We start from the raw sequence: 90,430 nt of genomic DNA, 5'->3' as shown, positions 1-90,430 counted from the left end.
AGCCCGGCCTGCTGCTCCTTGAGGATGCCGATGATCTGCTCTTCGCTGAACCGGCTCTTCTTCATCGTCCGTCTCCTCATCGACGGACCCTAGCTTCAGAACGAGGGCAGAACAGGGGGCAAGGTCATCGCCAATCCTCTGAATGTCAGCCGGCCCGGTCAATAACTCCGAAACAGGTACGTCGGAAACAGGCGCCTCAGCCCAGCAAGGGTCGACACCGGGCGGACCGACTCTTGAAATCGAATGTCCGCTTCCGGGCGTTCAGCTAACTTCTGCTCATGGCACATTCCAGCAGTGGGGCTGAGCATATGCCGCCTCGCCGCCAGCTTGATCAGCGAGTCGAAGCTTCGCACTTGGCCACCATCTGAAGAGTCTTCAGACACCGTCGCAGCCTCGCTAGCTCGGCTCCCAGAACGCCGGTGATAGCGAAGCGCCGCTTTGCCTCTCGAGAGCCATCCGGCCGACGCGTGGTGATTGAAACTTCGTGGACCAGCGCCCGCTGCCGTGCCTCGGCCTTCGCTCGCTGCGCAGCTGCAATGGCGTCCGTTGGCGCAGCAGACACCCGCTTCGCCACTGCCCGCTGACGTGCCCAGGCATGCAGCCCCTGGCCCGGCGTCGCCGCCAGTGCTTGCACCCGGCTCGGCAGCACCTTGGCTGATTCGAGGTGCTGGATCGCCCGCACGTCCCGACTGATCAGCTTACGCGCTGCTAGGCGCTCGGCGGGCGTCTCGCCACCGTAGGAAACAAACCGCTCGACGATGAGGTGCAGGTCAAGGGTGGTGCGCGAGCGCTTGCGTCCGCTCAACGTCTCCAGCTCGGCCATGATCGCGGACTTCAGCGGGCTGGCGCTGACTTGGACGTAGGTCGCATAGGCCAAGGCAATGGCTTCGAGGTGCTGAGCGTCTGACGCCTTGCGGATGTTCAATCCGGCTCGCTGCAGCCAACCTGCGCCGTCGAGCGACCGTAATCCAGCGCCTCAAACCTGATGCAGAAAGCGTTCGGCGTCGGCCGCTACGGCATTGGGGCTGCCAGTCCCAGCGCCGGTTCGACCTAAATCGGCAGGCTTGGCAGTTGTCGGCCGGTCGGGCGCTTTGACCGGCTCAGGGCGACGAGGCAGCAAGTTTAAAGGGGAAGGGGAACGAGGTCGGTTAAACCGAAACGTTGGAACTGTGTCGTTGAGCATGGCCTGGATTCATCCCGAACAAACGGCCGCGCATCGGGTGGGCGCGACACTTCGTCGGTATGAATTGGCATGTCGCTGATGGCCGACCAAAGCCAGCCTCGTCCAAGGATGTCCGGCTCGCTCGACGGGACACAAACTGGACACCAGCGGCAGCTACATAAGCTAAGTGCTTGATTTTGTTGGCGCGCCCTACGGGAATCGAACCCGTGTTTTCGCCGTGAAAGGGCCGTCACGAGACAAAGGGGGCAAAAGCGCACACGGCAATTCCCTCTCCGTACTCGCTTTTTTCGTACCCTACTACCATAGTTGGTCTGACCGTCTGTGTGAGACGTTGTGTGAGACCGAACGATGGCAAAGCCTAGCAGCTTCGACAGCGTCGCAAAGCGTGCACGGCTTGCGCCGGCCAAGAACCCGCGTTGGCAGGGCGTTTCGGGTGGGCGAGGGGGTGTGAGCCTTGGCTACCGCAAGCCGGCCCATGGACCTGGGGGCTGGGTCGCCAAATTGGTAATCGACGGCAATCGGGTCGAGCAGCGACTAGCTCAAGCTGACGATGCCGGCGCCGAGGCCGACGCCTTGCCGTATCCCGCCGCCGTGACCGCCGCCATTGAATGGGCCCGCGCCCAGGTCCGTCGTATCGACGGCGAAGGGGAGGGGAGTGCAACTGTCGTCCCGACCGTCCGCATGGCTGTCGACGCTTACGTCGCCGCCCGTTCAGCTCGTGCTCCCGCGGCAGGTCGGGACGCTGAGAAGCGCCTCGGCAAGCATGTTCTAGCCGACGAGACATTCGCTGATACGCAGCTCGCAAAGCTCAACGCGGGCACCATCCGAGCGTGGCGGCAGCGTCTGTCAGGCGACCTGCAGCCCACAACCGTCAATCGGTTGTTGAATGATGTGAGAGCAGCCCTTAACGCAGCCGCCGAGCAGCATCGCCGTATGCTGCCCGCCACGCTTCCTGCTGAGATCCGCTCCGGCACTAAGGCTCTGTCCGCTGGATCGAGCGCGCGCAAGCAAGTTTTGCCCGACAGCGAGATCCGCCGCCTCATCGACGCCGCCTTCACTGTCGACGAGACCGGCGATTTCGGCCGCCTCGTACTGCTCATGGCGGCGACGGGCGCTCGCCACTCGCAGGTCGCGCGGATTACGGTCGGCGACGTGCAAACAGCGCGCGGCCGGATCATGGTGCCGCCCTCGAACAAGGGGCGCGCTGGCAAGCGCCCGACCCCAATCGCCGTGCCAGTGGGGGCCGACGTGCTTGAGCGGCTTCAGATTGCGTTAGCCGGCCGCCGTGGGCACGAACCGCTCCTGATGCACTGGCGGCATCGCCAGGTCGGGCCCGTCACCTGGGAGCGGGTCGATCGGGGGCCTTGGGCCACAGCCTCGGCGGCATTGCGCCTATGGGACAAAGCTCGGACCCGCGCCGAGGCGCCTCCCGGGACAGTCATGCTGTGCCTGCGCCACAGCTCGATCGTGCGGGCGCTGAGCGCCGGTGTACCGGTAAGGCTGGTCGCGGCGCTGCACGACACCAGCGTGCAGATGATCGAGGACCACTACTCCGCCTACATCGTCGAGGCGACCGAGGAGATCGCCCGTCGAGCCGTCACGCCCTTGGCACCGAGCACCGTCGCCGCTCTTCGCTCCGTCGATGAAGTCGCAGCATGAAGCAGCCACGGAATCTTGCGAAGACTAAGCTTACCGCGAACAATAAGATCGTTGGCCGACCCGTCGGACATTCCAAGCGGGTGCCACCCGCACCTGCCAAGCCGAAGCCGGTTGAGTGGAAGCGCTTTTTGAAGCGCCTCAGGGATCCCGAACTTGTGGATTGCCCCTCCACCGGGGAGAAGGTCAGGCCGTTCGGTCCGAAGCGGCCAGTCTACGAGTGGCGCGCGGTCAAGAGAGGCCGGCCGCCTGTGAAGGATGCCGACGCCCTGCTGCGCATCATCCAGGCCATCCAGAGTGAAGGGAAGCGCGGGACGGCGCGCATAGCCGCAGAACAGGCCCCGCACCGCGAGGAACTTTCAGTTAAACGGGAGCGCACGCGTACGCGCAGGGAGATGCGGCGGCGCGCGGCTGAAAATCTGTAATCAGCGCCTTGGCCTTTTTTCTGCTGAACACGCAATAGGTTAAGCCGATCGAATTTTTGTCGGCGCCTCACATCTCTGTCTGCCGCTTATGGTCATGTCGTCCGACAGATCAGACAAGGCAGATCATCATGACCAGCCCCACGAAGAAGCTTTTGGAGCGCTCCGACGCCATTCCGTGGCAGAAGCGGCCGCACCTCCGCATGGACGTCGCCGGCGATGTCACGGGGCTTTCACGCACGACGATCTATCGACTGGCCTCGGAAGGTCGGCTGAAGCTCAAGCGCATCGCAGGCCGGGTCGTCGTCGATACCGCGGGTATCCTTATCCTTGTCGAGAACGCCGAGCCTTGGCGGCCCGGTAAACGCGGTGCCGCGGCCCGAGCGAAGCGATCCATTGCGGCCCGTGCGGCACTTCGGTGATGAGCGACGTGGACCCCGGTGGCAGCCCCGTCGCGGATGGTCGCGGCAAAGTTCAGGAGCAGCCGCCAACCCACACGCGTGACGCGACCGGGGACACGCTGACAGAGCTGCGCGCCCTCCACGGTCGCCTGCTCGCAAAGCGGATCCGACTTAGCCAAGGACACGGGAAGCTGGACGTCCTGGCCTATGACAAGGCCCATGAGTTCAGCGTCCGCCAGCACCGAGTAACCTGTCTGTCCGAGTTGCATGCAGTCCTGGAAACGCTGAAGTCCGCCCGGCATTCGTGCGTCGTGTTGGATCGGCTGCTCGATCCTTCCACGGCTGAGCGAACACGGCGCAACAAGCAGGCCTTCGAGCCAGTGGCGCACCGGTACGTGCCGATCGATCTCGACGGGATCAAGCCGCCGCCAGGCCTAGATTGGCGTGTCGAGCCCGAGGCTGCCGTGCTGTACGCTATCAGCACGTTGCTGCCTGCGTTTCAGGGCACTTCCTGCATCTGGCAGTTCACCGCGAGCCACGGGATCAAGCCGGGCCTACGCCTGCGGCTGTGGTTCTGGCTAGACCGCCCGACAGGACGTGACGAGATCAAGATATGGCTCTGCGAACCAACGCCAGTTCCCGGTGTGCCAAAGAAATCGTGGCTGCGAGCGACGCAAGCTGATCCGAACCTCTATCATTCAGTGCAAATTATCTACACAGCCAGCCCGGTATTCGAAGGCGGGGCGGTCGACCCTGTTCCGCATCGCTCGGGTTTTATCGCCGGCGAACGCGAGATGGTCTCGGTTCCCGTCCCGATCGAGCCGCGGTATGCGGCCCTCGCACGCCCGCAGCGCCGCGCCCTCAATGCTACCCCAATCGCCATCGAAAGCGTGACACAGCCCTATGAGCGAGGGGGCGCCGGGTTCGAGTATCATGTCTCTACAATTGGCGACGGTCCGGGCCAGCTAGGCTTCTACGGCCCGATGCTGGCTGCCACCGCGGCTTGGATCTCGCAGCACGGCCCCGATGCAGATGCCAGCAATATGCTGGCCTGCCTCATCACAGCCGTGCGCAGCGCGCTTCGCGATCCGGCAAAGCACACGCTTGATTACATCGAAGAGAAGACCTCGAACCTGCCGGCTTTGGTCGAATGGGTGCGGGACCAGGAGCACGCCAAAAGGGCTGAGCGCGCCCGCGTCGGCCAGTCATGTGAGGCTCCCTGCGCTCTCCCGGCCCTAAGCCTGGGCCAGGCTGGCGCCGCGCTTGAGCGGGCCATGGAGGGTGCGTTCGCAGAGTCACTCAAGGCGATCGCCGATCGACGTGCACTCCGCGCTGCGTGCTCCCCAGCAACGCTGGAGGTGATCCTCAGCGCCCCCTGGTTTTTCGACGTTCCGAAGATGCCGTGCATCGGGATCGGCGCGGGCATCGGGCTAGGTAAAACGGAAAAGGCGTTGCGCGCCCTCCTGGTCGCCGTGCGCGCCGATTCGTCTCTACGAATCGCCTACGCTGTGCCAACCCACGAGACCGCAGATGACGTGGCAACGCGACTCAATTGCATGGCCGGCGCAACGATCTCCCGCGTGTGGCGCGGGACCGGTCGGCCGGACCCGGGACGACCTGGGCGGTTGAACTGTCCGATGCACGCGCTGGTCGAGCAGATCCAACACGTGGGCGGACGCATCGCCGACGCGTGTGGCGGGCCGGAACGTGGGTGGTGCGCTCACAACCCGCGTCGGCCCGGCATCAGCGGGGAGGAAGCTTGCGCCTACCGACAGCAGTTCGCATCCGACGTGCAGGTTTGGATCGTGCCTCATGCTATGCTGACGCATCGCGCGCCCAGACCATTCCATACCGCTGAGCGAGAGCGTCAAGGTTCGCCGTTCGACATGCTGGTGCTGGACGAGGCACCCTGGCTCGGCCTGTTCGGCGGTCGCGATCGTCAGTCCGCGTCGGTAACGGTCAGCGAGCTGAATGCCCTCGCGCTGAAATTGGCAGCCTCCGAGAAACGCGACGTTTATCGTCGGATCGTGGACAAGATGTCCGCCGCACTTACCGGGCAGAGCGGATTGCTCAAGCGCGCGCCCTTCATGTCCTGCGATCTGAGCGTGGCCGAAGCTGACCACGCCGCGCGCCTGACGCAAGGTTTGCGGCAGAGCATCGCGGTTAATCACGACCTCGCGTCTGAGGCCGCGGCGATCACCGTGCGCGAGACCTACGAGAAAAACCGGTCGGTGATCCTAGCCGCCCGGTTTTGGAGCCTTCTGGCAGCGTTCCTGCGCTCGGGCGAGGCGATCGCGCCCTGGTCATTGTCCGTGGACGAGGATGCTGCCGGTGAGCGTACCGTCCTTCTGCGTTGGAAGGAGGAGCTGAACGGCGACTGGGCTGCAGGCCCGGTTCTGTATCTCGACGCGACGGTGATCCCGGAGGTCGCGAGCGCGTGGCTGCCGAACCTGCGCATTGAGGCCGCGGTCCGTGCGCGCGAGACCCACGTTCACCGGGTCGCTGTGATCGACCGAGTGTTCGGTCGGTCGAGCCTGCTTACGGCTGAATGCGGCGGAGACGCTGCCGAAGCGAAACGACAAACCAACACAATCGGACAGATTGTCCGGTTCATAGAGCGCATCGCCTTTCGGTTCCGCGGCCAGGGAGCGCGACCCGGCCCTGATGTGGCGGTTGTGACGTACAAGGATCTAGAGCCGCGTCTGCGCGGGCAGCTGCCGGCGAACGTCGCGCTTGGCCACTTCAACGCTCTGCGCGGTTTTGACGGCTGGCGCGGCGTGGCCGCGATCGTCGTTCTCGGCCGGCCGGAGGCGTCACCGCGGGACGTAGAGATCATGGCCTCTCTCGCCACCAACAGGCTCGTGCCGCCTAATGCCGGCTATTACCCCCGCGGTGACGGAGTGCAGCTCATGCGTGACGGAACCGGCCGGCGGGTAACGGCTCACATACATCCCGATCCGAAGGCTGAAGCATTTCGGCGGCAGATCGCGACGGAACTCGAACAGATCGAAGGAAGAGCACGGCCGGTGCGACGGGGGCCGGGGGCGCGGCTCTTCTCGGTGATGCTAACAAGCACGCCGACCGCGCTCGCCCTCGACGCCACCGTTGCCGCTGGTGACCTGTTAGACGCCGGCGGAATAATCGACGCCTTGTTCGCCCGGGGCATCGTGCCTGAGACGGCGCGGGACGCGGGGCGTGTGCTGGCGGATGTATTCGTTAACGGCGATCCTGCGGCGGCGGTCCGGCAACGGCTTCATCGCGAGGGTGAGATCGGTGCCTTGACCGGCCTATTCAGCGGAGCGGCGGCGTGGGGCAAGGGGTCAGATCGAAAGTGTGACAGGTCCATAAGAGATCTTAATAGGGCTGCGTCACACTTTCAGGCGCAGTCTGTTGAAGGCCGGTGGTTCGAGGCACCCCTCGCTGGCCTGGAGTCGTTCCGCTGCTTTCGCTACAGGCTACCGAGGGAGCGGCGCAGCGGGCGCGTCCTAATCGACATCGATCGATACCCCGATCCAAGACAGTCACTGACGGATAGTCTTGGACCGCTTGAGCATTTCGTTTCGGAAAAAGACCCCGTCGGTTTGGCGGACGTCCGGGCGGCTCTCGCCGGCAGAGGTCCTCACGCACCAGCTTCCGAGACTCTGCCGATCGTCCTGGCCTTGCCAGTCGGTCGGACTCCCTTTCATGAACTGCTTTGCATCAGCGACCGGACCGCCGAGCGTCATAGCCCGGTCCCGCCTGCTGCGGACGACATCTATCGGGTAGAGAGTCTGAGCCTCACCTTGCGCGTGCACGAGCGGCATTCTACTCAGCCGCTGTACCATCGCGTCCGAGATGGCGCATTCTGGCCGCCGCAGCGCACGCCGATCATCGCGCCTCCGCCACAGGCCGCCGAGCCTCGGATGTCAGCGGTCGAGCTTGCTATCGAGCTAGGGGCGAAGCCCCGCTCCCTGATGGTCGGTCCTTCCTTTGCGAAGCTCCAGCGGGATCACGGCAAAGAGCAGGCGCTAGTGATAAAACTGATCGGACGTTTTGGCCGAGATGCTGTGCTCGCCGCAGCATCGTGCTTCTTGAACCTCCGCTCAGAGGCGAAATAGCGTTATGTTACAACATCTGCTAAAGTATTCGAAGATAGGTCGGTTTCGGGTTACGCTATGCCGTTGAAGTCCGGAGCACTCACGCCGCAGGAGCGGATGTTCGTTAGCCACATGGTTCGGGGCAACGACGCGACAGCGGCTGCTGCCTTTGCTGGCTACGCACAGCCTTCCTCGCATGGCGGAACGCTGATGCGACGGCCTGTAATCATCACTGAGGTGCGGAAGGCTGTCGCGCAACGATTGCGCACCGCGGGTGCCGGTGTTGGCGTCGGCATGCTGATCGAGATCGCAAATAACGATGAAGCGCCGAAGAACACGCGGGTCATGGCGGCGGCGCACCTGGCCAAATTGTCCGGTATCGGAGCGGGCGAGCGCGAGGCTGAGGAAAAACCTTTGCTCGAGATGCCCCGTGCAGAGCTTTCGAAAGCTCGTGAGCGCGCGATTGCCTACCTCGCCGAACTCGATGCGCCAGTGATTGAGGGCGAAGAGATCACGGATCCGCCAACAGGCGGTCTGTTCGATTGATTGCGCCACTCTTCCATGGCTCGACAAACATGCAGTTGCTGCAAAGCTGCTTTTAATTGCGCGCAGCACGACGCCTTGCGCTCGATAGCTGAATAATATCGCATGAAGTCTGTAGTTTTTCCCGACCGTCAGTAAGAGCGCCTTTAGATTGGTTTACTGGCTCGGATGAATACATTGTCCGCTTGAAGACCTGATGCGCCCATTCATCCAATATAAAATTCCCCAGGAAGACAGCGGCGCGCAATTCATCTTTGTGCCTTGTCGTCAAACGTTTAGTTCGGCAGCCCTCCATCCAATGAACGTAGTAATAGCCATTAGAATGCTGCTTCAAGGTGGGAATCATCGCTGCCTCGCTCCATAGAGCAGCAATATGCAGTGATACCTCATTGAAATCAACAGGCGTTTCTCGCAATTACATACTTGATACAACTTGTCTGATTTTGAGATCTGGCATCAGACAGATCAGACATATCGGACGCGCGGTGGCCTACTCTTGAAATGCGCGCCTATTCAGTCAGCGGATGGATGGCTTCACAAGCCAAAGCGTGAAGCTCAATGCGCCTCGCCTTTAAAGTAGCTTGCCGAAGTTACGGCCAGCTCAGCCACCGTTCGGCGGTGCGCCGCTTGCGGATACGAGACGGCTCCGCAGCCTCTTCACGGCCGTCGGGGTCCAGCTGCCGGTACCGCTCGACGTCGGAACACCTTCTAGCTCAAATGCTGCGGCTACAGCACGTAGGGACGCGATACCTTCTGGATCTAGGCGTGCCAGAATCGGTGCGAGCGCCTCCGCCTGCTCTCTAGCTCTGCGAGTGCGGGCGAGGCGAGCCTTGGCGGTGTCCTCAGCCGTGCCCGCGCGCCCCCTGAATCCACCAAGCCTTTGGCCACGCGCCTTGGCAGCCGCTAGAGCAGCCTTCGTACGGGCGGAAATCATCCGACGCTCCTCCTCGGCGACCACAGCCATGATGCCGACGGTCATCCGGTTCGCCGACGGCATGTCACAGGCGACGAAATCGACGCCCGCCTTGCTTAGGCCCAGGAGGAAATGAGCGTCGCGGGCCAGCCGATCGAGCTTGGCGACCACGAGCGTCGCGCGGTGCGCACGGCACAAGGCCAGCGCGCGGGCCAGCTCCGGCCGCTCACTGTTTGCACCGCTTTCGATCTCGACCACCTCGGCGATCAGGGTCCAAGCCCCTCCGTTCAGAAAGTCTGTGACGGCCGAGCGCTGCGCTTCCAGGCCGAGCCCGGATCGACCCTGCCTATCGGTACTGACGCGCAGGTAAGAGATGAAGCGGCCAGAGATCATGCTTGACCTGTATCGCACTATGCATCGGACGTTACATAGCGTGATACAGGAAAACTGCCTGTCAATGGCGCTTAGATGAGCGTGTCGTTTTTCGAAGTGGATCTATCCCAGGGGTATACCCCTCCCGGTATACCCACGCAGCAGTTCCGTCAGCACTCGCCAGACACATCAACAAAATTGGGACCTCGAGGGCGATTCGGACAAAATGTCCGGATCGCGATCAGCATCTCGGCGCAACGGCATTGAGAAATGACTGGGTTTGGCCGAAAGGCGCCAGTCCGCTTCCGAGACGACTCGCCTGAAAAGCAGACACACCCTCCCGATCCAGGTCAGACGCACATCTTCGTCGCTTCGTTGGCGGGATAAAGACGCTCGTCATACCTACAGGGTTTAAACGTACCGGACTGAAGCCGGGACGACTCAAATTAGGCGGTCGAGGTGGTCACATTCGTGGCGCTGGACGACGCGGACAAATCCCGTGCACTGCTGGGGACCATAAACATTAGGCCGACGGCGAGGAATCAGCGACCATGATCGAGCTTCACACGTGGGACACGCCAAACGGACGCAAGATCAGCGTTGCCTTGGAGGAGATGGGTCTGCCCTATCGGGTGCGGACCGTCGACATCACCAACCGCCAGCAGTTCGATCCTTCATTTCTCGCGATCAGCCCCAACAACCGCATCCCCGCGATCGTCGACCCGGATGGGCCGGACGGCGCGCCAATCTCAGTGTTCGAGTCGGGTGCGATCTTGCTCTATCTCGGCGAGAAAACCGGACTGTTTTTGCCCGTCGACCGCCGGCAACGCGTGGCAGTGCTGGAATGGTTGATGTGGCAGATGGGCGGCTTCGGGCCGATGCCGGGGCAAGTCCATCACTTCCTCGGTGTGGCGGAGGCGGATCGCGCCTACGGGTTGGAGCGCTACCAGGCCGAGACGCGGCGGCTCTACGACGTGCTGAACCGGCGGTTGCAGGTGGTCGAGTTCGTGGCCGGCGCGCTGTCCGTTGCGGATTTCGCGATCGTGGGTTGGGCATGGCGGCACGAACGCCATCGGATAGACCTCGCCGACTACCCCCACGTCCGGCGCTGGTACGAAGCGCTGATGATCCGTCCGGGCGTCAAGCGCGGCTTCGAGATTGCTTTGCGATGACGGGTCGAAAACGAAGGTGGCGAGGCCTGTCATTCGCAGGCTTGGTCGAGCGGATCGGTCCATCCTAGGGTCATCGGCGTGCGAACGATCGCTACTGAACGGGTAGCTACTCTCTCGCCGTGGTCGAGACAGACTTTGGCGAGGAGTGTAAGAATCACGGTGCCAGTCAGCGATGGCCGCGGGCTGTCGATGGGAGAGCCGATGAGCGGGCAAGTGGACTACTACGTCTCGCTGAATTCACCCTGGACGCATCTAGGAGCCGCTCGACTGATGGAGGTGACCGCACGATACGGTGCAACGGTACGCGTTCATCCCATCGATGTCGGGTCGGTCTTCTCGGCATCGGGCGGCCTGCCGCTACCCAAGCGCTCGCCCCAGCGGCAAGCCTACCGCATTCAGGAACTCGCGCGCTGGCGCGACGCCTTGGCCATTCCGATCCACCTTGAGCCGAAGCATTTCCCGGCCAACGAGAAGACCGCCGCCCATTGCGTCCTTGCGGTGCGCGAGATGATCGGCGATCAGCCAGCCGTAGACTTGGCGCACCGTGTTCTGAAGGCGCTCTGGGAAGAGCAAGCCGATACGGGTGACAGAGATACGATCGGCCGGCTCATCAACGATGTCGGCTTGGATGGACCATCGATTTTAGAAGACGCGGATGACGAGCGTTGGGCGGTGCTACGCTCGCAGGAAACCAGAGTTGCTATCGACCGTGGGGTGTTCGGTGTGCCGACGTATGCTGTGGGCGAAGACATCTTCTGGGGCCAGGATCGGCTGGACTTCCTCGATCGCCGCCTTAGCACTACCTGGGCACTTTGAGGTCAGACGGCAGCCGGAAGCGGCGGCGACAGTGCGGGCATCGCACCGGTGGGATGAGGCCGACGAACAGGCGGCCGATGATGGCCTGCCGCACGGCGGGCAGGCTCGGAGACGGTGGCGGTCCCGGTAGGCCGGCCACCTTTTTTTCCCCCATCCGTCCGGTCGGGCCCAGCCAGGCGCAGGTGCTGCAGGTAGGCGCAGGCGATGCACGTCATCAGCGCGTGCCGGTGCAGGCCGGTCCAGGAGCGGCCCTCGAAGTGGTCGAGGCCCAGTTCCTCCTTGAGCTGCTGGTGGCCCTCCTCGCACACCCAGCGCGCCTTGATTGTGCCGGCCAGGGCGCGCCGGGTCGTGCGGGGCGGCAGGTTCGAGAGGTAGTACTTGCGCTCGCCCGAGGCGCGCCACTCGCCCACCAACCAGACCTCGGCGCCCAGCAGATGGCGGTTGTTGCCCCAGATCGGACCGTCGCCCACCCGCACGCGGGTCATGGCAAACCGGGCCGCGAGCGCGCCCTTCGTGCCCTGCCGCCACGTCACGCGCCGCCACGGCAGCGCAGCGAGAACCGCCTCGGCCTCCTGCGGCTCCTGATCCGGCACAGCTCTGCGCGCCCTCCCGCCCGGCTCCACCAGCCGCACGTCGGGATCGTAGACCTTCTGGTTCTTGGCGATCCCCACCGCCCAGGTCAGCCCGCGCGCGTCGAGGCCATGCCGAAACACGGCGCTACAGCCGTAGCCGGCATCGGCCAGTACCACACCAAAGCGGACGCCTTCGGCCTGCAGGCGGTCGAGTTCGGCAAGCGCGATCTCGCCCTTGCTCTGCGGCACAACCGCCGCCTTGGGCACACCTGCCCGCTCACAACGCTTCGGGTTGGCGACCCACTCCTCCGGCAGGAACAGGTGCAGGCAAACCGGCACGGGCACCTCGCCTCGCGCCAGGGTGAGGGAGACGAGCGACTGGCAGTTGGCCTTCTTGCCGAGGTGCCCGCAGTACTAGCGCGCCACGCCCACCGAGCGCTTGCCCTTCTTCGGCAGCGCCGTATCGTCGATCACCAGGCAGGCGTCGGATCCGCCGACCAGCCGGTCCGCGGTACGGGTGAGTTCCGCCCAGAGCGGGCCGTCGTCCCAGGCCGGGCTGGCGATGAAGTGCTGCAGTTGGTCGTGACCCGGCAGCCCGAGACGGGCGGCCATCGGCTGCAGGCTCTTGCGATCCCCGGGGCCGAGCAGGCCGCGCAGGTACAGCGGCGCTCAAGTCCCCCGCGTCTTGCGACCCATCGCAGCCAGAAACGGGGCCAGCCACGCATCGAGATCCTGCCCCGACGGTCTCTCGCCCATGTACATCTCCCGCAGTGCCACCGCAGGATCAAAACGCCCACCGCCCCTCAAAGTGCCCGGTTAGTGCTAGAAACACCACAGCACGCATATAAATTGACAATTTTTGACGTAAACTACTATACGTTAATGAGATTAATCAAAACTTTATTAGGCCCTCGAAAGCGATCGTAGCGGGATTTGCTAACCGTCCCGGGACAGAAAGCCGCCATAGGGTACGCTCAACCCGCATATGACGGATTGGGATGGCGACCAAAGTACCCAATGTAACTTGATCACGAATGGTAGCAACAGATGTAATTGCGACTCCGACGCCACTTGCGACGAGTTGTTTGATTGCCTCAGTACTCCCAACATGAAGTCGGCGAACGGGATTAACCCCGTTCGCCTTTAGGGCCTCTGCAACCACCTCACGCGACCCCGATCCCGGCTCTCTAAAAATGAAAGTCTCACTCTCAAGCCGGACGGGGTCGATCGGTTCATCATCGTGCACGAAAGCGTGGTCTGCCGAGGTGATCAGCACCATCTCATCCGTAATCCAAGCCTCGCTGACGATACCCGCTACATCGACGGGCCCCTCGACGAGCGCGACATCGATTTTATGCTTCATCAACAGACCTGCAATTGAACGGGTGTTTTCGCTCGTGATACTAAGATCGATTCCGGAATATGTACGATGAAAGGCGCCAAGATATTTCGGAAGCATATAAGTCGCAATCGTTGTACTGGCACCAATACGCAGATAACCACTGCCTAATCCACGTAATGACCGTAACTCATCTTCAGCGGACCGTTCCATCGCGAACAGGGTCTTCGCATGCCTAAACAGCGCGTCACCCTCGCGAGTGAGCCGGACGCCGCGCGGACCCCGGTCGAGTAGCCGGCAGCCCACTTGAAGCTCGAAGTCGCGCACGCCTCTTGAGATGGCGGGTTGACTGACATTCAGCTCATCGGCCGCACGGGAGAAACTGCCTGTCTGAGCCACGGCGAAGAAAAATCGCAGAAGGTGGAGGTTGAGAGCCATAACTCGAAGTTATACCCTTAAAAGAGAATTATATTTGCGCCGATCTGCCGGAATGGGGAAGGTTCCAACTACGAATCAAATTACAAAAAGAAAAATAATGCACAGCCGGAGCCCCACCCGAGCGGGTGGGATGCGCGAGCTTGCAGATCGAACGAGTTCAGTGGTCGCTGCAAGCATAGGCCTTGAGCGTCCATGGAGCCGCGTTTCAGGGAGTGAACGCCATGCATCTTGCCACTGACTCCCCCATCGGATTGGGGATCGAACTGACCACCTCCGACCGGGCCGCCGCGGCGGCCACCTCCGACATCGCTGGTCGGCTCGAACGGCTGCCGATGTCGGGCTACCAGCGCAAGATCTTCGCGATCATCGCTTCAGCTTGGCTCGTCGACCAGGTCGACGTCGCACTTCTCACCTTCCTACTAGGTTCGATCGTCGTCGCCTTCGGGCTAACACCAACCGAGGCCGGCCAACTCGCCGCCATGACCTTCGCCGGGCAGCTCGTTGGCAACGTGATCGCCGGAACTGCCTCCGACCGCTTCGGGCGCAAGACAGTGTTCCAAGTGACGATGCTGGTCTGGGGTTTCGCCAGCCTCGCTGCGGCGGCGGCTTGGAGCCTTACAGCCTTGATGGTCTGCCGGTTTCTGATCGGTGTCGGCGTCGGCGGCGAGGCACCGGTGGCCCAGGCGATGGTTTCGGAAATCGTGCCCGCCAATGTGCGCGGCAAGTATATCGCCTTCATGGAGGGCTTCTGGGCGATCGGCTATGTGCTGTCGGGGGCGATCAGCTTCTTCGTGCTGCCCTATCTCGGCTGGCGTTGGGCTTTCGCCATCGTGGGTCTCCTCTCGATGGTTGTGCTCGTGGTTCGTCGCTCTATGCCGGAGTCACCGCGTTGGCTCGCCGATAACGGGCGCCATGCCGAAGCGGACGCGGTGATGTCGATGATGGAGCGCGAGGTCGAGCGCTCGACGGGTCAACCCCTCCCGCCGGTCGCCCCGTCCATTGCCGCTGCGGCTTCTGCGCCTGTGCCGCACCAGAACCCGATCGCGACGCTGTTCTCGCCCGAGTACCGGCTGCGGACGGTGATGGCCTTCGGGATGTGGTTCTTCGCGTTGATCGGCTTCTTCGGTCTGAACTCTTGGATCGCGGTGCTGCTCAAGGAACGCGGCTTCTCAATCGTCGGTTCGGTGGGCTTCGTTACCCTGATCACGGTCGGGGGAATCCCCGGTTTCTTCACCGCGGCACTGATGCTTGAGAAGGTCGGTCGCAAGGCCACGACGGCGGCGTTCCTGATCTGCGCGGCGGTGGCAGCCTACGTCTACGGAAACGCCGTCGACCAGACTTGGCTGTTCGTCACCGGCTTCGTGATGCAGTTCTTCATGTTCGGTATGTGGAGCTGTCTCTATGCCTACACGCCGGAGCTGTATCCGACCCGGGCACGGGCAACAGGTGCGGGCTTCGCCTCCGCGTTCGGGCGGATCGGCGCCATCCTCGGGCCGATGATCGTGCCGGTGCTGGTGCGCGATTACGGCCCGGCCACCGCCTTTCAAGTCGGTGCAGGGGGTTTTCTGATCGCCGCCATCCTGGTCCTCACCCTCGGCGTCGAAACCCGCGGCAAAGTGCTCGAAGCCGTCTCCCACTGACGTCCAATCAATCCTGCGCGCTCGAATGCAGCGCGCGGACCCCGCTTTCCTATTGTGGAGTCAAGAACAATGCCCGTCGTCGACATGCGTAGCCGTCCGACCTTCCTGCACGCCTTCTTCGGCGCCGATCCGCAGTCGCCGTCCTACGGGGTGGTGCGCTGGTTAAACAAGCGGGTCGGTACCCACGACCATGAGATCGACCACTTCACCCGCGGCATGAGCGTCGACGGCTTCAAAGCAGAGATGGACGACGCCGGGATCGATGTAGCGATCATGGTCGCCCGCTCGGTGCCGGGGGTACGGGTCTCCAACGATGCGCTGGCCGAGGTCGCCCGGCACGATCCGAGGCGTTTGATCGGCATAGCCTCGGTCGATCCAATCGAACTCGGCCGCGCCGCCAGTGTCGCTGAGGCTCGGCGCGCGGTGACGGAGCTCGGCTTCAAAGCAATCAACCTCGATGCCGGCTTCTACGCAGAGGGCATGCGCGCCGACGACGAACGTCTGATGCCACTCTACGAGCTGTGCCAGGAGCTAAAGGTCCCTGCCTTCGTGATGTCGGGCCCGACCACGCCGGATCTGCGACTGAACGATCCGCTCGCTGTCGATCGCGTCGCCAAGACATTCCCAAAGCTGCCACTGGTCTGCTGCCACGGGTTCTATCCGAACGTCGCCGACATGGTCACCGTCGCGTTCCGCAATGAGAACGTCTATGTCTCGCCAGATATGTATACCTTTGCGGCGGGCGGGCAGCTCTACATCGAGGCGGCCAACGGCCCGATGAGGGACCAGTTCCTTTTCGGCTCATCCTTCCCGTTCCGGCCGATGCGTCAGGGCGTCGAGGATTTCCGCATGCTCGGCCTGTCGGAGGCAGCGCTCGACGCTGCGCTTTGGCGCAACGCCGACCGGCTCCTCGGGCTCGGACTCGACGGATAAGGCGGAACTGATGTTCCGACCCTGACTCGACCTCATCGTCCTAGGCAGCTTTGCCGCACTCCAACACGGAGCGTCGGAATCGAGGCTCGTCCGGCGGTTCGTACGGTGACGTCAACAAGATCGTGGGATGCGAAGAAAATGCTGAGACGCGATGTTCTGTTCGGTGCAGGCGCCATCGCCTTCGCCGGTCGCTCCGCCATGGCCGACGAGGTTGCGCTGCCGTTCGGCAATGGCGAGCGGCCGCTCGTGGCCTATCCGGGCAAGCGCCCGCTCCTGCAAATGACCGCCCGCCCGCCGCAACTGGAGACGCCGTTCGCGGTGTTCGACGAGGGCGCCATCACGCCCAATGACGCCTTCTTCGTCCGCTACCACCTCGCCGACATCCCCACCGCGATCGACCCGCAGGCGTTCCGCGTCGCGGTCACCGGCCATGTCGCGCGGCCCCTCGACCTATCGTTGGCCGACATCAAGGCCCTACCGGGGGCAATCGAAATCGCCGCGGTCAACCAGTGCTCGGGCAATTCCCGCGGCTTCTTCGAGCCGCGCATGGCCGGCGGCCAGCTCGCCAACGGCGCCATGGGCTGCGCCCGCTGGACCGGCGTGCCGCTCAGGAGCGTCCTCGACAGGGCGGGCGTGAAGGCCGGGGCCGTGCAGGTCTCATTCGGGGGCCTCGACGGGCCGGTCCTGCCGGAGACGCCCGACTTCACCAAGGCGCTCCCCCTCGATCAGGCGAATGACGGCGAGGTCCTGCTGGCCTGGGGCATGAACGGGCAGGACCTGCCCTGGCTCAACGGCTTCCCCCTGCGCCTCGTGGTGCCGGGCTATTACGGCACCTACTGGGTCAAGCACCTCAACGCCGTCACGGTGCTCGACAAGCCCTTCGAGGGCTTCTGGATGAAGACCGCCTACCGCATCCCCGACAATGCCTGCGCCTGCACCGAACCCGGCAAGGCGCCGGACAAGACCGTGCCGATCGGCCGGTTCAACGTCCGCTCCTTCGTGACCAACCTCGCCGACGGCGCGCAGGTGAAGGCTGGCCGCGTGCCGCTGCGCGGCATCGCGTTCGACGGCGGATCGGGCATCAAGGCGGTGGAGATCTCCACCGACGACGGCAGAACTTGGAGCCCTGCCCGGCTCGGCCAGGATCTCGGCCGCTACGCCTTCCGCGCCTGGACCGCCGAGGCCGATCTGGCGCCGGGCCCGCATGCCCTGCGCGTCCGGGCGACCGGCAACGACGGCGGCACGCAGCCGATGGAGCCGCGCTGGAACCCGGCCGGCTACATGCGCAACGTCGTCGAGACCACCCGCGTGCGGGCGGCCTGAGGGAGATCGACATGCCCCGCTTCACCGCGTTGCCCGCCCTCTGCCTCGCGCTTGCCGGGACGGCCGCGCTCGCCGCCCCCGAGAACTACGCGCTGCCGGAGCCGACCGCGCAGTTCAAGGCCCCCCCGGATGCCGGCCACGCGGCCGGATTCCAGGCGGCGCAGGAGAATTGCCAGACCTGCCATTCCGCCGACTACGTCGCCATGCAGCCGCCCGGGAAGGGGCCGGCGTTCTGGGACGCGGAGGTCGCCAAGATGGTCAAGGTCTACCGCGCCCCGATCGCGGCGCAGCAGGCCGCGGCCATCGCGGCCTATCTCGGCGCGACCTACTGAAGGGCCGGGGCCGGCAGGGAGCAGTCATGACAGCCAGGACCGTCGACCGCCTCGCTGCGGGACCCGCCGACCGCGCTCGCGGATCCGTCTGGGCCGGGGCGGTCGGCAGCCTGCTGCCGGGGCTCGTGCTGTGTTGCCTCATCACGGGGGCGGCGCAGGCGCTGCAGGCCGGCGAGGAGAGCCTGACCGGCCATCCCTATGTCGAGGCGCTGGTGCTCGCCATCCTGCTGGGGACGGCCGTGCGCACCGCCTGGGTGCCGGGGACGCGGTTCAAGGCCGGGATCGCCTTCTCGGCCAAGCAGGTGCTGGAGGTGGCCGTCACCCTGCTCGGCGCCTCGGTGAGCCTCGGGGCGATCGTCGCCTCGGGGCCGGCGCTGCTGGCGGGTATCGTCGGGGCGGTGGCGCTGACCATCCTGGCGAGCTGCGCCCTCTGCCGCGCGCTGGGCCTGCCGGTGCGCATGGCGCTGCTAATCGCCTGCGGCAACGCCATCTGCGGCAACTCGGCCATCGCGGCTGTGGCGCCGGTGATCGGGGCCGACAGCCGGGACGTGGCGGCGGCCATCGCGTTCACCGCGGTGCTGGGCGTGCTGATGGTGCTGGGCCTGCCGCTGTTCGTGCCGCTGGCCGGCTTCAGCGAGCACCAGTACGGGGTGCTGGCGGGGATGACGGTCTACGCAGTGCCGCAGGTTCTGGCCGCCACCGTGCCGGTGAGCGCGCTGGCCACGCAGGTCGGCACGCTGGTCAAGCTCGTGCGGGTGCTGATGCTCGGCCCGGTGGTGGTGGCACTGTCGCTGTTCGCCCCGCGCCTGCCGACGGCCGGGGCGACAGGCAAGGCCGCGCCGGGCCGGCTCGGCTTCTTCAAGCTGGTGCCGTGGTTCATCCTGGGCTTCCTGGCGCTCGCCTCGCTGCGCTCGCTGGGGCTGATCCCGGACGGCGCGGTCGGGCCGCTGGCCCGGATCGCGGGCTTCCTGACGATCGTGTCGATGGCCGCGCTGGGTCTTGGCGTCGATGTGCGCGTGCTGGCGCAGGTCGGCGGCCGGGTGACGCTGGCGGTCACCGCTTCGCTGCTCGTGCTCCTGGCCATCGCGGTCCTGCTCATCCGAGGTCTCGGGATCGGCTGAGCGCGGCCGAGATCGCAGTCACTGGGGCCGTCGTAAAATCTACAAGCACCCCAAGCTGATTCTCCTTTCTGCGACGTCTGCTTCTAAGGCGGCGTGGCATTCGGCTCAATTACTCGAATGGGCGCCAAGCCGAATGTCCGGTTCTGAGCACGATGGCGATCAGCTGTGACGTAGTCTGGCCGTGAGCGGAATTGCCGCTTCGGAGAAGGTCGGTAGTGAAAGCAGACCTGCTCACCTCGAACCGCGCCGCCGGCCTAGGAAAGGGAGTCTCCTCTGCTGATCGGCCCCCACAGGGTGATCCAAGGGTGAAGTTAGTGCACGGTAGGCTGGAGTTGACCCTGTTTGTGGTCCACGGCCTATGCAAGTTCTCGGGCTGTGACAGCTTGGTTGGCGAAGGCTCGGGGCGTCAAGCCGCCCAGGGCCGTATGGGGTCGATCTTCGTTGTAGTGGCACCTCCAGTCCTCGATGCGCTCGCGGGCATCGGCCAGCGACAGGAACCACGAAGCGTTCAAGCACTCTGCCCGTAGGCGGCCGTTGAACGACTCGATGTAGGCGTTGTCGGTCGGCTTGCCCGGTCGTGAGAAGTCGATCTCGACCCCGTTCAGGTACGCCCACTGGTCGAGCATGCGCCCGGCAAACTCCGGTCCATTGTCGACCCGCAGGTTCTTGGGCCGCCCCCGCAGGCGGACCAAGGCGTCCAGGGCCTCGGTCACCTGGAAGGCGCGGAAGTTGGCTCTCGGTGTAAGCGAGAGCGCCTCTCGCGTATGGCAATCAACGACCGTCAGGATCCGGAACGGACGTCCGTCGAACAGGCGGTCGGACATGAAGTCCATGGCCCAGACCTCGTTTGGACCTCCGATCGCCGGCCACCCTTGCCGGTAGCGCCAGGCCCGTTTGCGCTTGGGCAGCTTGGGCCGGATCGACAGTCCCTCGTCCCGGTAGATCCGGTAGGTTCGCTTGTGGTTCACCTCCCAGCCTTCCCGCCGCAACAGGATATGCAGCCGTCGGTAGCCGTAGCGCACCCGTGCGGCAGCGAGCTCCTTCAGCCGTATCCGCAGTGCCACCTGCGGGTCGGAGCGCTTCCTGTAACGCTGGGACGATCGGCCGAAACCGGTGGCCTGGCAGGCCCGACGCTCGCTGATGCCGTAGGCCACCTGCAGGTGACCGGCGACCTCGCGGCGAGCGGCGGGCCTCACCACTTTCGCTTGAGCACATCCTGCAGCATGGAGCGGTCCAGCGTCAGGTCGGCCACCAGTCGTTTGAGCTTGCTGTTCTCGTCCTCCAGCTGCTTCAACCGCCGGATCTCCGGCACGCCCATGCCGACGAACTGCTTCTTCCAGCGGTAAAATGTCGGCTCAGACACTCCCATCTTCCGGCAGACCTCGTCCACCGTCGCGCCGTTCTCCGCCTGTTGCAGGGCGAAGGCGATCTGCTCGTTCGTGAAGCGTTTGCGGGGCATGGCATCCACCCTCCTTAGGGTTCAGGATGCCCGAAAAACTTGCGCTCAGCGCGGACCAGTTTGCTGGGTCAGGGTCAAGGCCCGCCCCCAAGCAACGACTTCAATTGAGACGAACCCCGTCTATGAAGAAGGCACGCAACAGCGCTGGTGGAATGCGAACGCGAGATGACCTGAGGCGTTGGTCTCCCATGGATAGGAAAATGTCCAAGCCAGTTCTGATGAGTGATCGATGACCCAAAAGAGCACAGATAATGGACGTCCCACCGTGGTCGTGACCGGCGCTAGCGCCGGCGTGGGACGGGCGATCGCTCATGAGTTTGCTCGGCACCGCTGGAACGTTTCCGTCTTGGCACGCGGGGAGGCCGGGCTGAAAGGTACGGTCCGGGACATCGAGCGGGCTGGCGGCCGAGCGCAAGCTCACCAGGTCGATGTCGCGGACGCCGATGCCGTCATGCGGGCGGCCGACGAGACCGTAAAGGAGTTCGGCGGCATCGACGTTTGGATCAACGTCGCCATGGTGACGATCTACGCCCCCGTGCAGCAGACCTCGCCGGACGAGTACAAACGCGCGACCGAGGTGACCTATCTTGGACAGGTCCACGGCACGCTCGCCGCTCTCAAGCACATGCAGAGCCGCGATGCCGGCACCATCGTCTGCATCGGCTCGGCCCTGGCGTACCGCTCGATTCCTCTGCAATCGAGTTACTGCGCGGCCAAGGCGGCCGTGCGCGGCTTCCTCGACAGCCTGCGCAGCGAGCTGCTGCATGACGGCAGCCGCGTGAGGTTGACGATGGTGCAGCTCCCGGCGGTGAACACGCCACAATTCGACTGGGCGCGCACGCGTATGCCGCGGCGTTTGGAGCCGGTGCCGCCGATCTACCAGCCCGAGGCGATCGCACGCCACGTCTACAGCGCCGCGCACACTGCGCCTCGCGAGCTCTGGATCGGCTTCCCGACCTGGAAGGCGATCATCGGCAACATGATCATCCCCGGATGGATCGACGGATATCTCGCGCGACACGGTTATCGCGGCGAGATGACCAGCCAGGCGGCGCTCGAAGGGCGGCCGGACAACCTGTACGATCCGGTCGATACCGATCCCGGTGCGCACGGCCGCTTCGACGATCGATCGCTCACCACGGTGCCGGCCACCGACCCTCGCTGGCTGAAGCTCGGCATCGCTACCGCGCTCGGGGTGGCGTTCCTCGGCGCCCTATCGATCGCGAGAACCTCGGAGACGCACCGCCGGCTTCGATAGATTGATTGGATGGTACCTGGACCGGCTACATCATCCGCATGCGCAGGTTGAGCAGCACGACGAGGGTGCCACCCACCATCAGGCAGACGATCAGCGTGGAGAACAAGATCAGCTGCAGGTCGTCGCGGTGTGATCGCCGCAAGTCGATGTGCAGGAAACACCGGAAGTGCACGACCGCCTGGATCAACGCCAGGCCGAAGACGATCGTGAGGGCGGTCGCTCCCGTCGCCCAACCCCACATCACGACGGCGAACGCAGCCCCGGTCAACAGCAGCGCCAGGACGTAGCCGACGCCGTAGGTGACCAAATCGCTGCGCTTGGAATGGCGTTCGTCATCTCCCGTGCAAGCTCCGGCTCCATGTTCCGGCTCCCGCTTGGCTGCGCCGGTCGACGCTCTCGCGACGCCGAACAGAGCCGCTGCGGCGATGGCCTTGAGCAGAATGACACCCTTGTACTGGCCCCGTGTCGTCATCCGAGCTTACCCTGCAGGTAGACGACCGAAAAGATCGCGATCCAGATGATGTCGAGGAAGTGCCAGAACAGGCCGAGCTTGAGCAGGTCGAGTTTGACCCGTGCGTCCGTCCCGTAGACCGCGATCTGAGCGAGCATCACCACGATCCAAATGCAACCCGCTGTGACGTGGAGTCCGTGCGTGGGGACGAGCGCGAAGAACGCCGAGAGGAAGCCGCTGCGATCCGGCGTGGCGCCGTCGCGGAACATCGTCGCGAAGTCGCTGACCTCGAAGCCGAGGAAGGTCAGGCCTAGGACCAGGGTGACACACAGCCAGACGATGAGGCCGGCTCGCGTCCGATCGTACTTCATCGCGATCGCCGAGAGCCCGAAGGTCAAGCTGCTCGTCAGGAGGATCAACGTCTCGACGAACGCGCTGCCGAGCTTGAACTCCGCCTGCGGTCCGGGTGCGCCAGCGGTCGCGGCGAGCTGCGTGCCGTACATCGCAAACAGCAGCGCGAACAACACGGCGTCGCTCATCAGGAAGATCCAGAACCCATAAAGACCGAGTTCGGCCTCCCCGGGTTCGAGTTCGTCCGAGCTGCGAAGGTTCAGCCCGATGTGCTTCAGCTGCGGACCGCTCACGCCGTCACCTCCGGCGGGAAGGGTTCCGCGAGGCCGAGATTGGCCGAGCTCTCCTCGAGCTGACGCGGCACTGGTCGCGTCCTGGCTGCCAGGGCGAGCCAACGACGCTCGCTCGCTTCGACCTCAGCCGCAGGGATCGTACGGTGGGTGTCGCGCACGAAACTGCGCGCGATCACCGCGAACCAGACGGCTGCGAACCCGAGGCTCGTCATCCACCAGATGTGCCAGACCAAGCCGAAGGCGCAGACCGCCCCAGCGACACCGACGATCGGCCCGATCCAGCTGTTCTTTGGGATCTCGATATCGTCGTAGGCGTCGGCGAGCTTGTACGCGTCTCCGCGCGCCTTGTGCCAGTAGAAGGCATCGAGGTGGTAGACCCGAGGAATGGTGGCGAAATTGTACTCCGGCGGTGGCGCGGGGATCGACCATTCGAGACCGCGCGCGTCCCACGGGTCGCCAACGGGCACGCGGTTGTGTTCGCGGTCACGCACGCTGACCCAGAGCTGCACGAACAGCGTCGCCAGAGCGGCGAGCAGGATGAAAGCGCCGATCACGGCGACCAGAAGCCATGGCCGGTAGTCCGGGTCGAAGAGGGCCTGGGAGCGCCGCGCCATGCCGCCGAGCCCGAGCACGTAGAGCGGCATGAAGGCGAGATAGAAGCCCACCACCCAACACACGAACGAGACCTTGCCCCAACCTTCCGAGAGCCGGAACCCGAACGCCTTCGGAAACCAGTACTGGTATCCGGCGATCATCCCGTAGAGCAGGCCGGGGATCAGCACGTTGTGGAAGTGGGCCACGAGGAACACGGTGTTGTGCACGACGAAATCGATCGGCGGTATTGCGAGCATCACGCCGGTTATGCCGCCGAGCACGAAGGTCATGATGAAGGCGACGGAAAACAGCATCGGTGGCGTGAAGCGGAGCTCGCCACGAAACATCGTCCAGATCCAGTCGTAGACCTTGACCCCGGTCGGTACGGCGATCGTCATGGTCGCGACCCCGAAGAAGGCGTTGACGTTGGCGCTCTGGCCCATGGTGAAGAAATGGTGCAGCCATACCGTGAACGACAGTACGCCGATGGCCATCGTGGCGATGACGAGCGACTTGTAGCCGTAGAGCTCCTTGGATGAGAACGCAGAAATTACCTCGGAATAGACCCCGAACGCGGGTAGGATGAGGATGTAGACCTCCGGATGGCCGAACAACCAGAAGAGGTTGACGTAGTTCATCATGTTGCCGCCGAGATCGTTCGTGAAGAAGTGGAAACCGAGATAACGATCGAGGGCGAGAAGGGCGGTCGCGAGCGTCAGCGGCGGCATCGCGAAGATCATCAGGATCGAGGTGCAGAGCGCGGTCCAGCAGAACAGCGGCATGCGCGTGAGATGCATTCCCGGGCACCGCTTCTTGTAGATCGTCGCGGCGAAGTTCAGCCCCGAGAAGGTCGTGCCGAGGGAGGACAGGGTGATCGCCCAGATCCAGTAGTCCGGGCCGACGCCGGGTTGGAACGCGGTCTCCGTGTAAGGGGGGTACCCGGACCAACCCCCGGTGGAGAACTCCCCGACCGCCAAGGAGATCATCACGAGACCGGCGCCCCCGGCCGTCAGCATCAGGCTGATCGAGTTGAGCAGCGGGAAGGCGACATCCCGAGCCCCGATTTGCAGCGGTACGACATAGTTGATCAGACCGGTCAGGAACGGCATCGCCATGAAGAAGATCATGATGGTGCCGTGCGTGCTGAACAGCTGGGCGAAATGCTCGGGCGCGACGATGCCGGGCGCGTTGACGGCGAGCGATTGCTGGGTGCGCATCAGCACCGCCTCGATCAGCGCGCGGCTGAGCATGACCCCGGCGATCACGATGTACATGATGCCGATTTTCTTGTGATCGAGGCTGGTCAGCCAATCGAGGAGCAGCGGTCGCCACCACCGCTTCCAAGTCAGCAGCGTCACGAGCGCGACGGCGCCGATCACCACCATCGCACCGGCGGCGGCACCGATGATCTCGCTGAGGTTCGGGTTCTCCCAGGCGCGGACGAAAGGAAAGGCCTTCGCATCGAGCCGGCCGAAGAGGGCGTACTGGATCGCGGCGTCGGTCATCGGTGTTCCGGTCCATGGGCGGCGTGCATGCCGGGGTCATTCAAGGAGACGATCGACCGGAACAGGTTCGGGGCGACTGAGCCGAACTGGCTCGGCACATCCTGGACCGAGCGCGCCGACAGGGTCTGGAAGGCGGCCATGTCGAGAGTCTTACCGCTCGCCCTGGCCTGGGCGAGCCACGCTCGATAATCGTCGTTCGTTGCGGACACGACGGGGAATTTCTGGTTCTGAAATCCCATGCCGTTGAACTGCATGTTCTCGCCGCGGTATGTGCCGGGCGCGTCTGCAGCCAGGTTCTGCTGCGTGGTCATGCCGGCCATCGCGTAGATCTGACCGGCGAGTTGCGGGATGAAGAACGACTGCATCACGGTGGCGCTGGTCAGGCTGAGGTGGACCGGGCGTCCGGCGGGAATGACGAGCTTGTTGACGCTTGCCACGCCATCATCGGGGTAGATAAACAGCCACTTCCAATCGAGGGCGACCACCTGCACCTCGACCGGTGGATACGACGAGGCGAGCGGTCTGTACGGGTCGAGCCGGTGCGTGTCCCGCCATAGGAACACGGCGAGGACCACCACGATGATCACCGGCGGGATCCAGATCAGCCCTTCGAGCGGCCAGTTGAAGCCCCATTGCGGGCGGTAGGCACTCTTCGTGTTGGACAGGCGGTAGTGCCAAGCGAAGATCGGGGTCAGCACCAAAACCGGCCCGACGACGAAGATCAGGATCATGCAGACGGTCAGGAACAGGCTGCGCGTCTGATCGGCGACCGGGCCGGCCGCGCCGAGCATCCCGTGATCGAGGACGCCGCAACCGCCGAGCGGCAACACCGCGGTCACGGTGAAAGACGATGCGAGGCGAAGGAGCGCCCGGGCCCGGCGACCTCCTCCGACGGGGCACAGCTTAGCGATGGTCGCCTCAGACATCGCGATGGTGTCCGCCCCGGGCCATCGCTTTGATGCGGTCGGCGGTACGCAGGGCGATCGCCTGGATCGTCAGCGACGGGTTGACCCCTCCGGTGGTCGGGAACACCGAGCCGTCGCAGACCCAGAGGTTGGGGATGTCCCAGGACCGGCAATCCCCGTTTACCACGGATGTTCGCCGGTCGCTGCCCATCCGTGCCGTCCCGTAGAGATGGTTGGTGTCGTCGCCCTGTTCCCAGATGTTGCGCCCGCCGGCCGCCGCGAGCGCATGACCCATGAAGTTCAGCCCGTGGCGGTTCATGGCCCGGTCGTTGTCGCACCAGGAATAGGTGATGCGCGGGATCGGCAGCCCGTACTGGTCGGTCTCGTCGGTCAGGGTCACCCGGTTGCGTTCCTGCGCGAGGTATTCCGAGACGATCTTGAGCCCGGCGACGTGGTTGTAGCGCTGCATTTCGGAGACGAGCGCCTCGCCCCACAGGCCGTGGGCTCCGGCCTGGGTACTGCCCCACTGGGTCGGTAGCGGCCCCTGGCTCATGTAGCAGTAGCCGCCGTGGAAATCCTTGCCCCGGTCCTCGTAGTTCCAGTGCTCGGTCACCGCGAGCGAGGGCGGACCCTTGTAGCTGCGGATCTCCTCCTCGAAATCACCCCACACCGCCTGATTGCCCTGGACCATCAGGTTCTTGCCGACCAGTCCCGAGGAGTTGGCGAGGCCGTCCGGGAACTCGCGGTTGGCCGACATCAGCAGCAGGCGCGGCGTCTCGATGGCGTAGCCCGCCACCACCACGTTCTTCGCCCGCTGGAACCGCCAGCGGCCCTCGCGGAAGTAGTGCACGCCGGTGGCGCGTCCGTTCTTCGTCTCGATGCGCCCGACCATGGCGAGGTCACGGATCTCGGCGCCCGCGGCGAGGGCGCGCGGCAGGTAGGTCACGAGCACGCTCTGTTTGGCGTTCGTGGAGCAGCCGACGACACAGAAGCCGCGGTAGACGCACGGCGGGCTATCGCCGCGCGGGGCCGAGACCGTGGCCAGCGGCGTCGGCGTCCAGTCGATGCCCATCGCCTCGGCGCCGCGGGCGAGCACCTTGGCCGCTGCGTTCAACTCGTGCGCCCGATAGCGGTAGCGCGGGCGCTTCGGCCCCCAGGGATAGGTGACGGGGCCCGAGATCTTCAGGTCGTCCTCGACCTGATCGTAGTACGACCACATCTCGCGCCAATCGAGCGGCCAGTCCGCGCCGTAACCGAGCAGCGTACGCGACTTGAACCATTCCGGCCGGAAGCGCAGCGCGACCATGGCGTAGTGGACCGTCGAGCCGCCCACCGCCTTGCCGGAATTGTTCGAGCCCATCTGCAATGGGTTGTCGCCGTCGACGATGCGCTCGTCCGTCCAGTAGAGTTTCGACTGATGGCGCTCGTCCGAGGCGAAGTCCTCCAGCGGGCGCCAGTACGGCCCCGCATCCATCGCCACGACGGAGAAGCCGTGCTCGGCCAAGCGCGCGGCCAGCGTCCCGCCGCCCGCGCCTGTGCCGACGATGACGAAGTCGACCTCCTCCGCGTCGGCGTGCTGGCGCATCGGTACCCATTCACCCATCCGCATCACGTTGGGCGCACGGCCGTCACGGGCGCGGGGGGCGTGCATCGGGTCGTCGCCCGGCGTGGCGCTACGCGGGTTGTCGGCGGCGTTGCCGGTTCCGGAAAGTCGCATGATCTGACCCGTCCTCAGCGACCGATGCGCCGGTTCTCGATGAAGGCTTCGGCCTCACGTCCGGACTCGGCCTCGGCGGCTTCCCACGGATCGCGGCGGTCGAAATCCATACGGACGTAGCCGCGCGGGCTCGCGGGACCGCCGAAGCCAATCTCGCTCCAGGCGGTGGGGTGGGCGTAGTAGGCCTTGACCGCATCGGCCAGGACGCGCTCGGAGAAGAACTTGGCCGGCGGCATGTCCCCCCAGGCCAGGTGCGCCAGCTTGCCGGCCTCGGCGGCCTTGAGCAGTTCGTCGCGCGCCCAGGCGCCGAGTTCGTGGAAGCCGGCGCCGTAGGCGGCGCGTGCCTCAGCGTCGAGGGCCGCGAGGCCCCGTCTCCAGGCCTCGCCCTGGTCCGGAAGATCTGCATGACGATAGCCGTCGTGCTCGCCGGTGGCGAGCTTGTGGTCGATCAGCGCCGCCACCGGGATCGGATCGGCGCGATCCGCGGGCTGCGGCACGACGCGGTCGCAGACGGCCTTCAGCGTCGTCCACTCCGCATCGTCGAGGAAGCGATGTGTCTCGGGGCCGATGCCGAGACGCTCCGCGAGCACGTCCCGCGTCTTGGCGTTCCAGGAGGGGCCGTCGCGCTTGTCCAGCACGTCGTAGCCCGGGTAGAGATCGCGTCTCGGGTGCAATGTCTTCGATCCTGAGCGTGGGTTGCACTGATTGCGCCGTTCAGCGTCGCCGATGTTCCAGCAGTTCCAGGGCGGCGAGGCCCCCGAGCGCGAGGCCGGAGAACGAGGGCGGTGCTGGCAGGGGCGGCCCGTCGATCATGTTCTGGCGCCAGTTGCCCCAACCGCCCATCATCCGCTGGACGCCGTAGGCGTGGAAGGCGACGCCGAGCACACCCATCGCGGAGACCGCCCACATCCCCGCCTTCGCCGCTCCGTGCGGCCGGCCGGGCTCCGCCACGGCAGCGCCCGCTAGGATCGCGGCGGCGAGCGGCGGCAGGGTCACGGGCACGAACATCGCCGGATTCTGGAAAGCGCCGCGGAAGTGGAGCAAGCCGGCTTCCAACGTCGTGCCGACGAGCATCCCGGCGGTCGCCAACGCGAGAGTACGGCCGGCCGGCGCGCCAGCGAGTTCGGGCGCGTCCGGATCGGCGTCGCGCACCCGTTCGGCTGCGACGCCGAGGATACCGGCGAGCGTCAACGCCATGGGGGCACCGATCGGCGCGCCGTAAAACAGGTTCTGCCAGGAGTAGCCGCCCTCGCGCTTGCCAACGTTCCAGGCGTGGAAGCCGAACCCGACGAGGCCGGTGACGCCGGCCATCGCCTGCACGGCATGGCGCACGTGAGAGCGTCCCGGATCGGTGTCGCCGGCCCCGTGCAGGGACGAGGCCAGCGTCACGGTCGAGGCGATGATCGGCGTGTACATCGCCCTGTTGAAGAACTGCCCGCGGTAATGCTCCAGGCCGGAGTCGAATAGCACGGAGGCCGCGAGCATCGAGGAGGCGTGGTTCAGGCGCTGCGCCGCGCTCGCGGTGACCTCCGTCCCACGCTCGCGGTAGCGGCGCTCACCTTCCGTCCGGACCTGACGCCCCCCGTGCGGTGGCGGGCCGATGCGTTTCGAACGACCCGCCGCGAACCAGGTCAGCACACCGGCTCCGACCGCGACGAGGGCCAGCGCCACGACCGGATGGACCTCCGCCTCAAACCGCACGGGCGCCGTCCGCGGCCTCACGCCGGGAAGCCTGCCCTCACGGGCGTCGTTTGGTCCCGCCTCAGACGGCATAGGCTTTTGCATCCTGGTGCTTGAACGTCAGTCCGTTGCCCGGCCGCGAGAGATCCGGGGCGATGAAACCGTCACGTGCCACGGGCGCGCCATCGAACAGCATCCGCTCGATGCGGACGTGATCATGGAACCATTCGAGGTGGCGGAAACGGGGAACCGCGACCGCGACGGGCAGGTGGAGTGCTGGGGCGCAGTGGCCGGACAGGTCGACGTGCGCCGCCGCGCACAGCGCGGCGATGGCGCGAAAACCGGTATAGCCGCCGCAGCGGGTCACATCCGCCTGCGCCACATCGACCGCGCCGGCCGCGAGTAGGCCACGCATATCATCCGGTGTGTAGACGTATTCCCCGGCCGCGATCTCCATGCCGACCGGTACATGCGAACGGACCATCGCGAGGCCGGCGGGATCGTCGCTCGTCACCGGCTCCTCGAACCACGCCACGTCGAACGCCGCGGCGGCTTGCGCGAACGCGCAGGCCCGTTTCGGGGTGAAGGCGCCGTTAGCGTCGATGAACAGCGCGGCCTCACCGATGGCATGCTTCGCAACCGCCATTCGGGCGGGATCGCGCTCCGGCTCGCTACCGATTTTCATCTTGACCGCCCGACAGCCTTCCCGCTCGACCCAGCCCGCGAGCTGCGCGCTCAGTTGCCGGTCGTCGTACGAGGTGAAACCGCCGCTGCCGTAGATCTCGGCCGTGTCGCGGGCGAGACCGAACAGCCGCGCCAGAGGCAGGTCGAGGAGGCGTGCCTTCAGGTCCCACAAGGCCGCGTCGAGGGCTGAGATGGCGCTGGCGGCGAGACCGCTCCGACCGAGGTTGCGCACAGCACCCCACAGGGCCGCATTGAGCCGAGGGATGTCGAAGACATCACCTCCCTCCAGTACCGACGCCAGCGTCTCGCCGATCAGGGCGGCGACGCTCGCGTCGGTGTAGCTGTAGCCGAGGCCAATCTGACCGGCGGCCTCGACATGGACGACGACGATCGTCGTCTTCTCCCACACGAAGGTGCCGTCGGCTTCCGGCGCGTCGGTAGGGACGGTGAAGGAGCGTGCCCGCACCGCCGTGATGGTCGCTTGGTTTGCCATGGGCTTTGCGGAAGGGGCAGTCGCCCCCCTCCATCCTATTTCTTGTCGCCGGGAAGGACGGCGCTGAGCACCTGCCGGGCGGTGTCGACGAGCAGGTGCCGCTCCTTCGGGTCTCCCTTGCCGAGCATCGACATGAAGTTCTGCACCTGCTGGAAGGTGAAGAACGGCGGCAGCGGCGGCACCTCGGGGTCGGTCTTCACCTCCAGCACCACCGGCACCGGGCTCGCCAACGCCTCGTCCCAGGCCGCGCCCATCTTCTGCGGATCGTCGACGTAGATGCCCTTGAGGCCGATCAGCTCGGCGAACTTGTGGTAGGGCACGTTCGGAATGTCCTGTGACGCCTCGAACTTCGGGTTACCCTCCATCACCCGCTGTTCCCAGGTGACCTGGTTCAGATCCTCGTTGTTGAACACGCAGCAGATCCAGGTCTTGTTCGACCAGCGATGCATGTACTTCGAAACGGTGATCAGCTCGGCCATGTTGTTCATCTGCATGGCGCCGTCGCCGACCAGCGCGATCACCGGCCGGTCGGGATGAGCGACCTTGGCCGCGATGGCGTAGGGCACCGCCGCGCCCATGGAGGCGAGGCCGCCCGACAGCGAGCACATCTGGCCGCGGCGCATCTTCAAGTCGCGGGCGAACCAGTTGGCGCAGGAGCCGGAATCCGAGGTGATGATCGCCCGCTCCGGCATGCGCGGTGATAGCTCCCACGTGACGCGCTGCGGGTTGACCGGATTGGCCTTGGCCATCGCCCGGTCCTCCGCCTCCTTCCACCAGGAGACCATCCCCTTCTCGATGCCGGTCCGCCAGGAGCCGCCCTCTTTCTTCTGGTCTAGCAGCGGTAGCAGGGCGCGCAAGGTCTCGGCGGACTCGCCGCACAGCGGCACTTCCATCGGATAGCGCAGCGATAGCATCTCCGGCGAGATGTCGATCTGTACTCCCCGGGCCTGCCCCTCCTTCGGCAGGAATTCGGCCCAGGGAAAGCCGGAACCGATCATCAGCAGGGTGTCGCAATCCTCCATCATGTCCGACGAGGGCTTGGACCCGAGCAGGCCGATGGTGCCGGTCACGAAAGGCAGGTCGTCGGGGAGAGCCGCCTTGCCGAGGAGGGCCTTGGCGACGCCGGCCTGAAGCTTGTTGGCGACGGCGATGACCTCGTCGGTGGCGTGCAGCGCACCGGCGCCGACCAGGATGGCGACCTTCTTGCCGGCGTTCAGCACGTCGGCGGCTCTGCGCAGGTCGGCGTCGAACGGCACGACCTTGGGGGCGGTATAACCGACACCCGAAAAGGTGTTGCCGTGCTTGCGCACCGGCGCCTCGTAGGGGACGTCCTGCAGGTCGTTCGGCAGGATGATGGCCGAAACCTTCCGTTCGGCCTTGGCGATGCGCATGGCGCGGTCGACGATGTGACGGACCTGCGCGGGCGAGGACGCCTGCTGCACGTAGGCGGCGACGTCCTTGAAGACGCTCGTGAGGTCGAACTCCTGCTGGTAATGCGCGCCGTTGACGTTGCGCGCCTGCTGGCCGGCGATGGCGAGCAGCGGCACGTGGTCCATGTGCGCGTCGTACATCCCGGTGAGCAGGTGCGTCGCGCCGGGGCCAGAGGTGGCCATGCACACGCCGACCTCGCCGGTGAACTTGGCGTAGGCCGCAGCCATGAACGCGGCCATCTCCTCGTGGCGGACCTGAATGAACTCGAAGGGCAGGTCGTTGCGCTGCATGGCGCCGAGCAGGCCGTTGATGCCGTCACCCGGGTAGCCGAAGATCGTCTTCACGCCCCACTCGGCGAGACGCTTCCAGAAGAAGTCGGCGACGGTGTCGGCCATGTCGAATCCCTGAAAAATGCGCATCGATAGCCTCGCATAGACAAATTATGTCGGTGCGATGCGATATATCGGATCCTAGTGCGCTATCGTTCCCAGCTAACCGGTCTCACGATGCACAGTTCCTATTTCGATTGCGAGCGACCAAACGATCCCGTGAAGTGACGTCAGCCTGCCCCATGCGTGAGGTCGATAGCGTAGAGGTGCTGCTTCGACGTGATAAAGAGCCTTCGCTCGTCGGGCGAAAAGCAGAGGTTGGAGCACACCTGCGGCGTCGGGATCAGCCCGAGCCGGTGTCCCTCGGCGGAGAACACCTGAATCCCGGCCTCGGAACTCGTCCAGATCCAACCGCGGCTGTCGGTCCTCAGGCCATCGGGAATGCCGGGTTCGACCTCGGCGAAGACGCGTCGGTTTGCGAGCGTCGGTCCCTCGGCGACCTCGAATGCGAAGATCGTATGCCGATCCCCGCCGAGGGAGCGAGAGGTGTCGGTGACGTAGAGCGTTCGTCCGCAGGGAGCGAAGGCGAGACCGTTGGGCTGCTCGAGGTCCGCCATGCGTACCGCCGCCCCGGTATTCGGATCGAAGCGATAGACGCTTTGATGATCGAGTTCGGGTTCGGCGAGTGCGCCCTGCTTCGGTAGGACGAGGCCGTAGGCGGGATCGGTGAACCACAACGCACCGTCGTCGGCGCAGACGACATCGTCGGGCGAGTTGAAGCGTTTGCCCTGGTACGTATCGACCACGACCTGGTAACGCCCGTCCGGCAGCGTCCGAGACAGGCGTCGAGTGCCATGCTCGCAATGGATCAGCGCGCCGTCGCGGTCGATCGTGTGGCCGTTGATGAACGGCGTCGCATCGACGACGACCTCGACGCAGCCGTCGTCGCGCCAGCCGAGGACACGGCGCCCCTCGACATCGGACCAGATCAGCATCCGCCGAGCCGGCCACCAGACCGGGCCCTCACTGAAGGTCGCCTGATCATAAAGGGAGACGAGCCGGGCGTCGTGCGGCACGACCTCGGCGAAGCGGGGATCGAGTGCCCGAGGCGCATCGACATGCGCGACCGGATCCGGTGGGCCAGCATGGCGAACCACGTCAGGCATGCCATTCGTCTCCTCGGTGATGGCGGCCGACGCTCGCTCGGCGTTTTCTCAGCCCCTTCCCGGCAAGACGCACGACGGGATCGCGTTCGCCGGTCCACGGGATCGTGATGGATGCAATGGCACGCTCAGCCCCCGCCGCGATCGACGACCGGTCCGCAGAGGCCCAACGCCGTGTTTACGACGCCGAGATGTGTCAGGGCCTGGGGGAAGTTCCCGGCGAGACATCGGCCAGGTACGTCGTACTCCTCCGAGAGGAGACCGACGTCGTTGGCCACGCCGAGCACCCGTTCGAGATAGGCCTCGGCCAATTCATTGCGCCCCTGGAGGCGCAGGCAATCGGCCATCCACAGCGAGCACGGCAGGAACGCCCCTTCGTCGCTGGCGTCCCCCTTCGCACGCATGCGCCGGATCAGACCGTCCTGGTCGAGGTCCGTCCTGATCCGCTCGATCGTCGCCGCCATGCGCGGCTCCTCGACCCCCAGGAAGCCGACGAGCGGCAGCAGCAGGAGACTCGCGTCGAGCTCCGGGCTGCCGTAGCTCTGCGTAAAGCTGCCGAGGCCAGCGCTCCATCCCTCGCGGCAGGCTTCGGCGTGCACTCTGTCACGGCTCGCCGTGAGGGTCGCATGAAGGTCCCGAGGCATCTCGCAGTGCCGTAACGCCCGGTCGAAGCCGACCCAGCACATGGCCTTGGAATAGGTGTACCGCTTCGGATCCCCGCGCGACTCCCAGATTCCGGCGCCGCGATCCTGCCATATCTGGGCGAGGTGTTCGACGAGCCGCCGCTCGACGACACGCTGATGGTCCGTCGCTACGATGCCGACGCGTCTCGCCAGGGCCAAGGTGTCCAAAACCTCGCCGTAGACATCGAGCTGCTTCTGGGTGGACGCGGCGTTACCGATGCGCACGGGGCGCGCCTCCCGGTAGCCCGGCAGCGCGTCCACGGTCCATTCGGACAGGTGCCTGGACCCATCGACGCGATACATGATCCGGAGCGCGTCGGGATCGTCGGCGATGGCACGCAAGAGCCAATCGCGCCACGCCGTCGCCTCGGTCTTGAAGCCGGCATTGAGGAAGGCACCAAGCGTGAACGTGGAGTCCCGCAGCCACGAATAACGGTAATCCCAGTTCATGCCACCGGCCGGCACCTCCGGCAGACTCGTGGTCGGTGCGGCGATCAATCCACCCGAGCGCGCGTGCGTCAGGGCTTTCAGCGTCAACAACGACCGCTTGACCGCGCCGGGCCAACGGGTGCGCGCGGCATCGAACCCCGAAATCCATCCTTCCCAATGTGCCTGTGTCGCTTTGAGGGCGGCGTCGGCGTCGAGGCGCTTTGCGTCGCCGCACCAGGACGCCGTGCGGGTGAGAACGAACGTATGGCGTTCGCCCTCGCGCAGCTTGAACGTCCCTCTCGCTCCGCCGTCCGATACACCGACAGGCACGCTCGTATGCAGGGTTAGATGATGTCGTCCGGCCACAGCCACGGCACCGCCGTCATGCGTCTCCCACCACGGCGCCAGCGCACCGTAATCGAAGCGCGGACACACCTCCCAGTCCACCTCGACGGTGCCGGACAATCCCTCGACGATGCGGACCACGGCCGATATCGTCTCGCGGATGGGCATGAAGTCGGTGATCCGAACCGTTCCGTCGGCGGTCCTCATCTCGGTCTCGAGGATCATCGTGTCGCCGCGATACCGACGTGCGATGTCGTTGATCGGCGCCCGAGGTGCGATCGACCAGCGGCCGTTCCTATCGGTTCCGAGAAGCGCACAAAAGCATGCGTCGTCGGAGAAATCCGGCCAGCAGAGCCAATCGATCGAGCCATCCCGCGCGACGAGGGCAGCGGTCTCGCCATCGCCGATCAGGGCATAGCTCTCGATAGGTTTGCTCAAAGCTAATCTCCTCGGCGCAGCAGGTACTGCGTGTCTCGCCCTGACGCGTCTTTCGGCTCGCACATCGTAGAATAAGGAGTCTACTCGGCGAGTCGCCCCTTGATGTGGTCGGCGACCCGGAGTGCGTTAGCGATGATCGTCAACGTCGGATTGACCGCCCCGATCGACGGGAAAAAGCTCGCATCCGTGACGTAGAGATTATCGAGCTCGTGCGCCTTGCAGTTCAGGTCGAGCACCGAACTCTTGGGGTCGGGGCCGAACCGGAGCGTTCCGGCCTGGTGGGCAGTGCCACTCAGAGGGATGTTCTTACCGAGATAGAGCGAGCGCTCGAACAGGTAGGTGTAGGCGCCCCCGGGCCGCAGCAAGTCGGAGAGCTTGCTTCGCAGGCGATCGTGGGCCTCGCGATTGTTTTCCTCGATGTCGAGGATCACTCGGCCATCGCGATCGAGCATCACCCGGTTGTCGGGATGTGGCAGATCTTCGCTCTGCAGCCAGAAGTCCATGGAGTGGCGCGCGACCATGTCGAACGGGGCGTTCGGCAGGAAGCCGGTCCATTTGGGAAATTCCTCGCCGCGGATCTGGTCCGGATGCGTCTTAGCGCACATCTGGATCAGGCCCATCGGGTATTCCCAGTCCTTCGACGCGAAGTAGAAATCCGAGACCGCGAGCGTCTTCTGGAAAACGGTGTCGTTCGCCTCCTTCGACAAGGCCATCAATACCGACATGTTATGGCGCATGTAGTTGCGCCCGACCTGATCGGAACCGTTGGCGAGGCCGTTCGGATGCGTGGCATTGGCCGAACGCAGGAGCAACAGGGCGGAAGAGAGTGCGCCGCAGGCGACGACGACGATGTCGGCGCTGTAGCGCTCTTCTCGGCCCTCCCGGGTCACACAGACCCCGGTGACGGTGCGGCCGGCTGGATCGGTTTCCAGCCGCGAGACGTAGGCGTTGACCAGCAGCGTGACGTTGTCGTGCTTGGCCAACGTCGGGTCGACGGTCATCACCTGGGCATCGGCCTTGCCGTTCAGCAAGCATGGAAAGCCGTCGAAGGCGTCGCAGCGGATGCAGATGCTGGTGGGGGTCGGCCGACCGCCGCGCTCGTCGAGCTTAATCCCGAGCGGCAGGTGAAATGGGTGCAGCCCTTCCCCTGACCAATCCTCTGAGAGCTTCTGAATGCGCGGTTCGTGGCTGACGGCCGGATGATCATAGGGTCCACTCGACCACGGCTCGGTCGGATCCTCACCGCGTGTGCCATGGACGGCAAACAGTCGCTCCGCCTGTGCGTAATACGGCTCGAACTCGGCGTAGGAAACAGGCCAAGCCGGCGAGATCCCATCCACGTGTCGAACCTCGCCGAAGTCTCGCTCGCGCAGGCGGAACAAGGCGGCACCGTAGACCTTCGAGTTGCCTCCGACGTAATAATGCAACGCTGGGCTGAATGACCGTCCATCACCGCCGTACCACGTCTCACGCGCCTGGTAGGCCCCGTCCACGAAAACGGTCTTGGCCGACCAGTTGTCCTGCGAGCGCGGAAGATAATCGCCACGCTCCAACAGCAGGATGCGCTTACCCGTATCGGCGAGCCGTGCCGTCAGTGAACCGCCGCCGGGCCCAGACCCGATGACGATGACGTCGTAGTGGTCCTGAGGCATCGATCAATCCGGCGCTACGGCGTGTTGAGAAAGCCGTCCTCGCGCAACATCGTGCGGATAGAGGCGTTCCGTATCGGGCGCTCACGGGATCGTGCTGACGAAGCTCAACCTACCTCCCGGTGCGATACGAAACCGGGGAAACTCCTGGATCGAAGTGACGTTGAGCACCGCAATCGTACCGTCAAACATTTTGCGCTGGAGCGACCTGTGCCCTTCCCGAAGACCTTAGCATGACTTGGCTCGACCTGATTGCAGTCCCTCTCCTGGCCAAAATCTGTCTCGTCAGCATGTTTCCCCTGAGCGCCTACGACAAGATCGTCCACTGGGGCGAGGCGATGGATCAGGCGAAATCCGGACCCTTGCCGTTTCCAGCGCTGCTACTGATCCTCGGCATCGCCGTGGAGGCGATCACGCCGGCTCTGATCGTGATCGGACTCTGGGACCGTGCCGCGGCATTCGTTCTCGCCGGGTTCTGCGTGATCACGGCATTGTTGTACCACCAGTTCTGGAGGTTCCCGCGTTTCTGGTCGAAGAACGGCGATGGTCGGGCGCATCTCTGGGACTTCTTCAAAAATTTCGGTCTGGTCGGCGGCCTCTTGCTCGTGGTGATCGGCGGGAACTACGAGCCTGTCTCGCAAGTGGCGGCGCGTCCTCTCTCGAACGGACCGAGTAGCATCACTCCAATCCTCGACCATCGCTGAAGGACCTGTGAGCATGTCCGATCAACACGACCAGGGAACGCCACCGACGCTGCCGTACTGGCACGTCTATACCGATGCCGACGGCTTGAGCCGCCAAACACTGTTCGAGATCTCCGCGTTCAAGTTCGAGGGTGTGAACCCCGAGACGGCGCCGCAGTGGAACGCCAAGCAGGAGCCGTCGAAGGCTGCGGTGACCTTCACGGTGCTGCCGGTCGGTTGGGTCGGGCAGTGGCACGAGAACCCGAAGCCGCAGTGGATCGCGATCCTGTCCGGACGCTGGTTCGTCGAGACCATGGATGGCACGCGGGTCGAGATGGGTCCGGGCGAGCTGATGATGGGCGAGGACCAGAACACCCGCGAGCGAGACGGCAAAAAGGGCCATCTTTCCGGCACGGTCGGCGATGAGCCGTGCACGATGATCGTCACCGGCCTCGACGTCGAGCCCACTGTAAACCAGCCCGGGCGCTTCCGCTGATCGAGGACAAGCCGATGTCTGAGGACAGAACCCTCTCACCCGGGCGCATGCTCCGCCGGCCCGGTCGACCGGGCAAAATCGACGGCTTCACTTGCGTCGAGGTGCATGATCACCGGTTGGCCGCCGTGCTCTCGCCTGATGCTGAATGGGATGTGCTCTACACCTTCACTCTACACGGCGAAGGCACGGTCTGGGACACGCCGCGGGATCGCCTCGTCTGGTCCGACGTGCCGAACCGGCGCCTCCTGGCGTGGTATCCGGACGGCCGGGTCGAGGTGGCCATCGACAACACGCAGTTCATGAACGGCAATGCCCTCGGCGCGGACGGCTACCTGGTCCACTGCGAGCATGGACGGCGCTGCATCAGTCGCTCAGACGGGGACGGTCGGCCCGAGCCGATCATCACGCACTACGATGGCAAGCGCTTGAATTCGCCCAACGACGTCACCGTGGCGGCGGACGGCGCGCTCTGGTTCACCGATCCGATCTTCGGCATCCTGATGCCGAACCAGGGCAGCATCGTCGATCCGGACCTCGACCACCGCAGCGTCTACCGCTTCGACCCGCGCGACGGGTCGCTGCGCCGTATGGCCGATTTCGAACAGCCGAACGGCCTGTTTTTCTCCCCCGATGGGCGCAGGCTGTACGTATCTGACACGGCACGCTCGCTCGGTGAGATCATCGGGGGTCATGAGCGTGATACCCACGAGATCCTGGTGTTCGACGTGGCCGCGGATGGCACCCTATCGAACCGGCGCCTGTTCTGCCGGACAGACCATGGTTACCCGGATGGGTTCGCAGTCGACGAGCGTGGCTGGGTCTGGACCACCGCGGGAGATGGGATACACATCTACGCCCCGGACGGCGTCCGCCTCGGTTTCATCCCGACGCCAGCCACACCTTCTAACTGCGCGTTCGGTGGTCCTGGTTCACAACGCCTGTTCGTCGCAGCTACATCCTATCTACTTTCGATCAAATTGATGACTTAATGATCTATACAAAACCCAACTCATAATAGACAATACGTAAGTTTAAAATGCTATGAGATTCCGTAGCGTTCCTGACGCGAACGGCCGATCACAGCTGATAGCGTCCGCTTACGGGACTTCGTCAGGGCCACCTGAATGACCGAAATGGGCGCAAAGCTGCCGAACTTTACGGCTCAGCCGACCTCAGCTTCGCGCCAGAAGCGGAGCTCCGGTACTTGCCGGAAAGCGGACACCTACAGTCACGCAAACGAAGATTTTCGATACATGTACTATGGCCTCGCTGGCTAATCGCTTCGGTCGCATGAGACCGTGTTTGTTAAAGCTGTTGCGCAATCTATGTCACGCGCAGATTGCGCGAGGGGTGTTATTGCAGAGAACATGACTTCTGCCCCCAGGCGAGTTAGATTAGCTCAATGGACTACGTTCACATCGCCATTCCCGCGATGATCAAGGAGCAAGCGCGAAACCGACTGGCTGTGGTCACTGATCGAGGCTGCTCAGCTCACCATCAAGCTGCATGCTTCCGACGTCCACTTCGGGCGGCGCGGGTTGCCAGAGGGCTTGGCGGACAAGCCGGACACCCTATGGGCTGGGCGGAGGCGGTCTCGATGGTTCTACCCATTGGCGCGTCAAACTGGCCGTCCGCCAATTGGTCAATTTGAACAGCGAAGTCTTCTGGTTGGACCGAGTACATCCCCCCACGCGCACCTTCAAAGCCGCAATTCCACGAGGCGAGCGCCTGTCCATATCGCAGAGCTGACTGGACGCCACCCGTGCCGATCCTGCGCAGCCCATCCTGTCCCCCGACGGCCGCTCTAGCTATGAAGCCAGCGGTGCACCAGTCGCCGGATCCGCAAGTGTCCGCAAGTCGTGGAGCAGGGATGGCGCTCATTTGCTCCCAATCGGACACGCCTCTATTGAGCCGGTGACGATATTTGAGGCCCTGTTCACCCAATGTTTGGACTTCGAGCAGCGTGGCCGAGCTATCCGCCATGACGCCCTCGATGCCTGTCAACCGCTCGTCGGCGTACTTGACGACATGGGCAAGTGCGATTGCCTCCGCCATCAGCTTGTCCGTTGATTTGCCCGATGGTTCGAACACAACCAGTGCACCCCGGGATGAAGCCTCCGCAGCCAGTGTGAGCGATGCACGCGAGAGCCGGTCCAGGAAAAACACCGACGCGCCGTCGAGCGCCGGTTTGATCGCGTCTGCCGCAGTGACGGTGATCGCCTTAAATGACGGCAGCCACTCGCCGCAATGCGGGCACGCCCACGAGAAGCGGTGCTTGGGCCGACCGTCCCGTCCACGGCGGATCTCTTGAACGATGATGGGCGTGTGACTCGTCGGCGCGCAGTTCGCCCAGTCCAGATGAACGCCCCACCGAGCCATATCCGAGCGCACGCGATCGGATGCCGGATCGCCGTTCATGCGCGCGATCGGGTAGGCGTCCCAACCAAGGAAAGCTAAGATCGACAGGACGTTGCCGCACGTCCCACCGGCCCAGGAGCGAACTGGCTCGCCAGGATCGGGACCAATTACCAAGTCGAGCGCGATGAGGCCAGCCCCGAAAACCTTAGGATTTGTGACAGAAGTCATGGCGCACTCTTCCCTTCTGCCAACAACGCCGATCTCGGCCGAGGATAAATCTCACCCTCCAGCCAGATATGAACAAGATGCGGCTCGGCGATTTCCGCCAGAATCGACCCCTCCATCTCGTAGCCGATCGGCTCGAGGTGGGCGACGGGCAAATCACGCTCCAACGCCGCCATCAATGCTCCGAGTGCCATGACCTTGCTGCCGAGCGGCGAAAGGACGAGCATCGAGCCGCCGGTTTCAGTGAAGACCGGCTGACGCAAGTCATCCAGCCGCAGGATCGTCCGATAAAGATCCACCGGATCGCTTTCGTCGGCGTAAACGATGTTGCGCGTGTCCACTGACCAGGTGCTCTCCAGCTCGGTAATGTACTCCGCAGCCAGGGCATCGCCGAGGCGCGGGTCGCTCGCCGGGAAGGGAAGGATGGGGCAGGTGTCGTGCGGCTCGACAAAGTCGTACAGCCGCCCGAGCGCGCCCCGCCGTCCGCTCGCGAGTTGCGGAAGCCAGAGCCGCGCCGCTTCGGCGGCGGCGAACAGCGTCGAGCCGCCCTTGAAGCCATGAACATAGCCCGGCGCGTCGCTGGGGATCGAACGGATATCGGCGTCGAGCCGAGGATCGTGCGCGACGAACACATGCAGGTTGGCCGGTCCCCTGCCGCGGCCGATCCGCTCGGCGAAGTACCGGATGATCGGAAAGCTCGTCCCCACCGACAGGGCGCTGACGTCGACGACGATGTCGGTCAGGCCTTCGAAGTTCTGCCGGTTGAGGATCCCGATGATGTTGCGGCCGCCGATGACGGCGCCGTCGGGACCGAAGATCTCCACCGGCACGATCTCCCGCTCAGGAACGGCCGCCAGTAGCGCCGTCGTGTTGGCGCCCGCTCGATCAACCTGGCCTTGAGGCGGGTTCGGTCGGTTCTCCTTGATGAAAAGAGCCCGAACAGACGCTCCGACCTCAGATAGCCGTGAAGCGACGGCGCGCGAGCGCGGATCGAAGCCGGCGCCGGCCAGCAGGAGGATTCGGCGATCCTCCTGGGCGAAGTAGTCGGGAAGGAAGCTATCCACCTCTCCCCCGCGGTGAGCGACACACGGATCCCAGCGGCGCAGGCGAGTCACCTCAGACCTCCGCGAGCAGGCGGACGAGATCGTCGGTCCGCCGCTCAAGGAAGCCGCCGCGCTTTAGAGTCAGCCCGTGGTGGAGAAGCAGGACGCCGCCGAGCTCGATCAGACACCATAGCCGCTTCTTGGTGCCGTGGTTGGGTACGAGGACGAAGGCGTTGTAGGCCACTCCGAATTGTAGAACCCTCGCAAGGTGCGGGTGGGTCTCGGGGATGGCGTCGAATTCCTCCTGGAGGATGCCGAACGCGGTGGCACCGCCGCCGAGGGACGCATTGCCTTCCAGGCTCTTCGCCAGACATTCGGCCGCAAGCCCGTCAGCGAGGCGTCGAACGAGCTGGAACTGCGGGAAGTCCCACTCGCGAACCATCTCGCTCGCCCGCTCACGGAGCAGCTTGTTCTGCACGCCGCTTGCCAGCATGGCGTCCTTGCCTCGCCGGATTAGCTGCGTTTCCGATTGCGAGACGAGCCGCGCAGCCAGTTGCAGAAATTGCTCAGCATTCTCGGAGCTCGCGTCACAGAGCGTGTCGATGCTGAAGAAGTAGGGCCGATCGTACCTGTGAAGGAGGTGGATTCGAGCGCCGTCAGCGACCCCTGCGTCCGCCGTCAACGGGCGGCTGGGTTCGGCGTCGCCGTCGGCCTCCTCGAACAGGCCGCGTTGCGGGATGCGTTTGGCGTAACGCTCGAGTAGAACCGCAAGCATGCCGAGACGCAGATCCTCACCGTTGTCCTCGGCGGTGGCGAGATAGTCGTCGATCTCTCTCTCTAGACCCCGCCGCCGCTCCGCCGACACGCCGTATCGGCGTTGCAGCGCATCGACGTGCTCGGCAAGCTTGACGCGCTTCCCGGGTGCGATCACCTCGGAGGTCGTTGACAGGAGATCGCCTAGACTGTGCAGGCGGCGCTTGTTGAAGACCTCCATCTGGCTCAGGTAGCGCCCCGCCATGTCCTTCGCCATTTTGCGGAAGGCCCGACGTTGGTTGCCTCTTTCCTCGCCGCTCTGCATCCAGATGTCGGTGATCTCGCGCGCCCGTTTCAGTCCTGGTTCCTCAGCGTCCGCCGCACGGTCCAGCAGCACGTCGCCGGGTGTCAGCGCATCGAGGCGGGTCAGCACCCAGCGCGCCACCTTCAGCTCACGCCGGGTGAGCCAACGGCGGAGGGCTGCGAGCTGGGTGGGATGCAGACTGTGGGCGTCGTCGAAGATGACCAACGGCCGGAGTTCGAGCACCGCCGCGCCGTCGGCGATCCGAAACGCTTCGATCACATCGAACGGGCGGTAGACCGCCACCGCCTCGCGGTCGATGTCCTCGACGTCCGGCGGCACCAGCGCGGCCGAAATCTGGTAGATGGCGAACTCCACCTCCCGGGCGCGGGCGAGCAGAGCCGGCCCGGCGGTGCCGCCGATGGCAGCCAGCGCGGCGTCGGCATCCACGCGCGGGACGATCTCCACGTGCTCGAGCAGCACGCCCGAAGCCTGAATGTTGCGCAGCCAGGCTAGCACAGTGCGGGCCTGGAGCAGCGCAATCATAAGACCCGTCTTGAGGTCATCAGAATACGGGAACTCCCAGAACTCCCGGTACTCCGCCTCAAGCGGAAGCCGTCCGCCGACAAGCGTCGGCCGCTCGTCAACGATCGCCCCGCAGGCGGTGAGCGTGTCGATCAATGGCTTGTAGCTCGTGATGCCGCGGTTGCGCAGCAGCGTCCGCAACGTCGTGAACTGGAAGAGGCGCGCCAGCGTGGTCTTGCCGCTGCCGGGCGTGCCGATGATAATCGCCAAGCGGTCGTAAAGTCGCCCCTCCTTGGCAGGTTTCTGGAAAAAGGTGGCGAGGGGCTCAGGGGTGACGACGGCGAGAAAAGCTTCGTCGTCCCTGAGATACTCGGTCGCACGCTTTTCGAAAGGGTTAGCCATGTTGCGTCCCCCTACGCGTGCCGTTGGCGCCGCCGAAAGAGCGGACGCATGGCTGGCGCGTTGACGCCTTCGCGATCGCCGCCATCGGTCTCCGCCCACAGTAGGGCGACCGCGTTGTTGGGCGTGTTGTGGTCGAGCACGAGCGGAAGCGCGCACGCGCCGTACCCGAGACCGAGATGAGTCGCGCCGCCGACGTCGGTGTGTTTCGTCCGGATCTTGGGGTCGTAGTACGACTCGGTGAGCTTTAGGAAGTCGTCGTAGCGGCCGGGCACCGAGTCTATCGGCAGGTCGGGCGGCAAAATTGTGCCGAAGGAGGCGTGCATAGCGCGGGCCCAACCGGCGCCAAACACCTCGGCCGTCCTGGCCAAACGACCCTCGATTGCCTGAGCCGCCGCCGCTGACGCGACATAGTGATGGATGCAGAGTTCCCAGCCGTCCTCGAACAGCGCGTCTCCTTCCAACGCCTCCGTCGCATTCTGGACAGAGTCTTTGAAGCGGAGGAGCTTGCCCTTCCACTTCTCCTTCTTCTCGTCATATCGCAGGAACGAGGTGCCCGTGCCGGCGAAGTCGTCGACAAGGTAGACAAGGCGGAAGCGCGCCTTAGGGTCGCCCAGGTTACTGCGGAGATTGTCGAGTAGGTCCCTCCACTTTTCCGTGTCCACCTGCGTGCCCTGGACGAGCTGCTCGTTGTTGAGAAGGCCGGCGTTGGCGTGGCGGATCGTGTCGATCCTCGCCCCGTCGCTCAGGCCCATGAACAAAGTCTGGCGGCGCAGACGTTCACCGGCCGCGCGGGCCTCCGGATCGGCGAGAACACGGTAGGACGGCATGCCGCGTTCAGCGGCGACCGTGCGGATCAGGCGGTCGCGAACTGTCCGCGGGTAGAACTGCTCCACTAGCCGCTGCATTTCGCCGGTGCCGATGTAAACGAGGGTGTTGCGCACGAACGCATAGGCGGTCTCCCGCTCGTGCGGCTCAAACTGCTGGAGCCACGTGGCGAGGCTCTCGATGAACCGCATGCCCGCCTGAAAATCGCGATAGCCGTCGTACTTTAGGCGCGCCATGAGCCTGAGCCACTGGAACTCCTGGCGGGCGCGGTCGTCGTTCCAGTTCATGATCTGGCCGAGGACCTTGAGAGCGAGGTCCTGGTTCATCGAAACGATCCTTGGGCGAACCGCAGACGCCCGCCCTCCACCTCGAGCGCGGTCAGATAATCCAACGTGACGGACGGGCCGCGCTGCCCGGGCTCGCCGAGGTGCCAGCAGGTCGTGGGGTCGACGCTGATCTCGTCGACACCCAGCGCGAATGGCTCACGCAGCAGCTCGTAGTCGTTGCCCGGCCAGCGGCCGCGATCCCCAATGGCGAGGATCGGCTCGTCACCGACCGACTCACGTAATCGACGAATGACGTTCAGCTTTGAGACGCCTCTCGCGACGATGTCCACCGAATGGCTGGAACGGGTCACGTTAACCCCTTCGGCGCTAGCGATGAGAATGACTTGGCGGGCCAGGTCCCAGAGGCGGCTCTCCGGCATCACGCGGGTCGCCTCCAGCGTGATCTGGAACGGGCGATCCTCCTGGCGCGCGCACTCGGCGAGTTCCGGTTGACGACGCAGCGCCTCGGAAAGCGGCAGGAGGGCGGCGCAAGGTTTCGCCGACCCGTCTGGCGTTCCGTCGTCATCGAGCGAGGCCACCTCGGCGCCATTGTAGTAACCGATCAGAATCCGAGGCCACAGTAAGCGAGGAAGACTCTTCTGCAGGTCGAGCCGCACCGATCGACCACGTCCCGTCGCCACGGCGATCCTCGCGCCTGCATCTGCAAGGCGAGCGAGTTCGGCGATCATGGCTTTTGGGGCGGGTTCGAACCGGTGGCGCGTGTCGACCACGGTGCCATCGTAGTCGAGCACGATCCCGGCGAAGCGCGCCTCGGCCAGCCGACTCTCGAACCCTGTGAGCGCTTCGTGCCAGCGGTCGAGTTCGCCAGAGACCGCCAGATCGCCGGGCTTCACGCCCGACTTCCGCGCGATCGCGGCGGCCTGGCGCGGGCTCAGGCGACCCGGCGTGGCGCTGCGGCGCGACCTAGGCAGTGAAAGGTTGTAGAGCTTGCGCCCGAACTCGGGTACGCCTGGGCGGCCTGGATCAATACCGCGCGTGAACCCGGCCCACCCCGTGATCCGTAACGCCGCCACCAGCGATGCCAGAGCACAAGCGCTCGGCCCACTGGCGAGCTCAATGCGTGCTTGGGGAATACCTGCCGGAATGTGCTCGAGTGTTCGCTCTGCAAGGACCCGATCCGCCTCGGTGACGAACGCGAGCACGCCGCTCGTCTCCCCGCGCTTGGCGAGCCAATGATGACGGCCGTGGGCGAAATTGCGGTAGTCCGCGACCTGCAGGTTGCCGATGGCCGCTTCGGTGAATTTAGATTCGAGGTCTACGGCGCCGATTCGGGTGGAGGGGCCGTGCAGGACAAGGGTGGTCGATCGCGCCCAGAGCGGCGCCGTCGCCGCCTCCCATGCGGCGACAGTGCCACTGGCTTCCACGAGCAGCGCCTCCAGATGCGCGGCTGCGTCGTCCCAGTCGGCGTCGGCCCCAAATTCACTAGCGTAGGCGCGCGTGAGGACGGCCGTGAATGCGAGGAGAGAGTTGGTAGCGAGAAACCCGTCCTTGCCCGCTGGCGGAGGGTAGAGCATCAGGTCGACGAACGGATGCTGGCGGCAGAGCTCGGCCAGCGGGCTGTCTTCGCGGCCGCACAGGATGCCGAGCTGCCGAGGCTCGCGCAGGATCAGCCCCTTCGCCGCCGCCATGATGTCGACGTTGCCGCCGCCCGCGCTGAGGAGCCACGTCGCAACACTCGGGTCGAGCGGCTCATCGGTGGCCTCAAGGGGCGTGGCGACCGCGGCCAGCCGTCCGGTAAAGCGCTGGTGCAGCGCAGCTAATGCGTGAGCCGCCGTGAGCGAGCCGCCTGACCCGATGGCGCGGAGCGACGAGCGACCAGCAGTGCGGACGGCGCGGCGCATGGCCTTGAGATCGGCCGCAGCCGCCCAGGCGAACGTCTCACCCAGTTTCGACATTTCGTTCGCATAAGGGCGCGCCATGGTCCTCCAGCAGCTTCATCCGGTGGTTCACAGGCCGGATTTTAGCAGCGACCATGAACGGAACAGGAACGGGGCTCAAGCCGAGTTTTGGGCCGCTGTCCTTTTAACAGAGCGGCCCGCCCCCCGCCTAACCCGCTATGAGCCACTTTCAAGAGCTTTCCTGTGCGCACGTTTACGAGCCCGACGCGGCGCACACCGGGTAGGGTTTCTCGACACGAGCACAGCTGGAGCGTAGCGGCTTCGCCTAGGTCCTTAAGGGTTCATGTCGCTGTGAGAAGGTCCGCTAAGAGTGTTTGTGGCGGCTCTCGGCGACCATCTCGTACGTTGCGCCGCCCTCACGTGCCTAGGGTGAGGGCAATCTCAGAGTAGAAGGTATTCGTTTCTTCCAGCTAAGGGGGGCTGGATAGATCCGAACTTTCGGTATCGTTTCGATCCGCAGCTCAGCCATTCGCGCTGAAAAGCGGACATCCTGAAGTTCGGCTTAGGGTCAGCATCCGCTGTGTTTAGGCAGCGGCATCACGATTTAGCTGACTCACCGGCCGCCCGCAGCTGGCAAATCCGCGAGTAGCACGCAGCGATGACTATGTGAGACGATACTGTGAGCCAGCTCGAAAAACCAAGCTAAGTGCTTGATTTTATTGGCGCGCCCTACGGGAATCGAACCCGTGTTTTCGCCGTGAAAGGGCGACGTCCTGGACCGCTAGACGAAGGGCGCTTGGGCTAGGCCGGGGTTCTATAGTCGGACCGGGGGCGTCCGGCAACCGCTGAAGCGCCACACCGCTCGGGTTTGACCGCGGGCCGGCTTGGGGCGATGGAGAGCCATGCCGCAACCGCCTCCTCGCATGACCTTCGTTCTCGGCGGGGCGCGCTCCGGCAAGAGCGCCTACGCCGAAGGGCTGATCGAGGCCTGCCCGGGGCCCTGGCTCTATCTCGCCACCGCCCAGGCCTTCGACGCCGAGATGGTCGATCGCATCGCCCAGCATCGCGCACGGCGGCCGGAGGCGTGGCGCACCCGCGACGTGCCGCTCGCCCTGCCGGAGGCCGTGGCCGAGGCCGAGGGGCCCGTCCTGGTCGATTGCCTCACCCTCTGGCTCACCAACCTGATCCTCGCCGAGGCCGATCTGGACGCTGCGACGGCGCGCCTCCTCGAAGCCTGCGCCGGCGCGCCCGGCCCGGTGGTGCTGGTCGGCAACGAGGTCGGGCTCGGGATCGTGCCCGACAACGCGCTCGCCCGCCGCTTCCGCGACGCGGCCGGGCGTCTGCACCAGCGGCTCGCCGCCGAGGCCGACCGGGTCGTGCTCACCGTCGCCGGGCTGCCCCTCATCGTCAAACCCGGAGCCCCCGCATGAACGAGGACGAAGCCCGCCACCGCGCCAAGATGGAGAAGCGCAAGGCCGTGCAGGACGCCGAGGTGGCGGAGAAGACCCTCGAGAAGGGCCTGCTGCTGGTCCATACCGGCCCCGGCAAGGGGAAGAGCACGGCCGCGCTCGGGCTGATGCTGCGGGCGCTCGGCCGGGGCTGGCGGGTCGGCATGGTGCAGTTCATCAAGGGCGGCTGGGACACGGGCGAGCGCCATGCCGTGGCGGCCTTCGGCGAACGGGTCGTCTGGCACACCCTCGGCGAGGGCTTCACCTGGGAGACGCAGGACAAGGCCCGGGACATCGCCGCCTGCCGCCACGCCTGGGACGTCGCCGCGGGCCTGATGGCCGATCCCACGATCCGCCTCCTCGTCCTCGACGAGCTCAACATCGCGCTGCGCTACGACTACCTCGACCTCGACGCGGTGCTGGCCGCGCTCCGGGGGCGCCGGCCGGATCTGCACGTCGTGGTCACGGGCCGCAACGCCAAGCCGGCCCTGATCGAGGCCGCCGATTGCGTCACCGAGATGGGCAGCGTGAAGCACCACTTCGCCGCCGGCGTGAAGGCGCAGGAAGGGATCGAGTTCTGAGCCCGCCGCGGACCAAGGCCCTGATGATCCAGGGCACCGGCTCCGATGTCGGCAAGTCGCTGCTCGTGGCGGGGCTGGCGCGCGCCTTCACGCAGCGGGGCTTCAGGGTCCGGCCGTTCAAGCCGCAGAACATGTCGAACAACGCCGCCGTCACCCAGGATGGCGGCGAGATCGGCCGGGCGCAGGCGCTCCAGGCCCGGGCCGCCCGGGTGGCGCCCTCCGTCCACATGAACCCCGTGCTGCTGAAGCCGCAGAGCGAGGTCGGCTCCCAGGTGGTGGTGCAGGGCCGGATGGTCGCCACCGTGAAGGCCCGCGACTACCAGGCCTGGAAGCCCCGGCTGATGGACGCCGTCCTGGACAGTTTCTCACGCCTCGGGGACGAGGCCGACCTGATCCTCGTCGAGGGCGCGGGCTCGGCCTCGGAGGTGAACCTGCGCGCGGGCGACATCGCCAACATGGGCTTCGCCCGGACCACCGATACGCCCGTGGTGCTCGTCGGCGACATCGACCGGGGCGGAGTGATCGCGAGCCTCGTCGGCACCAAGGCGGTGATCGATCCCGACGATGCCGCGATGATCGTGGGCTTCATCGTCAACCGGTTCCGGGGCGATCCGAGCCTGTTCGCCGACGGGATGCGGCTGATCGCCGAGCGGACCGGCTGGGCGGCGCTGGGCCTCGTGCCGCATTTCCCCGCCGCCGCGCGCCTGCCGGCCGAGGACGTGCTGGGGCTCGCGGGCTCGGAATCGCGCCGACAAGGCGCCGTTACGGTGGCGGTGCCGGTGCTGCCGCGGATCGCCAATTTCGACGACCTCGATCCCCTGCGGGCGGAGCCCGGCGTGTCGGTGGTGCTGGTCCGGCCCGGCACGCCGATCCCCGCCGAGGCCGCCCTCGTGCTGCTGCCGGGCTCGAAGACCACGATCGACGACCTGGAGGCGTTTCGCCAGGAGGGCTGGGACATCGACCTGCGCGCCCATGTCCGCCGGGGCGGCCGGGTGCTCGGCCTGTGCGGCGGCTACCAGATGCTGGGCCAAAGCCTCGCCGACCCGCATGGGATCGAGGGGGCGCCCCGCACGGTGCCGGGTCTCGGGCTCCTCGACGTCGAGACCGTGATGACGCCGGAGAAGCGCCTCGTCGCCGTCACCGGCACGAGCCTGCCCGACGGCGTGCCGTTCTCCGGCTACGAGATGCATATCGGCGCCACCGAGGGGCCCGACGCGGCCCGGCCGCTCCTGCGCCTCGCCGACGGGCGCCTCGACGGGGCGGTCTCGGCGGATGGGCACGTGGCCGGGACCTACGTGCACGGCCTGTTCGCCGACGACGCCCAGCGGGCCGCGTGGCTCGCGCGCCTCGGGACGGCCTCGGCGGGGGCCGGCTACGAGGCCGGGGTCGAGGCGGCGCTGGACGGGCTCGCGCGGCACATCGCGGCCCATGTCGATTGCGATCGCCTCCTCGCGCTTGCGCGGTAGCCGGACCTTGAGCCAGAGATTACTCTGCGTATTTGCCGGCCCTCGCCACGAAGGGCCGCGACCGCCCAGAGGAACGCCCAGAGGAACGCCGATGCCGTCCACGCAAGCCCCGCCCGGGGCGGATCTCGCCGCGAGCACCGTCCGCACGGTGACCCTGCGGCTGATGCCGCTCCTCGGGCTGCTCTACCTGATCGCCTATATCGACCGGCAGAATGTCTCCTACGCCAAGCTGGAGATGGTCGGCAGCCTGGGGCTGAGCGAGACCGCCTACGGGCTCGGGGCCTCGCTGTTCTTCCTCGGCTACTTCCTGTTCGAGGTGCCGGCCAACGTCTTTCTGGAGCGGGTCGGGGCGCGGATCTGGTTCGCGCGGATCATGATCACCTGGGGCCTCGTCACGGTGCTCCTCGGCTTCACCCAGAACGCCGCGATGTTCTATGGGCTGCGCTTCCTGCTCGGGGTCGCCGAGGCCGGCTTCTTCCCCGGCGTGCTGTTCGCCCTCACGCTCTGGTTCCCGCAGACCCATCGGGCGCGGATGATCGGCTGGTTCATGATCGCCAGCGCCATCGCCAACGCGGTCGGTGCGGCGGTCGGCGGGGCGCTGCTCGGCCTCGACGGGATCTGGGGGCTGGCGGGCTGGCAATGGGTGTTCCTGGCCACCGGCGTGCCGGCGATCCTGATGGCCTTCGTGGTGCTGGCCGTGCTGCCGGATGGCCCCGAGACCGCGCCCTGGCTGTCGCAGGCCCAGCGCGGCTGGCTCAGCCGGACGCTCAAGGCCGAGAACGAGGCCGGGGGCCATGTCGACCACGGCAACCCGTTCGCGGCACTCCTCGACAGGCGCGTGCTGATGCTGGCGGGCATCTACGTGTTCCTGCCGCTCGCCGCCTACGGCCTCGGCTACTGGCTGCCCACGGTGGTCAAGGGGTTCGGCGTCTCGAACCTGACCAACGGCCTGCTCAACATCATCCCCTGGACGGCCACGGCCGTCGCCCTGTGGTGGGTGCCCCGCCACGCCGCCCGCACCGGCGCGCAGGGCAACGCGCTGACCTGGCACGTGGTCGGGCCGGCGCTGGTCGGCGCGGCGGGCCTCGCGCTCTCCGTCGTCCTGCCGGGCAACGCCGTGAAGTTCGCCTGCCTGTGCGTGGCGGCGGCCGGGACCTTTTCGGCGCAGCCGGTCTTCTGGTCGATGCCCGGGACCTTCCTGCGCGGCGCCACGGCGGCGGCCGGGATCGCGGCGATCAACTCGGTGGGCAATCTCGGCGGCCTCATCGCGCAGAACGCCGTGCCGTTCATCCGTGATCAGACCCGGAGCGACCTCGTGCCGATGCTGTTCCTGTCCATCTGCCTCGCGGTGGGGGCCGGGCTGATGTTCGTGGTGCTCACCGCCCTGCGGCGGGACGCGGAACGGCGGGGCGTCCCGGAACGCGCGCGTGCGATCTGAACGCGCGGCGGGTTCGTGCGTTATCATTCATCGCGCCGGCAAGGCCGGCACGATGATGCAAACCCGCACGCCTGCGGGCCATCGTCGAGGAGGGCACCGCGATGAGTCAGGGATTTCCGCTCATGATCCTCGCCTTCGGGACGCTCGGCGGGATCTGGTTCCTGGCCGCCGCGGCCCGGAAGCAGGTCGCCGACGCCAAGGGCAGCCCGGAGCGCTCCAACGTGATCCACCACCATGGCGGCGAGCCGCGGCCGAACATGCCGGGCACCGAGCACTGAGCGCCTGAATTCCGGGTTTCCAGAGGGCTTGAAGCCCTTTGGCGGGGTGTCGGGGCAGAGCCCCGACCAGGGCTCTGCCCTGGACCCGTGAAAGGGTACGCCCTTTCGAAACCAGGACTGGAGCGCCCTCAGCCGGCGGCGATCCGCCGGCAATGGTCGAGGGCGGCGCCGATCAGGTTGTCGCTGGCCTCGGGCGTCCGGAATGCGGAATGCGCCGAGAGGGTGACGTTCGGCAGATCGGCCAGCGGGTGATCCGCCGGCAGGGGCTCGACCGTGAACACGTCGAGACTCGCCTGCGCGACATGGCCCGTGCGCAGGGCCTCGATCAGGGCGTCCTCGTCGATGACCGCGCCCCGGGCGGTGTTGATCAGGAGGGCGCCGGGCTTCATCGCGGCGATGCGGGCGGCCGACAGGAAGCCCCGGGTCTCGTCGGTCAGCAGCAGATGGAGCGAGACCACGTCGCTCTCGGCGAGCAGGTGCTCCAGGGGAACGAAGGTGACACCAGGATGCGCCTTCGGGGTGCGGTTCCACGCAAGCACCCGCATGCCGACGCCGCCGCACAGTCGCGCCATCTCGGCCGCGATCCCGCCGAACCCGACGAGGCCGACGGTCTTGCCGGTGAGCTGCATCGCCTCTCTGCGCAGCCAGGACCCGGCGCGCATGGCCCGGTCCATCTCGGCCAGGCCCCGGGCCGCCGCCCACATCAGCGCGAAGGCGCATTCCGCGACCGCGGTGTCGCCATAGCCCTTGATGGTGTGAACCGTGATACCGAGTTCGGCCGCAAGCGCCTCCGGGTCCATGTAGCTGCGCGCGCCGGTACCCAGGAACACCACGTGCTTGAGCCCGGCGCAGGCCCGGGCCACGTCGAGGGGGAGGGCGGTGTGGTCGATCACCGCGATCTCGGCCCCCGCCAGGAGGCCGGGCAGGTCCTGCGGGGTGATGGCGGGCTCTTCGTGAATGGCGAAGGGCGGGTCGTCCGGCCGCAGCAGGCGCCGCGCCACCGCCGCCAGCGTCTCGCTGGCATCCACGAACACCGCGCGCATCGGCTTCTCCCCGTTCCCCCGTCACGATGCGCCGGGAGCGCGGATCGTGCCAAGTCCTCGGGGGACCAGAAGTCCTCGGGGGACCAGAAGTCCTGGGGGACCAGAGCCGCGATGGGCGTCGCGCGGCACCCAAGCACGAAAAAGGCCGGTCCCTGCGGACCGGCCCCGTTCATTCCGTCCTGTCGGAGCGGCTCAGCGCTGCAGCGAGGCCGTCTGCGGCGCGATGGTCGGCGGGGTCGCCTGCGCCACCGTCACGGCGCTGCGCGGCGCGGTCGGCATCCAACCGGTGGCGCACTGCATGACCAGGGCGAGGCCCAGGGCGATGCAGAGTCCGTTGGCAGCCATCCAGAACGGGCGCGCGGCCCGCCGCACGGCGGCTTGAAGCTCCTCGGCCGACTTGCCCGCGGCCTCGACGGCGCGATCCGAGATCGGCAGCAGCCACGGCTCCGTCGGCAGGGCATAGAGACCGGCCATCTCGTTGGAGCCCGGCAGGTTTTGGAACAGTCCGTTCGACATGTTCGTCCTCCAGATTCGTCCGTGATGTCCCGGCTTACCGGGCCATTCGTTCATCTACAGTTAAGGGACGATTGTGGCTGATGCAAGGTCACAGCCCTTGTCCGCGGCTGCCCGGATGCCATGGCCGGCCCGGCCACGCTTCCAGCCTATGCAGCTAAACCTCTGATCTGCAAAGATCTTCCGGAACGGCTGTGGCATTGCCGCATCGACGTGCGGATCTGCACCTCCGGCACCGATCCGTTCCTGAACGCGCGGCTTTCCTGAACGGATTCGTTCATCCGGCGCCGATCAGCCGGATCGCCGCCTCGCGCTCGAACAGGTAGAGCAGCACCCGCAAGGCCTGCCCCCGGGGGCTCTTCAGGCCGGGATCGCGCTCGACGATCATGCGGGCATCGTCCCGGGCCGCCTCCAGCAGGGCGCCGTCGCTCTCCAACCGTGCGAGCCGGAACGCCGCGAGGCCAGATTGCCGCGTGCCCAGCACCTCGCCCTCGCCGCGCAGCTTCAGGTCGGCCTCGGCGATGCGAAACCCGTCCTCGCTCGACCGCATCATCTCGAGCCGCGCCCGCGACACCTGCCCGAGGGGCCCCCGATAGAGCAACAGGCAGGACGAAGCCTTGGAGCCGCGCCCGACCCGGCCGCGGAGCTGGTGCAGCTGCGCCAGCCCGAACCGCTCCGCGTGCTCGATCACCATGATGGTGGCCTCGGGCACGTCGACACCGACCTCCACCACCGTGGTCGAGACCAGCAGCTTGGTCTCCCCGGCGGCGAACCGCGCCATGGCGGCATCCTTCTCGGGGCCGGGCATCTTGCCGTGGATCAGCCCGACCGCGTCGCCAAAGTGCTGCTTCAGGTCGTCGAACCGCTCGGCGGCGGCCGCGAGGTCGATGAACTCGGATTCCTCGACCAGCGGGCAGATCCAGTAGACCCGCTCGCCCCCGGCGATCGCCCGCGCCAGCCCGGCCACCACCTCGTCGATCCGCTCGGTCGGCAGCGTGATGGTGCGGATCGGCTGCCGGCCGGCGGGCTTCTCGTCGAGGATCGACACGTCCATGTCGCCGAAGAAGGTCAGCGCCAGGGTGCGGGGGATCGGCGTCGCGGTCATGACCAGGAAGTCGACCGCCTCGCCCTTGGCGCCCAGCGCGAGGCGCTGGTGCACGCCGAACCGGTGCTGCTCGTCCACCACGGCGAGGCCGAGGTCGCGGAAGGTCACCGCCTCCTGGAACAGGGCGTGGGTGCCGACCAGGATGTCGATCTCGCCCGCCGCGAGGTCGGCGAGCGTGCTCTTGCGCTCCGCGGCCCGGTCCCGGCCGGTCATCAGGCGCAGGCGTAAAGCCCCGACGAGCGGCTTCAGCCGCTCGAAATGCTGCCGGGCCAGGATCTCGGTGGGGGCCATCAGCGCCGCCTGACGCCCGGCCTCGACCGCCGACGCCGTGGCGAGCAACGCCACCGCGGTCTTGCCCGAGCCGACATCGCCCTGGAGCAGGCGCAGCATCCGGCGCGGCGCGGCGAGGTCGGCGCGGATCTCCGCCACCGCCCGGGCCTGCGCGCCGGTCAGCGCGAAGGGGAGGGCGGCCTCGATCCGGGCGCTCAAGGTGCCGTCCCCGGCATTGACCCGCCCGGCCTTGCGCCGCTGGCGGGCGCGCAGAAGGGCCAGCGCCAATTGCGAGGCGAGGAGCTCGTCGTAGGCGAGCCGCTTCCGGGACGGCGTCGCGGGGGGCGGCTGGAGCGGGTCCTCGGCCTTCGGCGGCGCCTCCTCGGGGCGATGCTCCAGGCGGAGCGCGTCCGCGAAGGGCGGAAGGCGGTTCTTCTCCAGCCACGCCGCATCCTGCCATTCCGGCAGGGTGGGCAGCCGGTCGAGGGCCGCCACCGCGAGCTTGTTGATCGCCCGGGATGTCAGCCCCTCGGTGGCGCCGTAGACCGGCTCGACGGCGGGCAATTCGGCCAAACCCGCCTCGTCCACGATCCGCGACGGGTGGACCATCTGGCGGGTGCCGTCCCAGAGGTCGATCCGGCCGGTGATGTAGCGATGCGCGCCGAGCGGCAGCATCTTCTCCACCCGGGGGCGGGGCATGCCGAAGAACACGAGCGTGATGTCGTGGCCGGAGGCATCCTCCACCACCACCCGGTGCGGGCGCTTGCCGGACCCGATCTGGGCCGGGCGGTGCTCCACCACGGTGACGCCGAGGGTGACCGGCTCGCCGGTCGGCGCCTCGCCGACCGAACCCATGAGCTTTCGCGCGACGCCACCCTGGGGCAGGTGGAACAGCAGGTCCACCACCCGGGCCTCGCGCTCGGGGGTGCCGAGCAGCTTCTCGATCATCGGCGCCATCTTCGGGCCGATGCCCGGCAGCGACTGGGCCGGGGCGAACAGCGGATCGAGGAGGCTCGGGCGGAGCGAGGGCGCCTCGGCGCGCGCGGCCGCCTCCTCCGGCGCCTCGGCGGCGTCGGGGTCTCTCACGGACAGGTCCTGAGTCGCGCGTGCATCTGTCATGGCGGTTCGGCGGACATGGTGCCGGAGGCGCCTTATCATCCGGTGCATCCCGGCGCGCCAGTGCGTCAGGATGGGGACCGATATCCATGGCCAGCGACTTCCTGCCGGGCTTCGACCGGCACCGGATCGAGACCGCCCCCGGGGTGACGATCCACGCGCGCGCGGCGGGCCGCGCCCGGCCGGCGAGCTCCGGGCCGCCGGTGCTGCTGCTGCACGGCCACCCGCAGACCCTGTCGACGTGGCTGCACGTCGCCCCGCGCCTCGCCGAGACCCGCACCGTGGTGGCCATGGACCTGCGCGGCTACGGCGATTCCTCGAAGCCCCCGGGCGGCGAGCGCCATGCCAACTACGCCAAGCGCGCCATGGCGGCCGACGCCGTGGCGGTGATGCGGGCGCTCGGCCATGACCGATTCGCGGTGGTCGGCCACGACCGCGGCGGGCGCGTCGCCCACCGCCTCGCCCTGGATCACGCGCAGGCCGTGGAGCGGATCGCCCTGTTCGACATCGCACCGACCGCGACCATGTACGCGCGCACCGATAAGGCCTTCGCCACCCGCTATTTCTGGTGGTTCTTCTTCATCCAGCCCCATCCGCTGCCGGAGACGCTGATCGGGGCCGACCCGGAATACTTCCTGCGCCACCACGTCGAGGGGCAATCCAAGACCCCCGGCTCGACGCCGCCGGACCTGTTCGCCGAGTATCTGCGCTGCTACGCGGACCCCGCCTGCCGGCACGCGATCTGCGAGGATTACCGGGCCGCCGCCGGGATCGACCTGGAGCACGACGCGGCCGATTCGCAGGCGCGCGTCACGGCGCCGCTTCTGGCGCTCTGGGGCGCGAAGGGCACGGTCGGCCAGACCTACGACGTGCTGGAGACGTGGCGCGAGAAGGCCACCGATGTTTCGGGGCGGGCGCTCGAGTGCGGCCACACCCTTCAGGAGGAACGGCCGGACGAGGTTTTTTCGGAGCTGGCGGCGTTCCTGGGGTGACAGGGCGGCTGCGGCGCCGTGGCCCGCCTGGGCCGGATGGCGGCGCCCTTGGCAGGAGCGCGGGAAGGCGCAGATAGAAGCCGCACGTTGCGCCGTGGAGATCGGCGGGTCGGTAAGCCGTACGGGGAGTCATGTCCGAAACGCGAGAGGACCGATTCGAGGTCGCCGTGGTCGGCGCCGGGGCCGCGGGCCTCGCGGCGGCGCTCGCCATCGCCCGCGAGGGGATTCCCACGGCCCTCGTCGGCCGCCACGCCCCCGTGGCGGACGGGCGGACCGTGGCGCTGCTCGACGGGTCGGTGCGCTTCCTGGACGCGCTCGGCGCCTGGGACGCGGTGGCGCCGCAGGCGAGCCCGCTCTGCACCCTGCAGATCATCGACGACACCGGCAGCCTGTTCCGGCCGCCGCCGGTGCGCTTCCAGGCCGCCGAGATCGGCCTCGACGCCTTCGGCTGGAACGTCGAGAGCGCGCGCCTCGTCGAGAGCCTGCGCGCCCGCGCCCGGACCCAGCCGAACCTCACCCTGGTCGAGGCGGATTGCGCCGGCGCGGTGGCGGGCGAATCGGCCGCCCGCATCACCCTCGCGGCGGGCGGGGCGGTCGAGGCCCGGCTGGTGGTGGGGGCCGACGGGGGCCGCTCGCCGCTGCGGGCCGCGAGCGGCCTGCGCGTGCGCGACTGGACCTACCCGCAGAGCGCCATCACCACGATTCTGGCGCATGAGCGCCCGCACCGGGACGTGTCGACCGAGTTCCACACCCGCTCGGGGCCCTTCACCCTGGTGCCGCTGCCGGGGGGCCATCGCTCCAGCCTCGTCTGGGTGACCGGGGAGGGCGCGGCCCGGCGGCTGGCGGCCCTCGACGACGCCGCCCTCGGGCAGGCGGTGGAGCGGCAGGCCCGGGCGATGCTCGGCGCCATGCGGGTCGACGGTCCGCGCGGCCTCGTGCCGATGCGCGGGCTCGCGGTGGCGACGCCGGTGGCGCGCCGGCTGGCGCTGATCGGGGAGGCGGCCCACGTCTTCCCGCCGATCGGCGCGCAGGGGCTGAACCTCGGCCTGCGCGACGCCGCGACCCTGCGCGACGGGGTGCTGCGCGCCACCCGGGACGGGCGGGATCCCGGCTCCCGTCCGGTGCTCGACGCCTACGCCAGCGCCCGGCGCGTGGACACGGCGGCGCGCACCGCCGCGGTCGATCTCCTCAACCGCAGCCTGCTCACCGACCTGCTGCCGGTGGACGCCCTGCGCGGCCTCGGCCTGCTGGTGATGGGCCAGCTCGGGCCGCTGCGGCGGCTGGTGATGCGGGAGGGGGTGCTGCCCCGGCTCGGCGCGCCGGAACTGATGCGTGGGGCGCGGTGAAAGGGGCTTACCCCCCAATCAATACGGAAGCAGTTCAGAATTCCGGCTGCGCCGCCACGTAGGCGCCGAGGCGGGTGGCGAGGTCGACCGGGCCGCCGGCCCGGGGCTCGGCCGAATCGCCGATCAGGATCACCGGGATGCCGCACTCACGCAGCTGCGAACGAAGCTTTGCGGCGCGGCGGGCATAGGCGGGGTCCCGGCGGGTCGGGGCCTGCAGCAGCACGGCCGCCGGCCGCGCGATCACGGCCAACACGTCGTCCGCCGCCTCCATGGAGGCGGTCACGCTTGCGTAGCCGAGACTGGCGAGCTCGCCCGAGAGGGACCGGTCCACGGCGCGGACGCCGTCATCGACCACGAGCACTTGTTGCAGCGCACCCATGAGCTTGAGCGGTACTCCATCCGGCACGGCTTGAAAAGGTAGCCATGACCACAATCCGTTGCAGAACCCGCGAGGGGGCCGATCGGATCCGTTGGTCCGTGTGCAGATGCGAGATTAGCCGCAGCACCTGAGCGCCGGATGAACCGCCGCGAGGCTGCCGTTCAGACGGCTGCGACGCCGATCGCGGCGCCGGACTGAAGTGGCCGGTACCCCGAATCGCGCCACGCCCAGGAATCCGTCTCCGGCGTCGCACCGCGGGGCAGGGGGGCCGACGCGCAGGCCGGCCCGCGGCAGGCGAGGCCGCCATCGCGTCCCTGCGCGAGGGCCAGGAGGGCCGGCGGCAGGGGCGCGCGGTCCGGATGGGCCAGGGTCGCGGCGAGGTCGGACAGGCCGGGACGCGTGATGACCGCCGTCTCCCCGAGGACCAGCGAATCGAGGCGCGGCTTGTCACCATCTGCCGCAGCGCGGTGGGTCAGGGTCGCGGGGGCCCGATGCACCACGTTGAGGGCCCGCACGGTCCAGGGCAGCGGCAGGGCGGCGAGCGCCGGCTCGATCAGGGCGGGGACGACCAGCCGGGTCGGCACGGGTCGCAGCAGGGCCGTCCGGAAGCCGGCCTCCTCGAAGGGGATCACCGTCTCCAGGCCGGCACCGGCCGCGAGCGCCGCGCCGAGGCCGGTCACGAGCCCGCGCAGGTCGTGGGCGGGCAGCAGCGTCAGGATCCGCTCGTCCGCGGTGAGCGGCAGGGCGTCGCCATGGGCCGCGATGGCAGCGGCGAGCGCCGCCGCGCTCCGGTAGACCGGCCGCTCGGGGTCGCTGCCTTCGAAAGTCACGAGGCCGAGGCTCGCGACCGGCTCGGCCACGCCGCGTTCCAGCGCCATCGCGTCGAGGCTGATCACCCCGTCCGGCACGCCGGGGCCGAAAGCGGCGAGATAGCGCAGGTTGAACTGACGCATGGCCGCGCGGGTGAGTTCCTCCGCCGGTCGGCGCGCCCCGCGCCGGCCTTCGGTGAGCACACCCAGGAGGTTGGCGGCCTCGATCCCGGCGGCGAGCTGGTCGGGATCCCAGGCGGCCGGCATCGCGCAGGGCAGGTGCCCGGCCGCCTCCACGGCGAGGTGGGCCAGGGCCGCCTCGGCGCCGCCGGAGAACCACAGGCCGATCCGGCTGCCGGCCGGGAGCCGCCACGCGCCGATCCCCCGGGCGAGCCGGCCGACGATCTCGGCGGCGGCCGCGTAGGTCCAGGTGATCGCCGGGCGCCCGCACCACGCGGCCCGGTCACCCGAATCACGCAGGGCCGTGCGCTGCGGCGCGGTGCGCGCAGCCGCGAACAGGCAGCCGGATAGGCCGCCGCCGGACCGCGCGGACGCGTCCGGTGCGGCCTCGACCGCCCTGTCGGCCACCGCGAACGCGCTCAACCCGCCCCCCAAACCGATACTGAAGAATCGCCGGCATGGTCGGCCGATTACGGTTAACCGACCGCTAAGACCGCCGGGTGACGACCGGCCCCGGCGGAATGCGCCGGGCCGATCCCGCGCCCCGCTCACGGGCTCGTGCGACGGCCCGCTTGCGGCCAAGCGAACGCCGGCCTATCGGAGGCCGGCCGCGGCCCGGAGGGTGATCACCTGCCCGTCAGGTCGCGGTGTCAAGCCGCGGTGTCATGCCTTCGCCTCATTCCAGGGGAAAGGCAGGCCGCCCGGCCAACGGGGCGGGAGATGCGCGCAGTCAGGCGCCCGTCCCCTCCGAGGGCCGGACCGATTCATCCGGAGTTCCGGGGGGCACGCCGTTGCGGCGCGCGTCCGGACGGTCCGGCGGACCGGCCGCCAGGCCGACTCCGCATCAACCCGTCACACCGTATCGCTTCCAAGGGGTCAGAGCCGATGTCCTTCACCCGCCCCGCGACGTTCGCGCGCGCCGCCCTCCTCGGTCTCGTGGGCTTCGGCCTCGCGGCCGCCCCGGCCCTGGCGCAGCCGAAGAAGCCCGCAGCCCCGGCTCCGACCGCGCCGGCGCCGACCGCTCCGGGCACCCCCGCCGCCAACACAGCGGCCCAGACCGGCCCGCAGATCGTGACGGTGAAGTCCGAGCCGAGCCAGGCCGACTGGACCAAGGTCTGCGGCAAGGACCAGGGTTCGGGCACCGACATCTGCTACACGACCCGCGACTTCGTGTCCGACCAGGGCCAGCCGGTGCTGGCGGTGGCGGTCTACGAGATGAAGAACCCCGCCCAGAAGCAGGAGGTGCGCGTGGTGCGCTACCTGCTGCCGCTCGGCCTGCTGCTGCAGCCGGGCATCCGCTTCAACGTCGATGGCCAGGCCGCGACGCCCGGCCGCTTCGCGGTCTGCTTCCCGAACGGCTGCTTCGCCGAGGCCGGGGGCGTCGATGCCGGCGTCGTCGCGGCGATGAAGAAGGGCACGACGCTGAACGTCTCGGTCCAGAACCAGACCCAGCGCGAGGTCACCTTCGCGGTGCCGCTGACCGGCTTCGGCAAGGCCTTCGACGGCCCGGCGATCGACCCGAAGGTGCTGGAGGAGCAGCAGAAGAAGCTCCAGGCGGAGCTGGAGAAGCGCTCCGAGGACATGCGCAAGAAGCTCGAGCAGCAGCAGGGTGCGGCACCCGCCGCCGGCGCCGCTCCGGCCGCGAAGTAAGCCGGCCGCAGGGTCGGGATTTTCCGGGGGGCCGGGCCGCGAGGTCCGGCCCTTCGCGTGTGCGGGTTTCGATATCTCTAGACCGTCATCGGCATCGAGCGCCGGATCCGCGCCCTCCCTCCCCCCTCTGCGGGGGAGGGAGGGCGCGTGATGGGCCTGGACTGCGCCGTGTCCCGAACGGCGGCTGCCCTACCGGATCCCCGTCGGGCCCGGCCCGGGCAGGACGAACAGCACGCGCAGGTCCTGGTCCGGCACATAGTCCCGGGCCTCCCAGCGGAACGTGGTCGGCCCGGTCTTCCGGATGCCCGCGCGGCAGAAGCTCACCACCGCCTCGGGATTCCCCTTGTCGACCGTCAGGGTGAAGCGCCCGATCGGCGCCGCCCAGTTGCGTGCCGTGGTCACGATGTAGGGCACCACGAAGGCCCGTAGATGGCCGCTCTCGCTGGGCGCCTGGGCGTGCAGGCGCCGGACCGCCGCGAGCCCCGCATCGTCCAGGCAGTAGGTCGCCCGGTAGCTGTCGCGGGACGCTTCCTTAGGATCGAGCAGGTGGAACCCGCTCACCGGGGCGTAGCTGTGGCCGATCCGGACATCCTGTCCGGGCGGAAAGGTCTGCGACCAGAAGAACTTCGCCTCGCTGCGCCACAGGCCCTCGGTCATCCCCTCGGCGTCGGGGAACAGGCCGGCCTTGACCAGCTCCGCCCAGGTGGCCGCGTCGATCCGCTTCCGGGCGGCCTCCAGCTCGGAGACGCGCAGCGGGTTGAGGGGCAGGCCGTGGCGGCGCAGCAGGTCGGTCACCTCGCGTTCGCCCACGAAGGCGCGCTCCTCCAGCGCCGGCTCGACCGGGCGCCCGTCCACCGTGACGGTGAAGCCGACGAAATTCGCCTGCTCGGGCTGCGGCAGCTTGAGGGCCGAGAAGCTGAGCTCGCGCCCGTCGATCGGCGGCAGCGGGAAGGCGATCCGCACCGTGCGCGGCTCGTCCGTCTGATTACGGAACACGTAGGCCACGTCGATCCGCGCGCGGCTGATCGACAGATCCTCACGTGCCAGCGCGATGCCGGGCTCACGCCGGAGGACGAGGCCACCGGCATCGAGCTCGGCGGCGCTGTCGTTGGCCCGGGCCGGGGTGCCGAGCAGGCCGGCGGCGAGGAGCAGGGCGGCTTTTCGGGAGCGGGCGACCATGGCGGCGGGTTCGTGCAACGGCACCCGCCGTCGCGCGAGGCTACCGCTCCGGCCTTGCCGGGAGCTTACGGAAGCCCGCGCCCGCTCAGTTCGTGGCCCGGGCGCGCATCCGGTAGGCGCCGGCATCGTCGCGCACGAACATCTCGGCGATCCCGGCGTGACGCAGGGCCTCCCCCGACGTGTCGGGCACGAGGTTCTGCTCCGACACGTAGGCGACGTATTCGGTCTCGGCGTTCTCGGCCAGCAGGTGGTAGAACGGCTGGTCCTTGCGCGGCCGGACCTCCTCGGGGATCGACAGCCACCATTCCTCGGTGTTGTCGAAGACCGGGTCGACGTCGAACACGACGCCCCGGAAGGGGTAGATCCGGTGGCGCACCACGGCGCCGATCGCGAATTTCGCGGTTCTCAGGGTTACGTCCGTCATGGTTCAGTCCGTCCAGAGGGGACAGATAGGACCGATGACGGGGCCTGTCACCGGGCGGGCGCGGGTTCCGGGATCCGGATGCCGAGTTCGGCGGCGATCGCCCGCGCCGTGGCCTCGCGCCGGGCGGTGAGGTCGGCGGTGCGCGCCCGGGCCGCCGCGACGATGGCGGGCGGGGCGGTGCGGGGGCTGCCGCTGTCGAAGGGCGGCTCGGGGGCGTACTGCATCCCGAGCTGGATCGCTTGCGCGGTCTCCGTGCCCCGCAGCTCGGCAGCCAGCTGCAAGGCGCCGTCGATCCCCGCGGTGACGCCGGCCGCGAACACCCAGGTGCGGTCCTGTGCATCGCGGTCGATCACCACCCGGGCATCCACCGGCTCGGCCCCGAAGGCGGGCAGGAGGTGGACCGCGTTCCAGTAGGTGGTGGCCCGGCGCCCCACCAGGAGGCCGGCCGCGCCGAGGAGGAGGGCGCCGGTACAGACCGACAGCACATGGGTTGCGCCCGCCGCCTGCTGCCGGATCCAGCCGAGCACGGCCGGATCGCGCATCAGCGCCTCCTGGCCCTGGCCGCCCGGCACGTGGAGCACGTCGAGCCGGGGCGCGGCGTCCAGGGTCGCGTCCGGCAGGATCCGCAGGCCGCGCACGTCGCGCACCGGATCGGGGGCGGCGGCGTAGATCCGGTAGGTGCTGTTCGGGATCCGGGCCAGGATCTCGAACGGGCCGGTGAGGTCGATCTGGTCGAGCCCCTCGAACAGGAGCGAGCCGATCTGCAGGTGTCTGTCGGGCGGGATCATCGCAGGCCTCCGGGGTGGACAGGGCGACCCTACCGCGGCACGCTCTGGCGCGAATGACAAAGAGCCCTCGTTTTCCGCCAGATGCCCCGCGGCCCGTGGAGGTGCTGGCCTTCCCCTCGGTGCAGCTCCTCGACGTGGCGGGGCCGCTCCAGGTCTTCGCCACCGCCAACGAGCGGGGTGGGCTCGGCCAACCCTACGCGCCGCGGGTGATCGCGGCGGGCGAGCCGGTGCTCACCGCCTCGGCGGGCCTGCGGCTGGTGGCCGAGCCGCTGCCGGGCGACGACACGCCGGTGGACACGCTGGTGATCGCGGGCGGCCCCGGCGTCCTGGCGGCCTGCGACGACCCTGCCCTCGTCGCCTGGGTGCGGGCCCGGGCCGGACGGGCGCGCCGGGTCGCCTCGGTCTGCACCGGGGCGTTCCTGCTGGGCGCGACCGGGCTGCTCGACGGGCGGCGGGCCGTGACCCACTGGACGCATTGCGCGGCGCTGGCGGCGCGCTATCCCCGCGTCCGGGTCGAGCCGGATCCAATCTTCGTGCGCGACGGCCCGGTCTGGTCCTCGGCGGGGGTCACGGCGGGGATCGATCTGGCGCTCGCGCTGGTCGAGGCGGATCTGGGCCGGCCGCTCGCGCTCGCGGTGGCGCGCCACCTCGTGATGTTCCTGAAGCGCCCCGGCGGGCAGGCACAGTTCAGCGCGGCGCTGGCGCTCCAGGCGGGGGAGGAGCGGTTCGGGCGGCTGCACGCCCACATCGCCGAGAACCTGTCGGGGGATCTCTCGCTGCCGGCCCTCGCCGCCGCGGCGGGGATGAGCGAGCGCAGCCTCAGCCGGCGCTATTGCGAGGCGACTGGCCTCACCCCGGCCAAGGCCGTGGAGCGCCTGCGGGTCGAGGCGGCCCGGCGGGCGCTGGCCGAGACCGCGCAGCCGGTCAAGCGCATCGCTCAGGTCTGCGGCTTCGGCTCCGAGGAGACGATGCGGCGGAGCTTCCTGCGGCATGTCGCGGCGACGCCGCAGGATTATCGGGCGCGGTTCGGGGGGTGATCACACGGTCTCGCGGCGTTCGAGGGCCGCCAGGATCGTTTCGCGTACGCCGTCGCGATTCTCATGGATGGCCGCATTCGTGATGCGCAGCAGGGTGAAGCCACAGGCTTCGATGATTCGGGTCCGCTCGGCATCCCCGGCGATCTCGGCAGCCGTGGAATGCGTCGCCCCGTCGACTTCGACGATGAGTTTGGCCTCGGTGCAGGCGAAGTCGACGACGAACCGGTCGATCGGGTGCTGGCGGCGGAATTTCCAGCCGTTGAGCGCGCGGTTGCGCAACAGGCGCCAAAGCTTGGCCTCCGCGCTTGTCTGCTTTCGCCGTAGGCTGCGGGCGCGCGGAATTGATCGGGTCACCGCTTGGCTCCAGCAACGCAGTTGCGGATCCAGGGGTGATACGGTGTCCCCGCTTGCGCGGGCCTGGCCCGACGAACTGCCCGCGTCGGTTCGGACACCGAGGCTCGCGGCAGAGCGCAACGCGCCCCCTCTCCCGTGCGGGAGAGGGTTGGGGTGAGGGACGAGAACGCTCAGAATAGGGCACGCCATCGACGCGCTGTCAGGTTACACCTCATCCGGACAGACCTGATCCCTCACCCTGTCCCTCTCCCGCACGGGAGAGGGGACCCACGTTTCATCCTGTCACCGCTGTGCTGCGCACGTCGCGCAAATCCAGTCCCCGCTCACCCCAGCTTGTAAACCGCCGCCAGCTCCGGATCCTTCGCGGCCACGAGCTTGGCCAGATCCACGATGACCTTGGCCTGCTTCCAGGTGGCGTCGTCCTGCATCTTGCCGTCGAGCATCACGGCGCCGGTGCCGTCCGGCATGGCCGCCACGATCCGGGCCGCGAAGGCCACCTCGGCCGGATCCGGGGCGAAGACCTTTTTGGCGATCGCCACCTGGCTCGGGTGCAGCGTCCAGGCCCCGGCGCAGCCCATCAGGAAGGCGTTGCGGAACTGCGCCTCGCAGGCATCGCCATCGGAGAAGTCGCCGAACGGGCCGTAGAACGCCTTGATGCCGTTGGCCATGCAGGCGTCGACCATCTTGGCGATCGTGTAGTGCCAGAGATCCTGCTGGGCGGTGGCGCGGGGGGCGTCACCGGAGGGATCGCTCAGCACCCGGTAATCCGGATGGCCGCCGCCGACCCGGGTGGTCTTCATGCCGCGGGACGCCGCGAGATCCGCCGGGCCCAGGCTCATGCCGTGCATCCGCGGCGAGGCCGACGCGATGGCGTCGACGTTGGCCACGCCCTCGGCGGTCTCCAGGATCGCGTGGACCAGGATCGGCTTCGTGACCCCGTGGCGCGCCTCGAGCTGGGCGAGAAGCTGGTCGATGTAGTGGATGTCCCACGGCCCCTCGACCTTGGGCACCATCACCACGTCGAGCTTGTTGCCGACCTTGGCCACGATCGTGAACAGGTCGTCCAAGATCCAGGGGGAGTTGAGGGCGTTGATCCGGGTCCAGAGGCCGGTGCCGGTGGCGGCGAAGTCGGTCGCCTGCGCCATGGCGACGAAGCCCTTGCGGGCCGCCTCCTTCTGGTCGGCGGGGACCGCGTCCTCCAGGTTGCCCAGCACAACGTCGACCGTGCCGGCGAGCTCCGGCACCCGGGCGCGGACCTTGTCGTTGTGGGGCGGCACGAAGTGGATCATCCGCTCCAGCCGCACCGGCAGCTCGCGGAACGGGGCCGGCGCGCCGGTGGCGAGCGGCTGGAAGAAGCGGCGGGGCAGTTTCATCGGGGGCCTCTTGTCGGGGGCTGGCGTCTGCTCCCGTTAGAGCCGTTCCCGATCGCATTGCAATCGGGAACACTGGCACGGCCCCGCACACAATCCTGGATTCCAAAGGACGAGTCCTTTGGCGGGTGCAGGGCAGTGCCCTGCAAAACAGGTCAGAGACCCCCGGAAGGGGATCTCTGACCTGTTCGTCGGGGCTTCACCCCGGCACCCCACCAAAGGGACAAGTCCCTTTGGAAACCCGTCATGAGGAAGCGGTCAGCCTCGGCCGCCGCCGCGCTCGCCCATGCCGACCCGGCCGAACAGGCCGCCGTCGCCGGCCACCACCACGAGGCGCCGGACCTCGCCCCGCAGGAAGGCCTGCAGGAAGCGGTTGTAGTCGCGGAACGAGACGCAGCCGTTCGAGGCGCCGGGCTGGCGCAGCATGTAGGTGTGGGCGAGTAGCCCGTCGCGGCCGTGGATCGACCCGCTGCCGCCGACCGGGGTCAGGCGGATGGCGCGCACCCCGTGGAACAGGCGCTCGCGCTCGGTCAGCATGTAGGTGCCCGGCGGCGTCGAGCCGCGCATGCGCAGGTGGACGAAGCGTGGGTTGTCCATGGCCTCGCCGAGGCCGGAATGGGCCTCCAGGACCTCGCCCGAGGGGAGCGTCACCGTGCGGGCGGTGATGTCGTAGACCGCCGTGCCGGCGACCGACTCGGGCTCCGGGCTGATCCGGGTGCGGGGGGCCGCCTGCGGGAGGGTATCGGGGCTGGCATAGGCCAGGACTTGGCGGGATTCCTGGCGGGGCTGCTCGCGGGGCGCGGCGGCGCCGACGCCGAACAGCTTCTCGAAGAAGGACGGCTCCTCCGCCATGGCGGCGCGGAACACGTCGCGGGTGCGGGGCAGGGCGCGGGCCGCGACCCGGGCGGGCGCGGCGGCGCGTGGGGTCGCGGGCTGCGGCCGCAGCTCGGCCGGGCGGGCCACCGGCAGCGGCACCAGGGCGGGCGCGAGCGCGGCGGGCGTCGGCTCGACGGCGGCGAGCCGCAGGGGCGCGGATGCCGGCTCGGACGCGGCCGGCGTGTTCGCAGCCTGCGCGGTCCGGGTCCGCTCGGCCTTGATCTGCTCGGCCTTGATCTGCTCGGCCTTGATCTGCTCGGCCTTGGCGACCTGCCGGGCGATCTCCCGGACCGCCGGGGACGGCTCCGACTGGGCGATCTGGGATGTCGCAACCGGGGCCGTGGCAACCTGGAACGCGGTCGGCAGCGCCGCGCTGCCGAAATCGGTCGCGGCGCCGGAGCCCAGGGCCGGGCTCGGATCGAGCATCCAGGCGATGTTCGGCTGCGGCGCGGCGTGCGGCGCGGTGGCCAGGGCCGGCCGCAGCGCGGGGGGCTCGGCGGGGGCGGGGCCCTGCGGCTGGCTGAGGATCGCCCAGCCGGCCAGGGTCATGGCGGTCAGGCCGATGAGGCCCGTCAGCCGGGCCCGGCGGCGGGCGCGCCGCATGGCGCTGGGATAGGGCGCCCGGGTGCGGGCGACCGGATCGTAGGGGGTCTCCACGTAGACGATGCGCTGGGGCGCCATCCGCGCGGGCTGCGCGACGCGGTACGCGGTTCGGGACAAGGCAGCCTGGGCCATTCGGGGAACTCGCCTACGCGCTTCCCCGCGGGCAGCCGCCGCCGTTCGCCCGCGGACGCCGTGTCCGCACGCGTGGCCTGGGTTGCCCATCTGGGAAGGTCATCAACCGTCCGTCCCAGTAAGCCGCCTTATGGTTAAGTCTTGCTGAAGACGCGCACGCCGCCGCAGATACGCGTTCAGGGCGCCGGTTCGGGGGCGTCGATCGGCGCCTCCATGGGCCCGTGCCGATGCGCGACGAACAGGCAGAGCAGGGCCACCGGCACGCCGATCAGGGAGGTGCCGACGAAGAACCACGGGAACCCGGTCCACTCGATCACGAAGCCCGAGAACCCGGCGAGCAGGCTGCCCGGCAGGGCGCAGAGGGAGGTCAGCAGGGCGTACTGGCTCGCCGCATGGGCGGTGGCCGAGAGCCGGGACATGTAGGTGATCAGCACGATCGACGCGAAGGCGTAGGCGAAGCCGTCGATCCCGACCGTCGCCGCGAAGGTCCAGAACGCCGCCCCGCCATGGCCGCCGTGCCACGCGAGATAGGCCAGCGCGAGGTGCGAGGCCGAGGCCGTGACGGTGCCGATCAGCAGGCTCGCCATCATGCCGATCCGCGGGATGATGGCGCTGGCCAGGAAGGTGCCGCCCAGCGCGATCCAGAAGCCGAACAGCTTGGTCACCGTGGCGATATCGGTGTTGGAGTAGCCGAGCGTCTTGAACAGCGGGATCGCCATGGCGTTCGACACGTAGCCGGGCATCCGGAAGCCCGCGACCAGCGCCAGCACCGGCACGGCCAGCGGCCCGAGCCGGGCGAGGAGGTCGCGGATCGGCGCCCAGACGGTCTCGACGAAGCCGCCGCTCGCCGGCGTCTCGGGGGCGGGGGGTTCCGGCGCCAGCAGGGCCGCGATCGTGCCGGGGGCCATCAGGGCGGCCATGCACAGGTAGGCGGCGCGCCAGCCATAGGCATCCGAGAGGTAGAGGGCGCCCGCCCCCGCCGCGAGGTTGCCGATCCGGTAGCCGATCTCCGACCACGACGACATCAGCGCCTGCTGCTCCGGGGGCGCGGCGGTGATGCGCCAGCCGTCGATCACCACGTCCTGGGTGGCGCCCGCGACGCCGAGCGCCAGGGAGAACGCCACCGTCCAGCCGAGCCAGTGGGCCGGATCGCCGAAGGCGACGCCCGCGAGCGCCAGCGCCACCAGGATCTGCGTGGCGACGATCCAGCCTCTGCGGCGCCCGAGCCAGCGGCCGAGCAGTGGCGCGTCGTGCCGGTCGAGGAACGGGGCCCAGAGGAACTTCAGCTTGTACGCGATGGTGAGCTCGCTCATCAGCCCGATCGTGGCGAGCGGCACCTTCGCCTGGACGAGCCACGCCGACTGCGTCGCGTAGACCAGCAGGAACGGGATGCCCTGCACGAAGCCGAGGCCCAGCACCGCGGCGACCCGCCGGTCGGTGAACAGGGGCGTGAGGAAGGCGCCTGTCGCGGCCTTCACCGGCTCGGGCGCGCCGGTGACCTGCGCCGGGTTTGCCATCCACGCGTCTCCTGGGCTTCACCGAGGGAGAGAGCAGAGATGCGCCGAGCGTGCAATGATCGTGCGACTGTCCGCCTCCCTGAAAGGAGGGCGCTTTTCCCCTCCCCCTTGCGGGGAGGGGTCAGGGGTGGGGGTGGTTCAGGATCGAGCGTTCCGGTGCCTTCTGCACCACCCCCACGCGGGATCTGCGATCCCCAAACTCCTCCCCGCAAGGGGGAGGAGAGAGCCCAGCGGCTAGAGCGGCGTGAATATCTTACCGATGAAGGGGCAGGTGAGAGGAGCGCGACTCGCCCCGTCCCTCACGCCGCCTTCTTCCCCCGCTCGGCGATCTTCACCAAGCTGCGCAACACCTCGGTGGCGGTCTTGAGCCGGGCCGGGATGGTGTTGAGGTCGCGCACGAACACCACGCTCATGTCGGGCCGCACCTTCGCGAAGGAGGCCTGCTCGGCGACGTAGGCCACGAGCCCCTGCGGGTTGGCGTAGGACCGCTCGCGGAAATGGACCACCACGCCCTTCGGCCCGGCCTCGACCTTCTCGACGTTCGCCTTGAGGCAGAGGATCTTGATCGTGCCGATCTTGAGGAGCTGCTCCACCTCCGGCGGCAGCGGCCCGAACCGGTCGATCAGCTCGGCGCCGAAACTCTCCATCTCGGCATCGTCCTGGATGGTGGCCAGCCGCCGGTAGAGGGCGAGCCGCACCCCCAGATCCTCGACGTAATCCTCCGGGATCGTCACGGGCGCGCCCAGCGCGATGGTCGGCGACCACGCCTCCTCGGGCACGTCCTCGATGCCGGCCTTGAGCGCGGTGACCGCGTCCTCCAGCATCTGCTGGTAGAGCTCGTAGCCGACCTCCTTGATGTGGCCCGACTGGGCATCGCCCAGGAGGTTGCCGGCGCCGCGGATGTCGAGGTCGTGGGAGGCGAGCTGGAAGCCCGCGCCCAGCGTGTCGAGGCTCTGGAGCACCTTGAGGCGCTGCTCGGCCTGGGCGGTGAGCTGGCGGTTCGCCGGGGTCGTGAACAGCGCATAGGCGCGCGCCTTCGACCGGCCGACCCGGCCGCGCAGCTGGTAGAGCTGGGCGAGGCCGAACATGTCGGCCCGGTGGACGATCAGCGTGTTGGCGGTGGGGATGTCGAGGCCCGATTCGACGATCGTGGTCGAGAGCAGGACGTCGAACTTGCCCTCGTAGAAGGCCGTCATCACGTCTTCCAGCTGGCCCGCCGCCATCTGGCCGTGGGCGACCGCGACCTTGATCTCGGGCATCTCGGCATCGAGGAACTTTTTGACCTCGGCCAGATCCTCGATCCGCGGCACCACGTAGAAGGCTTGGCCGCCGCGGTAGCGCTCGCGCAGCAGGGCCTCCCGGATGGTCAGCGGGTCGAAGGGCGTCACGAAGGTGCGCACCACCAGCCGGTCGACCGGGGGCGTCGCGATGATCGACAGCTCGCGCACCCCGGTCATGGCGAGTTGCAGCGTGCGCGGGATCGGCGTCGCCGAGAGCGTCAGCACGTGGACATCGGCCTGGAGCGCCTTCAGCCGCTCCTTGTGGGCGACGCCGAAATGCTGCTCCTCGTCCACGATGATCAGGCCGAGATCCTTGAAGGCGATGTTCTTGGCGAGCAGCGCGTGGGTGCCGACCACGATGTCGACCGTGCCGGCGATGAGCCCCGCCCGGGTCTGCTTCATCTCCGCCGCGGAGGCGAAGCGGGAGAGCTGCGCCACCTGAACCGGCAGGCCCTTGAAGCGCTCCGCAAACGTCCGGAAATGCTGGCGGGCCAGCAAGGTCGTGGGGACGATCACCGCCACCTGCTTGCCGGAGATCGCCGCCGCGAAGGCGGCGCGCAAAGCCACCTCGGTCTTGCCGAAGCCGACATCGCCGCAGACCAGCCGGTCCATCGGCCGGCCGGCATTGAGGTCGTCCAGCACCGCGTCGATGGCGTTGGCCTGGTCCTCGGTCTCCTCGAAGGGGAAGCGGGCCGCGAACTCCCCGTAGAGCCCCTCCGGCGCCTGCAGGGCCGGGGCCTTCCGGACGAAGCGCTGGGCCGCGACCTTGATCAATTCGCCCGCCATCTCGAGGATGCGGCGCTTCATCTTGGCCTTGCGGGCCTGCCACGCGCCGCCGCCGAGCCGGTCGAGGGCGACCTCGGCATCCTCCGAGCCGTAGCGGGTCAGGAGCTCGATATTCTCCACCGGCAGGAGCAGCAGGCCGCCGGTATATTGCAGCTCCAGGCAATCGTGCGGGGCGCCGGCGGCGTGGATCGTCTTCAGACCGACGAACCGGCCGATGCCGTGGTCGGCATGGACCACGATGTCGCCGGGCTGGAGCGCCTGCACCTCCAGGATCACGTCCTGGGGCCGCTTGGCCTTGCGCTTCTGGCGGACCAGCCGGTCGCCCAGGATGTCGCCCTCGGAGACGACGGCGAGCTCGCCCGCGGTGAAGCCCGCCTCCAGGCCCCAGACGGCGACCGCCACGTCGGTGCCGCGCTTGAGCGCGTAGACGTCGGTGAGCCGCGTGATCGCCACCGGCTTCTTCAGGCCGTGATCGGTGAGCACGCCGCAGAGCCGGTCGCGGGAGCCGTCGGACCACGCGCCCAGGATCACGTGATGACCGGATCCCTGGAGGTCGCGGATATGCGCCACCGCGGCGTCGAACACGCTGGCATTCTCGTCGGCCCGCTCCGGCGCAAAGCTACGGCCCGCCTTGGCGCCGCAATCGATCACGGCGCGCTCCGCGGATTCGGGCTGCGCGAAGGGCGTCAGCCGTGCCACGGTGGCGGTGGCGATCCGCTCCTTCAGCTCGTTCGGGGTCAGGTAGAGGGCGCGGGGCGGCAGGGGCTTGTAGGGGGCGACGCCGGGCTGCGGCGTCTTCATCGCGCCCTCGCGGGCCTGGTAATAGTCCTGGACGAGGCTGATCCGCTCGGCGGCCGCGTCCTCCACCTGCGGGTCGAAGACCAGCGGCACGCCGCCGAGATAGTCGAACAGCGTGTCGAGGTGGTCGTAGAACAGCGGCATCCAGTGCTCGAGGCCGGCATAGCGCCGCCCCTCGCTCACCGTCTCGTAGAGCCGGTCGTCCCGGGTCGCCGCGCCGAAGCTCTGGATGTAGTTCTGGCGGAAGCGCCGGATCGTCTCGGTGGTGAGCTGGACCTCGCTCATCGGCATCAGGTCCAGCGAGCGGAGCTGGCCGGTGGTGCGCTGGGTCTCCGGGTCGAAGGCGCGGATCGATTCCAGCGTATCGCCGAAGAAGTCGAGGCGGATCGGCGCCGCCAGCCCCGGGGGCGAGAGGTCGAGGATGCCGCCGCGGACCGCGTATTCGCCCGTGTCACGCACGGTGCCGGTGCGCAGGAAGCCGTTGGCCTCGACCCAGGCCACCACGTCGTCCATCGCCACGACGTTGCCGATCGCCGCCGAGAACGCCTCCCGGGCGATGTGGGCGCGGGGCGGGACCCGCTGCACCAGGGCGTTGACGGTGGTGCAGAGGATGCGCGGCCTGTCCTCGGCCGAGCGGGTGCGGGCGAGGCGGGCGAGCGCCGTCATCCGGGCGGCCGCGACCGCGGTCGTCGGCGAGACCCGGTCGTAGGGCTGGCAGTCCCAGGCCGGCAGGCTCATCACGTCCATCTCGGGCGCGACGAAGCCGAGGGCCGCCTGGAACGAGGCCGAGCGGCCGGAATCGCGCGCGACATGGACCAGCACCGCCGGCGCGTCGACGGTGGGCGCCAGGGCGCGGGCGAGGTCGGCGAGGGCGAGCGCGTCGAACCCCTCCGGGGCGCTCGCCAGAACCGGGCTGTCGCCGCGCTTCAGGGCGTCGATCGCCTGGGCGAGGGCCGAGGATTTCGGCAGGGCGAAGCGCGCGACCTGCTGTCTGGCGGCGGGGGCGGGGGGCTTCGGTTGCGGCTTGGGTTGCGGCTTGGCCATCGGGTCTTTCGCGGGGGATCCCACCGGGCGCGTCAGGGGCAGAGATCGGGTGGCGTTAGCCCAACGGGCCGGCGCGATAAAGCTTTCCCGCAGCCGCGTCGGCGGGGCGACTCGACGCGTCCTGCGCGACGCCGCCTCCAGGCGGTTCCGCTCCGGTCGGGAACGGCCGCGCGCGGGCCTGCGGCCGAGTCGCGACGCGTCCCGCTCGGACCCGGGCGCGCGCGGAGGCGGTCGGGGCCAGCGCGGCCGTCACGGCCCGCCGGCGCGCCCGCTCTCCAGCCTCAGCCGGCGAGCCGCGCCCGGCTGTCGGTCCGGGCGAGGCGGGCCAGCAGGTACTCGACCTCGGCCTTGGCCGTGGCGGTGAGCGCCTGCGAGGGCTTGCGCTGCGCGTCGGAGGCAAAGATCCCGCGGCGCTGGAACACGTATTTGCGCACCGCGAGCCCGAGCGGACCCTGCTGCTGCTCGTAGCGCAGATAGGGCAGGTGGGCGTCGAACAGGTCGTGGGCGGCGTCACGCTCGCCGGCCCGGCCGAGGCGGACCACATCGACCAGCATCTCCGGGAAGGCGTAGCCGGTATTGGCGCCGTCGGCGCCGCGCTCGGTCTCGAAATCGAGGAACAGGCCGCCATTGCCGACCAGGATCGAGATGTGGCGCATCGAGCCGTCCGCCTCGAAGCCGCGCAGGGTCGAGATCTTCTCCAGCCCCGGCCAGTCCTCGTGCTTGAGCATCACGCAGGAGGGATTGTCCATGACGATCCGACGGATCACCGCCGGGCTCATCTGCACCGAGAAGGTGAGGGGATAATCCTGAAGGACGAACGGCACGTCCGGGCCCACTGCCTCGGCGGCATTCCGAAAATAGCCGACCACCTGATCGTCGGTGCGCAGCGTGTTGGGCGGGGCGATCATCACGCCGGCCGCGCCCAGCTCCATCACCTCCCGGGCGAGGGAGCGCATGGCCGCGAAGCCCGGGGCCGTGACGCCGACGATCACCGGCAGCCGCGTGCGCCCGAGGACCCGCTTGGCCACCGCGATCCCCTCCGCGTGGTCGAGCTTGCCGGCCTCGCCGAGCTGGCCGAGGATCGTCAGGCCGTCGACGCCGGCCGCGCCGAAGAAGTCGGTCATCCGGTCGAGGGAGGTCTCGTCGATCCGGCCGTCCGGGTGGAACGGCGTCGGGGCGATCGGCACGACGCCGCGAATGTCGCTGGTGAGGGGCATGCCGGTCTGTTCCTCCGTCGCAGGGCGTTGCGGGCGGGGACCATAGGCCGGGATGACGGGAAAATCTTTAGCCGATCACGGTCGGATCAGGTCGTGGTTTCGAAAGGTCGGGACCTTTCGCGGCACCAGGACTCCGCCCGAGACCGTCAGGGCTTTGCCCTGACGACCCACGACAGGGCACAGCCCTTTGGAAACCCGGGATCAGGCCCGAACTTCCGCCGGCCGGACGACCGGCGCCCCGGCCGAAGCCCGGGCCCGCCGGCCCGCGCGGCCGGCCAGCGCCACCGAGCCCTGCTGGAGGGCGATGAAGGCGAAGAGCAGCAGCCCCGTCGCGATCTTGGTCCACCAGCTCGACAGGGTACCGTCGAAGGTGATGGCCGTCTGGATCAGGCCGCCGATCATCACGCCGAGGAACGTGCCCGGCAGGCCGCCCTGGCCGCCGGTCAGCAGCGTGCCGCCGATCACCACCGCCGCGATCGCGTCGAGTTCCACCCCCACCGCCGAGAGCGGCGTGCCCGAGGCGGTGTCGAGGGAGAACACGATCCCGGCGAGGGCGGCGAGCAGGCTCGACAGGGCGTAGACCGCGATCGTGTTGCGCCCGACCGGCACCCCCATCAGCGCCGTGGTCTGGCGGCTGCCGCCGAGGGCGTAGACCGTCGCGCCGAAGCGGGTCGCGTGGAGCAGCACCCCGCCCGCCAGGAACACCGCGAGCATGATCCCCCCGGTCAGGGTCAGCCAGCCGCCGCCGGGCAGGCTCAGCGACAGATCGGAGACCGCGCCGTACAGGGGCGCGTCGATCGGGACCGACTCGGTGGAGAGCAGGAAGCCTGCGCCCCGGGCCAGGAACATGCCGGCCAGCGTCACGATGAAGGGCGGCATCGCGAAGACGTGGATCAGCGCGCCCATCGCGGCCCCGAACAGGGCGGCGGCGGCGAGCACGAGCGCGAAGGCTGCGAGCGGCGGGAGGCCCCAGCGCGTGATGGCGAGCGCCAGGAACACCGTGGTGAACCCCACCACCGAGCCGACCGACAGGTCGATGCCGCCCGCGATGATCACGAAGGTGGTGCCGACGGCCACGATCCCCAGGAAGGCGCTGTCGGTGAGCAGGTTGCCGACCACCCGCGTGGTCAGGAAGGCGGGGTACTGCGTCGCGCACAGGCCGTAGCCGGCCGCGAACAGCAGCGCGGCCACGAGGACCGGAAGGTTGCGGCTCATCGCGGGCTCCGCAGCAGCAGGGACAGGCCGGCGAGGCGTGGCGACTGCAGCAGCAGCACCGCCAGCACCACCGCGGCCTTGACCACGAGGTTGAGTTCCGGCGGCAGGCCGGAGAGCAGGATCCCGGTGTTCATCGCCTGGATCAGGAAGGCCCCGAGCACCGCCAGCCACAGGCTGAACCGGCCGCCGAGGAGCGAGGAGCCCGCCACCACCACGGCCAGGATCGCGTCGAGTTCGAGCCACAGCCCGGCATTGTTGGCGTCGGCCCCCAGGATGTCGGCCGCCGCGACGACGCCGGCGAGCGCCGCGCAGAACCCGCTCCAGGCGTAGACCGCGAGCGTCACCGCGCGGGTGTCGATGCCGGCGAGCGCGCTCGCCCGGGCATTGCCGCCGGTCGCCTCGATCATCAGGCCGAGCGCGGTGCCGCGCACCAGGGCGAGGGTCACGAGCAGCATGCCGAGGACCAGCACCACCGGCATCGGCACCCCGAGGAGGGCGCCGCCGCCGAGAAACGCGAGGTCGGCGGACGCGAAGGTGACGATCCGCCCCTCGGTGATCAGCTGGGCGATGCCGCGGCCCGCGACCATCAGGATCAGGGTGGCGACGATCGGCTGGATCCGCAGCACCGCCACGAGGAGGCCGTTCCACAGCCCGCAGACGAGCCCCGTGGCCAAGGCCGCCGCGAGCACCACCGGCAGCGGCTGGCTGTCGGCGAGGCTCGCCGCCACGGCGCCCGCGATCGCCATCACGGCGCCCACCGACAGGTCGATGCCCCCGGTGGCCACCACCAGCACCATGCCGAGGGACAGGAGCGCCACCGGCGCGCCGCGGTTGAACACGTCGACGAGGCTGCCGAACAGGCGCCCGTCCTGCCAATGCACGGCGAGGAATTGCGGCGCGACCAGACGGTCGGCCAGGAGGACCGCCAGGAAGGCGAGGAGCTGGGGCGCTCCGGCCCGGAGGGCGCGCATCAGGCGGGCTCCGTCACGGAAGCGGGCGCCACCTCCGCGGCGATCGCCCGGAGGATGGCGGTGACGTCGATCGCCCCGTCGGCGAGTTCGGCCACCTGGGCGCGGTCGCGCATCACGATCACCCGGTCGGAATAGGTCACGATCTCCTCCAGCTCGGAGGAGATCACCAGGAGGGCGAGGCCCGCCTCGCACAGGCTCCGGATCAGCCGGATGATCTCCGCATGCGCCCCGACATCGATGCCCCGGGTCGGCTCGTCGAGGATCAGCAGGCGCGGCTCGGTGGCGAGCCAGCGCGCCAGCAGGGCCTTCTGCTGGTTGCCCCCGGAGAGGAGCCCGATCGGCCGCTCGGGGTCGGGCGGCCGGATGTCGAGCTTGGCGATGAAGTCGCGGGCGATCCGGTCCTGCGCCGCCCGGCCGAGGGGCCGGAACGGGCCCTGCCGGGCCTGGAGCGCCAGCACGATGTTCTCGCGCACGGTCAGGTCGGCGACGATGCCGTCGGTCTTGCGCTCCTCCGGGCAGTAGCCGAGGCGGTGCTTGAGCGCGTCCCGGGGGCCGGCGATCCGCGTCGGCTTGCCGTCGAGCAGGATGCGGCCCTGATCCGGGCGCTCGGCCCCGAACAGCAGGCGGGCCGTCTCGGTCCGCCCGGAGCCGAGGAGGCCCGCGAGCCCGACCACCTCGCCGCCCGCCACCGTGAGATCGACCGGCCGGAGATAGCCGGCCTTGCCGAGCTTGTCCGCGCGCAGGACCGGGGGCCCGGCCTCCGCCCGCCGGGCCCGCGGCCCCGTCTCCGCCCGCGCCTCGTCCTGGGCGAGGTCGCGCCCCAGCATGGTGCGCACGAGGTCGAGGCGCGGAAACTGCGCGGTCTCGCGCTCGGTCACCAGCCGGCCATTGCGCAGGACCGTGATCCGGTCGGTGATCGCGTAGACCTGCTCCAGGAAGTGGGTCACGAACACGATGCCGATGCCCCGTTCGGCGAGCCGGCGCATCACGCCGAACAGCACCGTCACCTCGTGGGTGTCGAGGCTCGCGGTCGGCTCGTCGAGGATCAGCACCCGGGCCGAGAGGTCCACCGCCCGGGCGATCGCCACGAGGTGCTGCACCGCCACCGGGAAGCTCCCGAGCGGCGCCCCGACATCGATCGACAGGCCGAACGCCGCCAGGCGTTCCGACGCGCGCCGCCGCATCGCCCGGCCGCGGACGAGGCCGAACCGGGTCGGCTCGCGGCCGAGGAACAGGTTCTGCGCCACGGTGAGGTTCGGCAGCAGGCCGACCTCCTGGTAGACCGTGGCGATGCCGGCCCGGGCGGAGTCCTCCGCCGAGCGCGGCGCGATCGGCACGCCGTCGAGCCGGACCTCGCCGGCATCGCGCCGGACGATCCCGGTCACGGTCTTGATGAAGGTCGACTTGCCGGCGCCGTTCTCGCCCAGCAGAGCGTGGATCTCCCCCCGGCGCAGGGTGAAGTCGACCCCCGCGAGGGCCTGGTGCCCGGCAAAGCTCTTGGAGAGCCCGCGGACGCTGAGAAGGGGCGTGTCGGACACGGGACCGCTCGCAGGGATCACGGCGCGGGGCGCGTCAGTAGCCGAGGCCCTTCTTGCTCTCGTAGACCTTCAGCGGATCGTCGGCCGCCGTGTAGAGCTTCGACTCGGTCTGGATCCACTTCGGCGGGACGGTGCCCTTCTCCTTATAGGCCTTGAGGGCGTCGAAGGCGGGGCCCGCCATGTCGGGGGTCAGCTCGACGGTGGCGTTGGCCTCGCCCGCCGCGATCGCCTTGAAGATGTCGGGCACCGCGTCGATCGAGACCGTCAGGATCTCCTTGCCGGGCTTGAGGCCCGCTTCCTTCATCGCCTGGATGGCGCCGACCATCATGTCGTCGTTGTGGGCGTAGATCGCGCAGATTGCGTGGCCGCCCTCGGCCTTGATGAAGCTCTCCATCACCTCCTTACCCTTGGCGCGGGTGAAATCGCCGGTCTGGCTGCGCACGAGCTTGAGGTTGGCGTGGGGCGCGATGGCCGCGTCGAAGCCCTTCTTGCGGTTGGTGGCGACGCTGGCGCCGACCGTGCCCTGGAGCTCGACCACGTTGCAGGGCTTGTCGCCGACCGTCTTGGCCAGCCAAGTGCCGGCGACGCGGCCCTCCTCGACGCTGTCGGAGGTGACGGCGGTGAGGGTGAGATCCTTGCCGGACGGGTCGATGTCGCGGTCGAGCAGGATCACCGGGATCTTGGCGTCCCGGGCCTCCTTGAGCACCGCATCCCAGCCGGTGGCGACCACCGGTGCGAGCAGGATCCCGTCGACCCCCTGCGCCACGAAGGAGCGGATCGCCTTGATCTGGTTCTCCTGCTTCTGCTGCGCGTCGGCGATCTTGACGGTGATGCCGCGCTTCTTGGCCTCGGCCTTGGTCACCGTGGTCTCGGCGGCGCGCCAGCCGGATTCCGAGCCGATCTGCGAGAAGCCGACGGTGAGCGCGGCCGCCTGGGCCGCACCGCCCCACGCGAGCATCGCGCCCACGAGCAAAGCCTTGATGGAAACCGATTCCCTCATGACACATCCCCCCTGATTGCGGCCGCCGCCTCTTCGGAGCGATCGACCCGCATATGTACGACATATGCGCGACGCGCTGAATAGCCGCACGTCAGGGAGATGTCACCCCGACGCATCGTCCTGCGATGCGTCGGGTGTTTCAGATCGCCGAACTTGTCTGAGTTTACGCGCCCGGACGGCGGGATCAGCCGAGCAGCTTGTCGAGCGTGATCGGCATCTCGCGGACCCGCACGCCGGTGGCGTGCCAGATCGCGTTGGCGATGGCGCCGACCGTGCCGGTGATGCCGATCTCGCCGACGCCCTTCACGCCCAGATTGTTCACCACCGCATCGTCCTCGTGGACCAGGATCGCCTCCATCGCCGGAATGTCGGCGTTCACCGGCACGTGGTATTCGGCGAGGTTGTCGTTGAGGAAGCGGCCGGTGCGCGGGTCCATCTCGGCCCGCTCGTGGAGCGCGAAGGAGATGCCCCAGATCATCCCGCCGTAATACTGGCTCTGGACCAGCCGCGGGTTGATCACCCGGCCCGCCGCGAAGGCGCCGACGAGGCGGCTCACCCGGATCTGGCCGAGATCGGGATCGACCTTCACCTCGGCGAAGACCGCCCCGTGGGCGTGCATCGCGTAGGCCGCCTGCGCGGCCGGATCGGCCCCGGCCTTGCCCTGGCCCTCGATGCTCGCCCGGCCGGCCCGCTTGAGGATGTCGGTGATCGATTCGCCCCGGCCCGGGTCGTCGCGCCGGGTCAGGCGCCCGTCGGCGGCGGTCACGCCGGCATTGCCCGCGCCGTAGAGCGGGGAGGCGGGGTCGTTGGTGGCGAGATCCGTGAGCTGGCGAATCACGTCGGCGGCGGCCGCGTGGATCGCGCCGCCGGCCGTCGCGGTGTGGCCGGAGCCGCCCGCGATGCCGGCATTCGGCAGGTCCGAGGAGCCCATCCGGAAGGTGAGGGCGTCCATCCCGATCCCGAGCCCGTCGGCGGCGATCTGGGCGAGCGCCGTCCAGGATCCCTGGCCCATGTCGATCGCCCCGAGTTCCACCGTGCCGGTGCCGTCGGCGCGGATCTCGGCCCGGGCCATCCCCTCGAAGATCAGCGCCGGGAAGGTGGCGGTGCCCATGCCGGTGCCGACCAGGAACCCGTCCTTGTCGCGGGTCTGGCGGGGCTGGAGCGGGCGCCCGGCCCAGCCGAAGGCCTCGGCGCCGCGGCGGTAGCACTCCCGCAGGGCCTTGGAGGAGAACGGCTTTCCGGTGATCGGCTCGACCTCGGCATAGTTGGCGAGGCGGAACTCGAGCGGATCCATGCCGAGCTCGAACGCCATCTCGTCCAGCGCGCTCTCCAGGGCGACGCTGCCGGTGGCCTCGCCGGGGGCGCGCATGAACAGCGGCGTGCCGGTATCGAGGCGCACCGCCTCGTGGCGGATCGCGAGGGCCGGGCTGGCGTAGAGGGTGCTGGTCGCCCGGCCCGCCGGCTCGAAGAAGTCGTCGAAGCTCGACGAGGCGGTGAGGATGTGGTGGTCGAGGGCCGTGAGCTTGCCGGCCGCGTCGGCGCCGAGGCGGAGCGTCTGCCGGGTCGGGCCGCGATGACCCATCGGGCCGTACATCTGGGTCCGGGTCGGCACGAGCTTCACCGGCTTGCCGACGAGCTTGGCCGCCATGCAGGCCAGTACCTGCGGCCCGGCGGGCACACCCTTCGAGCCGAAGCCGCCGCCGAGATAGGGGCTGTCGATGTGGATGTCCTCGGGGCTGATGCCGAACAGCCCGGCGAGGCGGCCCTGCGACATGGCGAGCGCCTGGGTCGGCATGAGGAGCGACAGGCGATCCCCGTCCCAACTCGCCACGGCCGCGTGGGGCTCCATGGCGTTGTGATACTGGGCCGGCGTCTCGTAGGTCGCGGCGATCGTTTTCGATGCGGCGGCGAGCCCCGCCTCGACGTCGCCGTCCGTCTCCACCGGCGGCGCGCCCACGCCGACCGAATCGGGCGTGAACACGTCGCCCGCATCGAGGCCGATCCGCGGGGTCTCGGCCGCGTAGGTCGGGGCGAGCAGCCGGGCGCCCTCGGTCGCCGCCTCGAGCGTCTCGGCGACCACCACCGCGATCGGCTGGTTGGCGTAGCGGACGCGGTCGTTCTGCAGGAGGTCGAGGCGGAAGGTGAACGGCCCGTCCTTGGCGTCCGGGTCCTTGGCGAGCTTCGGGGCGTTCTGCGGCGTCATCACCGCCACGACGCCGGGATGCGCTTCGGCGGCGGCCACGTCGAGGCCGGTGACGCGGCCCTTGGCGATCCGGGCGACGCAGAGCGCCGCGTGGAGCGTGCCGGGGGGCAGGTTGTCGGCGGAGAAGCGGGCTTGGCCCGTCACCTTGAGCGGGCCGTCGCGCCGGGTCAGCGGCTGGCCGATGCTGGAGCCGTGGCGGATGCCGCCGGCGGGGAGATTCGAGGCGGTCGCGGTCATGCGGGTCTCCTCAGATGGATGAAACCGGTGCGCGGGATCACGCAAGTCAGGGTTTCGAAAGGACCGCGTCCTTTCGCGGGTGCAGGGCAGGGCCCTGCAGACGGCTCCCCCACCCCCTTCGAGGGGGTGGGGGAGCCGTTCGTCGGGGCTTCACCCCGACACCCCACCAAAGGGTCACGCCCTTCGGGAACCCCGTGTCGGCCTGGCCGCACGGGTCAGACGATGCCGAACGGGGAGGCGGGGAGCGCCGGGATCCGGGCGGGCGTGCCGGCGGCGGCCTGGGTCAGGGCACGGATCGCCACCCGGCGGGCGAGTTCGATCTTGAAGGCGTTGGCCTCGCCGGTGGGCTTGGCGCCGGCGAGCGCCGCATCGGCGGCCTTGGCGTAGGCTTCGGGGGAGGGCGCCTGTCCGGCGAGGGCGGCTTCCGCCTCCGCCACCCGCCAGGGCTTGAGCGCCAGCCCGCCGAGCGCCAGCCGCGCCTGTCCGATCCGGCCGCCGGCCTCGAGCGTCAGGGCGGCCGCCGCCGAGACCACCGCGAAGGCGTAGGAGGTGCGATCGCGGACCTTGAGGTAGCGGGCGTGGCCCCGGAAGGACGCCGCCTCGGGGGGCAGGCGCAGGGCGGTGATCAGCTCGCCCGGCCGCAGGTCGGTCTCCCGCTCCGGATGGTCGCCGGGCAGGTGGTGGAAGTCGGTGAGCGGCACGTCCCGGGCGCCGTCCGACCCGGCGATCTCCACCACCGCGTCGAGGGCGGCGAGCGGCACGCAGAAATCGGACGGGTGGGTGGCGATGCAGTGGTCGCTCCAGCCCTGGACCGCGTGGATCCGGGTGGCGTGCCCGAGCGCCGCGCAGCCGGAGCCGGGCGCGCGCTTGTTGCAGGGCGAGACCGCGTCGGTGAAGTATTGGCAGCGGGTGCGCTGCATCAGGTTGCCGCCGACGGTGGCGGCGTTGCGCAATTGCGCGGAGGCGCCGGCCAGAAGGGCCTCGGCCACCATCGGGTAGGCCTTGGCGAAGGCCGGATCGTAGGCGAGGTCGCTGTTGCGCACCAGGGCGCCGACGCGGGTCCCGCCGTCCGGCAGCCGCTCGATCGCCGAGAGGCCGGGCAGGCGGGTGATGTCGACGATCCGCTCCGGGGTCGCGACGCCGCCCTTCATCAGGTCGACGAGGTTGGTGCCGGCGGCGAGGTATGCGGTGCCCGGAACCTGCCCGGCCGCCACGGCTTCCGGCACGCTCGCCGGGCGGATGTAATCAAAACTTTTCACGCCGCGTCCTCCCGGGGTTCGGTGCGGGCCGCCGCGTCCTGGACCGCATCGAGGATGCCGGCATAGGCGCCGCAGCGGCAGAGATTGCCGCTCATGCCCTCGCGGATGCGCTCGGGGTCGGTGCCGGCGTGACCCTCGCGGATCAGGCCGACCGCGCTCATGATCTGGCCGGGAGTGCAGAAGCCGCACTGGAAGCCGTCATGGGCGATGAAGGCCGCCTGGACCGGATGGAGCCGGTCGCCCTCGGCGAGCCCCTCGATGGTCAGGATCTCGGCGCCGTCGAGGCTCGCGGCGAGGGTCAGGCAGCTGTTGATGCGCCGCCCGTCCACCAGCACCGTGCAGGCGCCGCACTGGCCGCGGTCGCAGCCCTTCTTGGCGCCGGTCAGGCCGAGGCGCTCGCGCAGGAGGTCGAGGAGGGTTACCCGCGGATCGTCGAGGGCGATCTCGCGCGGCTGCCCGTTCAGGGTGAGCCTGAGGGGAATGGTCATGGGATCCGGCTCCGCGAAGGCTGGAACCGTTACAGATAGCTGAGCCGGATAGTGTGACGAGACTGACGGTGAAGATAATGTGCGCAACATCACGACCCGCATCGGTTGCGCCGATATGCCAGCTTGACCGATTGCCGCAGCCGGATGATGGCAGCTCGTCCGGCGTCACGCCTGTCGAACCGCGCATCGGGCGCGAACGGGGTGACGAAGCCGGGCCGTTCGGCTATCGTTTTGCGGGGGGCTTTCCTCCGCCGGGCCTGTAGCTCAATGGTTAGAGCCGACCGCTCATAACGGTCTGGTTGTAGGTTCGAGTCCTACCGGGCCCACCAACGGCCGCAGCCCTGCGCAAGCCCCACGCACCGATCACCGCGTGGTTTTAAAGGGCCGAGACCTTTCGCGGGTCCCGGGCAGAGGCCTCGCGTCCGTCAGGGCCTTGCCCTGACAACCCACCAAGGGGCCTCGGCCCTTTGGAAACCCGGATGCGTGAAGAGCGATGCGATTTTCCAGCCTAAGTCGACCACGACATTAAGACATCGATACCATGCACGCGAAGAGGATCGCGATTTCAAACGCGATCCATCCGCCGAATACAAGTATCAGCTCCCGGTCCGCCTTCCAGGCCATCTTCGTCGCAGCAAGCATACGCGACCTCCCCGCGGGGCGTCAGGCTCCGCAAGCAGTTTCAGAAAACGCAATGATCTTATGCGTTCAAGTATTCGAACACATCCGTGAGCGCAAAGCAATTACGGATTTTGACGGATCCGGGCAGAGATCAGTACCTGCCGGCAACACTGGTGCCCGCACGAAGATGCGGCCTGCCGATATCGCAGCGCGTCAGCCTCGGGCGTGCCGCGGATCCCGGCCCCCCTTGCGTTGAACCCGGCCTCCCGCCGCGTGTTGGGGCGCAGCGGCCGCCTCGGCCGCGCGGAGGAGGATCCATGAAGCACGGCGCGCGCAACGACATCCCCGCCACGGTGACGGCGATCAAGCGCGGGGGCGTGATGGCCCAGGTCGAGGTGGACCTCGTCGGTACCACCTACCGCATGGCCTCGGTCATGACCCTCGATTCGCTGGAGGAACTCGGCCTCAAGGAGGGCGACACCGTCCACGTGCTCGCCAAGGCGGTGAACGTGCTGCTGGTGAAGCCGTGACGGCGTCGTACGGCCGCCCCTGACGGCCCGCGGGTCAGGGGCGGCACAGGCCGCTCAGGCGGCCCGGATGTCGCGCAGGAAGCCGTCGACCTCCTGCTTGACGGTGAGCGACTGCCTGGCCAGCTCGGCCGCCGCGTTCAGCACCTGGGAGGCGGCGCCGCCGGTCTCGCCGGCGGCCGCCAGCACCCGCGCCACGTTGGACGACACGTCCTGCGTCCCCTTCGCGGCCTGGCCGGCATTGCGCGAGATCTCGCTGGTCGCCGCCGTCTGCTCCACCACCGTCGAGGCGATCGAGCCGCTGATCTCGCTCACGCTCGCGATCGTGCGCGCGATCTGCGCCATCGCCTCCGCGGCCTGGGCGGTGGCCCCCTGGATCGCCGCGATCTGCCCGCCGATCTCGTCGGTCGCCCTCGCGGTCTGGCCGGCCAGCTCCTTCACCTCGGCGGCGACCACCGCGAAGCCCCGACCCGCCTCGCCGGCCCGCGCCGCCTCGATCGTGGCGTTGAGCGCGAGCAGGTTGGTCTGGCCGGCGATGCCGGAGATCGTCGTCACGGCCGCGCCGATCTGCTCGGCGGCCGCGCGCAGGCTCGCCATGGCGGCGTTGCTCGCCTCGGCCTCGTGAGCGGCAAAACCCACGACCTCGTTGGAGCGCACCACCTGCCGCTCGATCTCCTGCAGCGAGGACACCATCTCCTCGGCCGCCGCCGCCACCGTCTGGACGTTGGTGGCGGTCTGCTCGGCCGCCGCGCTGGAGGCGACCGCCTGGGTGTTGGTGGCGTCGGCCACCCGCGTCATGGAGCGCGCCGTCGCGTCGAGTTCGGCGGCGCTCGCGGTGACGATGTCGAGCGATTGCGCCACCTTCTGCTCGAAGGTGCGGACGAGCAGGTCGACCCGCTCGACCCGGCGCAGGCGGCCTTCCTGCTCGGCCGCCTGCGCGGCCTCCAGCTCGGCCCGGGCGATGGCGTTCTGGCGGAACACCGCGACGGCCTTGGCCATGGCGCCGATCTCGTCCCTGGCGTCCTGGGACGGCACTTCCACGGCGGTATCGCCCTCGGCGAGGCGCCGCATCGCCGCCGTCATCCCGGCCACCGGGCCGATGATGCTGCGGCCGATCACGAGGCTCGCGATCCCCCCCAGAACCAGCGTCATCCCCACGAGTGCGATCTGGACGGTCCACGCCCGCGTCACCACGGCCTCCACGGCGCGGCCGTTCTCCGCGATCGCGGCGCTGACCGAGTCGCGTACGACGTCACAGCGCAGGTCGATCGTGGTGGCGGGGGGCTTGAGACCCATCTCGAACACCGTGTTCAGTTCATCCCGGGCCGCGACGGTCGCCTGAAAGTTGGTGCGGTACGCCGCCAGCTTCTCCACCACCGCCTGGATCGGGCCGGCGAAGGCAGCGGCGCCCTCGGCATCCCGGAACGCTTTCAGGGCCGCTTCGGCCTTCTCGACATTCTTCGCGAAGGTGGACGGCCCGTTCGGATCGAACGTCGCCAGGAAGCGCCAGTTGGCGACGCGCACCAGCAGCACGGCGCTCTCCACGATGTGAGCCCGGCCCAGCAGCGCCTCGCTTCCGCGCGCGCCCACGTCGCCCACCAGGGTATTGGTCGCGCCGGTCAGTTCGTCACCGCCCGTGAACAGGCGCGCCTTGGCCTGGGTGAAGGCCGTGCCGGCCGCCGCAAGGCGGGCCAGTTCCGGCTTCGCGGCGCGGGCGTTGTCGCGGATCTCGACGTAGATCTTGCGCCGCTCCGGCGAGAGCGACAATCCGATCAGCTTGTCCCCGCTCTCCTCGATCTCGCGTCGCATCTGCTCCAGCGCGGCGATCCGCTCGGGCGTGGGCGCGATCCGGTATCCCTCACCGAGATCGACCAGGCGGCTGGACAGTCCATCGTCTATGAGGACCAGACGCGCGATCTCCTCCAGACGACCGCGGACGGCATACTGATCGTTCACGACTCCCTGCTGATAGATGGAATACCCACCAACAGCGATGGTAAACAATATAATCAAGGCGAACCCTGAATATATCCTCTGACGGATACCCAATTTCATAGGAAATCGCCCCGAGCCATGTCGCGGAATTCTACGGTGTCGGGAATGCTTTCCGCGATGTCTCGCTGCGCTGTCAAGCCTTGAAGAAGACGAACAGCACGTGCGGGCGTCCGTCTTACTTGGCGTTGCGTCGACGGCTGATATCTCGCCAGATCATCATCATTCTTCTGGCAGTATTCACGAACTCGGCCTTGGGGATGCTCCTGTAACCGGAACAAAACAGGCGCTTCAGGACACCTTGGCGCGTCCGACGGGATCGTGGTCCGCCCGGCGGCGCGGTCGCGGCTATCCGGGGCGAGCCCGGCGACGGTGAGGGCCGACGCAGGACGGCGGGGCCGGGGAGACAGGGCGGAGCCTTGAGCCGCCTGGCCCCGAGCGGTCCACCAGGGCCCTGCCTTGAACCCGCGGCCGGGCGCTCAGGCGGCCAATCGGAGGACCCAGTCGTAGAAATCGGGCCAGCTCTCCGATCGGTCCCGGGCCGCCTCCGGCAAGGGCTGGGCCGGCGACTGGGCCCGGACGTCCCGGGGGGCGTGGCCGAAGGCGGCGCGGAAGGCCTGGGCGAAATGCGCGGGGCTCTCGAAGCCCCAGCGATACGCCACCTCCGAGACCCGCGCGCCGCGCCCGCCGCCCGCGGCGAGCTCCTGGTAGGCCCGGGCGAGCCGGCGCTGACGGATGTAGCCCGACACGCCCCCGAGGGGGACGAACAGGCGGTAGAGGGCGCTGCGCGAGAGCCCGAACGTCCGGCCGAGGGTCTCGGCGTTCAGGTCGGGGGCGGCGAGCTCGGCCTCGATGAAGCGCCGGAGGGTGAGGAGGAGCGGGGCACCGTCCGGGGCCTGGCCGACCCGGTCCTCCGCGGGCAGGCCCGAGACCGCCGCGCCGAGCAGCATCGCGGTCGCCTGCCCGGCCGCCCCGGCCTCGCGCTCCGAGAAGCCGGGCGCGTGCGCGCTGAGGGACCGCAGGTGATCGCCCAGCATCCGGCCGAACGGGGTCGCGCCCCGGATCACCCGACCGTGGAGCGCATCGAGCGCGCCCTGATGCGCGCCGAAGAGCCCGCGGGGCAGCACCACCGTCAGGGCCCGGTAATCCGTCGAGCGGGCGGCGAGGGGCCGCGACAGGTCGAGCAGGCAGATGTCGCCCGGCCCGCACGCCTGCTCGCTGCCGCCGACCGCGATGCGGGACAGGCCGGAGAGCCGCATGTGGGCCAGGACGTGGTCGACGCCCATGCGGGCCACGAGGGCCCGGTCGCGGGTGAACTGCAGGCCCGAGGCGCTGGCCCGGCAGAGGATCGCGTTGCCGAGGTGCTGGACATGCGACCGGCCCCGGAACGCCGCGAGATCCTCCTTCCGGATCGCGAAGGTCCAGAACGGGGCGACGGCATCGCGCCAGGCCTCGGCCTGATGAAGACCTGGCCGCGCGTCATCGAGGTGCAGAACTGAATTCGACCGCATCGCCCGTGTGGCCCGCTCCCATGCCGGAGTATGCGCCCGGGGGGAATCCCTTACAGGATGGAGGGTTTCCAAGAAAAGGGACGGCGGCGGCGCGAAGATCGACCGGCGCTCACCCGGCCGGCCGCGCCGTGGACCGCCGGCCGAGGGATCCTGCCGCCCCCGGTCCGCCGGATACGAAACGTCCCGCGAGCCGGAGGGCTGCGGGACGGGAAGTTGCACGGTTGTGAGGATCGGTGATCTCGACCCTTATGGTTAACCGAACGTTACTTTCCGCTCGGCGCCGCGCCGCTGCCGGTGGCACCGTTGCCGGTGCTGTTGTCGCCCGCGGGGGCGCCGGCGGACGAGGTGTTGCCGTTGGGCGTGCTCTGGGCGGCGGCCATTCCGGCGGTGCCGGCGACGAGGGTGAGGGCGAGCAGGGCGGACTGGACGGTGCGGCTGGTCATGGTGTTCCTGACTTCCGATCGGACCTGAGAGGGGCCGGCATCAGCCGGTCGAACTCGAATAACGGGCAGCCGTCTCCTGCGTTCCGGGCCGGCCCTCCGCCGAGACGGGCCAACCGATTCGTTCGTCGCGACACTGTCGACCGGGAACAGCCGTGCGGCCCCCAAGCTTGTCCGGGACGAGGCCGGGTGGATGGGCGAGGGCGCGACGTGAAGATCTTCCGGATCATGCAGGCGGCGACGGGCGCGGTCCTTTGGATCGGCGCGGCGCTCGACGCCCCGACGGCCCTGGACGCCATGGGTAGCGCGGCCGGCGACCGCGGCATCCCGCACCATCTGCGGGCCGGCGGCCTTCACGTCGAGGAAGTCGCCGAGGACATCGAGGCCTGACCATGACCAAGCTGTTCATCGCGCAGGTGCGCGACGCTCGGGGCGAGAAACCCCTGGTCACCGTCCGGGCGGAGGCCGAGGGCGAGGCGCGCCTGTTCCTGACGGCCGCCTATCCGGACGCGGAGATCGCCGCCATCGCGGAGCCGAGCGACTGGACGAGCGATGCCGATACCGGAACCCGGGCCGGCGACATCCGCGAGCATCCGGGCGTCGCGTGGCAGATGCCCTCCAGCCTGGCGGGGTGAGGCCCTGGTCCCGCCGGCGATCGGGCTGACGGGTTGCCGACAAGTGGAGCGACTTTCTTCAGGGGATCTCAGCGCGTATCGCGGAGGCTGAGGCATGACGTCCGGCGATCCGACACCGCGTCTCTTCGCGGCCACGGCTGCCCTGACCGGCACCGGCCTCCTGATGTGCCGCACGGAGCCGTCCTGGGACGGGATCCTGATCGGCCTGCTGTGCCTCGGCCTGTGGGCCCTCGGGACCGTCGCGGCCCGGTCGGCGCGCGCGCCCGCACCGGGGCCGGCGCGGCCGATGGTGCTGGAGGCCGTGATCGTCGAGACACCCCGGACTCCGCAGGCGCTGCTGCCCGCGCCCCGCACCGCCGGCCGGACCGACGCTCCGGTGTCCGCCACCCGCCTGTCCGTCGTGCCGACGCACCGGCAGCGGGTGGCCGAGCGGCACACGCGCCGGAGCCGCTAGGGCATCGATCCAGACGGAGGCTTCAGCCGAGTCTGGAAAAATTGATGCTCGAACAATGGGCTAGGTCGCGAACCCATAACAGCTGGCACGGCTGAGGTGCGGCGGCGTTAGGCCTCTGAGCAGGAGGGACCTGGATGGCGCGGTATGACCTGACGGATGCGGAGTGGGCGGTGATTGAGCCGCTGTTACCGACGGATGTGCGCGGCAAGGAGCGGGTGGATGACCGGCGGGTGCTCAACGGCATCTTCTGGCGGCTGCGTACGGGCGCGCCGTGGGCCGACATCCCGACGCGCTATGGCCCACATACGACCTGCGGCAACCGTTTTCGGCGCTGGCGCAAGCGTGGCATTTGGGATCGACTTCTGGACGCCGTGTCAAAGGCTTACGACGGCGACCTGCAGATGATCGACGCCAC

The 90,430-nt window shown here is 68.2% G+C and carries 76 protein-coding genes, 3 tRNA genes and 1 pseudogene; 32 read left to right on the top strand and 48 right to left on the bottom strand.

Going from position 1 to position 90,430, the window contains the following annotated elements; genetic code table 11:
- Positions 1-331: 331 nt before the first annotated feature.
- Both AAHG09_RS26650 and AAHG09_RS26645 read right to left on the bottom strand, forming a co-directional pair.
- On the bottom strand, positions 332-925 hold the full coding sequence (locus AAHG09_RS26650; protein WP_342110520.1) for a hypothetical protein: 594 nt from the start codon (positions 923-925) through the stop codon (positions 332-334).
- A gap of 438 nt (positions 926-1,363) precedes the next feature.
- Positions 1,364-1,438 (bottom strand) — tRNA-Glu (locus tag AAHG09_RS26645).
- A gap of 192 nt (positions 1,439-1,630) precedes the next feature.
- Here AAHG09_RS26645 and AAHG09_RS26640 point away from each other — a divergent pair.
- The 5 genes from AAHG09_RS26640 (at position 1,631) to AAHG09_RS26620 (ending at position 8,284) form a co-directional block, all read left to right on the top strand.
- Positions 1,631-2,842 (top strand): tyrosine-type recombinase/integrase, encoded by a 1,212-nt coding sequence (locus tag AAHG09_RS26640; RefSeq protein ID WP_342110519.1) that lies wholly within the window; start codon positions 1,631-1,633, stop codon positions 2,840-2,842.
- Positions 2,839-3,264 (top strand): hypothetical protein, encoded by a 426-nt coding sequence (locus tag AAHG09_RS26635; protein WP_342110518.1) that lies wholly within the window; start codon positions 2,839-2,841, stop codon positions 3,262-3,264. Before AAHG09_RS26640 ends, AAHG09_RS26635 begins: the two co-directional genes overlap by 4 nt.
- A 128-nt stretch (positions 3,265-3,392) precedes the next feature.
- Entirely contained in the window at positions 3,393-3,683 is a 291-nt protein-coding gene (locus tag AAHG09_RS26630) for a hypothetical protein (protein ID WP_342110517.1), read from the top strand.
- Positions 3,683-7,759 (top strand): hypothetical protein, encoded by a 4,077-nt coding sequence (locus AAHG09_RS26625; RefSeq protein ID WP_342110516.1) that lies wholly within the window; start codon positions 3,683-3,685, stop codon positions 7,757-7,759. The genes AAHG09_RS26630 and AAHG09_RS26625 overlap by 1 nt, the downstream gene beginning before the upstream one ends.
- Before the next feature lie 57 nt (positions 7,760-7,816).
- Positions 7,817-8,284, top strand: coding sequence for a hypothetical protein (locus AAHG09_RS26620; RefSeq protein WP_342110515.1), 468 nt, complete (start codon positions 7,817-7,819; stop codon positions 8,282-8,284).
- A 598-nt stretch (positions 8,285-8,882) separates the two neighbouring features.
- Here the strand turns inward: AAHG09_RS26620 and AAHG09_RS26615 are convergent.
- Positions 8,883-9,587: a recombinase family protein gene (locus AAHG09_RS26615; RefSeq protein ID WP_342110514.1), complete on the bottom strand. Its 705-nt coding sequence runs from the start codon at positions 9,585-9,587 to the stop codon at positions 8,883-8,885.
- Between the two features lie 530 nt (positions 9,588-10,117).
- Between AAHG09_RS26615 and AAHG09_RS26610 the strand changes: the two genes are divergently transcribed.
- Both AAHG09_RS26610 and AAHG09_RS26605 read left to right on the top strand, forming a co-directional pair.
- On the top strand, positions 10,118-10,738 hold the full coding sequence (locus AAHG09_RS26610; RefSeq protein WP_342110513.1) for a glutathione S-transferase N-terminal domain-containing protein: 621 nt from the start codon (positions 10,118-10,120) through the stop codon (positions 10,736-10,738).
- Between the two features lie 201 nt (positions 10,739-10,939).
- Complete coding sequence (locus AAHG09_RS26605) at positions 10,940-11,554, top strand: 2-hydroxychromene-2-carboxylate isomerase (RefSeq protein ID WP_342110512.1); 615 nt, start codon at positions 10,940-10,942, stop codon at positions 11,552-11,554.
- Positions 11,555-11,556: 2 nt separating this feature from the next.
- Here the strand turns inward: AAHG09_RS26605 and AAHG09_RS26600 are convergent.
- A pseudogene (locus AAHG09_RS26600) lies at positions 11,557-12,882 on the bottom strand (IS701 family transposase).
- A 136-nt stretch (positions 12,883-13,018) separates the two neighbouring features.
- Positions 13,019-13,903: a LysR substrate-binding domain-containing protein gene (locus AAHG09_RS26595; protein WP_342110511.1), complete on the bottom strand. Its 885-nt coding sequence runs from the start codon at positions 13,901-13,903 to the stop codon at positions 13,019-13,021.
- A gap of 221 nt (positions 13,904-14,124) precedes the next feature.
- On the opposite strand from AAHG09_RS26595, the gene AAHG09_RS26590 reads away from it, so the two are divergent.
- The 5 genes from AAHG09_RS26590 (at position 14,125) to AAHG09_RS26570 (ending at position 19,252) form a co-directional block, all read left to right on the top strand.
- The gene (locus tag AAHG09_RS26590) at positions 14,125-15,543 is read left to right on the top strand and encodes an MFS transporter (RefSeq protein ID WP_342110510.1); all 1,419 of its coding nucleotides are present in this window, start codon (positions 14,125-14,127) and stop codon (positions 15,541-15,543) included.
- 69 nt (positions 15,544-15,612) lie between these two features.
- The gene (locus tag AAHG09_RS26585) at positions 15,613-16,476 is read left to right on the top strand and encodes an amidohydrolase family protein (RefSeq protein ID WP_342110509.1); all 864 of its coding nucleotides are present in this window, start codon (positions 15,613-15,615) and stop codon (positions 16,474-16,476) included.
- 138 nt (positions 16,477-16,614) lie between these two features.
- Entirely contained in the window at positions 16,615-17,799 is a 1,185-nt protein-coding gene (gene sorA, locus AAHG09_RS26580) for a SorA family sulfite dehydrogenase catalytic subunit (RefSeq protein ID WP_342110508.1), read from the top strand.
- An 11-nt stretch (positions 17,800-17,810) separates the two neighbouring features.
- Positions 17,811-18,131, top strand: a complete 321-nt coding sequence (gene sorB / locus AAHG09_RS26575; protein ID WP_342110507.1) for a SorB family sulfite dehydrogenase c-type cytochrome subunit — start codon at positions 17,811-17,813, stop codon at positions 18,129-18,131.
- A gap of 26 nt (positions 18,132-18,157) precedes the next feature.
- Positions 18,158-19,252 carry a YeiH family protein gene (locus AAHG09_RS26570; protein WP_342110506.1) on the top strand — a complete coding sequence of 365 codons (1,095 nt, stop codon included), beginning with the start codon at positions 18,158-18,160 and terminating at the stop codon, positions 19,250-19,252.
- Between the two features lie 356 nt (positions 19,253-19,608).
- On the opposite strand, the gene AAHG09_RS26565 is transcribed toward AAHG09_RS26570, so the two are convergent.
- Positions 19,609-20,711 (bottom strand): IS3 family transposase gene (locus AAHG09_RS26565; protein WP_342110505.1). Its coding sequence is split into 2 segments (ribosomal slippage): positions 19,609-20,450 and positions 20,450-20,711, totalling 1,104 coding nucleotides; the frame shifts between segments, so codons are not numbered across the junction.
- Between the two features lie 229 nt (positions 20,712-20,940).
- On the opposite strand from AAHG09_RS26565, the gene AAHG09_RS26560 reads away from it, so the two are divergent.
- Complete coding sequence (locus tag AAHG09_RS26560; RefSeq protein WP_342110504.1) at positions 20,941-21,969, top strand: SDR family oxidoreductase; 1,029 nt, start codon at positions 20,941-20,943, stop codon at positions 21,967-21,969.
- 25 nt (positions 21,970-21,994) lie between these two features.
- Here the strand turns inward: AAHG09_RS26560 and AAHG09_RS26555 are convergent, their stop codons facing one another.
- The 12 genes from AAHG09_RS26555 to AAHG09_RS26500 form a co-directional block, all read right to left on the bottom strand.
- The gene (locus AAHG09_RS26555) at positions 21,995-22,441 is read right to left on the bottom strand and encodes a cytochrome o ubiquinol oxidase subunit IV (RefSeq protein WP_342110503.1); all 447 of its coding nucleotides are present in this window, start codon (positions 22,439-22,441) and stop codon (positions 21,995-21,997) included.
- Positions 22,438-23,064 carry a cytochrome c oxidase subunit 3 gene (locus AAHG09_RS26550; RefSeq protein WP_342110502.1) on the bottom strand — a complete coding sequence of 209 codons (627 nt, stop codon included), beginning with the start codon at positions 23,062-23,064 and terminating at the stop codon, positions 22,438-22,440. The genes AAHG09_RS26555 and AAHG09_RS26550 overlap by 4 nt, the downstream gene beginning before the upstream one ends.
- Positions 23,061-25,163, bottom strand: coding sequence for a cbb3-type cytochrome c oxidase subunit I (locus AAHG09_RS26545; RefSeq protein ID WP_342110501.1), 2,103 nt, complete (start codon positions 25,161-25,163; stop codon positions 23,061-23,063). The genes AAHG09_RS26550 and AAHG09_RS26545 overlap by 4 nt, the downstream gene beginning before the upstream one ends.
- Positions 25,160-26,002: a COX aromatic rich motif-containing protein gene (locus AAHG09_RS26540; protein ID WP_342110500.1), complete on the bottom strand. Its 843-nt coding sequence runs from the start codon at positions 26,000-26,002 to the stop codon at positions 25,160-25,162. Before AAHG09_RS26540 ends, AAHG09_RS26545 begins: the two co-directional genes overlap by 4 nt.
- A 79-nt stretch (positions 26,003-26,081) precedes the next feature.
- A complete protein-coding gene (locus AAHG09_RS26535) occupies positions 26,082-27,785 on the bottom strand; it encodes a GMC family oxidoreductase (protein ID WP_342110499.1) in 1,704 nt (567 codons plus the stop codon).
- 14 nt (positions 27,786-27,799) lie between these two features.
- Positions 27,800-28,459, bottom strand: a complete 660-nt coding sequence (locus AAHG09_RS26530; RefSeq protein ID WP_342110498.1) for a gluconate 2-dehydrogenase subunit 3 family protein — start codon at positions 28,457-28,459, stop codon at positions 27,800-27,802.
- A 40-nt stretch (positions 28,460-28,499) separates the two neighbouring features.
- Positions 28,500-29,486 (bottom strand): hypothetical protein, encoded by a 987-nt coding sequence (locus AAHG09_RS26525; RefSeq protein WP_342110497.1) that lies wholly within the window; start codon positions 29,484-29,486, stop codon positions 28,500-28,502.
- Between the two features lie 61 nt (positions 29,487-29,547).
- Positions 29,548-30,642, bottom strand: a complete 1,095-nt coding sequence (locus AAHG09_RS26520; RefSeq protein WP_342110496.1) for an enolase C-terminal domain-like protein — start codon at positions 30,640-30,642, stop codon at positions 29,548-29,550.
- A 35-nt stretch (positions 30,643-30,677) separates the two neighbouring features.
- Positions 30,678-32,468, bottom strand: coding sequence for a thiamine pyrophosphate-requiring protein (locus tag AAHG09_RS26515; protein WP_342110495.1), 1,791 nt, complete (start codon positions 32,466-32,468; stop codon positions 30,678-30,680).
- Between the two features lie 164 nt (positions 32,469-32,632).
- Entirely contained in the window at positions 32,633-33,478 is an 846-nt protein-coding gene (locus AAHG09_RS26510) for an SMP-30/gluconolactonase/LRE family protein (protein WP_342110494.1), read from the bottom strand.
- 215 nt (positions 33,479-33,693) lie between these two features.
- Positions 33,694-35,460 (bottom strand): glycoside hydrolase family 15 protein, encoded by a 1,767-nt coding sequence (locus AAHG09_RS26505; protein ID WP_342110493.1) that lies wholly within the window; start codon positions 35,458-35,460, stop codon positions 33,694-33,696.
- An 80-nt stretch (positions 35,461-35,540) separates the two neighbouring features.
- The gene (locus tag AAHG09_RS26500) at positions 35,541-37,112 is read right to left on the bottom strand and encodes a GMC family oxidoreductase (RefSeq protein WP_342110492.1); all 1,572 of its coding nucleotides are present in this window, start codon (positions 37,110-37,112) and stop codon (positions 35,541-35,543) included.
- Positions 37,113-37,342: 230 nt separating this feature from the next.
- On the opposite strand from AAHG09_RS26500, the gene AAHG09_RS26495 reads away from it, so the two are divergent.
- Genes AAHG09_RS26495 through AAHG09_RS26485 form a run of 3 tightly spaced genes read left to right on the top strand, consistent with a single transcriptional unit; the run spans position 37,343 to position 39,277 of the window.
- A complete protein-coding gene (locus tag AAHG09_RS26495; protein WP_342110491.1) occupies positions 37,343-37,813 on the top strand; it encodes a DoxX family protein in 471 nt (156 codons plus the stop codon).
- Between the two features lie 13 nt (positions 37,814-37,826).
- Positions 37,827-38,288, top strand: a complete 462-nt coding sequence (locus tag AAHG09_RS26490; protein WP_342110490.1) for a cupin domain-containing protein — start codon at positions 37,827-37,829, stop codon at positions 38,286-38,288.
- Positions 38,289-38,302: 14 nt separating this feature from the next.
- On the top strand, positions 38,303-39,277 hold the full coding sequence (locus AAHG09_RS26485) for an SMP-30/gluconolactonase/LRE family protein (protein ID WP_342110489.1): 975 nt from the start codon (positions 38,303-38,305) through the stop codon (positions 39,275-39,277).
- A 508-nt stretch (positions 39,278-39,785) separates the two neighbouring features.
- Here the strand turns inward: AAHG09_RS26485 and AAHG09_RS26480 are convergent.
- The 6 genes from AAHG09_RS26480 to AAHG09_RS26455 form a co-directional block, all read right to left on the bottom strand.
- The gene (locus tag AAHG09_RS26480) at positions 39,786-40,874 is read right to left on the bottom strand and encodes a PfkB family carbohydrate kinase (RefSeq protein ID WP_342110488.1); all 1,089 of its coding nucleotides are present in this window, start codon (positions 40,872-40,874) and stop codon (positions 39,786-39,788) included.
- Positions 40,871-41,935 carry a hypothetical protein gene (locus AAHG09_RS26475; protein ID WP_342110487.1) on the bottom strand — a complete coding sequence of 355 codons (1,065 nt, stop codon included), beginning with the start codon at positions 41,933-41,935 and terminating at the stop codon, positions 40,871-40,873. The genes AAHG09_RS26480 and AAHG09_RS26475 overlap by 4 nt, the downstream gene beginning before the upstream one ends.
- Positions 41,936-41,987: 52 nt before the next feature.
- Positions 41,988-43,895 (bottom strand): hypothetical protein, encoded by a 1,908-nt coding sequence (locus AAHG09_RS26470; RefSeq protein ID WP_342110486.1) that lies wholly within the window; start codon positions 43,893-43,895, stop codon positions 41,988-41,990.
- 11 nt (positions 43,896-43,906) lie between these two features.
- Complete coding sequence (locus tag AAHG09_RS26465; protein WP_342110485.1) at positions 43,907-45,046, bottom strand: phosphoribosyltransferase-like protein; 1,140 nt, start codon at positions 45,044-45,046, stop codon at positions 43,907-43,909.
- Positions 45,043-46,986: a trehalose-phosphatase gene (locus tag AAHG09_RS26460; protein WP_342110484.1), complete on the bottom strand. Its 1,944-nt coding sequence runs from the start codon at positions 46,984-46,986 to the stop codon at positions 45,043-45,045. Before AAHG09_RS26460 ends, AAHG09_RS26465 begins: the two co-directional genes overlap by 4 nt.
- A 639-nt stretch (positions 46,987-47,625) precedes the next feature.
- A tRNA-Glu gene (locus AAHG09_RS26455) sits at positions 47,626-47,701 on the bottom strand.
- A 127-nt stretch (positions 47,702-47,828) separates the two neighbouring features.
- Between AAHG09_RS26455 and cobU the strand changes: the two genes are divergently transcribed.
- From cobU to AAHG09_RS26430, 5 genes are all read left to right on the top strand, one after another.
- On the top strand, positions 47,829-48,335 hold the full coding sequence (gene cobU, locus AAHG09_RS26450) for a bifunctional adenosylcobinamide kinase/adenosylcobinamide-phosphate guanylyltransferase (protein ID WP_342110483.1): 507 nt from the start codon (positions 47,829-47,831) through the stop codon (positions 48,333-48,335).
- A complete protein-coding gene (gene cobO, locus AAHG09_RS26445; protein ID WP_342110482.1) occupies positions 48,332-48,934 on the top strand; it encodes a cob(I)yrinic acid a,c-diamide adenosyltransferase in 603 nt (200 codons plus the stop codon). The genes cobU and cobO overlap by 4 nt, the downstream gene beginning before the upstream one ends.
- Before the next feature lie 23 nt (positions 48,935-48,957).
- Entirely contained in the window at positions 48,958-50,400 is a 1,443-nt protein-coding gene (locus AAHG09_RS26440) for a cobyric acid synthase (protein ID WP_342110481.1), read from the top strand.
- Positions 50,401-50,491: 91 nt separating this feature from the next.
- Positions 50,492-51,838, top strand: a complete 1,347-nt coding sequence (locus tag AAHG09_RS26435) for an MFS transporter (RefSeq protein ID WP_342110480.1) — start codon at positions 50,492-50,494, stop codon at positions 51,836-51,838.
- Between the two features lie 101 nt (positions 51,839-51,939).
- Positions 51,940-52,116, top strand: a complete 177-nt coding sequence (locus tag AAHG09_RS26430; RefSeq protein ID WP_244003818.1) for a hypothetical protein — start codon at positions 51,940-51,942, stop codon at positions 52,114-52,116.
- 128 nt (positions 52,117-52,244) lie between these two features.
- Here the strand turns inward: AAHG09_RS26430 and AAHG09_RS26425 are convergent, their stop codons facing one another.
- Together AAHG09_RS26425 and AAHG09_RS26420 are read right to left on the bottom strand one after the other, a co-directional pair.
- Positions 52,245-53,159 (bottom strand): NAD(P)-dependent oxidoreductase, encoded by a 915-nt coding sequence (locus tag AAHG09_RS26425; RefSeq protein WP_342110479.1) that lies wholly within the window; start codon positions 53,157-53,159, stop codon positions 52,245-52,247.
- Between the two features lie 192 nt (positions 53,160-53,351).
- On the bottom strand, positions 53,352-53,675 hold the full coding sequence (locus tag AAHG09_RS26420; protein WP_342110478.1) for a hypothetical protein: 324 nt from the start codon (positions 53,673-53,675) through the stop codon (positions 53,352-53,354).
- Between the two features lie 120 nt (positions 53,676-53,795).
- Between AAHG09_RS26420 and AAHG09_RS26415 the strand changes: the two genes are divergently transcribed.
- On the top strand, positions 53,796-53,939 hold the full coding sequence (locus AAHG09_RS26415; RefSeq protein WP_342110477.1) for a hypothetical protein: 144 nt from the start codon (positions 53,796-53,798) through the stop codon (positions 53,937-53,939).
- Between the two features lie 10 nt (positions 53,940-53,949).
- On the opposite strand, the gene recG is transcribed toward AAHG09_RS26415, so the two are convergent.
- A complete protein-coding gene (recG, locus tag AAHG09_RS26410; protein ID WP_342110476.1) occupies positions 53,950-56,166 on the bottom strand; it encodes an ATP-dependent DNA helicase RecG in 2,217 nt (738 codons plus the stop codon).
- Positions 56,167-56,252: 86 nt separating this feature from the next.
- Between recG and AAHG09_RS26405 the strand changes: the two genes are divergently transcribed.
- Positions 56,253-57,155 carry an alpha/beta fold hydrolase gene (locus tag AAHG09_RS26405; RefSeq protein ID WP_342110475.1) on the top strand — a complete coding sequence of 301 codons (903 nt, stop codon included), beginning with the start codon at positions 56,253-56,255 and terminating at the stop codon, positions 57,153-57,155.
- 131 nt (positions 57,156-57,286) lie between these two features.
- Entirely contained in the window at positions 57,287-58,501 is a 1,215-nt protein-coding gene (locus AAHG09_RS26400; RefSeq protein ID WP_342110474.1) for a UbiH/UbiF family hydroxylase, read from the top strand.
- A 34-nt stretch (positions 58,502-58,535) separates the two neighbouring features.
- On the opposite strand, the gene AAHG09_RS26395 is transcribed toward AAHG09_RS26400, so the two are convergent.
- Complete coding sequence (locus tag AAHG09_RS26395; protein WP_342110473.1) at positions 58,536-58,880, bottom strand: hypothetical protein; 345 nt, start codon at positions 58,878-58,880, stop codon at positions 58,536-58,538.
- 161 nt (positions 58,881-59,041) lie between these two features.
- A complete protein-coding gene (locus AAHG09_RS26390) occupies positions 59,042-60,292 on the bottom strand; it encodes a class I adenylate-forming enzyme family protein (RefSeq protein ID WP_342110472.1) in 1,251 nt (416 codons plus the stop codon).
- Between the two features lie 462 nt (positions 60,293-60,754).
- Here AAHG09_RS26390 and AAHG09_RS26385 point away from each other — a divergent pair, with 462 nt between their 5' ends.
- The gene (locus AAHG09_RS26385; protein ID WP_342110471.1) at positions 60,755-61,519 is read left to right on the top strand and encodes an invasion associated locus B family protein; all 765 of its coding nucleotides are present in this window, start codon (positions 60,755-60,757) and stop codon (positions 61,517-61,519) included.
- Positions 61,520-61,708: 189 nt separating this feature from the next.
- Here AAHG09_RS26385 and AAHG09_RS26380 read toward each other — a convergent pair whose 3' ends face one another.
- The 3 genes from AAHG09_RS26380 to AAHG09_RS26370 form a co-directional block, all read right to left on the bottom strand.
- Positions 61,709-62,722 (bottom strand): DUF4424 domain-containing protein, encoded by a 1,014-nt coding sequence (locus AAHG09_RS26380; protein WP_342110470.1) that lies wholly within the window; start codon positions 62,720-62,722, stop codon positions 61,709-61,711.
- A gap of 61 nt (positions 62,723-62,783) precedes the next feature.
- Positions 62,784-63,122, bottom strand: coding sequence for a heat shock protein HspQ (gene hspQ / locus AAHG09_RS26375; protein WP_091716581.1), 339 nt, complete (start codon positions 63,120-63,122; stop codon positions 62,784-62,786).
- Between the two features lie 47 nt (positions 63,123-63,169).
- Complete coding sequence (locus AAHG09_RS26370) at positions 63,170-63,910, bottom strand: DJ-1/PfpI family protein (RefSeq protein WP_342110469.1); 741 nt, start codon at positions 63,908-63,910, stop codon at positions 63,170-63,172.
- Positions 63,911-63,963: 53 nt separating this feature from the next.
- On the opposite strand from AAHG09_RS26370, the gene AAHG09_RS26365 reads away from it, so the two are divergent.
- Positions 63,964-64,947, top strand: coding sequence for a GlxA family transcriptional regulator (locus tag AAHG09_RS26365; RefSeq protein WP_342110468.1), 984 nt, complete (start codon positions 63,964-63,966; stop codon positions 64,945-64,947).
- Here the strand turns inward: AAHG09_RS26365 and AAHG09_RS26360 are convergent, their stop codons facing one another.
- From AAHG09_RS26360 to AAHG09_RS26300, 13 genes are all read right to left on the bottom strand, one after another.
- A complete protein-coding gene (locus AAHG09_RS26360) occupies positions 64,948-65,421 on the bottom strand; it encodes an endonuclease domain-containing protein (RefSeq protein WP_342110467.1) in 474 nt (157 codons plus the stop codon).
- 203 nt (positions 65,422-65,624) lie between these two features.
- The gene (locus AAHG09_RS26355) at positions 65,625-66,674 is read right to left on the bottom strand and encodes an HpcH/HpaI aldolase/citrate lyase family protein (RefSeq protein WP_342110466.1); all 1,050 of its coding nucleotides are present in this window, start codon (positions 66,672-66,674) and stop codon (positions 65,625-65,627) included.
- A gap of 255 nt (positions 66,675-66,929) precedes the next feature.
- Positions 66,930-68,282, bottom strand: coding sequence for a DUF2778 domain-containing protein (locus tag AAHG09_RS26350; protein ID WP_342110465.1), 1,353 nt, complete (start codon positions 68,280-68,282; stop codon positions 66,930-66,932).
- Positions 68,283-68,458: 176 nt separating this feature from the next.
- Complete coding sequence (locus AAHG09_RS26345; RefSeq protein WP_342110464.1) at positions 68,459-69,799, bottom strand: AmpG family muropeptide MFS transporter; 1,341 nt, start codon at positions 69,797-69,799, stop codon at positions 68,459-68,461.
- 299 nt (positions 69,800-70,098) lie between these two features.
- On the bottom strand, positions 70,099-73,707 hold the full coding sequence (gene mfd / locus AAHG09_RS26340) for a transcription-repair coupling factor (RefSeq protein WP_342110463.1): 3,609 nt from the start codon (positions 73,705-73,707) through the stop codon (positions 70,099-70,101).
- A gap of 281 nt (positions 73,708-73,988) precedes the next feature.
- Positions 73,989-74,924: a dihydrodipicolinate synthase family protein gene (locus AAHG09_RS26335; protein WP_342110462.1), complete on the bottom strand. Its 936-nt coding sequence runs from the start codon at positions 74,922-74,924 to the stop codon at positions 73,989-73,991.
- A 201-nt stretch (positions 74,925-75,125) separates the two neighbouring features.
- Positions 75,126-76,139: a galactofuranose ABC transporter, permease protein YjfF gene (gene yjfF / locus AAHG09_RS26330; RefSeq protein WP_342110461.1), complete on the bottom strand. Its 1,014-nt coding sequence runs from the start codon at positions 76,137-76,139 to the stop codon at positions 75,126-75,128.
- Positions 76,136-77,110 carry an ABC transporter permease gene (locus AAHG09_RS26325; protein ID WP_342110460.1) on the bottom strand — a complete coding sequence of 325 codons (975 nt, stop codon included), beginning with the start codon at positions 77,108-77,110 and terminating at the stop codon, positions 76,136-76,138. Before AAHG09_RS26325 ends, yjfF begins: the two co-directional genes overlap by 4 nt.
- A complete protein-coding gene (locus AAHG09_RS26320; RefSeq protein WP_342110459.1) occupies positions 77,110-78,648 on the bottom strand; it encodes a sugar ABC transporter ATP-binding protein in 1,539 nt (512 codons plus the stop codon). The genes AAHG09_RS26325 and AAHG09_RS26320 overlap by 1 nt, the downstream gene beginning before the upstream one ends.
- Before the next feature lie 34 nt (positions 78,649-78,682).
- Positions 78,683-79,648 carry a galactofuranose ABC transporter, galactofuranose-binding protein YtfQ gene (ytfQ, locus tag AAHG09_RS26315; RefSeq protein WP_342110458.1) on the bottom strand — a complete coding sequence of 322 codons (966 nt, stop codon included), beginning with the start codon at positions 79,646-79,648 and terminating at the stop codon, positions 78,683-78,685.
- A 184-nt stretch (positions 79,649-79,832) separates the two neighbouring features.
- Positions 79,833-82,088 carry a xanthine dehydrogenase family protein molybdopterin-binding subunit gene (locus AAHG09_RS26310; protein WP_342110457.1) on the bottom strand — a complete coding sequence of 752 codons (2,256 nt, stop codon included), beginning with the start codon at positions 82,086-82,088 and terminating at the stop codon, positions 79,833-79,835.
- Positions 82,089-82,303: 215 nt separating this feature from the next.
- Positions 82,304-83,347 (bottom strand): FAD binding domain-containing protein, encoded by a 1,044-nt coding sequence (locus AAHG09_RS26305; RefSeq protein ID WP_342110456.1) that lies wholly within the window; start codon positions 83,345-83,347, stop codon positions 82,304-82,306.
- Positions 83,344-83,835 (bottom strand): (2Fe-2S)-binding protein, encoded by a 492-nt coding sequence (locus tag AAHG09_RS26300; protein WP_342110455.1) that lies wholly within the window; start codon positions 83,833-83,835, stop codon positions 83,344-83,346. The genes AAHG09_RS26305 and AAHG09_RS26300 overlap by 4 nt, the downstream gene beginning before the upstream one ends.
- 253 nt (positions 83,836-84,088) lie before the next feature.
- On the opposite strand from AAHG09_RS26300, the gene AAHG09_RS26295 reads away from it, so the two are divergent.
- Positions 84,089-84,164 (top strand) — tRNA-Ile (locus AAHG09_RS26295).
- A gap of 609 nt (positions 84,165-84,773) precedes the next feature.
- Positions 84,774-84,986, top strand: coding sequence for a TOBE domain-containing protein (locus tag AAHG09_RS26290; RefSeq protein WP_342110454.1), 213 nt, complete (start codon positions 84,774-84,776; stop codon positions 84,984-84,986).
- A 54-nt stretch (positions 84,987-85,040) separates the two neighbouring features.
- On the opposite strand, the gene AAHG09_RS26285 is transcribed toward AAHG09_RS26290, so the two are convergent.
- The 3 genes from AAHG09_RS26285 to AAHG09_RS26275 form a co-directional block, all read right to left on the bottom strand.
- A complete protein-coding gene (locus AAHG09_RS26285) occupies positions 85,041-86,939 on the bottom strand; it encodes a methyl-accepting chemotaxis protein (protein WP_342110453.1) in 1,899 nt (632 codons plus the stop codon).
- 515 nt (positions 86,940-87,454) lie between these two features.
- Positions 87,455-88,486, bottom strand: a complete 1,032-nt coding sequence (locus tag AAHG09_RS26280; protein ID WP_342110452.1) for a helix-turn-helix domain-containing protein — start codon at positions 88,484-88,486, stop codon at positions 87,455-87,457.
- Positions 88,487-88,749: 263 nt separating this feature from the next.
- On the bottom strand, positions 88,750-88,929 hold the full coding sequence (locus AAHG09_RS26275; protein ID WP_342110451.1) for a hypothetical protein: 180 nt from the start codon (positions 88,927-88,929) through the stop codon (positions 88,750-88,752).
- A 207-nt stretch (positions 88,930-89,136) separates the two neighbouring features.
- On the opposite strand from AAHG09_RS26275, the gene AAHG09_RS26270 reads away from it, so the two are divergent.
- From AAHG09_RS26270 to AAHG09_RS26255, 4 genes are all read left to right on the top strand, one after another.
- Positions 89,137-89,316, top strand: a complete 180-nt coding sequence (locus AAHG09_RS26270) for a hypothetical protein (RefSeq protein WP_342110450.1) — start codon at positions 89,137-89,139, stop codon at positions 89,314-89,316.
- Positions 89,317-89,318: 2 nt separating this feature from the next.
- A complete protein-coding gene (locus AAHG09_RS26265) occupies positions 89,319-89,561 on the top strand; it encodes a hypothetical protein (protein WP_342110449.1) in 243 nt (80 codons plus the stop codon).
- 94 nt (positions 89,562-89,655) lie between these two features.
- Positions 89,656-90,015, top strand: a complete 360-nt coding sequence (locus AAHG09_RS26260) for an energy transducer TonB (protein WP_342110448.1) — start codon at positions 89,656-89,658, stop codon at positions 90,013-90,015.
- 134 nt (positions 90,016-90,149) lie between these two features.
- Positions 90,150-90,430 (top strand): IS5 family transposase (locus AAHG09_RS26255; protein ID WP_342110447.1); only part of this gene is annotated, 281 nt, incomplete at its 3' end.

It is taken from the genome of Methylobacterium guangdongense, from assembly GCF_038442355.1.
Taxonomy (GTDB): domain Bacteria; phylum Pseudomonadota; class Alphaproteobacteria; order Rhizobiales; family Beijerinckiaceae; genus Methylobacterium; species Methylobacterium guangdongense.
Note: the sequence above shows the minus strand (reverse complement) of the source record. Positions and strands in the feature narration are given on the sequence as shown.

What these genes read in the sequence shown, in the direction of transcription:
- AAHG09_RS26500 (WP_342110492.1), bottom strand. Translation starts at nt 37,112, where the DNA reads ATGCCTCAGGACCACTACGACGTCATCGTCATCGGGTCTGGGCCCGGC.
- AAHG09_RS26385 (WP_342110471.1), top strand. Translation starts at nt 60,755, where the DNA reads ATGTCCTTCACCCGCCCCGCGACGTTCGCGCGCGCCGCCCTCCTCGGT.
- AAHG09_RS26520 (WP_342110496.1), bottom strand. Translation starts at nt 30,642, where the DNA reads ATGGCAAACCAAGCGACCATCACGGCGGTGCGGGCACGCTCCTTCACC.
- AAHG09_RS26480 (WP_342110488.1), bottom strand. Translation starts at nt 40,874, where the DNA reads ATGACTTCTGTCACAAATCCTAAGGTTTTCGGGGCTGGCCTCATCGCG.
- sorA (WP_342110508.1), top strand. Translation starts at nt 16,615, where the DNA reads ATGCTGAGACGCGATGTTCTGTTCGGTGCAGGCGCCATCGCCTTCGCC.
- AAHG09_RS26290 (WP_342110454.1), top strand. Translation starts at nt 84,774, where the DNA reads ATGAAGCACGGCGCGCGCAACGACATCCCCGCCACGGTGACGGCGATC.
- hspQ (WP_091716581.1), bottom strand. Translation starts at nt 63,122, where the DNA reads ATGACGGACGTAACCCTGAGAACCGCGAAATTCGCGATCGGCGCCGTG.
- cobU (WP_342110483.1), top strand. Translation starts at nt 47,829, where the DNA reads ATGACCTTCGTTCTCGGCGGGGCGCGCTCCGGCAAGAGCGCCTACGCC.
- AAHG09_RS26610 (WP_342110513.1), top strand. Translation starts at nt 10,118, where the DNA reads ATGATCGAGCTTCACACGTGGGACACGCCAAACGGACGCAAGATCAGC.
- AAHG09_RS26435 (WP_342110480.1), top strand. Translation starts at nt 50,492, where the DNA reads ATGCCGTCCACGCAAGCCCCGCCCGGGGCGGATCTCGCCGCGAGCACC.
- AAHG09_RS26400 (WP_342110474.1), top strand. Translation starts at nt 57,287, where the DNA reads ATGTCCGAAACGCGAGAGGACCGATTCGAGGTCGCCGTGGTCGGCGCC.
- AAHG09_RS26405 (WP_342110475.1), top strand. Translation starts at nt 56,253, where the DNA reads ATGGCCAGCGACTTCCTGCCGGGCTTCGACCGGCACCGGATCGAGACC.
- AAHG09_RS26485 (WP_342110489.1), top strand. Translation starts at nt 38,303, where the DNA reads ATGTCTGAGGACAGAACCCTCTCACCCGGGCGCATGCTCCGCCGGCCC.
- AAHG09_RS26345 (WP_342110464.1), bottom strand. Translation starts at nt 69,799, where the DNA reads ATGGCAAACCCGGCGCAGGTCACCGGCGCGCCCGAGCCGGTGAAGGCC.
- AAHG09_RS26535 (WP_342110499.1), bottom strand. Translation starts at nt 27,785, where the DNA reads ATGCGACTTTCCGGAACCGGCAACGCCGCCGACAACCCGCGTAGCGCC.
- AAHG09_RS26490 (WP_342110490.1), top strand. Translation starts at nt 37,827, where the DNA reads ATGTCCGATCAACACGACCAGGGAACGCCACCGACGCTGCCGTACTGG.
- mfd (WP_342110463.1), bottom strand. Translation starts at nt 73,707, where the DNA reads ATGGCCAAGCCGCAACCCAAGCCGCAACCGAAGCCCCCCGCCCCCGCC.
- ytfQ (WP_342110458.1), bottom strand. Translation starts at nt 79,648, where the DNA reads ATGAGGGAATCGGTTTCCATCAAGGCTTTGCTCGTGGGCGCGATGCTC.
- AAHG09_RS26335 (WP_342110462.1), bottom strand. Translation starts at nt 74,924, where the DNA reads ATGCCCCTCACCAGCGACATTCGCGGCGTCGTGCCGATCGCCCCGACG.
- yjfF (WP_342110461.1), bottom strand. Translation starts at nt 76,139, where the DNA reads ATGAGCCGCAACCTTCCGGTCCTCGTGGCCGCGCTGCTGTTCGCGGCC.
- AAHG09_RS26260 (WP_342110448.1), top strand. Translation starts at nt 89,656, where the DNA reads ATGACGTCCGGCGATCCGACACCGCGTCTCTTCGCGGCCACGGCTGCC.
- AAHG09_RS26350 (WP_342110465.1), bottom strand. Translation starts at nt 68,282, where the DNA reads ATGGCCCAGGCTGCCTTGTCCCGAACCGCGTACCGCGTCGCGCAGCCC.
- AAHG09_RS26595 (WP_342110511.1), bottom strand. Translation starts at nt 13,903, where the DNA reads ATGGCTCTCAACCTCCACCTTCTGCGATTTTTCTTCGCCGTGGCTCAG.
- AAHG09_RS26590 (WP_342110510.1), top strand. Translation starts at nt 14,125, where the DNA reads ATGCATCTTGCCACTGACTCCCCCATCGGATTGGGGATCGAACTGACC.
- AAHG09_RS26300 (WP_342110455.1), bottom strand. Translation starts at nt 83,835, where the DNA reads ATGACCATTCCCCTCAGGCTCACCCTGAACGGGCAGCCGCGCGAGATC.
- AAHG09_RS26630 (WP_342110517.1), top strand. Translation starts at nt 3,393, where the DNA reads ATGACCAGCCCCACGAAGAAGCTTTTGGAGCGCTCCGACGCCATTCCG.
- AAHG09_RS26425 (WP_342110479.1), bottom strand. Translation starts at nt 53,159, where the DNA reads ATGCGCGCGGTGTTCGTGGATGCCAGCGAGACGCTGGCGGCGGTGGCG.
- AAHG09_RS26465 (WP_342110485.1), bottom strand. Translation starts at nt 45,046, where the DNA reads ATGAACCAGGACCTCGCTCTCAAGGTCCTCGGCCAGATCATGAACTGG.
- AAHG09_RS26460 (WP_342110484.1), bottom strand. Translation starts at nt 46,986, where the DNA reads ATGGCGCGCCCTTATGCGAACGAAATGTCGAAACTGGGTGAGACGTTC.
- AAHG09_RS26560 (WP_342110504.1), top strand. Translation starts at nt 20,941, where the DNA reads ATGACCCAAAAGAGCACAGATAATGGACGTCCCACCGTGGTCGTGACC.
- AAHG09_RS26515 (WP_342110495.1), bottom strand. Translation starts at nt 32,468, where the DNA reads ATGGCCGACACCGTCGCCGACTTCTTCTGGAAGCGTCTCGCCGAGTGG.
- AAHG09_RS26280 (WP_342110452.1), bottom strand. Translation starts at nt 88,486, where the DNA reads ATGCGGTCGAATTCAGTTCTGCACCTCGATGACGCGCGGCCAGGTCTT.
- sorB (WP_342110507.1), top strand. Translation starts at nt 17,811, where the DNA reads ATGCCCCGCTTCACCGCGTTGCCCGCCCTCTGCCTCGCGCTTGCCGGG.
- AAHG09_RS26365 (WP_342110468.1), top strand. Translation starts at nt 63,964, where the DNA reads ATGACAAAGAGCCCTCGTTTTCCGCCAGATGCCCCGCGGCCCGTGGAG.
- AAHG09_RS26620 (WP_342110515.1), top strand. Translation starts at nt 7,817, where the DNA reads ATGCCGTTGAAGTCCGGAGCACTCACGCCGCAGGAGCGGATGTTCGTT.
- AAHG09_RS26310 (WP_342110457.1), bottom strand. Translation starts at nt 82,088, where the DNA reads ATGACCGCGACCGCCTCGAATCTCCCCGCCGGCGGCATCCGCCACGGC.
- AAHG09_RS26395 (WP_342110473.1), bottom strand. Translation starts at nt 58,880, where the DNA reads ATGGGTGCGCTGCAACAAGTGCTCGTGGTCGATGACGGCGTCCGCGCC.
- AAHG09_RS26555 (WP_342110503.1), bottom strand. Translation starts at nt 22,441, where the DNA reads ATGACGACACGGGGCCAGTACAAGGGTGTCATTCTGCTCAAGGCCATC.
- AAHG09_RS26470 (WP_342110486.1), bottom strand. Translation starts at nt 43,895, where the DNA reads ATGGCTAACCCTTTCGAAAAGCGTGCGACCGAGTATCTCAGGGACGAC.
- AAHG09_RS26415 (WP_342110477.1), top strand. Translation starts at nt 53,796, where the DNA reads ATGGCCGGCCCGGCCACGCTTCCAGCCTATGCAGCTAAACCTCTGATC.
- AAHG09_RS26275 (WP_342110451.1), bottom strand. Translation starts at nt 88,929, where the DNA reads ATGACCAGCCGCACCGTCCAGTCCGCCCTGCTCGCCCTCACCCTCGTC.
- AAHG09_RS26615 (WP_342110514.1), bottom strand. Translation starts at nt 9,587, where the DNA reads ATGATCTCTGGCCGCTTCATCTCTTACCTGCGCGTCAGTACCGATAGG.
- AAHG09_RS26440 (WP_342110481.1), top strand. Translation starts at nt 48,958, where the DNA reads ATGATCCAGGGCACCGGCTCCGATGTCGGCAAGTCGCTGCTCGTGGCG.
- AAHG09_RS26605 (WP_342110512.1), top strand. Translation starts at nt 10,940, where the DNA reads ATGAGCGGGCAAGTGGACTACTACGTCTCGCTGAATTCACCCTGGACG.
- AAHG09_RS26325 (WP_342110460.1), bottom strand. Translation starts at nt 77,110, where the DNA reads ATGCGCGCCCTCCGGGCCGGAGCGCCCCAGCTCCTCGCCTTCCTGGCG.
- AAHG09_RS26430 (WP_244003818.1), top strand. Translation starts at nt 51,940, where the DNA reads ATGAGTCAGGGATTTCCGCTCATGATCCTCGCCTTCGGGACGCTCGGC.
- AAHG09_RS26495 (WP_342110491.1), top strand. Translation starts at nt 37,343, where the DNA reads ATGACTTGGCTCGACCTGATTGCAGTCCCTCTCCTGGCCAAAATCTGT.
- AAHG09_RS26635 (WP_342110518.1), top strand. Translation starts at nt 2,839, where the DNA reads ATGAAGCAGCCACGGAATCTTGCGAAGACTAAGCTTACCGCGAACAAT.
- recG (WP_342110476.1), bottom strand. Translation starts at nt 56,166, where the DNA reads ATGACAGATGCACGCGCGACTCAGGACCTGTCCGTGAGAGACCCCGAC.
- AAHG09_RS26585 (WP_342110509.1), top strand. Translation starts at nt 15,613, where the DNA reads ATGCCCGTCGTCGACATGCGTAGCCGTCCGACCTTCCTGCACGCCTTC.
- AAHG09_RS26570 (WP_342110506.1), top strand. Translation starts at nt 18,158, where the DNA reads ATGACAGCCAGGACCGTCGACCGCCTCGCTGCGGGACCCGCCGACCGC.
- AAHG09_RS26265 (WP_342110449.1), top strand. Translation starts at nt 89,319, where the DNA reads ATGACCAAGCTGTTCATCGCGCAGGTGCGCGACGCTCGGGGCGAGAAA.
- cobO (WP_342110482.1), top strand. Translation starts at nt 48,332, where the DNA reads ATGAACGAGGACGAAGCCCGCCACCGCGCCAAGATGGAGAAGCGCAAG.
- AAHG09_RS26370 (WP_342110469.1), bottom strand. Translation starts at nt 63,910, where the DNA reads ATGATCCCGCCCGACAGACACCTGCAGATCGGCTCGCTCCTGTTCGAG.
- AAHG09_RS26355 (WP_342110466.1), bottom strand. Translation starts at nt 66,674, where the DNA reads ATGAAACTGCCCCGCCGCTTCTTCCAGCCGCTCGCCACCGGCGCGCCG.
- AAHG09_RS26545 (WP_342110501.1), bottom strand. Translation starts at nt 25,163, where the DNA reads ATGACCGACGCCGCGATCCAGTACGCCCTCTTCGGCCGGCTCGATGCG.
- AAHG09_RS26420 (WP_342110478.1), bottom strand. Translation starts at nt 53,675, where the DNA reads ATGTCGAACGGACTGTTCCAAAACCTGCCGGGCTCCAACGAGATGGCC.
- AAHG09_RS26625 (WP_342110516.1), top strand. Translation starts at nt 3,683, where the DNA reads ATGAGCGACGTGGACCCCGGTGGCAGCCCCGTCGCGGATGGTCGCGGC.